The organism is Nonomuraea pusilla (assembly GCF_900109355.1).
GTDB classification, from domain to species: Bacteria; Actinomycetota; Actinomycetes; order Streptosporangiales; family Streptosporangiaceae; genus Nonomuraea; species Nonomuraea pusilla.
This window is the reverse complement of record NZ_FOBF01000013.1, coordinates 1-114,601: the sequence shown is the minus strand read 5'-3', so window position 1 is coordinate 114,601 and position 114,601 is coordinate 1. Positions and strand designations below refer to the sequence as shown.

Here is a 114,601-nt window from a genome sequence, read left to right as displayed (position 1 = left end):
CCTGGACGCGGCCGAGCTGCGGCAGCAGGGCGGCACGCGCGGGGTGTGGCTGACGCTCAACCCCTCGGGCGCCGCGGCGCTGCTGGGGATCCCGGCGTCGGCGCTGGCCGGGCACGTCGCCGATCTCGCCGACGTGGTCCCGGCGATGGCGGACCTGCCGGAGCGCCTGGCCGCCTGCCGGTCCTGGCCGCAACGCCGCGCCGTCGTCGAACGCGCCCTGCTCGCCGGCCTGGCCCGGCACGAGGAGCAGGCCGGCGGCCACGAACTGCGCGCCACGCTGGCGGCGCTGTCCGCGACCGACCGGGTGCAGGAGGCGGCCCGGCTGCTGGGGTGCTCCCGGCGTCGCCTGAGCGGCCTGGTCCGCACCGCCTTGGGGGTGACGCCGAAGGAGTACCAGCGGCTCCTCCGTTTCCAGGCCGCGAGGGGCAGGCTGGTGGCCGCCGCCTCCGCGAAGAGGGCCGGTCTGGCGGCCGTGGCCGCGGCCTCGGGATTCGCCGACCAGGCGCACCTCACCCGGGAGTGGCGGGCCATGGCCGGATGCACGCCCACCGAGTGGCTGCGCGAGGAGGGTCTGGCCGCGTAGGCGCCCGCCGCCGGCGACCGATGCGGACGAGGAGCGCGCGTCCGGGCGAGGGCCGACGCGGGCGCGGCCGGTTCCCAAATGTTCAAGACCCCGCCTGATCCCGGCCCCCACGATGGGGGGATGACGCTCAACATCCAGATCGCTCCCCGCCTGATCGTGCCCGACCCGGACCGCGCGTCCGCGTTCTACCAGGCCGCCCTCGGCGCCGAGCAGGTGTTCCGCGCCCCGCTGACCGACGACGGCCGGCCCTCCGTCGTCGATCACCGCGTCGGCGGCGCGTTCTTCCGGGTCTCGCCGGCTGTCTCGTCGTGGGGGTGGCTGTCACCTGATGATCTCGGCGGCTCCGCGGTGCTCCTCGAGATCGAGGTCGACGATCCGGACGCACTCGGCGACCGCATGATCTCCCACGGCGCCGAGGTGGTCGTGCCCATCGAGAACCGGCCCTACGGCAAGCGCTCGGGCCGCGTCCGCGACCCGTTCGGCCACCTGTGGATCATCACCGGCGAGCTGCGCTGAGCAAGCGCCGGGTCATGCCCGGACCAGGGCCGCACGTCACCCGGCCGTGTGCGCGAGGACGGCGGCGGCCAGTTCCTCGTGCACCTCCGGCGGCAGCGTGTGGCCCATGCCCGCCACGATCATCAGCCGCGCACCCGGGATCCGTTCGGCGATGATCGCGCCATGGCCCGGCTTCGCCGGCTCGTGGCTGCCCTCGATGACCAGCGTGGGGGCCTTCACCTGGTGCAGCACGTCCACCGGCTCGAAGTCGGGCTTGGCCATGGCGGCCAGCCGGTGGTTGGCCACCGCCGACAGGTCGCGGGCCCGGTCGTGGATCCGCTCCTGCAGCCGGCGCGCCGCGTCCTCGTCGAACGGCAGCCCCGTGCCGTGCAGCAGCCGCTGTTCGGCGATCATGCCGTCGATCAGCGCGCGCCGGTCCTGCGGCGGCGGCGCGGCCATCAGCGCGCGGTAGAAGTCCACGAACTCCGGCGTCGGCTCCGGCAGGCTGCCCTCCGGCTGCGGCTGCCCGGTCAGGGCCCGCATGATCACCTCGCCTTCGCGGCCGCCGAGCGGCGAGGAGCCGATGACGGTCAGCGAGCGCACCCGCTCCGGCCGCTCCACGGCGACGAACTGGCCGAGCAGCCCGCCCGCCGAGTGGCAGACCAGGTGCGCGCTCTCCAGCCCGTGCGCGTCCATCACGCGGTAGACGTCGTCCTTGATGTCCTCCCAGGTGTACGGGTCGGCCGCGAAGTCGACGGTGCCCGACCTGCCGGTGTCGCGGTGGTCGTACCGGATCACCCGGCGGCCTCCGGCGGTCAGGCGGCCGACGAACTCGTCCGGCCACAGGACGCCCTGCGACATCGAACCCATGATCAACAGGATCGGCGCGTCCGTCTCGGCGCCGAACTCCTCACTCCAGATGGTCACGTTCTGCATGCCTCACAGCATGCCGTCGCCTGCTACCGGCGCCTTCTGTAGAACTACTAGCCGCGCCAGTTCCGTACGGGAGCCGATGCCCAGCTTCGGATAGATCTTGTACAGGTGGTACTCGACCGTGCGCGGGCTCAGGAAGAGCTGGGCCGCGATCTGCTTGCTCGACAACCCGTCGGCGACCAGGCTCGCGATGCGCAGCTCCTGCGGGGTCAGCGCGTCGAGCACGGCCGCGGGCGGGGCCTGCCCGCTCTCGCCCGCCGCCCGCAGCTCGCCCTGCGCCCGCCGCGCCCACGGCCGCGCGCCCGCCCGCTCGAACGTCTCCCACGCCATCCGCAGATGCGCCCGCGCCTCGCCCGGCCGCTGCCCGCGGCGCAGCCGCTCGCCCAGCAGCAGAGCCGTCCTGGCCGCCTCGAACGGGTTGGTGTGCAGCCGCAGCGCCTCGCCGAACGCGTCCTCGGACGAGTCCACCAGCGCCCGGCAGCGGGCCAGCAGCGCGTGCGACTCGGGCGTCGCGGCGTGCGCCGACCACCGCTCGTACGCCTCCAGCGCCGCCCGCGCGCCCGCCTCGTCGCCCGCGCCCACGGCGGCCTCGACGTGGTCCGGCGCCATCCGCCACACCACGATCGGATGCCCGGCGCCCGCCCCCGCCGCCGCGACGGCCGTGAAGCGGTCGCGCGCCGCCGCGTGGCGGCCCAGGCACAGGTCCAGCATCGCCAGCGCGTACGCGGCCACCCCGGCGCGCAACCCCACCCGGTGGGGGACGGCGATGGCCAGCGCCTCGCGGGCCTGCCGTTCGCAGGGCTCCTCCTCGCCGCGCAACGCCGCCAGCACCGCCAGGTTGGCCAGGTGCGCGGCCACGGTGTTCTCGTACCCGGCCTCCCGCGCCAGCGCCAGGCCCTCCTCCGAGACGGCCTGGCTGCCCGCCAGCCGGCCGGCGATGCGCTCGGCGGTCGCCACGAACTCCAGGACGACGGGCAGCTGCCCGGCCATCCCCGACACCCTGGCCACCCGCCCGGCCCGCCCGGCCAGCTCGGCGGCCAGATCCGGCTCGCCCAGGGCGCTGGCCGCGGCCGTCGCCCACAGGTACCCCGCCGCGTCCTCCAGCTCGCCCGCCCGTGCGAGCGCCCGCCGCAGCAGCCCCGGCCCGGAGGCGTCGCCGTCCAGGGTCAGGCCGATCCCGGCCACCGTGTCCCGCAGGAAACCCTCGGGGTGCGCCGCCGCCCGCCTGCCGAGCTCGACGATGGTCGCCGTGTCGCCGACGTACGAGGCCGCCTCCACGGCGTCGGCCAGCATGTCCAGGCTGTCGCCCGCCGCCAGGATCCTCACGGCCTCGGCCGCGTTGCCCGCGTTCAGCTCGAACCGGCCTCGGAGCTGGGCGATCTCCATGGCGAGCGCGACGTCCCCGCCGGCCCGTTCGCGCGCCTCGGCCAGCAGCGACTCCGCCTGTCCTGGGCGCCCGCCGAGCCAGGCCGCGACGGCGGCGTCCTTCAGGCGCGCGGCACGGGCGCGCGGCTCGGGGGTCAGCTCGGCGGCCCTGGCCAGGGCCGTGGTGGCGGCGCCGTACCCGCCGCGGTCGCGCGCCCGCTCCGCGGCGGCCACCAGCGCGGCGGCGACGTGCTCGTCCTGACCCAGGGCGGCCCCGGCCAGGTGCCAGGCACGGCGGTCGCCCTCGGTCAGCTCCGCCAGGACGGCGTGCACCCGGCGGACGTCGGCGGGGGCGGCCGCCTCGTGCACCGCGGACCGGATGAGCGGATGACGGAAGCGCACGCCCGTGCCCGACACCCCGGCCAGCCCGGCCCCCTCCAGCTCGCCCAACGCCTCCCGCGCGGTCCCCTCCAGCTCGCCCAACGCCCCCCGCGCGGCCCCGGCGTTCTCGCCGGTCCGTACCGTTGGCTCGGCGAACAGCCGGTCGGCGGCCCGCAGGACCAGGTCGAGGTCGGCCTCGGCAGCAGCGACCAGGGCGACCAGCCGGGCCCGCGAGGACAGCGCGGCCACGCGGTCGCCGAAGAGCCGGGCGCCGCCGGGCAGCGGGTCGGGCAGCGGTTCGCGCCCGGAGAGCTGCGCGGGCGTCAGCCGGGCGGATATCTCGCCCAGCGCGAGCGGGTTCGCGCCGGTCAGCGTGACGAGTTCCCGCCGCACGCGGGCGGGCACCGCACCGTGGCGGGACTCCAGCAACTCGGCCGCCGCGGACTCGGGAAGCCCGCGTACGTCCACCGTCAGCGGCACGCCCTTGACCTGAGCGTCCCCGCGCACGGCGAGCAGCATCGCGATCCGTTCGGTGCCCAGCCGCCTGGCGGCGAACAGCAGCGCGTCGGCCGAGGCCCGGTCGACCCACTGGAAGTCGTCGACCACGCAGACGAGCCCGTCCGGCGCCGCGGCCTCGGCCAGCAGCGAGAGCACGCCGGCGCCCAGCAGGAACCGGTCGCCGGCGCCGCCCGCGGCGAGACCGAGGGCCGCGCTCACGGCGTCGCGCTGCGGCTCCGGCAGCGCGTCGAGCGAGCCGGTCACCGGCCACAGCAGCTGGTGCAGCGCCGCGAACGCGAGGTCCGACTCGGACTCGACGCCGGTGGTCCGCAACACCCGCATCACCCCGCCGCCCCCGGCCGCCTCGCCGCGCCCGCGGGCCTCGCCGCGCCCGGCGGCCTCGCTGCGCCCGGAGGCCCCGGCTCGCTCGGCCGCCGCGTCGAGCAGGGTGGTCTTGCCGGTTCCCGCCTCACCGCGCAGCACCACCGCGCCGCCGGAGCCCTCGCGAGCCCGCGAGATCACCTCGTCGAGCACGCCGATTTCCGCAGATCTGCCATAAAGCACAAGCATCTACTGTAGGAGCAGGGCGCCTGCCCGCCGCCCCCTCCCACGCAGCCGCATCCCTCCGGCACGCCCCCGGCGCCGCAGCGCGTGCGGGACGGCGCTCCGCCGCAGCCCACCGTCTGCGGGGTCACGTCAGATCGGCGAGGCGGCCGTCCTCCTCCGGGCTCCGGAGCCGGCCGGGTCTCGGGGCCGGAGTCCACCGGCAGCCGGCGGCGGGCCGCGCACGGCGGGGAAGGGGATGGCCCGGACCGGCGAGGCTCCGCTCGTGAGAGTCCGGCAACGCGGCGTCGCCGACGCCGGCCATCACGCTGGTCACCGCACCGACCGCGCTCTTGCCGCGCGGGCGCCGCGCGGCGAGAGGGGACCTCTGGTGACGTGCCGCTCCCGTGATGGCCGTCGGCTTCGGGGATGGCGGAAGGCGTCGTTCCTCCGTCAGCTCCCTCAGGGGCTGAACCCGGCGTGCCGGGCCGGTGCTCAGCTCAGGCGGGCCCGCAGGAGGCAGAATTCGTTGCCTTCGGGGTCCTCAAGGACGTGCCAGGGCTCGTCACCGGTCTGGCCCACGTCGGCCGGACGCGCCCCGAGCTTCAGGAGGCGTTCGAGTTCGGCGTCCTGGTCGCGGTCGGTGGCGTTGACGTCGAAGTGCAGCCGCAGCCTGCCCGTCTTGGGCTCGGTGGTGGGGCTGAAGATCAGAGTCGGCTGCAGCCCGCCGAACCCTTCCCGCGGCCCGATCTCGACCGCGCCGTCGTCCTCGGTGTCGAGGACGATGAAGTCCAGAACCTCGCACCAGAACGCCGCGAGCCGGTGCGGATCCTGGCAGGGGATGATCAGTTCAGAGATACGACAAGCCATGACCGGGCATCCTACCGGGCGTGCGGCGGGCGGTCCGGAGGGCCCGTCGCGGGCATCCACAGCAGGGAGCGTCTCCCAGGGCGCCGCACGGCGCTGGAGAGCTCCGGTTGGACGGCAACGAACATCCGGGCCTGTGGACGCCGGTTCTCGGGTTTCCGGCTCAGTGTCCCTGGACGTAGGGGAAGATCTGGCTGAAGTCGCGAGCGGCGAGCCGGTCACGGCGGATGCCGAAGATCAGGACGGCCCCGTCTCCGAAGATCATCCCGTTGTCCTCGTCGAGCTGGAGCAGGTTGACCCACTGGGACGCCTCCGCCGCGAAGCCCGGATCCTTCGGGTCCAGCCCGGCCGCGGACGCGGCCGCGGTTCCGACCGGCGGCTGCAGGGCGTCGGAGTAGCCGCCGACCTGGTGCCGCGGCCCACGCCTCTTGCGCCGTTCGCCGTACAACTCGAGCTCCCAGGCGAACGTCTCGCCGCCGTCCCCACTGTCTTCGTCCCCGCTGTCTTCGTCCTCGTCGTCGAGGTGCACCACGCGGTCCCACACCAGTTCCCTGGCCGCGTCCAGACTCCCGAAGGCGTCCAGCACAGCGGGATGGCCGGGATCCGGCCAGCTCGGCTCGGTGACCGCGGTGAGCGGCGCCTCGGGGAACACCCGCGCCTCCCCGCGGACGGGCACCTCGCGCTCGGCGACGCGTACGGCGCCGGGAGGCAGCGGGATCACCCGCGCGGCCGTGCAGTCCCAGGTGGTGAAGAACAACAGCGTGCCCTCAGCGGGCAGGTCGATGTCCGGCTCGTAGGCCGCGAGCGCCGCGCAGTCCAGTTCGGCAAGGAAGCGCATCGCGGGACCGCCATCGCCGGCGCGCGGCCACGACACCCCCTCGGGCAGTCGCGGCAGGCCGCCCAGCCGGCCGACGACGTTCTCGCCCTTCTCCGTGACCGACAGCCGGATGGCCGGACGAGCCAGGGCGATGAACGGCTCGGCGAGCTCCTCGGGTAACAGCTCGCGGACGTACTCGGCGAAATCAAGCAGCCAGCCCTGCACACCGCCCATTCTTCCCGAACCCGAACCCGATCTCGAACCCGATCTCGAACGGAACGATGCGCGGTTCGGTAGGGCTGCGCGCCCTGTGCGCCGGGCCGTCGATGCCAGGGCGTGCCGATCTTGCTAATACGAATTACTTCAGCGATTACCTCTTGACGCCCCGTTGTGCCCGGTTTCAGAATGACCGCACTAATGCGCATTATCAGGTGGCGGGTGATACGTACCGTGACTGCTCCAGGGCGGCGTCTGACCCAGCAGGACATCGCGCGCATGGCCGGAGTGAGCCAGACGACGGTGTCGCTGGTGCTCAACGGGAGGGCCGAGGGCGGGGTGCGGATCTCGCCCGAGACCCGCGAGCGGGTGCTCCAGGTGATCAGGGAGACCGGGTACGTGGCCGACCCGGCGGCGCGGCGGCTGGCCGAACGGCGCAACCGCATCTACGGCGTGTTCACCTACGAAGCCGTCTTCCCCACCGAAACTGCTGATTTCTACCACCCGTTCCTGGTCGGCATTGAGGAGTGCGCGGAGGAGACGGGCTGCGACCTGCTGCTGTTCACCAGCGCCAAGGTGGAGCGGGGGGAGCGGCGGCGGATCTTCAGCTCCGAGAGCCGGATCCGCCTGGCCGACGGATGCGTCCTGCTCGGCCGGACCATCGACCGGGAGGACCTGTCCAGGCTGCTGTCCGAGGGCATTCCGTTCGTCTCGGTCGGCCGCCGGGACGACGCGGGCGGCCCCGTGCCGTATGTCGGGGCGGACTACCCGTCGGCGGTGCGTGCGCTGGTCGAGCGGGCGGCGGCGCTCGGGCACCGGCGGATGGCCTACGTCGGAGCGGGGGAGGGCGCGGAGTCCTACGCCGACCGGCTGCGCGGCTTCACCGAGGCCGTGGCCGCGACCGGGGGCGAAGGGCTGCGTCCGGCGGGCGCGCAGGACGCGGACAGGCTGTTCGGCTCCGGTGCGAGCGTGGTGTTCGCCGAGGAACCGGCCGACGGCGTGGCCGTCGCCGAGGCCGCCCGGGCGCGCGGCCTGGATGTGCCGGGCGACCTGTCCGTCGTCGCGCTGGGCGCGCCCACCAGGCCGGTGCCGACCGACATCGACTTCGCCGGGTTCCGCATCCCCCGCCGGGAGATGGGCCGCAGGGCCGTCGAGCTGCTCACCCAGGTGCTGGAGCGCGGCGGAACCCCGCAGGAACTGCTGGCGTGCGAGCTGGTCGAGGGATCGACGCTGGCCCCCCTACGCGGGAGGAGGTGACTCCCCACCTGGTCGAGCCCTCGGACGACGCGCCGCCGCCTTCACGTTCCCGCACTGTTCGAACCGCTCATTCGAAACCCTTCGTGATCCCCCTCCCGGTCACAGGCGCTCACCCGGCTGTCCGGCGCCTGTGGCCCACCCCCTCCGAAAGGTTGATCATGCTTTCCCGCCGCACCCTGCTCCGCGCCGCCGCCCTGCTGCCGGCGTCCGCCCCCCTGCTCGTCTCCGGCGCCGCATCCGCCGCGATCGCCCGCCTGGCGCCGGCGCCGCCGCTGAACCGCGCCCTGTTCGCCCCCCACGAGCAGCGCTTCGCGCCGTACCTCGTCACCCTCGCGCCCATGGTCAACGACATGGACGACAGCGGGTTCTTCGCCGGTGGCTGGTGGCGCAAGCCGGCGGCGGCGTTCAACGCGCGCGTGCAGGAGCACGTCTTCACGCTGGCCTGGTTCCACGCCAACGCCCGCCCGTGGAACCCGTACGCCGGGGACACGAGCCTGCTGGCCGCGCTGGACGCGGCGCTCGGCCACTACCTGTCGCTCCAGCACTCCGACGGTTCCTTCCCTGAGTACAGCCGCGACGAGCACGGCCTGGCGCCGACCGGGTTCGGGCTCGGCTACCTGGCCAAGACCCTGCGGATCCTGCGCTCGGCCGGGGTGCTGCCGGAGAGGCAGGCCCAGCTGACCACCGCCTTGCGCACGGCCATGACCTGGTTCCTCGACCCCGGCAATCGCACCGTCTGGCAGGACCCGCTCCACTACGCCAACCAGACCGCCTCCGGCCTGGCCGGGGCCGCGTTCGCGCTCAGGCACGACCCCGACCCCGTCCTCGCCACGCGCCTGACGGAGGCGTTCGCCCGGATGGCCGCGACCGGCGTCAGCCCCGCCGGCTTCTTCCACGAGGAGGGCGGCCACGACATGAACTACAACTTCGAGGTCATGCTCCCCGAGCTGGCCGACGCCTACCACCACACCCCGGACCCGCACCTGGTGGAGATGGCCCGCGCCCTCACCGGCTTCCTGTCCTACAACCTGCTGCGCGAGCCCGACGGCTCCGGGTACATGGTCAACGTCGCCCCCTCCACCCGCACCAGCGCCCGCTGGTACGACGAGGTCAGGCCCGACCCCGACAGGACCGCGCTCAACTGGACGTTCACCCGGCAGGTGCCGCTGCTGTCGGCGTTCATGACCGCCGCCGAGGACCTGGCCGAGGCCCGCGCCGCCTGGGCGGCGTCCCCCGACCCGGTGCCGCCGCTCGCCAAGCAGGACACCTCGCCGCGCATCCTCACCCACGGCCTCGACGGCGAAGGGTTCCCCGGCAGGCGGCAGCGGGCCGCCGCCATCGCGGACCTGCCCTACCTGCGCTCGCAGGACTTCGTCGAGCTGCGCAGGGACAGGGGCCAGGACTTCCTGTACGTCCGCAAGCCCGGCCTCTACCTGGGCGGCTACTTCGGCGCCCGCGCCTCCCGCAGCCGCACCGGCCTGACCTTCCTCTGGCACCCGGTGGCGGGCACGGTCATCTGCGGGCTCAACGACAACAACCACGCCTGCTGGTCCACCGTCTTCCCCGGTCAGGCGCCCGACTCCAACGGCTCCCTGCCCGCCGCCTACTTCCGCGGCGCGCCCGGCGGCACGGAGTGGACCGGCGGCCCGGCCCCCGCCGCCTTCGGCATCCGCTACGGCAACGCGAACGTCACCACGGACGTCCTGGTCACCCGCCGGACGATCCGGCGCACCGTCACGGCGAACGCCGCCGCCACCGAGCAGATCCCCCTCGTCCTCCAGCCCGGGGACGTCCTCACCTTCACCGACGGCACCGAGCCCGCGTTCGGCGGCTCGACCGCCGCCACCGCCGACGGCTTCGACCTCCGCAGGGGCGGCACCACGATCCGCTTCCGCTGGGGCGTCCCGCTGCAGGCGACCCTCGCGGCGGGCAGCGTGCGTTACTTCCGCGACGGCGCCCGCCGCTTCCACGCCCTCCGCATCGCCCACCAGGGGACATTCGACCTCACGATCATCCTGGGGTGACGTGGGGCGGACGGGCGCGGGCTACCAGCGGTTGCGGGCCTCCTCGGCCCAGCCGGTGAGGCCGTCGAGGTCCACCCAGGCGCCGTCGTCGGCCCGTGCCCGCCCCGAGAAGCGGCCGAAGCACTGGTGGGTCTCGTTGCCCACCAGTCCCAGCTCGGTGCGGGCCACCTTCTCGTGGAACGGGTGGAACGTCACCTCCACCCGCGCGCCGGTGATCCGCCAGGGCCGCAGCCAGTCGGTACGGTCGTACGACCACTCCAGCTCGTCGCCGATCTTGTGCAGGCGACCGTCGACGAACAGGGCGTTCTCCGTCGAACCGGTGCCGTCGGTCCACCTGCCGCCGAGCTGGATCGCCCGGCCGGGCCCGCCGCCGGCCGCCCAGTTCCACGTCACGGAGTACGGCCACTTGCCCCGGCCGTGGTCGAGCACGGCGAACGAGTCCGTCTCCTCGAAACCGAACTCGCTCGATCCGAGCCGCAGCCGGCCGCGCGCCGGGCGGCCGACGTCCTTGACGGTGTACTGGAACCGGTTCGGCCCCCACGGCACCACCACGCCGAGCGACTCGTGGCCCTCCGGCAGCGGCACCTCCAGGTCGAGCTCGATGCCGGGCGCGACGGCCCGGATCACGGTGCCGGAGACGCCCTGGTCGATGTCGATCGTCAGGCCGCCGCCCCGTACGGACGCCGTCCCGGCGCCGCTGCGGTCGGGGAAGACGGCGCCTCGGGCCAGCGGCACCACGACGTCCTTGGCGGTCTCGACCCGGGTGTCCCGGTCGAGCACGTACACCCCGTTCACCGCCGCGTAGTCGAGCGACGACGCGACCAGGCCGATGATGTGGCGCGGGGTGACGACGCCCCAGTACTCCCACCGCTTGCGCCGTCCCCAGCCGCGCAGGTTGCCCCGGTGCAGCGGCCGCCGCGTCCAGCCGACCGCCTCGGTGTTGAGCCGCCCGTCGGGCAGGCAGAGGTCGACGGGCTCGGTGATCTCCCGCTCGTGCGTGGTCATGCGAGCCTGAGCCTTTCCGTGATCGAACGTACGAGGTCCTCGGGGAGCTTGAGCACCGCCCGGTCGTAGGTGAGCAGGCCGTTGATCTCGTCCTCCACGTCGGACAGCTGCGTGTAGACGGTCGCGCTCAACCCGCGCGCGATGGCCGGGATGATCTGCTCCTCGTGCAGCCGGGCGAACGCCTGGCCGAGCGCGTCCGCCGTGCGGTGGCGGCGGTAGCCGAACTCCTTCTCGCCCCAGGTGTGGCCCTCGACCCGCAGGCTGTGGCCGCCGTACTCGGACAGCACGAGCACCCGTCCGTCGGGGCGGGGCGGGCGGAACCGGCGGAAGTAGACGTGCAGGCTCCGCAGGTCGCCCGCCCGCTGGTCGTGCCAGCCGCTGGCGTGGTCCACCGTACGGGTCGGGTCGAGCCGGGCCAGCTCGGCGGCGATCCGCGCGGCGTCGAACTGGCCCCAGCCCTCGTTGAACGGCACCCACACCGCCAGGCTCACCACGTTGCGCAGGTGCTCGACCGTGGCGCGCAGCTCGGCCTCGAAGTCCGCACGGCCCGCCGCGCCGGCCCGGCCGAACCGGCGGTGCCTGCGGTCGTCCAGCCGCATGAGGGGCAGGACCGCGGGCGCGGTGACCACCCAGGGGCGGTACGGCTCGCCGCCGTTGACCATGTCCTGCCAGACCAGCATGCCGAGCCGGTCGCAGTGGTGGTACCAGCGCAGCGGCTCGATCTTGATGTGCTTGCGCAGCATCGTGAAGCCGAGCCGTTTCATGGTGGCGATGTCGTGGACCATCGCCTCGTCGCTGGGCGGGGTGTAGAGGCCGTCCGGCCAGTAGCCCTGGTCGAGCACGCCCGCGTGGAAGTACGGCCGGCCGTTCAGCAGCAGCCGGGGGACGCCGTCCGCGTCGGGCCCGACGGAGAAGGAACGCATGCCGAAGTAGCCGCGTACCCGGTCCGTGCCGAGCGACACGGCGACGTCGTACAGGAAGGGGTCCTCGGGGCTCCAGGCGCGCGCCTCGGGAAGGGGGACGCGGACCGGCCGCCCCGCGGGCGCCGTGGCGCGCGCGACCACGGAGCCGTCGGCCGAGATCTCGATCCGCGCCTCGCCCCTGGACGCGTGGACCGTCACCTCCACGCACGAGTCGGCCGGCAGCGGGGTCAGGGTGAGCCGTTCGACGTGGACGTCGGGCACGCGCTCGGCCCAGACCGTCTGCCAGATGCCCGACTGCGCCGTGTACCAGATGCCGCCGCGCCGCAGCCGCTGTTTGCCCCGCGACCCGTTCCCGGTGTCGTCCTGGACGGCCAGGACGAGGGTGTTCCCTGACGGGCGCAGCGCGCCGGTGACGTCGAACGAGAACGGCAGGTAGCCGCCGGTGTGCCCGCCGACCTCGACGTCGTTCACCCACACCCGGCAGGTCTGGTCGACCGCGCCGAAGTGCAGGATCACCCGGCCGCCTGCGAAGTCGCCCGGCAGGTCGAAGGAGCGCCGGTACCAGAGGGTCTGCCCGGGGAGGAGCTGCCGGTTCACCCCGGACAGCGGCGCCTCCGGCGAGTACGGCACGACGATCTCGCCGTCGTACGTCGCGGGGACGCCGTCGGCGATGGCGTACTGCCAGCGGCCGTTGAGGTTGAGATAGCTGTCGCGGACGAGCTGGGGCCGCGGGTACTCGGGAAGCGGGCTATCCGACACGGGTCAGCCTCTTCAGTTCGCTGGTGGCCTCGAACGGCCACGGCCGGGGCAGGCCGTGGCTCATCAGCAGGGCGCCGTGGTGGATCTCCCCGGTGTCGTGGTCGCGGTAGCGGCCCTCCCCGTCCAGGCCCTTGAGCCGTACGGGGGCGGTCGCGCGGACCAGCGTCGTCGGCCGCCAGGAGAGCACCACGACGTCCGCGCCGAGGGTGTACTGCACGGCCCAGTCGGCGAGGCGGTCGGCCCGGCCGCCGTGAACGATCGGACGGATCTCCTTGTACTGCTTCACCAGGTGGCTCGCCTGCTCCAGGTCGGCCGGGCTCCACCGCCGCAGGTCGCCGCCGATGCCGAGCGCTCCCGCCATCGCGACGTGGAAGCGGAAGGCGAGCGGGGTCGGCCTGCCGGTGATCGCGTTCGGGCTGTCGGTCACCCAGGCGCCCATCGTGCAGGCGGGGTAGATCTGGCCGTAGCCGTGCTGGATCGCGATCCGCTGGGCGGCGTCGGTGTTGTCGGAGGTCCAGATCTGGTCGGTGCGGGCGAGCATGCCGAGGTCGGCGCGGCCTCCGCCGCTCGCGCAGCCCTCGATCACCAGGTGCGGATGGGCGGCGCGCAGCCGGTCGATCACGGCGTACACGTTCCGGATGTACGGCACCCACACCTCGTCGCCGGCCTCGGTGACCGGCCGGTTCATGTCCCACTTCAGGAACGCGACGTCGTCGCCGGTCACCAGCTCGTCGAGCCGGTCGTACGCCCATGCGGCGACGTCGTCCCGTGAGAAGTCGAGCAGGAGCTGGTCGCGCACCTGCGTCGGGGACCGGTTCGGCTGGCGCAGCACCCACTCCGGGTGCGCCCGGTAGAGCGCGCTGTCCGGGTTGACCGACTCCGGCTCCACCCACAGGCCGAACTCCATGCCGAGCCGCTTGACGTGCTCGACCAGCGGGGTGAGGCCGCCGGGGAAGCGCTCGGGGTTCGGCCACCAGTCGCCCAGGCCGGCCGTCTCGCCCGTACGGCCGCCGAACCAGCCGTCGTCCACCACGAACAGCTCGACCCCGATGCCGGCGGCCAGTTCGGCCAGCTCCATCTGCTGCGCCTGGGAGATGTCGAACTCGGTCGCCTCCCACGAGTTGAACACCACCGGCCGGACCCGGCCGGGCGCGGGCAGCACGTGGCGGCGGACGTGGTCGTGCCAGCGGTGACTGACCCCGCCGAACCCCTCCGGCGAGTAGACCCCGGTGAACGCGGGCGTCTCCAGGGCTTCGCCCGGTCCGAGCCGCCAGGTCACGCCCTCGTGCCCGAACCCGCCGCTCCAGCCCGCCCGGCCCTCCTGATCGCGTTCGACCGTGACGCGCCAGCTTCCGCTCCAGGCCAGCGCCGCGCTCCACACCTCGCCGTGGTCCTCGGTCGCGTCACCCGCGTCGAGCATCACCCACGGGTTGGCGTGGTGGCCGCTGTGCCCGCGCCTGCTGGTCAGCACGGTCTCGGCCTCCGCCGGCGCGGTTCGCCGGAGCTGGAACTCGGCGCCCCACCCGCCGGTGACGTGGGTGAGCCGGTAGTCCTCGCGCTGCGGAACCGTCCAGGCCGCCGAGTCGCAGCGCAGGATCGTGATCGGCTCGTCGCCCGTGTTGCGCAGGGTCGTCCAGCGGTCGATCGCGTCGCTGCCGGGCCTGACCCGGTAGTGCAGGCCGATCTCCAGCGGGTAGTGCCGGTCGGCCATCCTGATCGTCAGCTGTCCGCCCGTGTCGTCGCCGCCGCCGAGGGTGGCGAGGTCGTGGCCGAGGTGCCGCCACTCGACGCCGCGCACGCCGTCGCCGTACCTGACCTGCAGGCTCGCCACGCCGAACCGTTCGCCGCCCTCGCCCGGCAGCTCCTCCCGTCCGGAGGGCAGCGCGCGGGCCTGGTCGAGGGTGAGCGGCGGCCCCCAGTGCGCGCAGCGCGGCGCGCCGTCCTGCCCGAGCCGCACGACGTACGCGCTGGAAGGGGTGGTGAGCAGCCACAACCCGGGTTCATCGTGGACGATCACGACAGCCACACTCCGGTGTCGGGCGGAAGCAGGCGGCCCTCGAGCGGCCCGCTGGCGAGCAGCACCTCGTGGTGCGGGCTGAGCGGCACCGGCTCGGGACCGAAGTTCACCATCAGCGTGAAACCGGGGTCGCGGGCGAGGGCCAGCACGCCGGGGGGCGCGTCCAGCCAGGTCAGGTCGCCGTCGCCGAGCGCGGGATGTTCACGCCGGATGGCGAGCGCGGCCCGGTAGAGGTTCAGCGTCGAGTCGGGGTCCGCCCGCTGCGCGGCCACGGTGAGTCCCGCCCAGTCGCCGGGCTGGGGGAGCCACGTCTCCCTGGCGTGCCGGGAGTCCCGGGCGGCGCTGAAGCCGTACGGCGCGATCGTGCCGGACCAGGGGAGCGGCACCCGGCAGCCGTCCCTCCCCATGAACGTGCGCAGCGTGCGCTCGAACATCGGGTCCTGCCGGGCCTCGTCCGGGATGGCGAGATGTTCCGGCAGGCCCAGCTCGTCCCCCTGGTAGACGTACGCCCCGCCGGGCAGGGCGAGCAGCAGCAGCGCGGCCGCGCGGGCCCGCCTGGTGCCCAGCTCGACGTCCACGTCCACCCTGCCCAGCAGCACCTCCGGGGTCGGCGCGTGGACCAGGTCCTGGTCGACGCCGTACCTGGTCACCATGCGCGGCACGTCGTGGTTGCCCAGCACCCAGGGGATCGACCCGCCCGTCTCGCGGGCCAGCCGGTACGACTCGTCGACGACCGCGCGGAACTCCTCCGCCGACCAGGGAGCCGGCATCAGCCGGAAGTTGAACAGCTGGGCCAGCCCGTCTCCCGCCAGGTAGGGCCTGGCCTGGTCGGCGTCGAACCACATCTCCGCCACGGTGCCCCGGTCACCGGGGAAGGAGCCGAGGATCTTCCGCCAGGACCGGTAGAGCTCCAGCAGCTCCGGCTGGTGCTCGTAGGGCACGGCCGCCAGGCCCGGGGTGAGCGGGCCGCCCTGGCTGCCGGGGACGACGTCGGGCAGGCCGTCCTGCTTGAACAGCATGTTGGCCACGTCGATCCGGAACCCGGCCACGCCCCGCTCCAGCCAGAACCGCAGCACCCGCTCGAACAGGGCGACCACGTCGGGGTGCCGCCAGTTCCAGTCGGGCTGGGCGGCGTCGAACAGGTGCAGGTACCACTGCCCGTCGGCGACCTGGGTCCAGGCCGGGCCGCCGAACACCGACCGCCAGTTGTTGGGCTCGTCCCTGAAGACGAACCGCTCCCGCTCCGGGCTGCCGGGACCGGCCGCCAGCGCGGCGCGGAACCACGGATGCTCGGCCGAGCAGTGGTTGGGGACGATGTCGACGATCACCTTGATGTTCTTCGCCGCGGCCCCCGCCACGAGCGCGTCGAAGTCGGCCAGCGTGCCGTACCGGGGGTCGACGTCGCAGTGGTCGGCCACGTCGTAGCCGCCGTCCGCCAGCGGCGAGGGATAGAACGGGCTCAGCCAGATCGCGTCCACACCCAGGTCGGCCAGGTGGCCGAGCCGGGACAGCACGCCGGGCAGGTCCCCCTCGCCGTCGCCGTTCGCGTCGGCGAAGCTGCGCGGATAGATCTGGTAGACGACCGCGTCCCGCCACCACGCCCCCTGGTCGTACGGGCGGGCGACACCCGCGTCTTCAACGGACACCGCGGATCCTCCAGATCAGGCAGGCACCGAGCGTGGCGAAGCCGGCCGCCACGCCGTACATGAGCGGATAACCGCCGGCCGAGGTGACCAGCGGTGCGGCGATCACCGGGCCGAGCGTGTTGGACGCCGAGTTGGACAGGCTCACGATGCCGAGGTCCTTGGCCCGGTCGGCGTCGGCGGGCAGCAACTGGGTGACCATCGCCTGGTCGACGGCGGCGAACATGCCGTAGCCCGCGCCGAGGAGCACGGACGCCGCGACGGCGGCGGTCCAGGACGTCAGGAACGTCAGCACCAGCCCGGAGGCGGCCATCGTGAGGCCGCCGGCGAAGACGGCGGGCCTGCGGCTGCCGTGCCGGTCGGACAGCCAGCCCGCCGCCAGGGTCGGCACGACGCTGCTCAGCGTGAACACCGCCACGAGGACGACCACGCCCTGCTCGACGGCCGAACCGGGGAACAGCCGCTCGTAGTGGACCGCGTCCCTCAGGTAGTACTGCAGGTAGCCGATCGCCATCGCGAGCGTGAGGGTGATCAGGAGCCGGCTCGTCCAGGCCCAGGCGAAGTCGGGATGCCTGCGCGGGCTCACCCACAGGCCGCGCAGGAAGGCCTGTGCGCCGAGCGGCGCGGCCGGCTCCGTGGCGGCGTCAGGAGGTTCGGCGGGTTCGCGGGTGAACAGCCCGAAGGGCAGGACGAGCAGCAGGATCAGCGCGGCCATGGCGAGGAACCCGGCCTTGGCCCCGGTCAGCAGGACGGTCGCCACCACCCCGCCCAGGAGCGGGCCGGTGAGCTGGCCCACGCCCGCCAGCGCGGACACCCTGCCGCGCTGGCCGATCGGCACCTGGTCGGGCACGGTGGCGATGGCGGCGGCCAGGGCGGCGGTGAAGGCCAGCTGGGCGACCGCCCAGCCGGCGACCAGCCCGGCCAGCGACTCCTGCCAGGCGAGGAACGTCAGGGACGCGGCGCAGGCCAGCGCGCCTCCCACGATCCAGGGGCGGCGCCGGCCGAACCGGGACCGCGTCCGGTCGGACATGGCGCCGAACAGCGGGTTCGCGATTATCGTACAGACGGCGCCGACCGCGAACACGGCGGCCAGCGACGCCTCCTTGTGCGCCGGGTCGATCCGCGCGACGTGGGAGGGCAGCAGGATCTGGTTGCCGACCGTCATCGCCATGATGACGCCCATCTGGGCCAGCGCCAGCAGTGTCATCCAGCCGGCGGAAACCCGTGTCACGGGCGTGGTGCGCACCTCGGCCATGTGTTTCCTTCGAGAGAAACATGAGTGGGTGACACGTTAGAACATGACAGGGTGTTATGTTAAGACTGGTTCGTGGGCAATCCAGGCGTCCGGCGGCGGCCGGTCCAGAAGCGCAGCATCGAGCGGGTCGAGCGGATCCTCGAGGCCTGCACCGCCCTTCTGGACGAGGTGGGCCTCGACGCGCTGACCACCGTCGACGTCGCCAGGCGCGCCGGAGTGCCGAGCGGCACCATCTACCAGTTCTTCGACGGCAAGCCCGGCATGCTGCGCGAGCTGGCGCTGCGCAACCTGGACCTGCTGCTGGTGCGGCTACGCCGCCGGGTCGCCGAGGAAGACGCGCTCACCTGGCCGCGGGCGGCCGAACTCGTGCTGGCCGAGACCGTCGAGATGCGCAGGACCGTCCCCGGCTACACCGTGGTCGACTTCGCCGACACCCGGCCCGGCGGGCAGACGTTCCTGCCGCCGGGCGAGGTGAAGGAGGGCGGGGACGTCCTGGCCGAGCGGCTCTACCACTTCGCCCTCGACGAGGCCGGGCTGCCGCCGTTGCCCCACCCCTACCGCGTCATGCGACTGGCCATCCAGTCCGCGGCCGCCGCTCTGCAGCTCTCCTTCGCGGCCTCCCCCGAGGGGGACCCCGTCATGATCGAGCAGGGCCGCAGGCTGCTGCGCGCCTACTTCGCCGACGTGTCCTCCGACGCCTGAGAACCCGGGCGACGCTGCTTTGACGCCTCCAGTTCGGCTGCGCGGCGGAGGTCCTTGGGACGGCCGAGGGCGCGGCGCATCCGGATCAGGTCTTCACGGGAGACGTAGCGGACCTCCAGCCCGCCCGCGTCGACCGTGGTGATCGCGCGGTCGAGGCACCCCTGGACGTGAAGGCCGCCCCAGGGGAGCGCCGGGGTGCAGCAGTCGCCGCCGGCCCCGGGTGAGGTGAACCGCACCTTGGGGCGGAGAAAGGAGCCGGGGCGCGTCGCCAGGGGCGCGCCCGTCTCGTCGCCGAGCCGGGCGCCGACGGCGGCGAAGGCAGCCGCCAGCGCCGGGGCGTGGGCCGGGGCGCCGTCCCAGAGCAGGTCCAGATCGCCGGTCAGTTCTGCGGATCCGTGCATGATGCCGGCGACCTGCCCGATCACCACCGCCCGGGCCCCGTGGCGGTGGAGGGCTTCGAGCAGGGGGAACGGGTCGAACCCGAGGGCGTCGTCGGTGCCGAACGTGCCGACCTCGTCGTCGGCGTCCTCGTGGCCCAGGCCGGTGGCCGCCCGGTTCAGCGCCAGTTCACGGGTGCGCCGTGCGGCGGCGCGGAGTCGTTCCAGCGGTTCGTCGATCATCTGGTCATGCAACACCGGCTGCGCTCCTGGCGCACCCCCGTTTCCTCATGAGCCGCGCCGCGTCCGCTCGAAGCGGACTCGGCAGCCACCCCGACGCGCCCGCCACGGCTGCGACCGTGGCGGGCACGGGCCGGGTGGCTCGCTAGAGGCGGCGGCAGTTCCCCGGCCGCTTCGGGCGGTCGTCGGTCCAGCCCGTCACGGGGGTCCAGACCTCCGAACTCATGATCCCGCCCTTGGCGAGACCGGCGGCGCTCTCTCCTGCCTTCGTGACCTCGGCCAGGATCTCACCGGTCGAAGGATCCAGGATGGTCGTGTGCTCCTCGGCCACCTCGTCGTCCTCACCGAACTCCCTGAAGGACGCGCGCCCCCTGTCGAAGTCCACCGCGAGGCCGCTGCGGCCCAGCGGGTCCTTGGCCGGCCCTCGAACGCTGGTCGTGGGCAGGTCGGCGAGCAGGCGCAGGACGGCGGCCCTGGCCGCCGGGCTGAGGGGCGTCCTCAGCAGGAGGTCGGAACCGGCGAGGGCCTCCTCCAGGGTCCTCGCCGTCCCGGGCTCGCCCCGGCCGGACTCCCAGCGGGCGCGCAGCCACGCGCGCAGGCCCTTGTCATCCGTGGGCAGCGCCCAGATCTCGGCCGGCGTGTACGGGCCGAACGGGTGAGCGGCGGGCCCGCGGTCCGGCGCGACCCCGTACGTGTACTGGCACTCCCTGCTCTCCGCACCCATCGGCAGCTTCACGCAGTCGGCCGCCTTGGTCCCGGGGGTGCACACCCGCTGGACCTCGGCGGGCGACCCCGCGGCCCGCCAGGCGCGTTCGTCGGCCGGGGTCGCCGGGCGCAGGCTCGGCTCCTCGCTCCGCGTCTGCACCGGGTCCTCGGCGTCGCGTGGCAGCCACAGTTCCGCCCCGTGCGAGACCACCGCGTTGAAGGCGCGCCCGCCGGCCTGCACCCGTACGAGCTGGTTGTCCTCCAGCGACCTGCGCCAGTACGCGCCCCGGTCGTCCGGCAACCGCGCGACCTGCGCGGCCAACCGGCGCAGCGCCTCGTTGCCGTCAGAGGGCACGAGCACGGGAGGAGGCGCGGGGGCGGGCACGACCACCTTCGCGACCAGCGCGACCACGGCGAGGACGACGACGACCGCCGCGGCCGCCAGCACCGGCAGCCCCCGGAAGCGCCGCCGCGGACGGACGGCAACCGTATCCGTGACAGTCCCCAGGCTCTCTGGGCGCACCAGTTCCGCACCCGTGGAGAAGGCGTCGCGGAGCCGGTCTTCGATGCTTCGGGTCATCGCTCCTCCTGCAAGGTCACGGCGAGCACCTTCAGCGCCCGGGATGCTGTCGACTTGACCGTTCCGCGGCTGACCCCCATCACCTGGGCGATCTCCGCCTCCGACAGGTCGAGGTAGAAACGCAGCACCAGCACCTCGCGCTGGCGTCGCGGCAGAGCCCGGACGGCCAGGAACACCTGCCGCCGGGTCTCCCCGAGCAACGCCGCCGCCTCCGCCGACCAGAAGGGAACCTCAGGCCGGCCGCGGAAACGCCCGATGATCGCTCTACGCCGCAGGACCATCCGGCACCCGTTGACCACGGCCGCGCGCAGGTACGGCAGCACCTGCTCCCGGTCGGTCAGCCTGCCCCACCTGCGGTACACCGCGGCGAACGCGTCCTGGACCACGTCCTCGGCGGTTTCCTGGTCACCCACCAGCAGGAACGCCAACCGCACAAGCGAGAGCCCGTGGACGACGAACAACTCGGTCACGACCGTTTCGGCCGATGCCCCGCCGCCCGGGGAACCGGGCGGAGCGTGGATGATCTCGGATCTCATGTCTTCTACATGCGTGAGCCCCCGAGGAGGTTGCGTCACGTCACCGCCCTTTTTCTCCGCCCGCGACTCCGGACCTGACGCATGATCTCGCTGTGGGGAGCGAGAGGAACACTCGAGGCCAGGGATTCAGCCGGCGCCGCGCCTGGCCCGAGCGTCGATCATTCGGCGGGGCAGACCGTGCCCGGTTCCGGAAGGGTCAGGTCGGTCAGGTACCTGGTGGCGTGCCGGATCGGGCACTTCTTGCCCGACAGGTACATGACGTGGCCGGGCCCGTCGTAGGGGATGGTGACCGATCCCGGGAACATGCTGGTGAAGCTCTTGGTCGACGTGTGGTCGACCCACGTGGTGCCCACCCCCAGGAAGGGCGGCAGACCCCGCGTGGGCAGCGGGCGGGACGGATTGGCGACCGGCGGCGGCCAGCCTGTGCAGCCGAGCGCGTCGATGGCCGCTCCCGCGTACTCAGGAGCGATCTTCCGTGCTTTCCTGCGGAAGTCCTGAAGCTGGGCGTAGCCGGTGTATCCCCGGTCATCCCCGCAACTCATCACCAGAGCCGCGGGCGTCGCCGCGACCCGCGCGGTGAAGAGGACCTGATCGGCGAACCCGGACCCGTCCCCGTGCCGCGCCTTGTCCACCGCGTCCGCGAAGGCGAGCCAGCCGGCGTTCTGCGGGCCCGGGTCAAGAGGGAGGGCGGACGTCAACAGCCAACCGGTCAGCTTCCCCTCGCCGTACTGGGACGAGGTGACCGGAATCGGATGGCGATCGGCATCCCGCAGGAGTCTGAGCCACACCGCCTCGGCGTCCTGACCGTGCAGCGCGCAGGCGGGAGTCGCCGCGCACCAGTCGGCGAACCTGGTGGCCATCCCTCGCATGACGGGCAGGGCCAGCAGCCGCTGCGCGGGCCACCCCTCGGGCTGGTTGTTCACTCCATCGAGGTACATCGCCCGGATGCGCTGCGGGAACAGCCGGACGTACGCGGCGGCCGCCGACCCGCCGGTGCCGCCGACCAGGAAGCTCAGCCGCTCCTCGCCCAGCGCCTCGCGGATCGCCTCGGTGTCCCTGGCGATCGACAAGGCGTCCAGGTGCGCGGACAGCCCGGTCGGGTCCGCCTGCCGGCACTGCTCGAACGCGTCGTTCATCGCCGCGGCCAGCGCCGCGAACTCCTTGGGGCTGCGCGGGTCGTGCAGGGACGCCCCGGGCCGCATGCAGGCCTGGGGCATGCGGGCGACCCACGTGGTCGTACGCGTGTCGTAGCCGACCAGGTCGAACCTGCGCCGCAGCTCGGTGAGGTCCGCCGCGGAACGGGTCAGGTCCTGGATCCCGTAGCCGCTGGAGATGCCCAGGACGCTGCCGATCCGGCGTGCGGGGTCGGTGGCCGGCAGCCGGGCCAGGTCCAGCGTGATCTTCTGCCCCTCCGGCTCGGCCCAGTCCACGGGCACCTCGACCGAGGCGCACTGCATGTCCGAGGGCGCGCCCTCGCTCCCGCACTGCCGCCATCCCAGCCGCCCGTCATCCGGGGAAGCCGACGCCGCCGGGGCCGTCATCGCCAGCATCGCCGCCGTCACGGCGATGACCGGCCATGCCCTCCTGCCGCGGCGCTTGCTCTGGATCATTGCGCGAATCGCGATCATGGTTTCAGCGTGCCGTCGCGAGCCGGCGATGTCCTCCTGCCTGGAAACGGTTCCCCCAGAGGCGATCCAGGACCCTCGTCCTACTCTCCAGGGCGGATCAGCCCCTTCGCAGGCGACGATCAAGCTCCACGTCAGCTGGAGCAGGCGTCCGGTCTCGGGGGTCCAGGACCGGCCCTGGTGGCCCGCAAGTGGAAGCGGGTCGCGGCGGGCGGACCGGAACCAGGCATCCCCGTCAGGAGCGCTCAGGCGAACTTGACCTCCAGCCGGATCCTCTGGTTGGTCCCGCTCTGCTCGAAGTCGCAGGTGACCTGAGAGCCGAAGGTGGAGGCTCCGGTCTGCTTCACCTGCAGCGGGTAGACCTTGCCGCTGCTGGGGGAGTGGTAGGTCGCGGTGATCTTGTAGCGGCCGAGGGGTACGTCGACCACCGCCCAGCCGCTGTCGGTGTAGACGGGCTTGCGGCCGGAGATGACCTTGCCCTTGCTGCCGTCGATCAGCGGGACGGTCGGGGTCAGCTTCAACCGCACGTTGTCCTGGTCGACGGTCTCCTCGGGGAGGTCGTCGAACCAGAGGTTCGTGGCGACCAGCCCGCCGTAGTAGCGGCCGTCGGCGCCCGGACGCCTGCCGGTGATGCGCCAGGTGAAGTCGCGGACGGCTCCGGCGCCGGCCCGGAAGGAACCGGTGGAGGAGGGTTCCAGGTCGAAGGTGTACCACGTGCCGTGGTACTGGCGGGTCAGCGATGCGCCGGCCACCCAGGAGGACGGCTCGTGCGGCAGCGGCGCGCTGTAGCCACCGTCGGCACCGGTGTCGAGCACGATGTTGCTGTTGTAGTAGCGCTGGTCCTTCACCACGACCTTGACGCCTTTGATCGGCCTGCCGGCCGAGTCGACCGCCCTGCCCTTCACGACGTAGGGCTCCGCGGCCGCCGCCGACCTGGCCGAACCGGCCGTTTCGGCCAGGTCGGACGCGTCGGCGGGGCCCGCGGTACAGCTGAGCGCCGTGCTCAGGGCGAGCGCCGTCCCCGTCGTGGCCACGATCGACCGCGTTCTCGTCTCTCTCATGCGGATGTTCCCCCTGTCGACGGACTCTCTCGCCCCAACCGGGCGAGACGAGATCACGTTGGCGCGGGCCCCTTGGAATCGGCTGGTAACCACTTGGGACCCGCCCCTCGCGCCGTTCACGCTGCAGCGGCTGTGCGGCACGCCACCCCGGACGCTGTCCACGGTGGTGCCGCCGGAGACGGCCGTTCCCGCGGTGAGAGCGCCGGCGAGCGCCGGGCGGTCAGCGTGACAGCAGGTCGCGCAGGGCCGCGACGACGTCCGACGGGGACTCCTCCGCCATGAAGTGGCCGGACTTGACGGTGAGATGGCGCAGGTCGGGCGCCCAGGCCCCCCACAGCGCCGCCGCGTCGTAGCCGAGGGCGGCGCCCCAGTCCTGCTGCATCACCGTGACCGGCATGCGCAGCCCGTTGCCCGCCCGCCTGTCGGCGAGGTCGTGGACGACGTCGATCCCGGCGGAGGCCCGGTAGTCGGCCACGATCGACGGCACCGCGGCCCGGCAGGCGTCCAGGTAGGCGTCCCGGTACTCGCCCGGCATCGCCGCGGGGTCGCCCGTCCACACGTCCAGGAAGTGGCCGAAGAACGCGTCGGCTTCGGCGGCGATCATCCGCTCGGGCAGGCCGGGCGGCTGCGCCATCAGATACAGGTGGAAGGCGACCGCCGCCCCCGCGCCGTGCAGCACGTCCCACATCTCGGCCGTGGGCAGCACGTCGAGGCAGGCCAGGTGGGTGACCGCCGCGGGGTGGTCGAGCGCGGCGCGGAAGGCGACCAGCGCGCCGCGGTCGTGCCCGGCGAGCGCGAAGCGGTCGAACCCCAGCTCCGCGGCCAGGGCCACGACGTCGGCCGCCATCGTCCGCTTGGCGTAGACGTCCTCGCCGGTCGCGGGCGGCTTGTCGCTGGCGCCGTACCCGCGCAGGTCGGGGCAGATCACGGTGTGGTCGGCCGCGAGGTCGGCGGCGACGTGCCGCCACATCAGGTGGGTCTGCGGAAAGCCGTGCAGCAGCACGACCGGGCTGCCCGAGCCGCCGACGGCGGCGTTGAGCGACACGCCCTCGGCCACGGGAACACGCAGGTAGTCGAAACCGGAAAGGACAGGCGCAGGCATGGGTTCACTCCTCGTCTGGTGGGACGCGTCCCAGCCTGCCGGGCGCGGATGAGCATCCGATGAGCGCCGCTACGGTGGGCGGAGAGACAGGGGAGGGGAGCAGGTGACGGTCGCGTTCGGAGTGCTCGGCCCGGTGACGGCCTGGCAGGCCGCCGGTGACACCCCGCCCGTGGCGGGGGAGCCGCGCGGCGAGGTGATCGCCCTGAGGGGGCCTCGGCACCGCGCCGTGCTGGCCAGGCTCATCGTCGCCCGCCGCCGCGTCGTCCCCGTCGCCCGCCTGGTCGAGGACCTGTGGGACGACCCGCCCCCCGGCGCGGTGGGCGCGGTGCGCACGTTCGTCGCCGCGCTGCGCCGCGCGCTGGAGCCCGAGCGGCCGCCGCGCGCCGCCTCGCGCCTCCTCGTCACCGAGGGCCCCGGCTACGCGCTGCGCGCCCAGCCCGACGCCGTGGACGCCTGGCGCTTCGAACAGGCCGTCGCCGCCAGCGCCGCCCTGCCGCCCGGGCAGGCGCTCGCCCGGCTCCGGGAGGCGCTGGGGTGGTGGAGGGGGCCCGCGTACGCCGAGTTCGCCGACGAGCACTGGGCCCGCGCGGACCGCTCCCGCCTGGCCGAGCTGCGGCTGCAGGCCGTCGAACGCCTGGCCGACGCCAGACTCGCCCTCGGCATGGCGGCCGAGGCGGTGCCCGATCTCGACGCGCACGCCGCCGCCCACCCCTGGCGCGAGGACGCCTGGAGACTGCTCGCTCTCGCCCTCTACCGCTGCGGCCGGCAGGGCGACGCGCTCGCCGTGCTGCGCCGGGCGAGGACGCTCCTCGCCGAGCAGCTCGGCCTCGACCCGGGCCCGGCGCTGCGCCGCCTGGAGACCGACATCCTCCACCAGGCCCCTCACCTCACCCCCGGCCAGGCCGCCCCGCCTCCTCGTGACGCCGGCCCCCTGACCGCTGAGGCGGACGCGGGTGCCGCCGCGGCGGCCGAGCGGGTGTGGACGCGGGCGGCGGCCGCCTTCGACCAGGCCGTGCCGCCCGGAGCCAGGGCCAGGCTGGAGTCCACGGTGGGCCTGCTGCGCGGCCTCGCGGTGACCGGAGGCGGCGGGCTCAGCGCGGCGCGGGAGCAGCGGCTCGCCGCGGTGGCCGCCGCCGAGGAACTGGGCGACCCCGAGCTGACCGCGCGCGTCATCGGCGCGTACGACGTCCCGGCGATCTGGCCCCGCTCCGACGACCCGGCCCAGGCGGCGCAGGTGGTGGCGGCCGCCGAACGCGCGCTGTCCGCCCTCCCCGGCAGTCCTGGGCCGCGGGCGCGGTTGCTGGCCGTCGTCGCGCTGGAGTCGCGCGGTGGCGGCTCACCGCGGGCGGCTGAGGCGGCGCGGGAGGCCGAACGTCTCGCCCGCCGCCTGGACGACCCCGCTCTGCTGGCTTTCGCGCTCAACGGCGTGTTCATGCAGACCTTCCACCGGGCCGGCCTGGCGGGGGAGCGTGACGCGATCGGCGCGGAACTGGTCGCCCTGTCCGCCGCGCACGGCCTGGTCACCTTCGAGGTGCTGGGCCGTCTGATCCGGCTGCAGGCCCGCGCCGCGCTCGCCGACCTGGAGGAGGCCGACAGGCACGCCGCCGCGGTGGACCTCCTGGCCGTACGGCACGAGCTGCCGCTCGCGGGCGTGTTCACGCAGTGGTACCGGGCGATGCGGCTCGACGCCGCAGGCCGGGCGCCGGCGGACCGGGTGGAAGCGGCCTACCGCGAGGCCGCGCGACGGCTCGACGGCTCCGGCATGCCGGGACTGGAGGACGGCCTGCCGCCGCTCGCGCTGCTGTGCTCGCGCGTGCGGCGCGGCCTGCCCCTCCTGGACCTGGAGCACGCCGCTTGGGGGCCGTACGAGCCATGGGCCCGCCCGCTGCTGCTGATCGGGCGCGGCCGGGAGGAGGAGGCGTCGGCGGCGCTCCGCGAGCTGCCCGACCCTCCGCACGACCTGCTGATGGAGGCGCTGTGGTGCCTCGCCGCCCGCGCCGCCGTCGCGCTCGGCGACCGGGCGACGATGCGGCGAGCGGCGGCCGCGCTGGCGCCCGCGGCGGGGGAGCTGGCCGCGGGCAGCGGCCTGCTCACCATGGGCCCGGTCTCCCGCCACCTCGCCACCTTGGCCAGCGCGGCCTCCTAATGGACAGGCTTATTTGCCTAAGGATATTAGGTAGAATGGCTTTCGTCATAGGGGAGGAACGTTGTGGTCAAGGTTCGCCGCCCTGGCCGGGCGCGCCAGAAGAACAGGCTGAGGCGATGAGCACCGAGCCCGACTGGATCACCACACCTGTCACCGCGGACATGCTGCGCGGTTCTCTGGACCTGGAAGCGACCGCTCAGGGTCTGCTGCCGCACCGGCTGCCCGCTCGTGCACGCCGGCAGATCCCCGACAACCAGCTCGCCATGGCCGAGGCGCAGCCCTCCGGCGTGCGGCTGGCCTTCCGCACGCGGGCCACCACGATCGAACTGGACGCGTTGCCCACCAAGCGGGCCTACCGAGGTTTCCCTGCCCCGGCGGACGGCGTGTACGACCTGCTCGTCGACGGCCGTCTCGCCGCACAGGCCACGGTGCCCGGCGGCAACGTCCGCACGATCGTCGACATGGTCACCCAGGCCGCCGAACTGCGTGAGGGGCCCGCCGGCACCGCCCGCTTCACCGGTCTGCCGGCCGGTGACAAGAACGTCGAGATCTGGCTTCCGCACACTGAGATCACCGAGCTGATCGCCCTGCGCACCGATGCCCCGGTCGAGCCGGCGCGGGACAGCGGGCGCAGGGTGTGGCTGCACCACGGCAGTTCCATCAGCCACGGCTCGAACGCCGCCCACCCGACTGCCATCTGGCCGGCCCTGGCAGCCGCCCAGGGCGGAGTGGAACTGGTCAACCTGGGGTTCAGCGGCAGCGCGCTGCTCGATCCGTTCACCGCCCGCGCGATGCGGGACACCCCCGCGGACCTGATCAGCCTCAAGCTCGGCATCAACGTCGTCAACGGCGACGTGATGCGTCTGCGCGCCTTCACCCCTGCGGTCCACGGCTTCCTGGACACCATCCGCGAAGGGCATCCGGCCACTCCGCTGCTGGTCGTGTCGCCCATCCTGTGCCCGGTCCAGGAGGACACCCCCGGCCCGCTCGCGCCCGACCTCGACGGCGGCACCCTGCGGTTCAAGGCCACCGGCGATCCGGCCGAGCGCGCCGCCGGGCGCCTGACGCTCAACGTCGTCCGCGACGAGCTCGCGCGGATCGTCGAACAGCGGACGGCCGACGACCCGAACCTGCACTACCTCGACGGCCGTGACCTTTACGGCGAGACGGACTACGCGGAGCTCCCGCTGCCCGACGAGGTCCACCCCGATCCCGCGGGACACCGCCGCATCGGCGAGAACTTCGCGCGGCTCGTGTTCGGAGCCGGCGGTCCCTTCGCGACCTGCGGATGACGTCCCGGTTCCGGCAGCGGGGCGGGGCGGTTCCGTCCAGGCCGAGCCTGGTTCGCGCAGCGCCGTCGCCGGAGCGGATCAGGGCGTGGTGGTGAGGGGGAGGCCGGCCAGCAGGCGGTCGCGCAGGACGTCGCCGCGGATGCCGAGCTCTGGGAGGTCGTCGGGGCCGGGAGCTCCGGCGACCAGCAGTTCGGGTACGAGGAGCCGGCTGAGCGGGGCCTCGGGCGACGGGTCGGCCAGACCGCCGATGACGGCGGTGGACAGGTCGAGGTAGGCGGGGGTGAGGGTCCTGCCGTGGAGGGCGCCGGCGATCAGGTCGGGGCAGAACTCGTTCCAGAAGATCGAGACGGTGGCCCGCAGGTCTCCGTGGATCATCACCAGCTTGTCGGTCATGTCGCCGACGAAGGTCTCGGCCGTCACCTGGCCGCCCACGACCAGCTTCGCGTCGCCGGCCAGGTAGACGTTCCTCGCCCGCAGGCTCCCGAGGACGATCAGCGCGGCGGCCCCGTCGTCCACGTCGGTGATGTTCCCGTCGACGACCAGGTCGCCGTCCACGACGTAACCGGTCGCCGCGTCGGGCGTGTCATGCCGCCACGGCGTCCGCTCGTGCTCGTCGAGGGGGAGTTCGCCCGTCACCGCGGCGGGACCCGGCACCAGGATGTACTCCTCCTCGTACAGGTTCTCGTACGTCCCCTTCGGCAGCCCGCGCCGCTCGAACAGGTCCACCGCGTCGTCCCAGGCGAGGTAACTCGATCGTATGCGCGCGACCATAGCAGCCGGGCGTGGGCGGGGTTCAGGCGATCAGCAGGCGAAGGCCGAGCTCTGCCGCGTCGAGATCGACGAGGTCGCGGTTGCGTTCGGCCCACCGGCCGGACGCGAGGTCTTCCCTGAGGCCGCGCACCGCGCGCCGCTCGGCTTCCGGCCCGACTCTGGCCCAGACCGACACCCCGCGACGGACGTTCTCCTCCAGGTACGCCTCCGGCCGGCGCCAGTGGGCCTCGAAGAAGCCGTCGGCGCAGTCCCACGGGACGAGCACCGGTTCGATCCCGGCTCCGATCGCGCGGGCCAGCTCGTTCACGGAAGGCCGGCCGGCGACGAGGTCCACGGCCTCGGGCAGGTAGTCGCGAGTGAGCCAGAACCGGTGAAGCCATCCGGCGTCACTGGTGTCGTGCGTGAACACCACCACGCGGCGGGCGACCCGCCGCATCTCCCGCAGTCCGGCGATCGGGTCCTGCCAGTGATGAACGGAGGAGACGGCCATCGCGGCGTCGAAGGACCGGTCGTCGAACGGCAGGCTCTCGGCGGATCCGATCAGGCACGGCGCCGCGTCCGCGGGGCGCTGGGAACGCATGAGCGCCGACGGTTCCACCGCGAGGACCTGGCGGTCGGGCGGCTCGTAGGACCCGGTGCCCGCCCCGACGTTCAGCACGGTGCGGGCGTCGCCGAGCGCGGCCAGGATACGCGCGGCGATGCGGGGCTCGGTGCGCCGGGTCGCGGTGTAGTGGGCTCCGATGGTGTCGTACAACTCCGTGCCGGACATCGACACTGCCTTTCTGGCGGTCACCCGTCGTCGCCGCGCGGCCCCGTCGGCGCCTGGCCGGCGTGTCACCGCGCGGGACGTCGTTTGATCGCCATTTCACCACGGGGAAGCCGTCCGCGGCGAGAAGGGGCCTCAAGGACCTGAAGCCGCTCGTCCCGGACGACGTGAACCGTCCGCCCGGGGGCGGGTGATTCGCCGATCATGCGCCAGATCGGGGCGGCGCTGTCGGCCGTGCAGTGTCGCACCAGGGCCTCTTCCGAGGCGAACTCATGGTGACGGCCACGTCGGCCTCGGCGGCCACGTCGCGGATGCCCACGGCGTCGTACCCGCGCTGCAGGAAGAGCCGCAGGGCGGTGTCGGCGATCTTCTGGCGGGTCGCTGCCTTCCGCGCTGCGCGTCATCCGCGAGGCCGGTGTCCGGCCCGGGCAGACGTTGCCGGTCAGCGGCGCGTCGGGGGAGTCGGATCGGCGGTGCTGCAGACCGCCCGCGACCGCGGCGTCAAGGTGATCGGCACGGCCGGGGCCGCGAACCAGGACTACCTTCGTGGCCTGGGCGCCCTCGCCACGACGTACGGAGAGGGCTGGGTCGAGCGGGTGCGGCAGCTCGGCCAGGTGGACGCCGCTCCCGATCCGGCCGGCTCGGGGGTGATCCGCGAGTTCGTCGAGCTGGCCGGGGACCCGCGGAAGGTGATCTCCACCGCCGATCTCGGTGCGCCGGAGCTCGGTGTGCGGTTCTCCGGCGTGGCAGGGGGCGCGCCGGACGCGCTCGCCGAGGCCGTCGGCCTCATCGCGCGGGGGAAGCTCCACATCCCGGTCGAGAGGTCGTACACGCTCGCCGAGGCCGCGGCGGCGCACATCGACAGCCGGGCCGGTCACACGCGCGGACGCCGCGTCGTGGTCGTCCGAGCCGTTCCCCGCACCTGAGCCTCACGTCCGCCGGTCTGCGGGCCGCCCGCGAGGCAGCGCCCGGCACCCCGGAGGCCGCGGCGGCGTTCGCGGTGGCCCCCGACGCCATGGCGGAGGACATCGAGGTCCTGGCCGAGCTCTGACCGCCCCGGCTCCGGAACCCGGAGCCGGGCGGCTCCGTCGGGCAGGTGCCCTGCGCGGGGGTCAGGCTCTGACGGCGCGTCCGGGCAGGGCGGTCGGCAGCAGATGCTCGTCGCGGACCACGAACTGGCCACCGACGAGGACGTGCACGAAACCGGAGGAGTGCCTGACCGTCTCGGTGTAGGTGGCCCGGTCGCTGACGGTCTCGGGGTCGAAGACGGTCAGGTCGGCGTCGCAGCCCGCCTGGACGCGACCCTTGCGCCGCATCGCCGGGACGCCGGAGCCCACGACGTCGGCGGGGATGAGCGTGCACCGGCGCACGGCCTCCGGCAGCGACAGGACGCCGTTCTCCCGGACGAGCCTGCGTAGCGTCCGCCCGTAGGTGCCGGCGGTGCGAGGGTGGGTGACGGCGTCGGGACCGAGCGGCCAGGAGAGCGGGTCAGGCGCTCCCGAGCGCCACAGGAGGGGTATGGCGTCGGTGGCGACGGCGGCGTCGGTGAAGGTGAGGGCTCGCTGGATGAAGTCGAACTGGGCGGGGTCGTCCTCGTCGAGCAGGTGGACGAAGGCGGCCGAGCCGGGCGCGCTCTCGCGGACCCGGCGCAGGGTCTCGGCGTCGGGGATGCGTCCTTCGGCGCCGAGCAGGCCGATGGAGTGCGGGGTCAGCCCGCGCCGGTGGAGGAGTTCCGGGGCGAGGAAGGCCGCGCCGACGCCGGTCATGCCCGCGCCGTAGGGGTAGGCCTCGGTGGTGACGCGCGAGCCTTCGGCCCGGACCTTCTCCACCAGTGCGAGCACCCGGTCGACGTGGCGGATGGAGGTGCTGTTGACGTGGCAGTAGTGCATGTGCGCGCCGGTCTCCGCGGCGGCGCGGACGATCTCTTCGGCCCCGTCGACGGGGGTGGTGGGGTCCATCTCGACGAGTTCGCGGGCGTGGGTGTAGGTCGGCAGCCCGGCGCGGGCGGCGAGGGCGGCCACGGCGAGGTACTCGGAGGGGTCGACGCGGGGCGCGTACCCGACGAGGATGCCGATGCCGAGCGCGCCGTCGCCGAGGTCACGCTCCAGCATGCCGACGATGCGGTCGACGGTGTGCCGCGGGGCGGCGCGCTGCCATTCCTCGCGGCCGATGTTGGCGAGGAAGTCGGTCCTCAGGTCGCCGTTGGTGTCGAGGCCGAGGAGGACGGCCATGCGGGCCACGGCCCAGGAGGTGGCGAAGCCGTAGTTGAGCGGCCTGCCCTCGGTCTCGGCGCTGCGGTAGGCGGCGGCGACCGGGTAGGCGCCGGCTTCGAGCTCCAGGACGGTGGTGACGCCGTCGAGCGCCTGCAGGCGGTGGCCGGCGACGTCCAGGCTGTGGCTGTGCAGGTCGATGAAGCCCGGGCTGACGACCAGGCCGGTCGCGTCGACGGTGGTGACGCCGTCGAGCGACTGGTCGGAGACGGCCTGGATGACGCCGCCGTTGACGCCGACGTCGCGCACGGCGTCCAGGCCGGTCTCGGGGTCGATGACCCGGCCGCGGGCCAGGACCAGATCGTATGTCGTCACGCGAGCTCCTTCGTTCCGAGGCTGAACTGCTCAGGGCGCTGGGGCACGATCAACGCGATCAGCGCGCCGAGGACGGTGGTGGCGATGAGCAGGCCGAACGCGGCGCTGTAGGAGAACCTGTCCACCAGGAAGCCCATGAGGACGGGGGCGAGGACGCCGGCGATCTGCCCGCCGACGTTGACGATGCCCATGCCGGATCCGATGACGGCGGGCGGCAGGGCGCGTACGGGCATGCCGAGGATGCCCATCGAGGAGAGGCCCGCCACCCCCATGGCGAGGGTCTGGTAGACGGTGAACCCGACGGCTGACTCGGCCATCAGCATGAGCACCAGGAGCACGGCGGTGATCAGGAGCAGCGGGATGACGTAGAGCCGGGCCCTGTCGTGGAAGAAGCGGTCGAACAGCCAGCCGCCGAGGAAGACGGTCGCGCACATGACCAGGCCGGGGATGGCGGACATGACGCCGGTGTTGATGAGGGAGATGCCGCGCTCCTCCAGCAGGTAGCTGGGCACCCAGGTGATCAGGCCGTAGCCGAGCATGTTGGTGGCGCAGAAGAGGGCGGCGAACTTCCAGACCGACGGCGACCGCATGACGGCGCCGAGGCCGAGCCCCTTGTCCTCGACGACGTCGGAGCCGTTGAGGTGGGCGGGCAGCGCCTTGGGCAGCAGCTTCCAGAGCAGGACGCCGATGGCGACGCCGGCGGCCGCGGTGACCCAGAAGGTGTGCCGCCAGCCGAGGACGAGGATGAGCGGCGCGACGATGAGCGGGGCGACGCCGGCGCCGAGCTGGTTGGAGGCGAGCATGGCGCCGGCGGCGGTGGCGCGGACGCCGGGGGTGGTGCGTTCCGCGACGGCCTTGAAGGACGCGCCGGGGAAGAGTCCCTGGCCGACGCCGAAGAGGGCGCGGATGACGAGGAGGGACGCCAGGCCCCAGGCGATGCCGGTGAGGGCGGTGAAGACCGACCAGAGCAGCAGGGAGACCATGAGCTGGCGCCGGGCGCCGAACCTGTCGGCGAGGATGCCGCCCGGGATCTGGCACAGCAGGTAGACGAGGGAGAAGGCGGTGATCAGCCAGCCTTGCTCGGTCTTGGTGAGCGCGAAGTCCTGGCCGATGAACGGCAACGCCACGGCCATCATCACCCGGTCGACGTAGTCGATCACCCAGACGCCCATGAGCAGGCCGACGGTGACGGTGGCCGTCCTGCGTATCTGCGCGGGTGCCAGAGTGGGGGTGTCTTCGGCGAGTGCCATGCACAGACCTCCGGGGCTTTCACATCGGCGCGTTCCCGTAACCCTCCATCACGTGACCCGGGAGTGCTTCGTGCGGGGACATGAAGTCGGAGCCGACGGCGGTGCAATTGCACCAAGACCCGGCGGGTGGCCCCCGCGCAGAATGGCGAGACGGCGGCGCGGGGGTGGCTCGGCGTCAGTCCCGGCCGAGGACGCAGAACTCGTTGCCCTCCGGGTCTGCGAGGACGACCCACGGGACGTCGCCCTGGCCGACGTCGGCGGGCGTCGCGCCGAGGGCCTGCAGCCGGGCCACCTCCGTGGCCTGATCGTCGCCGGGGTACGGCAGCAGGTCGAGATGGAAGCGGTTCCACACGGTCTTCGCGCCGGGCGTGGTGCGGAGGAACTCGAGATACGGGCCGACGCCCTTGGCGGAGCGCAGCCTCGCGTGATCGTCGGTCACGTCGTGCACGGTCCAGTCCATCGCCTCGCCCCAGAACCTGGCCATGGCCCGCGGGTCGGCGCAGTCGACCACCACCGTGGCGATCGGCCCGGTGTCGCGGTAGACCTCCCGAGGCTCCAGGACGCAGAACACGTTGCCCTCCGGGTCGGCCATGACCGTCCACGGGACGTCGCCCTGACCGACGTCGGCGGGCGTCGCACCGAGCTCCTTCAGGCGCGCGACCAGCTGCGCCTGATGGGCGGCAGAGGTGGTGGCGAGATCGAGGTGCACGCGGTACCTCACCGCTTCAGGGTCCGGGACGGTGACGACATCGACGCAGACGGCGACGGGGTCGGGCCACACGAAGTCCACGGGTTCGACGTTGGTCACGCCGGGTCCCTCGCTGGAGACGCCCCAGCCGAGCGCCTCGGCCCAGAACCGGCCGAGCGCGGAGTCGTCCCGAGCCTTGACATTCACCTGAACGAATTGCAGCCCCATGCCGCCCCACCCTAAGCCCAACGGACGAACCGGTCCGGCCCTCCTGCCGCCCTCCGCGCCCTTTACGCCGACGCCATCCGCTCGACCGGCATCGAGCCGGTCATCCTCGACGTCGCCAGGTCCGAGCAGGTGGAGGCGCTCGCCGCGCGCGTCGCCGTCACCCAGGCGCTCCTGCCCCTGCTGCTGCGCAGCATGGGCCGTGTCATCGACGTCAGCTCGGTCGGCGGCAAGGCCGCCATGCCCGCCTACGGCGCGTACGCCGGAGCGAGGTTCGCGTTCCGCGCCCGGCACGCCGTCGCGGCTCAGGACATGAGGGGGAGCTTGCCGACGATCTTGTCGACCCGGTTGCGCGGGCCGACGATGCTGACCGCGCAGTAGTCCATGTCCTCGGGCTGGGTCTTGCCCACGGTGGCGATGAAGTCGCTGTAGACGCGGGTGCTCTGGGCGGCGGCGGGCACGTCGGCCACGAAGGTGTCGGCGCGGGAGGCCGCCTTGGCGCGGACGGCGCGCAGCGTGGCGGAGTCGGCGGCCAGCACCGAGCAGCCCACCCAGGGCAGGCCCGGGTGCACCGCGCCTTCCGCGTCGGCGACGTCGGGGCCCAGCAGGCCGGGGACCGCGGCCACGGTGGGGGCGGCGGCGCAGATGGCGGCGTTGGCGGCCCGGCCGGGAGGCAGGGCGGCATCGACGATCACGACCCACTTCAGCCGGGCCTGGCGGGTGGACAGGCCGAAGTCCATCTCCTCGGGCGCGAAGCCCACCGAGCTGGACGAGTTCACCACAGACATGCGATCCCCTGTACTCATTCGATCGAACGCGACGATGCTAGTAAGAGATGCGGCTGTTTGGAGGAGGCGCCGCACTTCGTTCGGCAGGAGAGCTGCGCTCCGAGCCTCCGGTGAACGTGATGCGGCGATCCCGCGAAATCCGCGTCGCTCGTGCGGAGGGGCGACCGGGAGGCAGCGGCGGCAGGCGCGCGGTGACCGTCCCAGGAGCCGTGGTCAGGCAGACATCAACCCCAGAGCGCCGCTCGCCGCACTTCGTCCGGCGTAGATTGGCTTGCGTGGAACTTGATGCGCTGGACCGGGCCCTGCTGCGGGAGCTGCAGAACGACGCGCGACAGACCAACCGCGACCTCGCGGCCAAGACCGGGGTCTCGCCCTCCACCTCGCTGGAGCGGGTGAGGCTGCTCCGCGAGCGCGGCGTGATCACCGGCTACCACGCGGCCCTGGACCTCGACGCGGCCGGCCGCCCCGTCCAGGCGCTCATCTCGGTGCGCATCCGGCCTCCGGCCCGCCCCGTCATCGAGGGGTTCCGGGAATGGGCGGCACGGCTGCCCGAGGTGATCGGCCTGTTCGTCACCTCAGGCGCCCACGACTTCCTCATCCACGTCGCCGTCCCTGACGTCGACAGCGTGTACGCCTTCGTCATCGACCGCCTCACCGAACGCCGCGAACTCGCCGACGTGCAGACCACGATGGTCTACGAGCACGTCCAGTCCCGCTGCATCGAGCCGACCAGCCCGCATCGCCCCCGCTCCCCGCGAAAGGCCCGCTGACCGGCCTGCGGCGCCGAGGGCGGGCCGGGCGGCCCGCACTCGGCTGCGTCCCCGCTAGTCCCCGGCCATCACCGTGAAGGCGAATCCCGTGCTCGTGGGACGACGCAGCGGGATGTCGCACTTGATCCGGCGCAGCACCTCGTTCCTGCTGAGGCCGAGCCCCTGCGCGATGAGCCGTTCCGGGCGCACCGGTACGGGATCCTCGAAGACGATCTCCACCTGGACCGGCCACGCCTCGTCGAGCCGCGCCGGCGGGACATCCAGCCGCCAGGCGCCCTCCCATTGCAGGGTGAAGCGGTTGCGCCGGGCGAGCAGCGGATCCAGCAGCGTGGACGCCACCAGTTCCGGATCGTTCGCGAGGTAGCCGTCGAGCTCGGCCGGATCGAAGGACCTGACCGGCGCCCGCTCGTGCACGGTGAGCTTGCTCGTCCGATCACAGGACACGCAGCGGACCAGCAGCCACACGTCCAGCAGCTTGCCGTTGGCGTTGACGCGGAACCTGCCCTCGCCGGTGGTGGCGGACGCGGACCGGCAGTCCACGCACCGCAGCGACAGCAGAGGCAGCCTGGTCCGGCGGACGACCCAGGGCAGCACGATATGAGGTTGTGAAGACATGATCTCTCTAGACCTGACACGAGGCCGATTGCGCGCGGCCTCGAACGCTGTGTGAGCGGGCGCGCCAGGGCAGCCCGGCAGAACCGACGGGAGCGTCGGCTACGGATGAGCGGAAGAAGATGTCAGGTCTGAAGAGCAGGCGGGGTCACGCGGTCTTGTCCTCTGTCCTCACTGCGACGGGCCGCAGGCACCCTACGGGAACGCGGAAGGAGGCCTCAAACGGTTTTCCCCGCCTCAGGGGGAGGCCCGTTCATGCGGCCCGCGAGCGCCACAGCAGCCAGACGAAGTACGGCGTGCCGATCAACGCGGTGACCAGGCCGGCCGGGATCTGGGCCGGGGCGATGACCGTGCGGCCGAGGGCGTCGGCCACGGTCACCAGCAGCGCGCCGAGCAGCGCGGCCACCGGCAGCACGCGGGCGTGGACGCCGCCGACGAGGGCGCGCGCGGCGTGCGGGGCCACCAGGCCGACGAACCCGACCACGCCCACCGCGCCGACGGCGGTGGAGGCCAGCAGCACCGCGCCGCCCAGCGCCGCCAGCCGCACCGGTTCCAGCGGCACGCCGAGGATCCTCGGGGTCTGCTCGTCCAGCGACAGCAGGTCGAGGTCGCGCCGCAGCAGGAAGGCCGCGGGCAGGAACAGCAGCAGCGCCACGGCGACCGGCAGAAGCTGCAGGGGGACGCGGCCGTAGGTCGAACCGGACAGCCAGGTCAGCGCCTTGGCGGTGTTCCACGGGTCCGACCTGACGATGATCAGCACGGTGATCGCGGTGAACAGCGCCTGGGTGCCGACGCCCATCAGCACCAGCCGGTCGGAGCTCAGCCCGCCCTTCCACGCCAGCAGGTGGACCAGGGCGAAGGCGATGAACGCACCCGCCCCGGCGGCCAGCGACAGCATGCCGATCCCGGCCAGCGGGACGAAGGTGAGCAGCCCGATCGCGCCCGCCCCGGCCCCGGCCGTGACGCCGAGCACGCCCGGCTCGGCCAGCGGGTTGCGGCACACGGCCTGCACCGTGGTGCCGGCCACGGCCAGCGCCGCCCCGGCCAGCAGGGCGGCCAGGACCCGCGGGTAGCGCTGGTCGAGCACATAGGTCAGAGCCGTCCCGGTACGGCCCCGCAGCCAGTTGGCCACGTCGCCGCCGAGCACCATGGTGTCGCCCAGCAGCAGCCCGCCGAGACCGGCTCCCGCGGTCAGCGCCGCGCAGGCGAGAAGGACGACCCAGAAGCGGGTGCGGGAGCGGTGCGCCGCGCGTACCCCCGGCGGTTGCCTGGCCGGGCCGGCGTCGCGGTGGCGGCGTGCCAGCCACATCAGCACCGACGCGCCGATGACCGTGGTGACCACGCCGGGCGGCACCTCCACGCCCGCCTGGCCGCCGAGGACGGCGCGCAGCAGGATGTCGGCGGCCAGCATGATGATGACGCCGGCCAGGGCGGACAGGGGCAGCATGACGCGGTGCCGGTTGAGCCCTGGCATGCTCCGGCCGAGCAGCCGCACGATGACCGGTGCGCACAGGCCGACGAAGCCGATGGGGCCCGCCACGGTCACCGCCGCGGCCGACAGCAGGACGGCCAGCAGGGTGGCGAGCAGGCGCAGGTCGCGTACGTTGACGCCGAGCACCGACGCGGTGTCGTCGCCCAGGCCGAGGATGTCGAGGCGGGGCCCGAGCGACATCGCGGCGCCGAGCGCCAGGAGGACGACCGGACCCATCTGGGTGACGGCGACCAGGTCGCTCTGCGCCAGCGAGCCGTTCCCCCAGGAGAACAGGCCGGTGGTCTGCTCCTCGAACAGGATCATCAGCAGCGTCGCCAGCGAGCCGAGCGCCAGCGTGGCGGCCGAGCCGGCCAGGATGAGCCGGGTGGTGCCGGCGCGCCCGCCGGCCGATACGGCGAGCACCAGCGCCGCCGCGGCCAGGCCGCCGAGGAAGGACAGCCCGCCGGAGGGCAGCGCGGGCAGCGTGACGCCCGAGGCGGAGGCCGCCACCACGGCCAGGTAGGCGCCCTGGCTGACGGCCAGGGTGTCGGGCGAGGCCAGCGGGTTGCGCGCGACCGACTGCAGCAGCGTGCCCGCCGTGCCCAGTGCCGCGCCGACGGTGACCCCGCCCAGCAGGCGCGGCAGCCGGGAGGCCACCAGGACGCTCAGCGCGTCGGGGTCGTCGCCGCCGAGAACCGACCTGAGCAGGTCGGTGACGCCGACGGCGGACGTGCCCTGGGTCAGGTGCACCGCCGACAGCAGCGCGACGGCCGCCGCGGCCAGGGTGAAGGCCGCCGCGACGCCCAGGCCCCGCAGGGGAGTCATGGGGGCGGCGGGGGCCCGGAGCGTCCCGGTCACGCGGCGAACGCCTTCACCAGCGCCTCGGCGTACTGCCGGCACGACAGCGGGCCGCCGAAGGTCCAGATGCCGTCGGGCAGCCTGGTCACCCGCTTCCTGGCGACGAAGTCCAGTGACTTCCAGATCGCGTTGTCCTTGAGGCCGTCGGCGAAGACGTCCTCGCCGTCGGAGGCGTTGTAGAAGAAGCGCAGGTCTTCGCCCTTCAGCCTGGTCATGCCCTCGACGTCGGTGGTGCCGAGGCCCCAGGCCGGGTCCACCTCGCCGGTCCAGGCGTTGACGAGGCCGATCCGGGTGGCCACGTCGGAGACCAGCGCGCCCTTGCCGAAGAGGCGGACGTTGACGTTGCTGCCCTCCTTCCAGCCGTCGGCCATGACGAACTTCTCTCCGGCGGCGCCGGCCGCGGCGAGCTTGTCCTTGGCGGCGCTCATGGCGGCGTCGAAGTCGCCGAGCACCTTGGCGGCCACGTCGGACCTGCCGACGGCGGCGGCGATCAGGGTGAAGTCGCCGCGCATGCGTTCGAGCTCGCCGCCCGCGGCGTCACCGCCCTTGGTGACGACGACGGGGACGAACTTCTCCAGCTGCTCGACCAGCGCGGCGTTCCGCTCGGCCTCCATGACGACGAGGTCGGGCCGGAGGGCGACGATGGCGTCGACGCTGGGCTCCTGGCGGGTGCCGACGTCCTTGACGGAGGGGTCGAGCGGGGCCGCCGTCACCCAGGTGCCGTAGCCCTTGACGTCCGCGGCGCCCACCGGCATCACGCCGAGGCTGACGAGCATCTCGATCTCGCCCCACTCCAGGCCGACGACGCGGGTCGCGGGCCTGTCGAGCCGGACCTTCCGGCCACGGCCGTCGGTGACGGTGACGGGCGAGGCGGAGACGGAGGGAGCCGGGCCGCCGGCGGCGGGCGGGCTCACCGGAGCCTCGGTGGTGCCGCAGGCGCTGAGGGCCAGCACCGAGGCCAGGGCGGTGGTGAGCACCGCCAGGACGGAACGCATGACTGCTTTTCCTTTCACGCTCTCGCCAGGAGGTGGCGGCCCACCGGCCGCGTCCGCACCGTCCCGGAGAGGGGGTCGATCGTCGCCTCCACGCGGATGCCGTACGCCCGGGTGAGGAGCTTTTCGGTGAGCACCTCGGCGGGTGCGCCTTCGCCCAGCACCCGGCCCTGGTGCAGGAGCACCACCCGGTCGGCGATCTCGGCGGTCTGGTTGAGGTCGTGCAGGACGACCCCGACGGCGACGCCGTGGTCGTCGGCCAGGTCGCGCACCAGTTCCAGCAGCTCGACCTGGTAGCGCAGGTCGAGGTGGTTGGTGGGCTCGTCGAGCAGGAGCACCCGGGTGTCCTGGGCCAGGCACGTGGCCAGCCAGACCCGCTGCATCTCGCCTCCGGACAGCTCGTCCACGGCCCGTTCGGACATCACCGCCACGCCGGTCAGCTCCATCGCGCGGGCGACGGCCCGCTCCCCGTCGGGGTCGCCGGCGCGCCAGCGGCCCCGGTAGGGGTGGCGGCCGTAGCCCACGACGTCGCGCACCCGCACGCCGGTCGGCGTGGGGCGGCTCTGCGACAGCAGGGTCACCCGGCGGGCGAAGTCGCGTGCCGAGAGATCCAGCGCGGCGGTGCCGTCGCCGAAGCGCACGTCGCCGGCCCGCGGCTTGTGCAGCCTGGCCAGCGCCCGCAGGAGCGTGGACTTGCCGCTGCCGTTGGGGCCGACCAGGGCGGTCACCCTGCCCTGGGTGAGGGTGACGCCGGCGCCGTCGACGACGGTGTCGCCGCCGTAGCCCAGGCTGAGGTCGGTGCCGTACAGGGCGTCGGACATGACTGCTCCGTGGTGAGGCGATGGGGACGAAATTAGGTTAGCCTTACCTTCCTTCTAGTCAAGACCGCGAAGTGGTTTTTACAAAATGTATAGACCGTTGATGAAACGTAAACGCAGGGATAGCCTGGGCCTCTGAGCTCGCACGGCGAGCCCCTGCGTCCCTCGCCGGACGCGGAGGAGGGCGGCGCCGTGCAGGAAGGAGGAACGATGGACGCCGTCGCCCAGCGCGTCGTCATCGTCAACGGCCGGCTGTTCCTGCCCGGGACGCCCGCGGTCGCCCGCGCCGAGGACGAGCCCACCGCCGTGGTCGTCGAGGACGGGACGATCGCCGCCGTCACCTCGGACGCCGAGGCCCGGCGGCTGCGTCATCCCCGGGCGGAGGTGATCGACGCCGCGGGCGGGCTGGTCCTCCCGGGCTTCGACGACGCGCACCTCCACGTCATCCCCGGCGGCCAGTGGAGCGGCATGCTGACGCTGGGAGACGCGGCGACGCTGCCGGAGATGCAGGCGCGCGTGGCGGAGTACGCCGCGGCCCACCCGGAAGCGCCGTGGATCATCGGCGGGGGCTGGCACCACGCCGCCTGGGGCGACGGTCGTCCCGCCAAGGAGCAGCTCGACCTGGTCGTCCCCTCCCGGCCCGCGATGATGATCTGCATGGACGGCCACAGTTACTGGGTCAACTCGGCCGCCCTGCGCGCCGCGGGCATCGACCGCGACACCCCTGACCCGGCCAACGGCGTGATCGTGCGTGATCCGGACGGCGGAGAACCCACCGGCTGGCTGAAGGAGAAGGCGGGTCAGCTCGTCTACCGGGTGATGCCCGAGCCGGACCGCCAGGACCTGAAGATCGCGCTGCTGAGGGCCGTCCGGGCGCTGAACGCCGCCGGTTTCACCGCCGTCCAGGACGCGCGCACCGACCCCGGAGAGGTGCCGGTGTGGCGGGAGGTGCTGGCCGAGGGCCTCCTGACGCTGCGTTCCAGGATCGCCCTGCCCATGGCCCCTGAGCAGTCGCTCGCGGAGTGGCGGGCGACCCTCGACGCGCACGAGGAACTCGTGGCTCCGCTTCGCGGCGGCGACCGGCTCACCGGCGGGATCCTCAAGGGCTTCGTCGACGGCGTCATCGAGAGCCGCACCGCAGCCATGCTGGCGCCGTACGAAGGGGAGGAGGGCCGGGGGGCGCCCGCTTTCGAGCCCGAGCAGCTCACCGCGTTCACGGCGGAGGCGCATCGGCGGGGCTGGCAGGTGCAGCTGCACGCGATCGGCGACCGCGCGGTCCGGATGGCCCTGGACGCGTTCGAGGCGGCCGGCCGCGATCACCGTCGCCGTCGCCATCGCGTCGAGCACATCGAGGTCATCCACCCGGACGACGTGAGGCGCTTCGCGGAGCTGGATGTCGTGGCCAGCATGCAACCGTCGCACGCCTTCTCCGCGCCCGGCCGCGCGCACCACTGGCACGGCCTGATCGGGGCGGATCGCGCGGCGTTGAACTGGCCGATGTCGGCGATCCATCGGGCGGGAGGGGTCGTCGCCCTCGGGTCCGACTGGCCCGTGGTCGATCACGACCCCTTCCTGACCCTGCACTGCGCGATCTCCGCGGACCACGCGCTCACCCTGCCGCAGGCGCTCGCGGCGTACGGGCAGGGCTCCGCGTACGCGGCGCATGCCGAGCGACGGCGGGGCCGCCTGGCCGTGGGGATGGACGCGGACCTCGTCGTGCTCGACAGGGATCTGCTGGAGACCGGAGAGGTCCTGGGGGCCGGCGTCGTGGCGACGATCGTCGATGGCACTGTGGTGCATCGCGCCGCGTGAGCCCGGCGCGGCTCCGGCCGTGCTCTCACCAGCCCGAACAGGCCCGGACCAGAAGAATTTTACGTTTAGTCGAACTTATTGACACAGGGTCCAATCTCTGCCTAGATTGCGGGCTACCACTCCCACCCCCACCTCACGCGAGCTGCCCTTCCTCGTCAGTCTCCGACGGCGGCCCGCGATGAGAAAGGCGGAACAATGTCTGGTCCCCTCGTCGCCGAACGGCTGAGCGTCGGTCATGACGGCCGGACCGTCGTGGCCGACGTGAACCTCACCCTCCCCGCGGGCACGGTCACCGTGCTCGTCGGCCCCAACGGCTGCGGGAAGTCCACGATGCTCCGGACGCTCGCGGGTCTGCAGCCGCCGACCGACGGGCACATCCGCGTCCTGGGCGACCCCCTCGACAAGCTGAGCAGAAGGGAGCTCTCCCGGCGCCTCGCCTTCCTGCCGCAGACCCCCCTGGTGCCCGCCGGGATCACCGTGCGCGAGCTGGCCAGGAACGGCCGGTACGCGCATCGCGGCGCCTTCGCGCGGCACACCGCCAAGGACCTGGAGGCGGTGGACTGGGCGCTGCGCGTCACCAACGCGCTTCCCCTCGCGGACAAGCGGATGAACGAGCTGTCCGGCGGCGAACGGCAGCGCGCCTGGCTCGCCGCGGTGCTCGCGCAGGAGGCGAACATCCTCCTGCTGGACGAACCCACCACCTACCTCGACCTCCGCTACCAGATCGAGGTGCTGGAGGTGGTGCGCGCCCTCGCCCACGAGTACGGCATGGCGTGCGGCCTCGTCCTCCACGACCTGGGGCAGGCCTCCACCTACGCGGACCAGGTGATGCTCACCGCCGGAGGCGGGATCCTCGGCCAGGGCGAACCGGCCGAGGTGCTCACCTCGCAGAGCATCGCCCGCGCGTTCGGAGTCGACGTCAAGGTCGTGCGTGACTCCGAGACCGGCGGGATCGCCTGCTTCCCGCGCAGCTCACCCAACTGACTCCACGCCCGCCCCCACGGATGACCCCCCATCAGTTAAGGCAGACGACGATGCGCACAAACGCCATCCTTCTCGGCACCGTGGTCGCGGTGCTCGCCCTCGCCTCGTGCGGCTCCCCGGCGGAAACCACCGCTCCCGCCGCGAGCCCAGCCAAGATCACCGTACGGGACGCCTTCGGCCCCGTGGAACTGCCCGGCCCGGCCACCCGGGTCGTCTCGCTGGAGTGGACCTACACGGAAGAACTGCTCGCGCTCGGCGTGACCCCTGTCGGCGTGGCCGACAAGGACCTCTACAACGACTGGGTGACCGCCGGCCCGCGCATCCCCGCGACCGCGGCCGACGTGGGCACCCGCCAGGAGCCCAACCTCGAGACCATCGCCGCCCTCAGGCCCGACCTGATCGTGGGCAACGCCGACCGGCTCGCCGGCAACATCGAGAGTCTCAGGAGCGTCGCCCCGGTCGTCGCGTTCCGCTGGAACGATCCGGCCAAGAAACAGCTCGTGATGATGAAGGAGTCCTTCAGGTCGCTGGCGGGGGCGCTCGGGAAGGACGGCGAAGCCGCCGAGGCGCTCGCCAGGCTGGACGCGGCCACGGCGTCGGCGAAGGAGAAACTCTCCGCCGCCGGGACGACGTTCGCCCTGGCCTACCCGGCGGGCGGGGCAGGCGCCGCCACCGTGACCGTCTTCGCGAAGCCGTCGCTCGCCTCCCAGATCCTGGAGGAGGCCGGCATGACCAACGCGTGGACCGGCACGGCGGACGGGGACGGGCTCAGCACGGTCGGCGTCGAGGCCCTGACGGCTCTGCCCGCCGACGTGAGGTTCCTGTACGTCTCCCCGTCCGCCGACGACACCTTCGTGAAGCTCGCCGGCAACAAGGTCTGGACCGGCCTGCCGTTCGTCAAGGCCGGCCACACCTACAAGCTCGACCCGACGCCGTGGTTGTACGGCGGCCCCTCCTCGGCGGAGCAGCTGCTCGACGAGACCGTGGCGGCGCTGGTCAAATGAGCGCCGTCCTCGCCTCCCCCGCTCCCGTGCGGCCCGCCCGGCGGCCGGTCGGCCCCCTGGCCTGCGCCGCCATGCTCACCCTTCTGGTCCTCGTCGCCCTGTGGCATCTCGGTCAGGGCGCCTCCCACCTCGGCGTCGGCGACGTGGTCAGCGTGCTCACCGGCGGCGGCGACCCGTTGGCCGACGACATCGTCTTCAGCGGGCGGCTGCCCCGGACCCTCGCCGGCCTCGTGGCGGGGCTCGCCCTCGGCCTCGCGGGCGGGCTGATCCAGGGCGGGACGCGCAACCCGCTCGCCGCCCCCGACACGCTGGGCGTGAACGCGGGCGCCTACCTGGCGGTCACGGTCGCCGGCGCGACCGGGCTGAGCCTCGGTGTGCTCGGCACCGGCGCCGCCGCCCTGGCCGGCGCCCTCGGCGCCGCCGCCCTCGTGTACGCGCTGGCGGGCCGGTCGCTGTACGCCCCCGGGCGGGTGCTCCTGGCCGGCACCGCCGTGGCCCTGGCGGCCACGTCCCTCGCGCTGACCGTGCAGATGCTCGACGAGCAGACCGCCCGGGGCACGTTCTTCTGGGGCAACGGGTCGCTGATCCAGACCGGGCCGGCCGTCCCGCTCTGGACGGGCGCGGCGACCCTCGTCCTGGCCCTGGTCCTGCCCGGTCTCGTGCGCCCGCTGGACCTGCTCTCCCTGGGAGACGACACGGCGGAGTCCATGGGGGTGAACGCCGGGCGCGTGCGCCTGTACGTCCTCGTGCTGTCCGTGGCCTTCTCCGCCGTCGCGGTCACGGTGGCCGGGCCCATCGGCTTCGTCGGCCTGGTCGCCCCCATCGCCGTCCGGATGGCGGGAATCCACCGGCACGCGTGGCTGCTTCCCCTGTCAGGCGCGGCCGGAGCCTTGCTGGTGCTGCTCGCCGACGGCGCGGGACAGGCGCTGCAGACCGCCGCCGGCGGCGAGATCCCCGTGGGCGTCGTCACCGCCCTGGTGGGCGGCCCGGTCTTCCTGGTGCTGGTGCGCAGGCTGACGACCGGTGACGCCGAGACCGGCGCCACGGTCACCGACGCCAGGCCGGCGAGCGGCCGGCGCCACGCCGCCGTCGTCGCGGCGACGGTCGTGCTGCTCGCCTGCGCCGTGGTCGTGGGCCTGTCCGTCGGCACCCTGAGCATCAGCCCGGCGCAGATGCTCGATCCCGACGCGCTGGTCCGCGGCGTCCTGTCCCAGCGGTTCACCCGGGTGCTCGCCGCCGCCGGCGGCGGAGCCTGCCTCGCGGTGGCGGGCGGCGCCGTCCAGGCCGTCATCCGCAACCCGCTCGCGGAGCCGTCCCTGCTCGGCGTCACCGGCGGAGCGGCCATCGGCGCCGTCTCCGTCATCACCCTGGTGTCCGCCGCGCCGCACTGGATGATCCCGGCGGCGGCGTCGCTCGGCGGTCTCCTCGCGCTCCTGCTGGTGATCGCCGTGGCGCGGCGGAAGGGAACCCTCGACCCCACGCGCGTGGTCCTGGTCGGCATCGGCCTGGCCGCGGCCACCTCGGCGGTCGTCCAGGTCCTGGCGCTGCGCTCCACGATGACGATCGGGGCGGTGCTGACCTGGCTGGCCGGGTCCGCCTACGGCCGCTCGGCGGGCGACCTGCTCTGGCTGGTCGTCCCGCTCGTCGTCACCGTGCTGCTCGTCGCGGGCACCCGGCCGCTCGACATGCTGGCACTGGGAGAGGACCTGCCGCGGGCGTTCGGGCTCCGGCTGGGCCGCGTCCGCCTGCTCGTCCTGACGGCCGCGGTCGTGCTCGCCGCGGGAACCGCCGCGACGATCGGAGCCGTCGGCTTCGTCGGGCTGATCTCCCCGCACCTTGCACGGGGGCTCGTCGGCTCCTCGCACCGGCGCATGCTGCCCGTGGCGGCCCTGCTCGGGGCGGCCCTGGTGGTCGTCGCCGACACCGTCGGACGCGTCGTCATCGATCCCCGGCAGATCCCCGTCGGCGTGATGACGGCCCTGGTCGGGGCGCCGTACATGATCTGGCTGCTCCGTTCGGGCAGGAGGGCCGGCGGTTGACCCCGTTCGGGCCGGCGGGCGCTCCGCGGGAGGTCACCGACCTGGCGCTCGACGCCGCCACCGGCAGGGGCGCCGACTACGCGGACGTGCGCGTCGTACGGCGGGTGGAGGAGTCGGTGACGGTCCGCGGCGGCCGGGTGGAGAGCGTCGTCTCCGACGAGACCGAGGGGGTCGGCATCCGGGTGTTCGCCTGCGGGGCGTGGGGCTTCGCGGCGACCCACCGCTACGACGCGGGCGCGATCGGCCGGGCCGCCGCCGAGGCCGTGCGGCTCGCCCGCGCCGCGGCCCCCTCCCTCCGCCATCGCGTGACCCTGGCTGAACGTCCGCGCGCCCGCGGCGCCTACGCCACCCCCGTGCGCGAGGACCCCTTCGCGCTGTCGCTGGAGGAGAAGGTCGCCGACCTGCTGGCCGCCGACGCCGCCCTGGCCGTTCCCGGAGTCGTGTCCACCGCGTCGAGGTACGCCGCCCAGCGGGAGTGGAAGACGTTCGCGGCCACCGACGGCAGCTTCGTCGAGCAGGTGTTCACCCACGTGGGAGCGGGCATCGAGGCCCATGCCGTACGAGGAGGCGAGCACCAGCGGCGCAGCTACCCGGAGGCGCGGGGCGGCCGGTGGCGGCAGGCGGGGTACGAGTTCATCCGGGAGCTCGATCTGCGGGGCGACGCGGCGCGGTGCGGGGAGGAGGCGGTCGCCCTGCTCTCCGCGCCGCCGTGCCCGGAGGGACCCGCCACGGTCGTCATCGACCCGAGCCAGCTCTACCTGCAGATCCACGAGTCGTGCGGGCACGCCGCCGAGCTCGACCGCGTCTTCGGCGCGGAGGCGAGCTACGCGGGGACCAGCTTCCTGAGCCCCGACCTGCCGGACTCGCGCTTCCGGTACGGCTCCGACCTGGTCACGCTGGTCGCCGACGCCACCGTGCCGGGAGGCCCGGGGACGTTCGGCTGGGACGACGAGGGGGTGGCGGCGCAGCGGACCACCCTGGTGGAGAACGGCATCCTCACCGGTTTCCTGACATCGAGGGACACCGCGTCGCGCATCGGCCGGCCGTCCGGCGGCACCGTGCGCGCGGAGAGCTGGAACCGCCTTCCGCTCATCAGGATGACCAATGTCAACCTCATGCCTGTGCCCGGGATGAGCCTGGAGGACATCGTGGCGGACACGGACGACGGCCTCTACCTGACCACGAACCGGAGCTGGTCGATCGACGACCGGCGATGGGGCTTCCAGTTCGGCACGGAGATCGCGTACGAGATCAAGGGCGGCAGGATGGGGCGGATCTTCAGGAACCCTGTCTACACCGGCATCACGCCACAGTTCTGGCGCTCCTGCGACGCGGTCGCCGACGAGCGGAGCTTCGTCATGTACGGCAATCCGAACTGCGCCAAGGGGCTTCCTCCGCAGTGCGTCCAGGTCGGCCACGGCTGTCCCGGCGCGCGGTTCCGAGGCGTGCGGATGGTGGCGGGACGATGACGATCGACGAACGGCACGGCCGGTTCGAGAGGTACGCCGAGCGGCTCCTGGACAGGGCGCGACGGCACGGCGCGTCGGGCGCCGAGGTGTGTGTGGAGGGCCGGCTGGCCTCGCTGACCAGGTTCGCCGACTCCGAGATCCACCAGAGTGTCACCGAGGACGCCGTCCGGGTGAGCCTGCGCTACGTACGGGGCAGGCGTCACGGCATGGCCGTGGCGGGCCGCCTGGACGACTCGGCGCTCGACTCCCTGGTGGAACGCGCCGCGTCCAACGCCGCGGGCACGGCCGAGACCGACGACTGGCCGGGCCTGCCGGAACCCGGTCCGATCCCGGAGGTGACGGGGGCCTATGCCGCCGCCACAGCTGAGGCGACGCCGGAACTCCGTGCCGGGGTCGTCCGCGACGTCATCGCGGCGGCCGACGCGGCGGGGGCGGCGGCGTCCGGCTCGTTCGCGACCGGCGCCGTCACCACGGTCGTGCTCAGCAGCCGGGGCGTGCGGGCGGCGCAGACCAGGAGCGACGCCTGGCTGGTCACCGTCCACGCGTCGCCGGGCGGAGGCACCGGTTACGCCGAGACGTGCGCGGTGGACGTGGCGCACGTCGACGGCGCGGCTCTGGGCCGGGAGGCGGCGGGGAAGGCGCGCGCCGGCGACCACCCGGTCGTCCTGCCCGCGGGGGAGTACCCGGTCGTGCTGGAGGAGTACGCGGTGGCGGACGTGCTGGCCAAGCTCGGCCGGTTCGGCTTCAACGCGCGGGCCGTGCAGGACGGGCAGTCCTTCGCGCAGCCGGGTCTGCGTGTCGCAACTGATCTCGTCACCGTCTGGGACGACGGGACCGATCCCCTCGGGCTGCCCACCGCCTTCGACCACGAGGGTGTCGGGAAGGAACGTGTGAGCCTCATCGATCGCGGCAGATGCGACCGGGTGGTGCACGACACCGGCACCGCCGCGCGGGCGGGGGTCCGCTCCACCGGGCACGCGCTGCCCGCGCCCAACCCGGTGGGGCCCCTCCCGGTGAACATGTTCATGGCGCCGGGCCGGCTGTCACGGGAGGAACTGATCGGGCGGCTGGACCGGGGGCTCCTCGTCACCCGCTTCCACTACAGCAATCCGGTGGACCCCAAACGCGGGATCGTCACCGGGGTGACCCGTGACGGCGTCTTCCTCGTCGAGCACGGTGAGATCGTCGCCCCGGTGCGCGACCTGCGCTTCAGCCAGAGCTATCCGGACGTGCTGCGGAGGGTCGGCGCGGTCGGCAGGGACCGCAGGACGGTGCGCGGCTGGTTCGGGGGAGTGCCGGTGCTCGGCGACATCACCGCTCCCTCCGTGCTCGTGGACGGATTCCGTTTCTCCGGCTGACCGCGGCGGCCGGCGTCGGTCAGGCTGCAGTCGTCGCACATGTCGCCGGACACCCGGTAGTACAGGCAGCAGCTGCGGCGCATGAACAGGGGGCGGTCGGGCGCGGGCTCGGTCAGGTCGCCGGTGCCGCGCAGCCGGCCCAGCTCCAGCAGCCTGCGGGTCAGCGCGAAGCCGGCCTCGGTGTGCTCGGGCCGGTCGCGCGTGAAGGCGCGCAGCGTCCCGGCCAGCGCGGAGGCCACGTTGCCCCAGAGGAGACCGGGTGCGATCTTCACGGCGGCCCTGACCGCGTCGGCGAGCGGCTCCAGCAGCCCGGTCACCACGGTGGCGTACAGCGCCTCGGCGCTCTGCCCCGGCGTGGCCTCCCACCCGGCCGGATCGACGGCGCGGAGCGGCAGCGCGCCGCCGGGCGCCGCCCGCCAGTGGATGTGCAGGGGATCCGCGCGGAGGAGTATCCCGTGGGCCACCGCCGCCCCGAAGAGCGGCGAGTACAGCCGGGAGGCCGCCCTCTGGAACAGGAGCGAGGCGGCGACGCGGCTCTCGTCGGTGCCCAGGTGCTCGGCGACCGCCGTGATCCTGGTCTTGAGGACGGCGGGGTCGGTGGACAGGTCGGCGAGCGGCCGCCACCCCGCTCCGGCCGGGCCGACGTCGAGCTCGAACCGGGCTCCGGCACGGGAGACGTCGGCGATCGCGTGGAGCACGGCCGGGGTGGGGGCGGGCGGCAGGCCCGCGTGGAACTGCGTCGGGTGGTCGCTGGTACCGCCGGTCGGGCCGCTGCGGGGCACGCCTACCTCCTCACGTCGATCACGACGCTCACCACGAAGAACAGGAGCAGGAGGACGCCGCCCGCGAGCGCCGCCCCGGTGGCGGGCAGGCCGGCGAGCACCACGCCGAGCGTCAGCGCGAGCGCCGCGACGACCGCTGCGGCGATCTTCCAGTCGTCACCGACGATGAAGTCGTACCAGAACCGTCCGAACCCCTTGAGGAATCTCATCGCGCGACCTCCGGCTTGAGACGAGGCAGGAAGCCGATCAGCACGCGCGAGATCAGCAGCCAGCACGCCAGCAGTGCGAGGATGGCCCAGTCGCCACCCGGCCATTCGAGGCTTTCGCCGCTTTCGGTGAACACGCCGAGCCCCTCGACCGCCCAGTACGCGCCGAAGCTCGCGAGGAGCAGGCCCACGCCGTACTTCAGGGCGTTCTCCGGGATGGCCGCGAGCGGGCGGTGCAGGATGAGGCCGGCCAGCAGGACGAGGACGCCGGCGCTTGCCGCGCCGCCGACCGCCGCGGGCATGTTCCCCGCGCTGAGCCCGAACGTGATGACCACGAACACGACCTCGACGCCTTCGAGGAACACGCCCTTGAACGCGACCACGAACGCGAACGTGTCGACGCCGAAACGGCTCCGGCGCGCGGCCTGGCGCGCGGCCGCCGTCTGGCTCGCGAACTCCTCCTCCTCGTCGTGCATCGCCTTCAGACCTGAGGACCGCAGGACCGCCTTGCGCAGCCACTGGAGGCCGAAGATCAGCAGGAGCGTGCCGACGACCAGCTGGAGGAGCGATTCGGGGAGCCAGCTGCTGAGGGCGTACCCGGCGGCGGCGGTGAACGCGGTCAGCGCCACCAGCGCCGCCACGGTGCCGGTGAGGGCCGAGCGCCAGCCGCGCGTCACGCCCATGGCGAGAACGATGGTCAACGCCTCGACGAACTCGACGAACGAGGCGGCGAAGGTCGAGGCCACCAGGCCCCAGGTTGCGCCTGTCACGGCGACTCCTTCTTTGTAACAAGTGTTTCAATGGAACTCATGCTTCATTAAACGGAGACGGTATGTCAACTGGCTAGCCTTGGGTGCCATGACGACCGATGAGCGTTTCCTGCTGCTCACGTACCGCGTGCCCTCGACGACGTCGCGCGCCCGGGTGGCGGTGTGGCGCGAGCTGAAGCGCCTGGGCGCCCTCTACATCCAGCAGGCCGTGTGCGTCCTCCCCGGCCGTGAGGGCGTCCGGCAGCGACTGGACAAGGTCCGCGAGCGCATCGACGAGCTCGGGGGCGAGAGTATGATCTTCGTGCTGGCCGACGTCGAGGAGCGCGAGCGCCGCAAGCTCGTCGAGTCCTTCCGCGAGAACTCCGCCAAGGAGTACGCCGAGATCGTGGAGGAGTGCGAGACGAAGTTCTTCAAGGAGATCGAGTTCGAGCGGTTCCGGGAGAACTACACCTTCGAGGAGGCCGAGGAGATCCGGCAGGATCTCGAGAAGCTGCGCCGCTGGCTCCAGAAGGTCGAGGAGCGCGACTGGATGGGCGCGCCCGGCAGGGACCTGGCCCGCGAGAAGGTCGCGGAGTGCGAACGGCTGCTCGACCAGTTCGAGGCCGACGTCTACGAGCGGGTCGGCGACCCGGGCGCGATCTGAGCGACGGTCTGGACTTGTAGTCAACACGTTTGACGTTGCGTCGACTACGATGGCCGTGTGACCCCTACCACGCGCTCCCGCGACGCCGCCGCCGCCTCCGACTCCGCAGCCGAGGCCGTGTTCGCCGCCTTGCGACCGATCGTGGCCGGCATCCAGGAGACGTTCGGCCGTCGCTGCGAGGTCGTCCTGCACGACTACCGCCGCCGCGAACACTCGGTGATCGATGTCGCGGGTGACGTCACGGGCCGCCAGGTCGGCTCGGCCATGAGCGAGATCGGCCTGAAGATGCTGCAACAGGGCGACGCCGCCACCGACGAGCTGAACTACGTGACGCGCCTGTCGGACGGGCGGTCCGTCAAGTCCTCCACGATGCTCCTGCGAGACCCCGACGGACACGTGTTCGGGGCGTTGTGCATCAACTTCGACGTGACCGAGCTGCGCACGCTCAGCCGGCTGGTCGCCGAGCTGGCCGGTGAGACCGATCCGAGCGAGGCGGCGACCACCACGTTCAGCAACGACATCGACGCCGTGATCGACTCGGTGCTGACCGAGGTGGAGAACGAGCTGGGGCACAGCCTCGCCCGGATCACGGTCGCGCAGCGGACCGAGGTGGTCCGCATGCTGGAACAGCGGGGACTGTTCCAGATCCGCCGGGCGGTGCCCCTCGTGGCCAAACGGCTCGGGCTGTCGAGGGCGTCGATCTACAATCACATCGCCCGCCTGCGTGAGAGCGATCAAGCCGGCGACGAAGGCTGATGCCGACCGGAGACCTCCTCCGGACGCACCGTTCCTTCGCCGCCGACCCGGTGCACGACGCCGAACTGGGCGAGCGCCGTGTCGACGTGGCGGGGGAGCAGCATGAGCGACTCGCCCACCCCGAAGCCTTCGACGGCGCCGGTGAGCACCAGGTGCTCCTGCGAGGGCGCGCCCACGACCACCCCCGGGTGGCCCGCCACCACCGCGTGCGGCCGGCCCGCGTCGACCTGGATCGCCGTGAGCCCGGCGTCGACCGTCACCTGCCCGGCGCGCCGGCTGACGACCCGGGTCAGCACCCCCGCCGCGGCCCGGAAGCCGGCGAAGGCGGGCTGCCCGGCGAAGCGGGCCAGGCTCCGCGCGTCGTTGTAGACGACGGTGCCCGCGCCGACCGTGACGGCGGCCCCGCCGCCCACCGTGCCGCCCGGCGCGGCCTGGACGCTCTCGTGGAAGGTGTGGCTGGTGCCCGTGCACAGCTCAGGCACCGCGTGCCCGCCGGCCTCGACCGCCCGGACCAGCGCGGTCAGCCGCCGCACCTCGTCACGCACGGCGGCGGCGCGGTCGGGGCCGGGGAGGTCGGCGAGGTGGCCGCCGTAGGCGTGCACCCCGGCGAACGCCCACCCGGCCTCCCGGTAGGCCGACAGCACGGCGAGCGCCGCCGCGGCGTCGCCGGCGTCGACGCCGGTGCGGTGCAGGCCCGTGTCCACGTCCAGGAAGGCGGCCAGCCGTCCTGGACGCCCCGCCGTCTCGGGCGTGTCGACGAGGATCGACACCCGCGCCCGCGGGTGCCGGTCCGCCAGCGCGGACGCGGCGGCGCGGGCCGGCCCGACCGCCGGGTAGGCGAGGAGCACGTCCAGCGCGCCGCGATCGAGCAGCATGGCGAGCTCGCCGACGGTGGCCGCCTTGAACCTGGTCACGCCGGCGGCGAGCAGCCGGTCGACCGTCCAGCCGATCCGGGCCGTCTTGACGTGGGCCCGCCAGCGCCGTGGCGTGCCCACCAGAGCGAGCGTGTGCGCGATGTTGGCCTCGACCGCAGCCTCGTCCAGGACCAGGGCGGGCGTGGGCAGGCCGGCCAGGCGCGGGAGCAGACCCGCCAGGTCGTCGAACCGCTCAGGCAAGGCCGTCTCCCGTGTACAGGCCGCCGGCGCGGACGTCGATCACCGTGCCGGGGCCGGTGGCCGCCTCGACGGCCTCCTCGCCCCGCGCGGTGCTGATGAACCGGGTGCCCCGGCCGAGCACGAGCCCCTCGTGTGCCACCACGGCGCCGGCCGCGATCACGGTGCGCGGGCGGCGGGCCACCGGGTCCGCGACGACCAGGTCGGCGTCGGCGCCCACGCCGAGGTGCCCCTTGGCCGCCAGTCCGAGCACGCGCGCGGGTGTCCAGCAGGCCTTGCGCACCAGGTCGTCCACCCGGAGCAACCCCCACTCGACCATGGACAGCCCCATGGACAGCGTGACGTTGCGCGGGATGCAACCGCCGTCCGTGGCGAAGGCGTGCACGTCGAAGCCGCCCGCGGCGTTCCGTGACGCGCCGAGCAGCAGGCGGGAGACGCCCGGGTTGATCGGCAGGCAGACGCCGGAGGGGGTGCCGGCCGCCTCCCACGCCGCGACGCCCTCCTCGCCGGTGCGCAGGACGACGTCGTCGCCGCAGACGTGGGGGACGCTCGCCCAGCCGTCGCGGATCGCGCGGCGCAGCCCCTCCTCGGTGCCGGGGTAGCCGCCGCCCTCCAGCCAGCGGATCACCCGCCTGTTCGCCGGCACGCCGTCCACGCACCTGCCGGACGTGCCGTTGATCTCGGCCAGGTAGGACTCCGCGAACACGTGCGGCGAGCCGCGCAGCAGCGCGATCGCGGTGGCCGCCTCCTCGGCGACGTCGGCGACGTCGCCCCGGCAGTAGCTGTTGACGTGCGCGATCTGCAGCCGGTTGTCCCCGGCCAGCTCCAGCGTCTCGCGCAGGCCCTCGATGTCGCTGCCCGCGGTGGTCGTGCCGCAGTGGCTGGCCACCCACACGCCCGCCCGGTTCGCCTCGTCGATGATCGTCCCGGTGGCCTCGGCGTCCCAGCCCGCGTCCACGTGCAGCTTCACGCCCAGCCCGCCCGCGGCCAGGATCCGGTCGAGAGCGCGCCGGATCTCCGCACGCGACGGGTGGGGTGGCAGCTGCACGCCGGGCTTGACCAGTTCGAGGGTGGCGATGGACAGGCCGGCGCCGCCGCCCTCGGCGGCTCCGGCGAGGACGCCGGCGGCCGGCCCGCTGAGGTCCAGCGCGGTGGTCACCCCGGCCCTGGCGAGCATGGCGTGGCCCGCTCCGGGCGCGCTGGGAAGGGCGATGTGGACGTGCAGGTCGACGAGGCCGGGCAGCACGTAGTGCCCCGCGGCCTGAAGGGTCCGCTCTGCGCGGCCCCGCAGGTCGTCGCCGACGGCCACGATCCGGCCGTCGGCCACCCCGACGTCGGTGACCTGGTCGACGCGGTTGGCGGGATCGACGACCCGGCCGCCGCGGATGAGGATGTCGAAGCGATCAGTCATGTGCGAATCCGATGTTCTGGTGCTGGACGTCGGCGAACCCGTACGCCCCCGTGCCGGCGACGGACGAGTCGGTGTTCGGCGTCGGCTGCCCCGAGGCGCTGTGGTGGAGGACACGCGGGAGCAGCGCCGTGATCACGTCGTAGGTATCGGTGAAGGCGCCGTCGATGGTGTGGTGGTCGAAGTTCGTGATCTTCTGACTGAGCCCCCACTGCAGGGTGCCGCCGTCCTGGAGCGCCGACCTCGGCCGCGGGTTCATGTCGTTCGTGCCGGCGCTCGGTGACGTCGGCGCCGGTCCGCTCCGGAGCCGCCGCCGCACGCGGTGAGCGTGAGCGCGGTGGCGAGCAGGCAGGTCGCTGCCGCGCGGGTGCGCAGGGTCATCTGGTTGTTCCTCCCTTGACCGCGAGCAAGTCACATCGTCGCCACCGCTTCGACTGAAAGTCAATAGTCTTGACGTTACGTCTAGATCTAGGGGGCCAGCCGGGCGCCGAGCCTGAGGCCGATCCGGATGCCGCCCTCCACCTCCGGCAGGAACCGCAGGACGTCGCCCGGCAAGGGGCCGTCGAGGAGCACGAACTCCTCGGGTGACACGGGGCGGGCCCGCGCCGTGGGCTCGACCGTGCCGTCCAGTCTCACGAACCGCGCCAGCAGGCCGTCATCGGACGGTTCGAGCACGAGCTCGCGGCAGCCGGGGTAGGCGTAGGAACCGGCTCTCCCGGTGGCGTCCACGCCGCCGATCGGCTCCTGCGCGGGCGGCCGGCCGGTGCCCAGCCGCTCCAGCATCCGCTCGTGGACGGCGGTGCGCGCCTCCCACCCGGCGCCGCTGTTGGCCAGCAGGGCGACCGCGGCCCGGTGCCGGGGGAAGAGCTGCAGGTGGGAGACGTAGCCGCTGAAGCTCCCGCTGTGCCCGAGCGAGACGTCGGGGCCCTCGCCGTCGATCGCCCAGCCCAGCCCCTGGAAGCGCCCCGGACGCTCGGCGGGGACACGCGTCCCGGCCATGAGCGTGCGGGAGCCGGCCGTGAGCACCTTGCTCGTCTCGGCGAGCTGGTCGGCCGCCAGGTCGAGCAGTGCCCGCGCGCTGCCGATGAGCCCGCCGGAGGCGAATCTGGCGCGGGGGAAGGCCATCCGTGGCAGGAGCCGCTGCCCGCCGTCCGGGCCCGCGGTGTGCGGCAGCGCGACGGGACGGACGATCGCCTCGTCCGTGCCGGTCACCACGTCGGCCAGGCCCAGCGGGTCGAGCACGCGGCGGCGCAGCGCCTGTTCGACCGGAACCCCGTCCAGCCTGGCGAGGATCTCGCCGAGCAGCCAGTAGCCGGGATTGCAGTAGCCGAAGGCCGCCCCGGGCGGGGCGAACCGGCGCAGCACGCCGAACTCGGCGATCAGGCGCGCCTGGGCGTCGTCGTCGGCGCCGAAGGCGAACATGTCGCCCGGCCACTCGCCCTCCCAGCCGCTGGTGTGGTCGAGCAGGTGCCGGACCGTGACGCCGTCCGCGCCGGGGAGGCCGGGGACGAGGTCGGCCACCGGCTGGTCGAGGTCGAGCAACCCCTGCTCGCGGGCGCTCATGACGGCCATCGCGGTGATCGGCTTGGTGATCGAGCAGTAGCGGAACAGCGTCTCAGGCGTGACCGGGCGCGGGTCGCGCACGCTGGTGACGCCGGCGCAGTGATAGCGCCGCTCGTCCCCCACGAGCACGCCGATGACGAGGCCGGGCGTGCCGGTCCTGGCCATGGCGGGGGCGGCGGCCTCCGCGAGCTCGGCCGCCAGGTCGGATGGATCAATCATGACAACTCCTGCATCTGGAGCAAATCCTGACATAGTTTGCGCACGGCTTAGACAATTCGTCAAACATATGTCCCGAATGTCGAACCCTGCCTGGAGGCGGCGTGGGACGGAAAGCTGAGACCGGATGCCGACCTTCCTGCTGCGCCGCCTCGCCGTGAAGACGGCCCTCGTGTTCGCCGCCACCAGCTTCGCCTACCTGCCGGCCTCGGTGACGCTCACCCCCGCGGCGGCCTGCCTGGGCAGGGGGCGCGACATTCCCCAGGAGGCCATCGTCAGCGAGATGGGGCGGCGCGCCGGCGGGAGCCTGCGGCTGCTCGCCGTCGCCGTCGTGTCGTTCGTCCTGCTGTCGGCACCGGTCTTCCTGGTGGCGGACTTCGTGAAGTACTCGGCGGCGAGGTCAACCAGGCACATCCTGCTGTACTGCGACGGGGAGTACCACACCGGTCCCCGGCGCGGGGGTGGTCGAGCGGCTCCGGCATCTCGCGCTGCCCACCCTGACGCTCCTGCCCGGCCCGCGCCGAGCTCCGCGCCGTCGAGGAGCCCGCGCTGTCGCCGACGACGGGGCACGCGACGGCGTGCCACCGCACAGCCGAGATCGTCTCGGGCGCGCTGGAGCGCTCGGAGCCGTTCCCCGCGCCCGTACCCGACGACGCGCCGCGCGAGCGGGCCGGCACGGGGGAGGCCGTCCTGGGCGTCTCCGACCTGCGCAGGACCTACCCGGCCGGCCGCAGGGCCCGCTCCGCAGGAGGACGCGGCCCGTGCGCGCCGTGGACGGCCTGAGTCTGGAGATCGGCGCGGGGCAGACCCTGTTCGAGCGGCCGGCGCACCCGTGCACGCGGGCGTCGCCGTCCGTCGTGCCGATCCCGGACCCGAGACTCGAACGGCGCCGCCGCGCCGATCGGCGTCAGCCCGCGTCGATCGAGCGGATCGCCGCGGCCAGCGCCGGATTCCGGTACGGCCCGTCGGCGTCGAGCATGCCCGCCGTCCGGGCGCGAAGCCGTGCCGACTCGTCCTGGCTCAGCTTCGCCTTGGCCACCACGCGGCGGGGACGGAGTCGGAAGCCGACCGTGCCGCGTGCGATGCGGGCCGCGTAGCCGGCCACCGAGTCCAGTGTCCACGGGACCGGCATCACCGACTCGAAGTGGTCGACGGTGTCGCGCAGCACGGCGAACGTGGCGTCCGCGTCGAGCGGTTCCGGGCGCCCGTGCAGATGGATCACCTGGAAGTCCCAGGTCGGGACGTGCGGTGTCTCGCCGTACCAGGAGGGGGAGAGGTAGCCGTGCGCGCCCTGGACGATCAGCACGGCATCGTGCCGCCCGAGCTCGTGCAGCACGCCGTCCGGACCGGCGAGGTGGCCGAGGACGGCGCCGCTGCCCGGCGGGGCCTGCCGGTCGCGCACGATCGGCAGGTGCGAGACCACCAGTCCGTGCCGCTCGGTGTGGGTGACGAGCGACGCCCAGCCGTACGCGTCGATCAGCGCGTCGATCTGCTCGGGGTCGGTCATGGCGAACACGGGCTGCTCCAGCACGGGGGCTCCCCACAGTGAATGACAAAGAATCCAGTTGATTGACACATAGTCTAAAGGTGGCATACCGTTCGGGCAACCGGACTACCCCGAGGAGAACGATCACCTTGAATCCGACCGTGAGGTTGCCCGAGCCCGTACGTCCCTTCGCGCAGTACCGGCCGGTGCGATGGTGCGGGGACGTCCTGTACATCTCCGGCCAGGTCGCCGCGGTCGACGGGGAGTTCCCGCTACGCGGCCGGGTGGGCGCCGAACTCTCGATCGAGGAGGGGCGGCAGGCCGCCCGGCAGTGCGCGCTCAACCTGCTCGCGCAGATCGACCGGGAACTCGGCGGATTCGACCGGGTCGAGGCACTCGTGAAGGTGACGGTGTTCGTCGCCACCGCGCCCGACTTCCTCTCCCACCACGTGGTCGCCGACGGCGCGTCCGAGACCTTCGTGCAGGTGCTCGGCCCGGCGGGCGAGCACGCCCGCTCCGCCGTGGGCGTGGCGCGGCTGCCGATGGACTCGCCGGTCGAGGTGGAGGCGGCGGTGCTCGTCGGCCCGAGGAAGGGCTGACCATGCTGCTCGACCTGCGGATCGAGGACGCCAACGTCGTCACCATGGACGCCGCGCGGCCGTCCGCGCGCGCCATCGGCATCTGGGACGGCCGCGTCGTCGGTCTCGACGAGGAGATCGACGGGCTGCGCGCCCGCGAGACGGTCCGGGCCGACGGCGCGACCGTCCTGCCCGGGTTCGTCGACGCGCACACCCACCTCGCCTGGGCCGGGCGCGGGGCGCGCTCCCTGGACATCTCCGGCTGCACCACCCGGGAGGAGATCCTCGCCACGATCGCCCGGCACGCGCGGACGGTGGACGGCGAGTGGATCGACGTCGTCGGCTACGACCAGCGCCCGCTGGGCCGGCACCTCACCGCGGCCGAACTCGACCCGGTCACCGGCGGCCGCAAGGCATTCCTCCTGCACCGCTCCGGACACGCCTGCCTCGTGAACACGGCCGTGCTGCACGGGCTGTCGCTCACCGCCGAGCACCTGGCGGACCCCGACGTGCTGTGCGACGAGCACGGCGAGCCGACCGGTGTCTTCCTGGAGGCGGCCCAGGCCGCGGTGCACCGCATGCGCCGGCCGTACGACCTGGCCGAGACGATCGCCGCCCTGCGGCAGGCCGCGGGCACCTGCCTCGCCCAAGGGGTCACCGCCTGCGGCGAGGCGGGCATCGTCGCCGGGCTCGGCGCCAGCACGCCGATCGAACTGCTGGCCTACCAGCGGGCCGACCTGCCCATCCGGGTTCAGCTGATGGTGAGCGACCTCGCGCTGCACCCGGTCGGCGCCGCCCCCTCCGACGGCGTGACACTCGGGCTCGACCTGGGCATGAGCAGCGGGTTCGGAGGCGACAGGCTCTGGCTCGGGGCGATGAAGATGTGGCTGGACGGCGGCGTGCAGGCGCGTACCGCCGCGCTCAGCGAGCCGTTCTGCGGCACCGACAACCGGGGCGCGCTCGCCGACGACGAGGCCGAACTCCGGCGGAAGATCGTGGCCGCCCACGCCTCCGGGTGGCAGCTCGCCCTGCACGCGATCGGCGACCGGGCCATCGACGTCGCCATCGAGGCCCTGGTCGAGGCGCAGCGGGCGCACCCCCGCCCCGACGCGAGGCACCGCATCGAGCACTGCGGCATCGTCCGCCCCGACCAGCTTCCCCGCCTCGCCGAGTGCGGGGCCATCGCGGTCGTCCAGCCCGAGTTCCTCTGGGCGTACGGCGACGACTACGCCGCCGTGCTCGGCGAGACGCGCGCCCACTGGCAGTACCGCGGGCGCGGGTTCCTCGACGCCGGGGTGCCCGTCGCGGGCAGCTCCGACCGTCCCGTCGTCGGCGGGGCCCCGCTCCGGGCCATCGAGTACATGGTGCGGCGGCGCGGGGCGAGCGGCCTCGTCACGGGGCCCGGCGAGGCCATCACGGTGGAGGAGGCGCTGCACGCCTACACGATGGCGGCCGCGCACGCCCTCGGCCGGGAGACCGTCCTGGGCAGCATCTCGCCACGCAAGTGGGCCGACCTGGTCGTACTCGGCGACGACCCCCGGACGGTCCCGGCCGATCGGATCGCGCAGATCGAGGTGCGGGCCACCTATGTGGCGGGGGAGAAGGCGCACGGCTGAGCCGCCCCCGTCGCCGCCACCGGGACGCCGGTCGGCAGGATCCTGCGACGACGCCGACCGGTAGGCGGCCCGGTGGTCACCCGATTGACCGCCAACGAGCGCGGCTGCAACGTGTAAACGCTTGTTGGCAAAAGCTCGCTGACAAGGTGGGCCCGCTATGACGGAGAGAGACGCGTGGGGGCCCGTCCCGCGCTTCGGGCGTCACGGCCGCCATGGTGATGCGCTCTTACGGCAGCAAGGCCGACCTGTTCGCGGCCACCCCCAAGGCCGGCTTCACCACGCTCGGCCTCACGCAGGCGCCGCGCGAGCGGATCGGTCAGCAGTTCGCCAGGGCCTCGCTGGATCCCCGGAAACGCGGGGACAACGACGCCCTGGCCGCCTTGCACCGCGCGGCGATGACGCATGACGATGCCGCGCTCGCCGTGCAACGGCTGATCGACACACATGCTGCCCGCGCTCAGATCGGCCTTCCCCGACGACCGTGACATCGAGGCCGAGGCGGGCCTGCTGCACAGCCAGGGCCTCGGCGTGATCGTGGGCCGGTATCTCCTCCGGCTGGAGCCGCCGGCCTCGATGGACTTCGAACAACTGGTCCGCCGGACCCTCCAACATCACCTCGACCGCCCGCTGTGGCACGCGAGCTTCGGGCTGCCGGGATCGAGGTCGCGGCGTTCGCGTTCGCTCCCCGGTCCCTGCGGTCGGTCACGACGCTGCCCCTGAAGCCGGTTCGTGTTCCGACCGGTTGGCCGAGGGCGCCGAGAAGAACCGGACCCGCCTGTGGGCGGTGGCGTACCGGATGCCCGGCTCGTTCGCCGAGGCCGACGACGCCGTTCGGGAGGCCTGGTTGCGCGCCGGCCGACCAGGCGCGGGCGGGCGGCCGCCGTCGTGGAGCGCGGTGCGGAGCGGGCTCGCGGCGGGTCCGGCGCATCTGTCACCTGACCAGGAAGCGCGAGCGTCCGCGCCGGCGCCGGTCTGGTGTCCACGCCCGCGCTGGTTACCAACACTTGTTGGCCAACACTTGTGTGCCAACAGTTGTTGGCATACCGTCGATGGCAGACGGAGCGAAGGAGCGCAGGATGACCAACGTCGAAGAGGGAATGTGCGAGGTCCTCGTCGTCGGCGCCGGACCGGTCGGTCTGATGGCGGCCGGAGAGCTGGCGCGCCGTGGCGTCGCCGTACGGGTGATCGACCGCCGACGCACGCGGGACTCGTTGTCCAAGGCGCTCGTGGTGCACGCCAGGACGCTCGAGATCATGGATCTCGCCGGGCTCGCCGACGAGTTCGTCAAGCACGGCTATCCGGCGCCCGGGCTGGGCGTGAGCCTGCAGCGCACCGGCAGACCCGTGTCCGTGAACATGCGCGATCTGGACACCCGGTTCCCCTACATGCTGGTGCTCCCACAACGCCGGACCGAGGAGATCCTCGCCCGGCACCTGGCGGATCTCGACGTCCCGATCGAGCGTGGCGTGGAACTCGTCGACCTCGCGCCAGGGCCGGACCACGTGGCGGCGACGCTGCGCGGCGAGGACGGGCGCGAGGAACGGGTGCGGGCCCGGTATCTGATCGGCGCCGACGGCTCGCACAGCAGCGTCCGCCGGCTGGTCGGCCTGCCCTTCGACGGCCGGCAACTCGACACCCTGGTCCTCATCGGCGACGTCAAGGCCGACGTGGATCTCGTACGGTCGAGGGTCACGAACATGGCCTCCTCGCGGGGGTTCGTCGCGCTCCTGCCCTTCCTGGGGGAGTACGTCCGCGTGTTCGCGGTGGATTTCGAGCGCCAGGACCACGCCCGCGGCGACGCCCTCACGCTGGAGGAACTCCAGGACACCGTGAACGCCATCACGGGCAGAACGATCGAGCTGCGCGACCCCGTGTGGCTCACACGGTACGTGGCACCCAGCCGGCAGGCGCGGACGATCCGCGTCGGCCGGGTGTTCCTCGCGGGCGACGCCGCGCACGCGCACAGCCCGGCCGCGGGCCAGGGCATGAACATGGGCCTCCAGGACGCCGCCAACCTGGGCTGGAAGCTCGCGATGGCGCTGCGCGGCCAGGCTCCGGCGAACCTCCTGGACACCTACGACGGCGAACGCCATCCGGTGCACACCAGCGTGCGCCACGGGACCGACCGGATGTTCCGCCTCTTCACCCTCACCAACCCCCTTCTCCGGCTGGCGCGGAGCATCGTCACCCGGACCGTGGTCACCCGGGCGCCGGTGCAACGTCGCCTGGCGGGCAGCCTGTCCGGCCTGGCGATCAACTACCGCCACGCCCACCGAGGCGCGGGCGAGGGCGGGGTGCGTTCGGGGGACCGCGTCCCCGACGTCGACCTGTGGACCGCCCACCGCCCCCCGACCCGGCTGTACGAGGTGCTGCGCGACCCGGGCTTCGGACTGTTCGTCTACGCGGAAGCGGATCACCTCGCCGCGGATCACCGGCGGATCACGGCCCTCTTCGCGGCCGTGGCCGACACCTACGGCCTCGCCGTACGGCCGCACCTCGTGATCGACGAGGGGGTGCTCGATCCCGCCGAGGTGGGCGCCCCCGTCTTCGTGGACGTCGCCGGCCAGTTCAGGCGCAAGCTCGGCGCCCGGCACGGCAGCGTCCTGCTCATCCGGCCCGACGGCTACCTCGCCGCCCACGACGGAGGCTTCGACGCCCGGTCGGTGGCGGCCTGGTGCCGGAGCCGGCCGGCCCCCGCCGGTCAGGCGGCGTAGGCGAGGATGTGGTCGTGATGGGTCCACACCTCGATGCCCAGTGACTCCCACACCGACAGCAGCAGGCTGTTGCCGGAGGCCGCCACGATCTCCCGGTGGAAAGCACTGGCTGACCTTCAGTTCCGCGCCCAGGCGGCGCTCGACGGCCCTCCGGCATGAACCTCCCGAGCGCCGTGATCGCTCGGCGCACGCTTCGAAAGGACGGCGACCGCCCGGTCGAAGGCGGAGTCGCGGCCCTCGGCGAACTCCGCCGGGGTGAAGACCGGCGTGCGCAGGTCCGGAGGGATGCCGGTCCCGTCGAAGGTCGTGCCCTCCCGGGTCAGGTACTCCTCGTTCGGTACCCAGAAGGTCCATCCGTTGGGCAGCGGACACTCCATCACGTCGGAGAAGACCCCTTGCGTGTTCTGCCCGATCCGGACGACCCCGCCAGGCCTGTCCATCAGAGCCTGGGTGAAGGTCTCGCCCGCGCTGTTGGTGGTCCCGGACGTGAGCAGCGCGATCGGTCCTGTGTAGCGATGAGCCCGAGCGGGCGTGACGGTGATCGGTTGAGGAGGGGTGAAGCTCGTCGGGTCGCGCGGGTCGTCGCGGGCGCGCTTGCTGTAGGCGACGTACGGCCTGGCCGTCAACCGGGAGGCGAGCTGCAGGGCGAGGGCGTCGAAACCGCCGGGGTTGAACCGCACGTCGATGACCAGGCCGCGAGGGGCGCGTCCCGGGGTGAGGATGGCGTCGAGCGCCCTGGTGAGCGCCCGGCGATCGGCCGGGTAGTCGAGATCCTCGCCGTCGGTGTACCCGTAGAACCCGGCCACCCGCAGGTAGCCGAGCCCGTCCGGCAGGTCGGCGTAGGTGAGCTGCCCGGCCGCGTGGTCACGCCCCGCGCCGTGAAGGTCGCGGCGCTGGATGTAGGCCTTGGTCCGGGCGCCGAACGCCACCGTGGTGTTCCGGGTGCCTGGCCGCTGCCCCATGAAGACGCGGTCGCCGGCGATGACGGCGGTGTGCGCGTCGTGCAGCGGCCTGATCATGTCGCGCAGGATGCCGAACAGCGTCTTCTCGGTCACCAGCGGCCGGTAGCGCTGTCGCGCGGCGGCCCAGTCGATGTGGCGTCGCCGGAAGAACGGGTAGTTCTCCGCGAACGTCTGCCAGAACACGTCGAAGGTTCCCAGGGGGCCGGACGGCTGCTTGCGGCCGCACGGCTCGGGCAGCGCGCGGAGCCTGGTCATGCTCCGGTAGCCGGTGGAACCGCCGGCGCGCATGATCCCCCGGCCCGGACGCCCGCGGTCCACCCGGAGACTGATCGTGGTGGTGCCGTCGCTCAGCCGATACGTGGACGGAGCGACGCGTTCGCCCTGGTCGAGACGGAGGCAGCTGATCGCGGTGGTCTGCAGCAGCGTGACCGTGGAGCCCTCGACGGACAGCACCAGGCCGTAGCCTTCCGTCCGCCAGAGGCCTTCGAGGCGTGGGCCCGCCGCGGCGTCGGCTCGCACCGGCACGAGAGAGGCGGCGAGCAGGATCGCGGCGGTCAGTCCGAGCCGTGGCACGCTTCGTGCTCCTCGGGGCGCAGGGTTTCCAGGAAGAAGCGCCGCACGGCCGCGTCGTAGTAGTCGCGGGCGGGGCCGCGCGGGTGGTGGTCGACCTCGGGCAGCAGCACCAGGTCGTACCGTTTGCCCGCCTTCACCAGGGCGTCGATGAGCTTGACGGTCGCCGAGAAGGTGGCGTTGACGTCGCTGGTGCCCGCGATGACGCACAGGCGCCCGCGCAGCCGGTCCACCAGGCGGAGGCTCGACGCGGCCGCGTACCCGTCCGGGTTGTCGCGCGGCGACCCCATGTAGGGCTCGATCGCCATCGCCAGGTGGTCGTCGAGGTCGGCCACGGGCATGGCCGCGACCCCCGCCCGGTAGAACTCGGGGGCGGTCACCATCCCACGCAGCGCCATGTACCCGCCCCACGAGTGCCCGAAGATCCCGACCCGGTCCAGGTCGAGGTAGGGCCGGGTGGCGGCGGCCTGCCGGACCGCCGCGACGTGGTCGGGGATCTCGTGCTGCCCGAAGCGCCCGTACACGGTGTCGTGGAAGGCCTTGGAGCGCCCGGGAGTGCCGCGCCCGTCGACGATCACGCAGGCGAAGCCGAGCGCGCTCAGCGACAGGGCGGTCGCGACGCGCGCGGAGTCGGGGCGGCGGGGCACCCGGGTCTCCTGCGGGCCGCCGTAGATGAGGTCGATGACCGGGTACGACCGGGTCTCGTCGAGATCGGGCGGCAGGAAGAGCAGCCCGTGGATCTCCGTCCGCCCGTCCGCCGCGACCGCCGTGAACCTCTGCGCTCCCGTGTCGGCAACCGTGCCGGACTCCGCCAGGGTCGAGATGAGCTCCCCGGACGGAGCGGCGTGCAGGCTGACCGTGCGCGCGCGGCCGATGGCGCTGTGCGTGTCGAGGTAGCAGCACCGCGACGGGCTGAACGCGATGTCGTGCTGGCCGTCCTCGCCGGTCAGCCGGCACAGGCCCGTTCCGTCCAGCCCGACCCGGTAGAGGTGCCGGTCGTAGGGGCGGCGTTCGTCGGCGGCGGCCTTGAAGTAGAGGAGCTCGCGCGCCTCGTCCACGGCGACGACGCCCTGCTCAGGGGTCTCCGGCGCCTGCTCGGGGTAGTCCAGGTCGACCCCGGCGACCGGCAGGTCCAGGCCGTCGGTGAGCGGCGTGCAGGTCCGGCCGTCGGCGGAGTAGAGGTAGAGCCGGGCGAGGCCGGAGCGTTCCGACCTGACGACGAAGCGTCCCGAGCCGGGCAGCAGCGTCACCATGTCCAGGGCCATCCCGAACGCCGACGGCAGGAACGTCTCCTGCCGCTCCTCGAACAGCGTCGTGGTGGTCCCGTCCGGCCGGGCGCTGAGCAGCCTGAGGTGGTTACGGGCCCGGTTGATCGTGATCAGGTACAGGGCGGCGCCGCGGAAGCCGAGGAACGCGACGAACCGGTCGGGTTCCGTGCCGACGTCGACCGGGCGCGCCTCACCCGTCGCCACCTCGACGAGATACGGGTGGAGTTGCGGCAGCGGTCCGCCGCTGCGGGTGAACGGGACCCACTCGATCTCCTCCCAGGGTCCCAGCCAGTGCACGACCGGCGCGCGGCGCACGCCGGCGAGGTCCGTCCTGAGGGCCGCGACCCGGGTGCCGTCAGGCGACCAGCACGCCCCCTCGACCTGCCACGGCTGCTCCGCGTCGCCGGTCGCCGTCAGCGGCCGGACCCGGTCGTCCGTCAGGTCGCGCAGGCTGAGATCGGGCCCGTTCACGCCCAGCGCCAGCCGCCGCCCAGGGTCGAGGACCTCCGCCACCTCCGGATCGCCCGCGAGCGACCCGGAGCCGATCCTGCGGGGTCGCCGCCGCGCGCGTTCCCCTGCCGCCCGCCGGTCGAGCTCCTCGATCCGCCCGGTGGCCGGGTCCAGCAGGGCACACCGGCCCGCCTCGGCGTCGAGGAACTCCAGCCTGCCGTCCTCACCGGCGACCGGGCTGCCCGGCAACCCGCCGACGTCGATCCCCGGGCGTGCGGCACCGCCCTCGACCAGGCGCAGCACCCCGTCGCCGACGAGGCACACGCGGTCACCGGGTAGCCAGATGACCTGTTCCATGCGCTATCTCCCCTCTTCCAGCCGTCGCAGCAGTTCGTCGGCGACCGCGCCCGCGTCGGCGACGATCACCAGGTCGGCCAGCCGGGAGATCGGCGCGTCGGGGTCGGTGTTGACGGCGACGACCCGTTTGCTCGCCCGCATGCCGGCCAGGTGCTGCACCGCGCCCGAGATCCCGAACGCCAGGTAGAGATCCGGCGCGACCGTCGCGCCTGTCTGCCCCACCTGGTGGGAGAAGGGAAGCCAGCCGCTGTCCACGGCGGCGCGGGAGGCGCCGAGCGCGGCGCCGGTCACGTCGGCGAGCCGCTGGTAGCGGCCGAGCTGGTCCCGTCCTCCGATCCCGCGTCCCACGCTCACGACCACGCGCGCTCCGGCCAGTCGCGACGCGCCGCCCGCCGCCGGGTCGAGCGGCACGATCTCCAGGGCGGAGGGCCCTGAGGACAGCGCCGAGCGCTCCACGACCGGACGCCCCGGCTCCACCTCCACCGGCAGTGGCCTGGCCAGGACGATCACGGGCTGTCCCGGGGGTACGCGCTGGGTGAGGCGGTGGCTGCCGCCCATGACGGCGCGCTCGACCTCGATCCCGCCGTCGGGCGTACGGCGGAGCGCGTCCACCTGCCACACCAGCGGCAGGTCCGCGGTGGCGGAGAGCCATCCCGCCAGGTCCCTGCCCGGCTGCGTCGAATCCAGGAGCACCGCGCCCGCGCCGGCGACCAGGGCGGCCACCCCGGGGCCGACGGCGGCCGGGTCCTGCCCGGCCAGCCCGGGCGCGAGGACGACGCGGCCGGCGGGCAGCCCCGCCGCGTCTCCCGCGTCGCCGAGCAGGACGGCGCGGGTGGGCGTACCCGGCTGCACGACGCCGAGCAGGCGGCGGGCGGTGGCCACGTCGGAGGCCACCACGGTCACCTCGGGCTCAGGCATCGCTGCCCGCCCCGGACAGGAGGGCGACCAGGCTGTCCACGCCGTCGTCGAACCCGAGGACGGTGGGAGTCCTCCGGGACGCGGGCGCGGCTGTCACACCGGTGTCCACGGCGTTGGCGGCGGCGGGCCGTACTCCCACATCCGCGGAGGAAAGGGTCACGATTCCGGCGGAGCGGACGGCCATGATCTCGCGGAGGGTCGGGACGCGCGGCTCGATGGCGCCCTCGACGAAGGACACGACGGCGGGTAGCGGTGCCGCCGCGCGCTCGGGCCCGCTCCCGAGGTCCCTGGTCACGGTCAGGGACGTGCCGTCCACCGTGGCCAGGCCCGCTCTGCTCAGCAGCGGCCAGCCGAGCGACCCGGCGACCGCGCCCGGCACCGCGCCGGACGAGCCGTCCGCGCTCTCGTATCCGCAGGCGACCAGGCCCGCGCCCACCCGGCCGGCGACGGCGGCGATCACCCGGGCGGTGGTGCGTACGTCGGCCCCTTCGAAGGCGTGGTCGCTGACCAGGATCGCCTCGTCGGCGCCCAGCGCGAGCGTGCGGCGCAGCGCGTCGGCGGCGCCCGCGGGCCCCAGCGTCATCGCGACGACGCGTGCCGCCAGGCCGGACTCGCGCGCCCGGCGGGCCCACTCCAGCGGGGTCTCGTGCAGGCTGTCGAGCCTGCGTGGCACTCCCTGCCTGGTGAGGCGGCCCTCTTTGACCCGGAGGTGGATCGACACGTCCTTGACGGGAACGAGGATCGTCAGCATGCCGGTCACGGTAGGCGGCGAGTCGCCCGCACTTCGCCCGACATGTGATGAGAAATTTGACGATCCTGCGCGACATCGGTCGCGCGACACCCCGCCCACCCGATCTCTAGCGTCGAGCCAGGAAACCAACCGGTGAGGGGGTCGACATGGCGGCGTACGACGTCGCGATCATCGGGGCGGGCGTGCACGGCGCCAGCGCCGCGATGCACGTGGCCGCGCGGGGAGCCAGGGTGGTCGTGCTGGAACGCGCCACCCCCGCGTCGGGACCGACCGGGCAGTCCAGCGCGGTCGTGCGGGGATACTACGTCAACGAGTTCCTCGCCCGGCTCACCCGCGACTCGATCGACCTGTTCCACGGCTTCACCGACTGGACGCACGGCGGCCAGGCGGGATTCGTGACGACCGGCGCGCTCTTCCTGCACGCGGAGGAGGACGGCCCGCAGATGCGCCGCACGGTCGAGCGCCTCGACGCGCAGGGCATCAGGACGGAGCTGATACCCGCCTCCGGCGTGGCGGCGGACTTCCCGGGCTTCGACCTGGCGGGGATCGGCTGGGGCGCGTGGGAGCCGGACGCCGGCCACGCCGACCCCGTCGGCACCACGCTCGGCATGCTGGAGCGCGCCAGGCAACTGGGAGCCCAGGTGCGCAGCGACTGCCCGGTGGTGGCCGTCGAACCGAGCGGGAAGGCCGTGCGCCTGCGGACCGCGGGAGGCGAGCACGTGACCGCCGAGAGGGTGCTGCTGGCCGCAGGACCGTGGACCGGCGAGCTGCTGGCACGCGTCGGCGTGGTGCTGCCGCTGCACGCCGAGCGGCACATCGTCGCCACGTTCGGCTGGGGCGGCGCGGAGCCCCTGCCCTACGTGTGGGCCTCGATACCGGACGGGATCTACGCCAAGCCGGAGCACGCCGGCCAGTTCCTGGTCGGCACGCTGTGGGAGGAGCCCGCGGCCGATCCGGACCGCTACGAGAGCGAGCTGTGGCCGGAGGAGCATCTGCGCGTCGTGGAGCCGGCGGTGCGCCGCGTGCCGCGACTGGCCGAGGCCACGGCGACCTCGGGCTACGCCGCGCTCTACGACGTGGCCCCCGACTGGCAGCCGGTGATCGGCGAGGTCGCCGACCGGGTGACGATCGTCGCAGGGACCGCCGGGCACGGCTTCAAATGGGCGCCGGCGCTCGGCGCGCACGTGGCCGATCTCCTCACCGGCGAGCCCGGCGATCCCGCCCTGGAGCAGTTCTCTCCCGCCCGTTTCGCCCGGGGGAGCCTGCTCGGCGGCGGCTACGGAAAGGCCCGGATCCTCGGCTGAGCGGCGCGACATGTGTCGCCTGGGACGGCCGCACGACCCGACATCCGTCGCTCGTCCGGCCACCCGTCCAGCTTCTACGTTCTCCCCAAGTGCCACCGGCCCGGAGCGAGCCATGAACCAACGATCCAGACGTCTCCTGCTTGTCGCCACGCTGTCGACCTTGCTGCCCGCCACGGCCTGCGGGAGCGGACCAGCCGCTTCCTCCGGCCCCGCCGCGGCGGCCGGCGAGGTCGCCAAGGTGACGTGGGCCATCGACAGCGGCCCGCGCAGCCTCGATCCCGCCCACGCCTACGACGGCAAATCCGCCCTCGTCTACCAGCAGATCTACGACTCGCTGCTCTACCTGGACGCCGCCGGACGGCTCGTCCCCGGGCTGGCCACCTCGTGGAGCCGGCCGGATCCGCTGACCTACGTGTACCGGATCCGCACCGACGCGAGGTTCTGGGACGGCAGGCCCGTCACCGCGCAGGACGCCGCGTTCTCCCTGCACAGGCACACGGACAAGGGCGTCGCCAGCGAGTTCGCCACCTACTTCGGCGCGGTGCGCAGCGTCACGGCCACCGCCGCCGACACGGTGACGGTGAAGCTCAGCAGGCCCGACCCGTACTTCCGGTACGTCCCCGCGCTGGCCGGCCAGGTCATGCAGCAGGCCTACGCCACCGCCCACCCCGAGAACCTCGGCACGCCGCAGGGACGCACCATGGGCAGCGGCCCGTACCGGGTGGAGTCCTTCTCGCCCGCGACCGGAGCGGTCCTGGTGCGCAACCCGTCCTGGTGGGGCGCCAGGCCCGCGGTGGCCCGGCTGGAGTTCAAGGTGGTCAGCGACCCCGAGACGCTCAGGCTGGCCGTGCAGTCGGGGTCGGTCGACGGCACCTTCCTGTCCGACCCCTCGCAGTCGCGGCGCTGGCGTGACGGCGACAGGCTCAAGGTGCAGTGGGTGCCCTCGCCGCAGACGGTCTACCTCTCCTTCGACGTCACCTCGGCGCCCTTCGACGACGTGCACGTACGCAGAGCCGTCTCGCTGTCCGTCGATCGCGGCGGGCTCACCGCGGCGCTCTTCGGCGGGAAGGCACGCGTCTCCAGGAGCATCACGCCCCCGGAGAGCTGGGGCGAGCTGGCGTCCGCCGATCAGGTGCGCTCCGTCTACGACGGGCTGCCCGACCCGCGCCACGACCCGGCCGAGGCCAAGGCCGAGCTGGCACGCTCCAGCCACCCGCGGGGCTTCCAGGTGACGGTGCCCTACCCCGCGTCCATGAAGTGGCTGGGTGACGTCCTGCAGAGCCTGCAGCAGAACCTCAAGCCGCTCGGCATCACGCTGACGCCGCAGCAGGTCCCCTTCCAGGAGTACCTGGCCAAGCTGTACGGTCACCGGCAGCTCGGCATGCAGATCATCCCCTACACCCCCGAGTACCCCGACCCGGCCGGCATCCCCGCCCTCGTGCTCGGCGACGAGCAGGCCAAGAGCGGGTTCAACACCTCCGGCTTCACCACGCCCGAGATCGAGCGACTCCTCAGCCGGCAGCGCACCGCGGACCGGGACGAGCGGGTCGAAGGGGTCAAGCGCCTCATGTCGATCCTGGCCGAGCAGCAGCCGTACGCCCCGCTCTTCTACACCGACATCGGCCTGGCGCTGAACCGCAGGCTCGTCTTCGACGGCGCCTACACCATCTGGTGCAACTTCTCCCAGCAGTGGGCGCCTCTGATCAAGCCGGCGGCCCGATGAGACCGGCGCTCCGCCTGCTCGCCCGGCGCCTGCCCGTCTCGGCGCTGCTGCTGCTGGCCGTCTCGCTGGCCGTCTTCGGCCTGCTCGCGCTCAGCCCGGGATCCACCGAGCGAGCGCTGCTCGGCCCCCGTCCCGCCACCGCGGAGGCACTGGACGCCATCCGCCACAGGTACCACCTGGACCAGCCCTTCCTGGTGCAGTACGGCCACTGGCTCGGCGGCGTCCTCCGCGGGGACATGGGCGTCTCCGTCCAGACCGGCGAACCCGTCGCCGCGAGGATCGCCGAGAGGCTGTCCATCACGCTGGAGCTGGGGCTCTACGCGACGCTGCTCATCGTGCTGCTCGGCGTGCCCCTGGGGCTGCTGGCCGCCGCCCGCCGTGACGGGGCGGCGGACCACGCCGTCTCCGCGGGAGCGGTGCTGGCCGTCAGCGCGCCCAGCTTCGCCGTCGGCGTCCTGCTGCTCTACGTCTTCGGCGTACGGCTCGGCTGGTTCCCCGTCTTCGGCGCGGGGGAGGAGGGCTGGGACCGCGTCCGCCACCTCACCCTGCCCGCCGTGGCGCTCGCCCTGTCGCAGATCGCGCTCGTCACCCGGCAGACCAGGGCCGCGGCCATCGACGTGGTCTCGCGCGACCACCTGACCTTCGCACGGGCGCGCGGGCTGCCGGGCCGGGTCATCTGGCGGCGGTACGCGCTGCGGAACACCGCGGTGCCCGTCACCACCTCGGTCGGGCTGGTGCTCGCCTACGCGATGACCGGCGCAGTGCTGGTAGAGGTGACGTTCTCGCTGCCCGGCGTCGGCGCGCTCGTCATGGAGTCGGTCTCCAACAAGGACGTGCCCGTGGTCCAGGGCGTCGCGCTGAGCGCGGCGGCCGCCGTCATCGCCGTCAACCTGCTGGTCGACCTCGCCTACCTGGCGCTCGACCCGCGGCTGCGCCAGGCGGCGTCGTGAGGGCCCGCGCCGGTGATCTCGCCGCTGCGGCCTCCCTGGTGACGGTGGGCGTCTTCGCCGTCCTCATCGTGGCGGGCGGCAGGCTCGCGCCCGCGGACCCGCAGCGGGGAGACCTCGCCGCGTCCGCGCTGGGCCCGGGGGCCGGGCATCCGCTGGGCACCGACGAACTCGGCCGCGACATCCTGTCCCGGCTGCTGGCCGGCACCCAGGACGCGATCGTCGGCCCGCTGGCGGTCGCGCTCGCGACCACGCTCATCGCGACCGCGCTCGGCCTGCTCGCCGGCTACCGCGGCGGCTGGGCGGACGCGGTCGTGATGCGGTGCGCCGACTTCGCCCACTCGCTGCCGGTGGGCCTCCTCACCATCGTGGTGGTGGGCGTGATCGGAGGCGGGTACCCGATGGCCCTGGTCACGCTGACCGTGCTCGCGATCCCGGCGGACACGCGGGTGGTGCGGGGCGTGGTGCTCGCCCAGCGCGGCCTGCCCTACCTGGAGGCCGCCCAGGTGCTCGGCCTGCGCAGGACGCGGATCGCGATCGTGCACCTGCTGCCGAACGTGGCGCCGACGGTCGTCGCCAACTGCCTGCTGACCTTCGTCTACGCGCTGGTGTCGCTGTCGGCGCTGTCCTTCCTCGGCCTCGGATCGCCGGCCGGATCGCCGGACTGGGGCCGCATGCTCTTCGAGAACAGGACGCTCTTGGACCTCAACCCCTGGGCGAGCATCACGCCCGCGCTGCTGATCGTGCTCGCCGCGGTGAGCATGACCGTCCTCGGTGACCGGCTGCTCGACCGGGCCCTCGACAGGAGCCGGACATGACCCCGCTCCTGGAAGCTCACGACCTGCGGGTCTCGACCTCGGCGGGGCGGATCGTCGTGGACGGCGTCGACCTCGCCGTCGAGCCCGGCGAATGCGTCGCGCTGGTCGGCGAGTCCGGCAGCGGCAAGTCGCTCACCGCCAGGGCGCTGACCGCGCTCCTGCCTCCCGGCCTCACCGCCACCGGCCGCGTCCGTTTCGAGGGGAGGGAGATCCAGCTCGACCCCCGGCGACGCCCGAGGGCGCTGCGCGGCGGCGGCATCGGGCTGCTGCTGCAGGACCCCTTCACGATGCTCAACCCCACCGCCCGCATCCGGGTCCACCTGGAGGAGACCCGGCGCGCCCACGGTCACGGCCGCCCCGACCGGGCCGAGATCGCCGAACGGCTGGCCGAGGTCGGCATCACCGACGCGCGCGTCGCCGACCGCTACCCCTTCGAGCTGTCCGGGGGGCTGCGGCAGCGGGTCGCCCTGGCGGCCTGCCTGGCCGCGGGCCCGCGGCTGCTGGTGGCCGACGAGCCGACCACCGCGCTGGACGCCACCACCCAGCGGGGGGTGCTGGCCCTCCTCCGGCGCATCCAGCGGGCGCGTGGCATGGGGCTGCTGCTCATCACCCACGACCTGCGGGTCGCCTTCTCCTTCGCGGACAAGCTGCTCGTGATGTACGCGGGGTCGATCGTGGAATCCGGCCCGCCCGCCGCGGTGCGCGCGGCTCCCGCTCACCCCTACACGGCCGCGCTGTTCGCCGCGGAACCCCCGCTCGACCACCGCAGCAGCACGCTCGCCGCCCTCCCCGGCGGTGTCCCGTCCGCCTCGGCCGTCGCCGGCAGGTGCGCCTTCGCCGACCGCTGCGCCTGGCGGGAACCACGGTGCACGGCGAGCCGCCCCCTGCCCGTCGCCCGCGCCGCCGGGCAGCTGTCCGCCTGCCACCGGGCGGGCGAGATCCCGCTGGGGCCGCCCGCCCGCTCCGGCGGCGAAAGCCCCGCCCGTGCCGGGCGCCGCGAGAGCCTGCTGGTGGTCTCCGGACTGACCAAGTCGTTCCCCCTCCCCGGCCGGGGGCAGGGCGGCGTACAGGCACTGCGCGGCGTGGACCTGCGCGTTCACGAAGGCGAGAGCCTGGCCGTGGTGGGCGGTTCCGGGTCGGGCAAGACCACCCTGGCGCGCTGCGTCCTTGGCCTGGAACGGCCGGACGGCGGCGACGTCGAGATCGCCGGTAGGCCCCTGTTCCCGAGGCGTCCCGGCGTCCCCGTGCACCGGCTCGTGCAGTGCGTCTTCCAGGACCCCTACTCCTCGCTCAACCCCCGGCACTCCATCGGCTTCACCCTCAAAGAGGCGCTGCGCCAGGGGGAATCCACCGAGAGCGTGGAGGAGCTCCTCGCGCGGGTCGGCCTGCCCGCGCAGCACGCGGCCAAGCGCCCCGGCGACCTGTCCGGCGGCCAGCGTCAGCGCGTGGCGATCGCGCGGGCCATCGCCGTACGGCCCCGCCTGCTCATCTGCGACGAACCGGTCGCGGCGCTCGACGTGTCCGTCCAGGCCCAGATCCTCGAGGTGTTCCGGTCGCTGCAGGCCGGCGGCCAGAGCCTCCTGTTCATCAGCCACGACCTGGCCGTGGTGCGGCAGGTCGCCGACACCGTGACCGTCCTGCACCGGGGAGAGGTCGTGGAGTCAGGGGACACCGCGACGGTCCTCGACCGGGCCGGCCACCCCTACACGCGGAGCCTGCTCGCGGCCGTGCCCACGGGCGATCCCCGCTGGCTGGAGGAGACCTCGGCCTGACGCGTGCCCGCCACCGCTAGCGGTGGCGGCCGGTGAGGCGGGCCAGCTTGAGCCCCAGGTGGACGACCAGGCGGTCGTCACCGTTGCGCAGGTCGACACCGGCCAGCTCCTCGAAGCGGCGCAGCCGGTGGTAGAGGGACGCGCGGTGGATGCGCAGTCGCTCCGCCGTCGTCTTGGCCTCGCCGGCGTTGTCCAGGTAGGCCTCGACGGTGGCGACCATGGTCCGGACCTGCGGGTCCTCGTCGGCGAGCAGCGAGGTCAGCCCGCGATGGAGCCCCACCTGCCGCAGCCGGTCGCGGGGGATCTCGGCCAGCAGGCCGTAGACGCCGAGGTCCTCGGTGCGCACGACGGTCCCGAGCGTGCGGACGAAGCGGGCCACGTCCACGGCCCGCTGCGCCTGCTGGTAGCAGTCGAGCAGCGTCACCAGGGAGCCCTGCAGCACGCCGATGCCCACCCACACCCGCTCGTCCGGGTCGTGCCGGTTCGCCCCGAGCTCCGCGAGGTAGTGCTTGCGCAGGATCTCACCCACGTCGGGGAGCCGGCGGCTCGGCCAGGCCGTGCCGCCGGGCGCCACGATCAGCACACCGTGATCGGGACGCACGAGGTGCAGCGAGTGACGCGCGGGGAACTCGCGGCGGGTCCGCTGCAGGGCCAGCTCCATGGCGGCTCTGCGGTGGTCCGGCAGCGCCTCGGGCCGGGGGCCCGCCATGACCATCACGGTCGCCTCGCCGCCGCAGAACAGATCGTTGTCGATCAGCTCGGACGCCGCGAACTCGCGCACGGGACCGTCGTGGCTGAACAGGTCACGGACCAGTTCACGCTCCCGGCTGCGGGCGATCTCCTCCAGGAAGCTCTCGCGGAACAGGACGTCGCCGGCCTCCAGCGCGGCATCGCCCGCGACCTCCGCCAGCCGGTCGTCCGGCGGCTCGGTGAGCAGGATCCACAGGAAGCCGAGCAGGGTCCTGCGGTGCCGGATCGGCACGCACAGCCGCTCGATCGTGAGCCCCAGCTCCAGGTGCAAGGGCAGGAAGAACGGCTCGTCCGACCCCTTCCGCATGTGCCGGTAGACCCAGTCCACCAGCTCGTCGGGAACCCGCCGCTGCAGGATCGACTGCTCCCTGGCACGATCCACCGTCGTGTGGTGGGCGCTGTAGGCGAGCAGCCGCAGGCGGGGGTCATCGACGGCGACCGAACGCTGCAAGCGCTCTGCCAGGCCGTCCACGAGGCGCTGCAGGTCCCACACCACGTCCATGAGTTTAAGTGACCTATATCATGTGATCCAAGATGCCCGAAACGGTCTTTCCGGCCCGCATGACGAGCCTGATCCGGTCCGGGTCGCCGAAGATCTCCGGGTCCTCCAGGGGTGAGCCGTCCAGCGCCACGAGGTCGGCGACCTTGCCCGGCTCGATCGTCCCGACCTGTTCGGCCAGGCCCAGAATCTGCGCGTTGACCCGGGTCGCGGACTCCAGCGCGGCCATCGGGCCCATCAGGGCCGACTTCAGGACCAGTTCCGCGCCGCGCCGCGCCTGGCCGGGCCCGATCAGGTCCGAGCCGGACCCGATCGCCACCCCCTCCGCCATCGCGACCAGGACCGCCTGCTCCATCCCCTCCAGCACCACGCGGGCCCGGCCGGCCATCTCCGGCGGGAGCCCCACCGCCGCCGGAGAGGTGATGAGCTGGTGCGCGACCGACAGCGTCGGCACCAGGCTCGCCCCGCTGCGCCGCATGGCGGCGGCCGTCTCCTCGTCGAGCCTGCTGCCGTGCTCCACGCACAGGGCGCCCGCCTCCAGCGCGTTGCGGATGCCGGCGTTGTTGTGCGCGTGCACGGTGACGTAGGTGTTGCGCGCCCTGGCTTCCGCGACCGCCACCGCGATCTCCTCGACGGAGAGCTGGGTGTGGTCCAGCTCGTCGCCGTTGGCCAGGACGGCGCCGGTCACCATCAGCTTGAGGAAGTCCGCCCCCCGGCGGAAGGCTTCGCGGGCCGCGCGGCGCATCGCGTCCGGCCCGTCGGCCAGCAGGCTCAAGCCCAGCAGGCCCGGCAGGTCACGCGCCTCCCAGGCGGTCACCGGTTCCCAGCCCGGCGCGTAGTGCCCGCCGCCTCCCGTCTGGGACAGGATCGGCCCGCTGGTGAGCACTCTGGGCCCGAGAACGGCGCCCGACGCTATCGCGCGGACCACCCCCACGTCGATGCCGCCCACGTCGCGGACCGTGGTGAAGCCCTCTCGGAGGGCGCGTCCGGCGGTGGTGAAGATCGCGGCGGCGATCTCCGCCGCCGACACCTGCCCCGCGGCGAGGGCGTCCATGTCGCTGGACAGCCCGAAGTGGGAGTGCGCGTCGATCAACCCGGGGATGAGCGTCGTGCCGGTCAGGTCGACGACCTCCGCTTCTCGCGGAGCCTCCCGGGCCAGCCCGCGGATCCGTCCACCCTCGACGACGACGACCCTGCCATGTCTCGGACCGGCTCCCGTACCGTCGACCACCGTCGCGCCCGCGAGCGCCAAGACCGCCTCCATGGCCCGCCTTCCATGTCCTTGCCGCGAGTACCCACGGGACAGGTTCCACGGTCACCGGCGCCCGGCACCAGGGACATCTGTCGCACCAACACCCCGCGCCACGCGACACAGGTCGCACGACCGGCGCGGGAGATCAGCTCGGGGCCGGGCCGCGGCGTCGCACCAGCGGCAGGTACACCTCGTCGACGATCTCGACGAGGACGTCGTCGGGTGCGGTAGGGACCCCACGCACGACGAACTCGTTGCGCAACAGGACGATGGCCACGGTCGCGACCCGTGGATGGAGCGCTTCGGGGGCCGCTTCGCCGCGCGCCACCGCGCGCCCCAGGATGGTCAGCCAGGGGGCGGCCGCGGCGTTGCCGGACTGGTCCTGCAACTGCGCGAGGAGTTCCGACGCGCCGCCGGCCGCGGCGAACAGCTCGCGCAGGATCGCCCCGAGCGGGGAGCTCCAGAGCCGGTTGGCCTGGCGCAGCAGCTCCAGGGCGTCGCCGCGCAGGCTGCCGGTGTCCGGGGGCGGGACGGTCGTGGCCAGCTGCCGATAGGCGGCGACGCCGAGCGCCAGCCGGTTCGGCCAGCGCCGGTAGATGGCGTTCTTGTTCGTGCCGGCGCGTGCGGCGACCTTGTCCATGGTCAGCCCGGCGTATCCGGACTCGGTGAGTTCGTCCACGGCGGCGTGCAGGATCGCCTCCTCCAGGGCGGCTCCGCGCCGCCGCGTCGGGTTCCCCGCCATGGCCCCTCCCGGAAGCGGTACCGGTCGTACCTTCTCATTGTGGTTGCCGGCGCGCGCAGCCCGCAACTAGGGTACGGTCAGTACCGTAAATTCCGCATGGGAGAAGGAACAGGGCGTGCGTGCCAAAGGCATCAGCTATGACACCGGCTTCGTCAAGAACGGAACGACCTCCCGCAAGCGCTTCGACCCGGAGACGGTCCGGCGCGAACTGCGCATCATCCGCGACGACCTGCGCTGCACCGCCGTCCGCGTCATGGGCGGTGACCCGGAACGGATCGAGCTGGCGGCGACGTACGCCGCCGACCTGGGCCTGGAGGTCTGGTTCTCCCCCTACCCGCTCGAACTGACCAGCGAGGAGATGCTGAGGCTGTTCGCGGACTGCGCCGAACGCGCGGAGCGGCTGAGGCGGCGCGGAGCCGAGGTGGTGTTCGTCACCGGCGCGGAGCTGAGCCTGATGAACCGCGGGTTCCTGCCCGGTGAGAGCACCGACGAGCGGGTCGCGCTGCTGACCCAGCCGCATCTCGTACGCGAGCGGATCGGCGAGGCCGGCGCACGCGTCAACGAGTTCCTCGGCAAGGCCGTGGCGCTCGTCCGCGAGCGCTTCGGCGGCAGGGTGACCTACGCCTCCGTGCCGCTCGAGCGCGTCGACTGGGCGCCCTTCGACATCATGTCCGTGGACCTCTACCGGTCGGCCGAGATCGCCGACCGGTTCGCCGAAGGCGTCCACGGCCTGGTCGCCCAGGGCAAGCCGGTCGCGATCACCGAATTCGGGGCCGCCTGTTACCAGGGCGCCGGCGACAGGGGCGCTCTCGGCCTGGAGATCGTCGAGTACGACGAGAACGGCCCCGTCCGCCTGAAGGGCGAGTACGCCCGGGACGAGGCCGGCCAGGCCACGTACATCCGTGAGCTGCTGGAGGCGTTCGAAGCCGGCGGCGTCGACAGCGCCTTCGTGTTCACCTTCGCGCTGTACGACCATGTGCACCGCCCCGACGGCGACCCCCGCCAGGACCTGGATCTGGCCAGCTACGGCATCGTCAAGGTCTACGAGGACCGCCTCGGCGCCACCTACCCCGACATGCCCTGGGAGCCCAAGGCCGCCTTCGCCGCCCTCGCCGGCCACCGCCCGCACCAGAAGGAGAACGCGTGATCACCGATGTCGTCATCGCCGGCGGCGGCCCGAACGGGCTGATGCTGGCCTGCGAACTGAGCCTGGCAGGGGTCCGGCCGGTGGTGCTGGAGCGGCTGCCGGAGCCGAGCCAGGAAGCCAAGGCGAACGGGCTGCTGGGCCAGGTCGTGGCCATGCTCGACCGCCGGGGCCTGCACGAACGCCTCAGCGGCAGCCCAGAACCGCCGCAGCCGAACTCCGCGTACTTCATGTTCGGCGCGATGGGCCTGGACCTGAGCCTGCTGGAGGACAGCCCCGTCCATGCCCTGCCGGTGCCGCAACGACGCATCGTGCAGGTCCTGCACGAACGCGCCGTCGAACTGGGCGTGGAGATCCGCCGGGGACACGAGGTCGTCGGACTGTCGCAGGACGACGACCTGGTCACCGTCGACGTCGCGAGTCCCGGCGGGGCGTACCGGCTGCGGGCCAGGTACCTCGTCGGCGCCGACGGAGCGCACAGCGCCACCCGCAAGCTCTCCGGCATCGGGTTCCCCGGCGTCACCTACGACCGGATGACCGTCCGCTCGGCGCACGCGACGGTCCCGGCGGGCTGGGCCGATCCCGCGACCGGCGCGCTGAACGTGCCCGGCCACGGCGCCGTCCTGCCGTTCCTGCCGCACCGCACCGAGCGCGGCGGGTTCTCGTACGCGCCGATGCCCGGCCACCCGCCGCTGGTCAGCACCACCGAGTGGGACCAGACCGAGACCGGCGCCCCCATGAGCCTGGACGAGCTGCGGACGAGCATCCGCCGGGTGCTCGGCGTCGACGTGCCGCTCGGCGCTCCCGGCGGCGAAGGGCCGCACGTGCTACGCCGGCTGACCGGCGGCAACACCCGGGTGGCCGAACGGTTCTCCGACCGCCGGGTGTTCCTGATCGGCGACGCCGCCCACGTCTACGCCGCCACGGGGGGAGGGCCGGGGCTCAACCTCGGCCTGCAGGACGCGGTCAACCTCGGCTGGAAACTCGCCGCCGTGCTCCGCGGCGGCGCCCCGCCCGCGCTGCTGGACAGCTACGAGACGGAGCGGCGGCGAGCCGCCCACCGCATGGTGATGAACGCGCAGGCGCAGGCGGCCCTGATAGCGCCCGGCGGCGACGTCGCCGGGCTGCGCGAACTGTTCACCGAACTGCTTCGTGACCGGAGCGCCGTGCAGCGCCTCGCCGGGCTCGTCGCAGGGGCCGACGTCCGCTACGACATGGGCGGGACGCAGGCGCACCCGCTGGTCGGCCGGTTCGCCCCCGACATGGAACTGGACACCCCGGCCGGGCCGGTCCGGCTGGCCGAGCTGACCAGAACCGCCCGCCCCCTGCTGCTCGACCTGACCGAAGACGCCTCGCTGACGCAGGCGCTCGCCCTGCGGGGCGACCACGTCGACACCGTCACCGCGCGCCCCCAGGCCTCGGCGCCCACCGCGCTGCTCCTCCGGCCGGACTGCTATGTGGCCTGGGCGTCCGCGTCACCCCGACCGGACGCCGCGGAGACGGAGGAGCTCCGGGCCGCCCTGCACCGATGGTTCGGCGTCATCGAACCCGTTCTCACCTGAGAGGGCTCCTGATCAAGGGCGGTGGAGAGGGGCGGTCAGGCGGCCGGGTCGAGCCGGGCCGCGGGCCGGGCGGCGGCGTCCTGCTCGGGCTGGCGCAGCAGGAGGAACGCGAGGGTGAAGGCGGCCACGAGCAGCGCTGCGGCGGTGGCGAAGGCCAGGTGGTAGCCACCGGTCAGCGCGGCCGCCTGGCCCTGGCCCTCGGCCAGCAACCGCTCGGTGCGGGTGGCGGCCAGAGTGGACAGGACCGCGACGCCGAAGGCCATGCCGATCTGCTGGGTGGTGTTGAACAGCCCGGAGGCCAGGCCCGCGTCATCGGCTCTGGCGCCGGACATGCCGAGCGAGGTCAGTGCCGGGAGCACCAGGCCGCCGCCCGCGATGAGCAGCATCACCGGGAGCAGATCGGTCACGTAGTCGGCGCGCACCGGTACGCGGGTCAGCCAGCCCATCGCCGCCAGCAGCAGTGCCAGGCCTGCCAGCAGGACGGCCCGCTCCCCGAAGCGGGTGTTGAGCCGGGCCGAGACGAACAGGGACACCCCGCCGATGGCCAGCGCCGCGGGCAGCATCGCCAGGCCGGTCTCCAGCGCGCCGTAGCCGAGGACCTTCTGCATGTACAGCGCGACGAGGATCTGGAAGGCGAACATGGCCGACAGCGTGAGGATCTGCACCAGGTTGGCGCCGGACACGTTGCGGGAGCTGAAGATCCGCAGCGGCATCAGCGGCGTCCGGGCGGTCGCCTGACGCCAGACGAACGCGGCCAGCAGGGCCAGCGACGCCGCGCCGAGGCCGAGGGTGTGGGCCGCGAGCCAGCCGTACTGCTCGACCTTGACCACGGTGTAGATGCCCAGCATCAGGCCGCCGGTGACCAGCACGGCACCGATGACGTCGGCCCCGCCGGAGAGTCCGGCCCCGCGGTCACCGGGCAGCGCCCGGATCGCCGCCGCGATCGTGGCCAGCCCGACGGGCAGGTTGATGAAGAAGATCCAGTGCCAGCTGAGCGCGTCGGTCAGGACCCCGCCCAGGACCTGGCCGATCGAGGCGCCGGCCGCGCCGGTGAAGCTGAAGACGCCGATCGCCTTGGCCCGCTCCTCGGCCCCGGTGAACAACGTCACCAGGATGCCCAGCGTGACGGCCGAAGCCATGGCGCTGCCGACGCCCTGCAGGAACCGGGCCGCGATCAGCACGCCCGGCCCGGTCGCCGCCGCGGCCAGGAACGACGCGGCGGTGAAGACCGCGTTCCCGGCGAGGAACACGACCTTGCGGCCGATCAGGTCGCCCAGGCGGCCGGCCAGCAGAAGCAGCCCGCCGAAGGCGAGCAGGTAGGCGTTGACGGTCCAGCTGAGCCCGGCGGGCGAGAAGCCCAGGTCTCGCTGGATGGCCGGCATCGCCACGGTGACGATGCTGCCGTCCAGGACGGTCATCAGCATCGCGGCCGACAGCACGGTGAGTGCCAGCGCGCGCGATCGGGGGGCGGTAGGTGACATGGCTGTTCTCCTGCTCCGTAGAGGGACAGGAGAGACCGTAGCAGATAGTTTTGTTGTAGACGATCTGTTGCGGATCTGTTCAGGCTCTCTGTCGCGCCCGCCGCACCGGTTGCGGCGCCTCGACAGGGGTCGCCAGATGCCCCGCGACCAGGCGGTTCATCGCCCGCAGCAGCACCTCCCGCTCATCCTCGGGGAGTGCGTCCAAGGCCGCCCTGTGCACGCCGTCGACGATCGCCTGGCTTCTCGCGGCCACCTCCGCGCCCTGCGGGGTGACCGCGATGATCCGGGCTCGCCGGTCCGTGCTGGACGGGCGACGCTCGGCCAGGCCCGCCTTCTCCAGGGCGTCGACGGTGACCACCATGGTGGTCTTGTCCATGTCGCCGAGCTCGGCGAGCTGGATCTGCGTGCGCTCCTCCTCCAGGGCGTGAACGAGCACGCAGTGCATGCGCGCGGTCAGCCCGATCTCGGCCAGCGCGGCCGCCATCCGGGTTCTCAGCACGTGACCGGCACGATCGAGCAGGAACGACAGGTCCGGTTCTGTGCGAGCGGGTGCCATGGCAGTCATCCCCGCAGTCTACCGATTGGTTCCATTCCGGATTATCTACTTCCTTCCGTTCCCCTGAACGGCGCGGTGCCGCGCCGAGGCACGTTGGACCGGAATTCCCCCGGCCTGTTGCCGGCCGGGCTGTAGTTGCACACGATGTACGTCTTGAGCCAGCCGGAATCCGTGACGGTGGCCCGGCCGCAACCCAACTGGGTCGAGGACTTCCACACCACCTGAGAGAAATGGCCTGCCTTGCGGGCGTTCTCGATGGTGTCGGGGGCGTCGTGGTCGTAGACCGAGATCTCCCCGTACCAGCCCTTCACGGCGTCGGCGCAGGAACCCACCCTGCCAGGCATGGCGGACCCGAAAGAGCTCATGTTCTCCCCGTACTGGCTGTCTCCCACGGCCTCCAGCCACCTGTCCAGCGCTGGGCTGACTCCGCGTCGTCTGTGCTCTGCCGGTGGGGAATGCTCGAAGCTCCGCGTCTCGACCAGTCGCTGGGCCCAGAGCTGCGCGACCTCGGCGATCTTCGGGGACGTCCGCAGCGGCGGCACGCCGTGCCAGGCGCGATAGGCGTTGTGCGCCTTGAGGCAGTCCTGCTGGAAGGCGTCATCGGCGGGGAGCCGCGACGGGACGGCGGGCGCCGACTCGGCGGGCCCGGCCACGGCGACGAGCATGGGCGCGGCCAGGGTGACAGGCAGGGTGACGGACAGGAGGGCGGATCCGAGCACGGGCGCTCCTTGGGGACGGAGGAGGACGTCGTTCACCTGAGCAGGTTGCCCGAGGGCCGGTCGTCGCGCCCCCAGATCCTGACCTGGAACGCCAGGACCGTGCATGCCTTCCGCCGGCCGCGCCACCGGAGGTCGCGCCATGGCGGGACCGGCGCCGGCGAGCATCGTCCTCACCGGCCTGGCCGGTCGCCGGCCCCGGCTACGAGGCGGCGGCCGTTCCGGTGCTCTGCTGGATCAGGAGCCTGTGCGACTCCTGCACCCCCTCGGGGAGGTCGTCCGGCGAGAACCACTTCGCCTCCAGGATCTCGACGGGGTCGATGGTGAGGGTGCCCCCGGTGAGTTCCGCCTCGTAGGCCACTTCCACCCGCAGCCGGTATCCGCTCCTGACCCGCAGGAGCCGCCCCACCCTGACGTCCAGGCCAGTCTCCTCGCGTACCTCCCGGACGACCGTGTCCTCGAATCGCTCGGATCTGTTCGCGTAGCCGGTCGGGCACCCCCACGGCCGCGACGGTGGCCACAGGCGGTGCCGCAGGAGCAGCACCCGCCCGTCGGCGGCGCGGACGACGCCCGTCACCCCGACCATGAACTTCGCGTGCCACAGCCACAGCAGCCGCCACTGCAGCGGGCCGCGGATGAGCCGCCACAGACGGGCGACGAGGTGTTCCAACGTGCTGCTCCCTTCGGGTCGTCCGTATGCCGCCTCGGCGTTCTCGTCCTCGACGGCCGACCTTCGGAAACCCTCAGGCCTCCGCGAGGATCGGTCAGCCGAATCGTAGGGCCAACCGCCCGCGAACGCCGCGCCGTTCGAGCTCGGCCGTGGCATCGACGCGGCGGCCTCCAGCACGGCGGCGCGACGGCCATGACGGCGTCGCGCAGTCAGAGACCGGCCGAATTCGGGACAGACCCTTGACCGGGATAGGAGCCGTCCAGTAGAAAGCTCTCACCTATTCGTCTCAGTCTGAAACTAATTGGAGGGCCGCGTGGAGAGCCGTGATGCGCGCCGGGTCAACCGCGCCGCAGTCCTGAGCGTTCTTCTCAGTGACGGCAGAGCGTCCAGGGTGGTAGTCGCCAAGCGCACCGGGCTCAGCAAGGCCACCGTCTCTCGGGTGGTGGAGGACCTGCTCGCCGAGAACCTGATCAAGGAGTCGGGGCCGCTTCCCACCGACGGTCCCGGCCGCCAGCCGCACGCGCTCGAACTCGCGGCGGACGCCGGCCTGGTCGCCGGAATCGACATGGGGGGCACCAGCACGCGGTTCCTCCTCGCCGACCTCACCGGCAGGCAGTTGGCCGGACACCGCGCCGCGACACCCAGAGGCGGCGACGCCAAGGAGGTGGCGGCCTTCCTCGCCGAGACGCTCGCCTCGCTCGCCGCCGGACACCCCGGCCGCATCACCCACACCACCGTGGGCCTGCCCGGAGCCGTCCACCCGGCCACCTGCGCGGTCAGGAGCGCCCCGAACCTTCCGCAGATCGAAGGCACCGCGTTCACCGAGGCCGTCGCCGCGTCCGTCCCCGGCGCGGTCGCCTTCGACAACGACACCAACTGCGCGCTGATCGGCGAGCTCCACGCCGGAGCGGCGCACGGCCGCCGCGACGCGGTGATGGTGACCATCGGCACCGGTCTCGGCGTCTCGGTCCAGCTGGACGGCAAGCCCCTGCCGGGCCGCACCGGCGCGGTCGGCGAGTTCGGCGCCCTGCCGTACGCCGACGGCACCCTGGAGGACGCGATCTCCGGCAAGGGCCTGACCGACAGGGCGCCGAGGGCGACCCCCGCCGAGATCCTCGCCGGCGACCTCCATCCCGGGCTGCGGGACAAGGCCAGGGGAGCCCTGGAGACGCTGCTGCGCCTGGTGACCGTCGCCTACGAACCCGAGGTGATCGTGCTGGGCGGCGGCGTGAGCTCGTCGATGCTCGCCTGGCACGCCGAACTGGAACGTTCCCTCACCGACCTCACGCCCGAACCGCCGTCCGTGGTGGCCTCCGCGCTGGGCGACCCCGCCGGCGCGGCAGGCGCCCTGGTCGCGGCGCTCGGCGCCGCCCACCGCGCGATCGGCGTGGACGTCCCCATCCCCACCGTACGGCTGACGCCGAAGGAGAGCCATGTTCCTGCGCAGGCTGGTTAGGACCAACCCGAGACTCGCCGAGGCGGCCGTCACGCTGCACCGGGAGGGCCGGCTGTCCGCCAACACCTACCTCATCGACCTCGACGGCCTGCGGGCCAACACCGAGATCACCGTCGAGGCCGCCCGCCGGCACGGCCTGGGCCTGTACGTCATGTCCAAGCAGTTCGGCCGGAACCCGGACGCGTTGCGCACCATCGCGTCGGCCGGCCTGGAGCGCGCCGTCTGCGTCGACCTGCAGGACATGGAGGCGGTCCAGCGGGCCGGAACGCGCGTCGGGCACGTCGGCCACCTCGTCCAGCCGCACCTGGGCGCCGAGGACGCGGTCGTCGCGGCCGGCCCGGAGGTCGTGACCGTCTTCACCGAGGAGACCGCGGCCAGGATCGGCTCCGCCGCCGCGCGCGCCGGTCGCGTCCAGCCGGTGCTGCTGCGCGTGCGCGGCCCCGAGGACCGCTACTACTTCGGACACGCGGGCGGCTTCCCGATCGGCGCCGTGGAGGAGGCGGCCGGGCGGGTGGAGGCCCTCGACGGCGTCACGGTCACCGGCGTCACGAACTTCCCGTGCATGCTCGCCTCCGCCGAGACGCGGACGATCGAACCGACCCGCAACTTCGCCACCCTGGTCGAGGCCGCCAAGCGGCTCCGCGCGGCCGGATTCACGATCACGCAGGTCAACGCCCCCGGCACCACCTCGTCCGGCACGTTCGAGCGGCAGGCCGCGTACGGCGCCACGCACGTCGAACCGGGCAACGGCCTGCACGGAACCACGCCGCTGCACGTCTTCGACGACACCCAGCCCGAGGTACCGGTCATCGTCTACGTGAGCGAGGTCTCCCACCTGGACGGCGGCGACGCCTACGTCTTCGCGGCCGGCTACTACATCGACAAGGTCCTGGGGGAGTACCGCCTCACCGCGCTGGTGGGGCCCGATCTGCGCGAGTACGAGGTCGAGACGGCGCCCGACGGAGCCATCCACTACTACTGCGCCATCAAGAACGCGCGGGGTGTGCGCCCCGGCGACACGGTCGTCTTCTGCTTCCGGCCGCAGGTCTTCGTGACCAGGGGCCGGACCAGGGCGGTCGCCGGAATCAGGTCGGGGGACCTGGATCTGCGGGGGAGCCACGACGCCGAAGGGCGTCCCATCCACGGCGTGGCCTGAAGCCGCGTCCTCTCACAGGAGGTCACCTTGGACTCCACTCCCCGCGGCCTGAAGAGCGGCGCGCTGAGCGCCGTCGGGGCCGCCGTCATCTCGATGGCCTTCATGGGGCCGGCCACCAGCGTGTTCTTCAACACCCCGCTGGCCGCGTCCGCCGCCGGGTACGCCCTGCCGCTGGCGATCCTGCTGGCGATGCTGGTCTGCCTGCTGGTGGCGTCGGTCATCGCGTCCTTCGCGCGCAAGCTCCCGACCGCCGGCTTCGCCTACACCTTCAACACCCACGGGCTCGGCCGCCGCGGCGGCTTCCTGTCCGGCTGGCTGCTGGTGCTCGCCTACGGCATGGTCGGCCCGATGCTGCTGGCCGCCATCGGCTCCTTCACCGCCGACTTCCTGGCCCAGTACCTCTCGCTCACCGTGCCGTGGTGGATCCTGACGATCGTCTTCTCGGCGATCATCTGGGGGATCAGCGCCCTCGGCGTCTCCCAGTCGGCCAAGACCGCACTGATCTTCCTGGTGCTCGAACTCGGCGTGCTGCTCGCGCTCTTCGGCGTCATCTTCGGCAAGGGCGGCGCCGACGGGCTCTCCCTGGCCCCGTTCGATCCGGCCGAGTCTGCGGGCGGGCTGGGCGGCCTGGGCAAGGGCATGCTCTGGGGCATCTTGATGTTCATCGGCTTCGAGTCGGCCGGAACCCTCGGCGAGGAGGCCCGATCGGCCCGCCGGGCCATCCCCATCGCCCTGTTCACCGCGGTGCTCGCCATCGGCGCCTTCTACTCGCTCTCCGGGTACGCCGCCTCGATCGGCTTCGGCAGGTCGGGCGCGCAGGCGCTGGCCGCCGACCCGGCGCCGTGGAACACGCTCATGGACAAGTTCTGGGGGGTCGGCTGGCTGCTCGCGCTGACCGTGCTCAACAGCCAGTTCGCCAACCTGATCTCGGGCGTCACCGCGATGGTCAGGGTCGTCTTCGCGATGGGCCGTGAAGGGTTCTTCCCGCGCCGCCTCGGCACCGTCGACCACCGGCACGTCCCCCAGGCCGCGATCGCCGCCTACATGCTCTTCGCGACGGCCTTCGCGCTCGTCGCGGGCGTCTGGATCGGCCCCCTCGGCGTGTACGGTTTCGCGGGCACGATCGTGGGCGTCGCCATGGTCGTCATCTACATCCTGATGTCGATCGCGTTGATCCGCTTCTACCGCGGTGAGCACCGCGCGGAGTTCTCCGCGCTGAAGCACGGGGTGATCCCCGCGGTCGCCGCGCTGCTGCTCCTGCTGCCGATCTACGGACAACTGGTGCCCCTGCCCGACGGCCCGAACCGGATCGCGCTGTTCCTCATCGTCGCCTGGGTGCTCGGCGGCGTCGCCTATCTGGTCCGGATCGAGCGGGACCGTCCCGAACTCCTCACCGCGATGGGGCGGGTCTGGGCGGAGGAACCCGATCTGGCCGGAAGCAAGCCATAGATCACCACGGCTGGCACCGGACACGACCGGTGCCAGCCGTTCCAGGGGTGACGGTAAGAAATGTGTCATGAGCCCCGAACGAGCATGATCGCCGTTCGTCGCGGTCCTCGCCGTGGTGGTCGCCCTGCAGGCGGCCGATGTGGGGTATCGGAGGGAGGGCGAGCAGCAACCGATTGACTGGCCCGAATGGCTCCAGCCGCCACCCCGACGTCCCCTGGGCTGAACTGGGCGTTCAGTCCATGCGGCCCAAGCGACGAAGCGGTGCTGTCACCGCGCTCCTCGCTCAGGAAGTCGCGAGCGACAAGGCCATGGTGGTTCCGGTGACCACGGCCAGCACCACGGGCGCCACGGCGTGGGAGCGGTGGCGCCGGTGCGCGAAGTCGCGGGCGCGGAGATGGAATCCCACTGCGCCGATCAACAGCAGCGTGAGACCGGCGGCGGCCGCGACGGCGAGCGGCTTGAACCAGAGGCCGGCCGCGAGCCCGAGCGCGCCGGCGATCTCCAGGGTGCCGATCGAGCGGGTCATCGTCGAGCCGACGCCGAGCCTGAGCAGGTTGGCCGTCACGGGATCCCGTAACAGGACCTTCTGGGCGCCGGCGAGCAGGAAGACGAGAGCGACCAGAGCGCTCAGGGCGCTGGCGGCAAACGACATGGTGCGACCTTTCACAGTAAACAGAACGAACATTCGTTTTCTATGAGAGGGGCGGCGAAGTTGTCAAGTACGAATGTTCGTTCTACGTTGTGATCCCATGGCACGCATGCCCAAGGAGCACCTCGAAGCCCGCCGCCGCCAGATCCTGGACGCCGCCCGGCGCTGCTTCATCCGCAACGGCTTCCATGCCACGTCCATGCAGGACGTGCTGACCGAGGCCGAGTTGTCGGCCGGGGCCGTCTACCGCTACTTCAAGAGCAAGGACGACATCATCGCGGCGACCGCCGCCGAGGCTCTGGCCGAGGTCGCGTCGGCGTTCGAGGCGGAGGGCGACGCGCGGCCGCCGGATCTGGACGACATCGTCGATCTCGTGCTGGGGGTCGAGCGCCCGCCGCTGTCCGGATCGCAGGAGTCGGCCCAACTGCTGGTCCAGGTCTGGTCGGAGGCTCTGCGATCGCCGTCGCTGGGCACGAAACTGAAGGAGGTCATGGCCGAGGCTCGCGGCGTGGTCGGCGGCCTCGTGGCGCGGCATCAACAGCGCGGACTGCTTCCCGCCGACGTCCCGGCCGAGCATGTGGCCGATGTCCTGATGGCTCTGGTCGACGGGTTCCTGGTGCGCCGCGCGGTGTACGGCCACGCGGATTCGGCGACCTTCAGGAGCGGCATGCGAGCCCTGATGTCGGCGCCCGCGCAAGCCGCCCGATAGGGAAGAACGTTCGCTCTTGACGACGATCGGAGGATCATGCTCTTCTAAAAAGAACGATCATTCGTTCTAAGAGGGTGGGTTTGTGACTACGAAAGCGGACGTTCTCATCGTCGGCGCGGGGCCGACCGGCCTGGTGCTGGCCATCGAACTGGCACGGCGGGGAGTGATCCCACGGATCATCGACGCCGGGCGCGCTGACCACCGGGAAAGCCGGGCGGTGTCGATCGTGGCGAGATCGCTGGAGATGCTGGACGATCTCGGGCTGGCCCAAGCCGCCATCGAACGAGGCGTCCCGCTGCACACGCTGAACTTCTACCAGGGCACGACGGCCCTGGCCGAGATGGACGTGACGGCCGTGGACTCCCCGTTCCCGCTGGACCTGTGCATCCCGCAGTGGCAGACGGTCGCGCTGCTGCGCGAGCGCGCCGAGGAACTCGGAGTCACCATCGAATGGGGCACCCGCCTCGTCGGGCAGCAGGCCGGCGAGCACAGTGTCGGCGTGGAACTCGGCCACGAGGACGGCCGCGGCGAACGGTGCGAAACCGGATGGCTGATCGGCGCCGACGGCGCCCACAGCACCGTGCGTGAGACGGCGGGCATCACCCGGGAGAGGGCCGACCTGAAGCGGGGGTTCATCCTGGGCGACGTCGCCGTGGACTGGCCGCTCACGCGGGACCGCTTCCATGTCTACTTCGGCAAGTCCGGCCTCGTGGCGGTCTTCCCCATGGTCGGGGGCTACTGGCGCATCCTGGCCAGCACGCCGGACGACCGGCCGCCGCAGAGCCCAGGGCTGGACGACTTCGCCGCCTACGTCGCCGAACGCACGCCTTTGGACTCTGGCGTACGCGACCTGCAGTGGAGTTCGTCGTTCGTGGCCCGCGAGAGCCTGGCCGACCGGCTTCGCCAAGGCCGGATCCTCCTGGCCGGCGACGCCGCGCACAGCCACAGCCCGGTGGGCGGCCAGGGCATGAACACGGGCATGCAGGACGCCTACAACCTGGGCTGGAAACTCGCGCTCGTCGTCACCGGGCGCGCCGAGGAGTCCCTCCTGGACAGCTACGAGGCCGAACGCCGGCCCGTGGTCAAGGCCGTGGTCGAGGCGACCTCGGCCACCACGAAGGCCGCCACAGGCAGCACACTGGTCGCCCGCAGAGCCAGGCGGCACGCGCTGCGCCTGTTCGGCCGGCTCAACCCCGTACAGCAGCGGCTGTCGAACGCCTTCGGCGAACACCTCGTCCACTATCGCGACAGTGACCTCGTCTTCGAACGATGGCACGAATCACAGGCCAGGGCGTGGAGCGACGTCGCCTGCACCGGGCCGGAAGCCGGCGAGCTGATGCGGGACGTCTACGTGGAGAACCGTGAGGGGCCGGTGGCGCTCCGTCACATCCTCCGGACGCCGGGCCACCACCTCGTCCTGTTCGCGGCGGACACGACGGACTCCGCCACCCTGGCCGCCTGGCATGCCTCCGCACGCGAGGCGATGGCCGGGCACGGCGAGGTCCATGTCATCACCCGCTGCCACCTGCCGCACGACCCCCTGGACGGAGTCTTCGCCGACCTGCGCAGTGAGGCGCACAACCGCTACGGCGTGCGCCGCCCCAGCCTGTACCTGATCCGCCCGGACAAGTACGTCGGCTTCCGCGGCGACAGCGTCGACTTCGCACCCGTGAGCGACTACTTCCGCGCCCTGGGAGCCCGCCCGTGACCCCGCCTGTCAAGAAGAGGAGCTGGACGACCCCGTGACACAAGAACCGACCGTCCCCGAAAGCCTGGCCGGAATCGGCGCGACCGCCTTGGGCGTGGCTCTCCTGCGCGCCCAGGAGAGCAGCCGACCGGACCGGCTGTTCGACGACCCCTACGCACGGCACTTCCTCCAGGCCGTCGATCCGGCGTTCAGCCCCTGGGCCGCCGGGGCCTCTGCGGCGACCGCACGTTTCCTGCAGGTCATGGCCGAACAGGTCGCCGTCCGCACCCGGTTCCTCGATCGCGCGCTACTGGAAGCCGCCGAACGAGGATGCGAGCAGGTGGTCCTGCTGGCGTGCGGCATGGATGCCCGCGCGTTCAGACTCGCCTGGCCGCCCGGCACCAAGGTCTTCGAACTGGACTTCGCCGACGTGCTCGCCTTCAAGGCAGCCGTACTCGACAGCCGCGGCGCGACCGCCGCGTGCCACCGCGTCGAGGTCGCCACCGACCTGCGCCAGGACTGGCCGCGCGCGCTGACGGAGTCCGGCTTCAACCCTGGGCGGCCGGCCGCCTGGTTGGCCGAGGGCATCCTGTACGCGCTTCCGCCCGAAGCCGCCGACCTGCTCCTCGACCGGATCACCGCCCTCTCCGCTCCGGCAAGCATGCTCGCCCTGGACCACATGAAGGACTCCGAGCTGCTCCGCAGCGCCCGCGCGGACATCTCCGCCGAGCTGGTCGACCTGTGGCGCGGCGGCCCCACCGAGAACCTCGATGCCTGGCTTGCCCGCCGTGGCTGGCAGCCCGCCGTGACGGACATCGCCGAGGCCGCGGCCGCCTGCGAACGCCCGATTCCACCCGCGTTCGATCCCGCCCGCCCCTCCGCCGGCCGCGGCTGGCTGGCCACGGCACACCTCCCGAAACCTCGCTGAGAGGCCCTCGACGTGCCAACGATCGAGACCGAGCTCGCCATCCCGCTGGCGGTCTCCGGCCCGGTGGTGCGCGGCTCGCGCGCCGATCGGCCGTTCCGAAAACCGTTGGACACGGTCCGGGGCGCTCGACGATCATCCACGCTGTGACAGACGAGTGTGAACGCCGGCCCTCCGCGGGTCTGAAGACAGTGAGATTCGTCGACCTGACGAGCGCTGCCATGACCGCCCTGCTGGACGACGACCTCGCCCGGGCCAGTGCCGAGGCAGGAGTCGAGCTCACGGAGTACTTCCTCACCGATCAGGCCAAGTGGGTCTGGCGGTACCGGGTCAACCAGCTCGCTTCGGATCCGGGTAGCGCCGGGTGGCTCACCCGGGCCGTGGTAGCCGAGCCCGAAGGCGTCGTGGTGGGGTATGCCGGGTTCCATGGGCCACCGGACGAGGCGGGCATGGTGGAGATCGGTTATTCGGTGGCTCCCGGCCACCGCCGTCAGGGGTACGCCAGGACGATGTTGACCGAGCTGCTGCGCCGGGCCGCGGCCGAATCCGGCGTCAGGACGGCGAGGGTGACGATCAGCCCCGAGAACACCGCGTCCCTGGCCACGATCTCCGGATTCGGTTTCGTCGAGGTCGGGGAGCAGTGGGACGAGGTGGACGGGCTGGAGCTGATATTCGAGGTCCCTGTCTGAACGTGATCGCCCGGCGCTACCACCGATGACGGGACGGAGCCGCGGCGTGCGGGGCCATCGCGGGTAGTTCCACGGTGATGCGGATGCCGCCGGCGGCGCGCGGGGTGAGGGTGAGTGTCCCGTCGTGCGCGTGGGCGATGGTCTTGACGATCGCCAGGCCGAGGCCGACGCCCGCGTGGTCGGTGCGGACGCGTTCGGTGCCGCGCTGGAACGGTTCGGTGAGCGTCGAGACCAGCTCCGGGGTGAGCTTCTCGCCGGTGTTCTCGACGGTGAGCACCACCGTCTCGGGGCGGACGCTGGTGCTCACCCACACGGCGCCCCGCGCTGGCAGGTTGTGGACGATCGCGTTGTGCACGAGGTTCGTGGTCAGCTGCAGCAGGAGCGCTTGCGATCCGGTCGTGGGGGTGATGTCGCCCCAGGTCTCGACGGTGACGCCACGCTTCTCCGCGAGGGGGAGGAGCGCTTCGGTGGCTTCTTCCGCGAGGAGGGACAGGTCGACGGGCTCTCGGGTGAAGGACCGCTGGTCGGCGCGGCTGAGCAGGAGCAGTGCCTCGGTGAGGTCGATCGCCCGGGTGTTGACGGCGTGGAGGCGGTCGATGAGCTCGCCGGTGTCGTGGTTCGGATCGGTGCGGGCCACGTCGAGAAGCGCCTTCGAGGTCGCGAGCGGGGTCCGCAGCTCGTGTGAGGCGTTGGCCGCGAATCTCCGCTGTTCGGCGACGTGTGCTTCGAGCCGGGCGAGCATCGTGTCGAAGGCGTCGGCGAGTTCGCGGAACTCGTCCTTGCTGCCCGGCAGCCGGATCCGGTGGGAGAGCGATCCGTTCGCGACCATGCGGGTGGCGTTGGTGATGCGGGTCAGGGGGGCGAGCATGCGGTCGGCGAGCAGCCATCCTCCCAGGAGCCCGAAGACCAGCAGGAACGCCATGACGGCGGCCGCCGCAGGGGCGAAGGTGTGCAGGAGGAGTTGCCGGTTGGGGTTCTCGTAGAGCATCCGGCGGTTCCAGTCGTCGGGGACGTATTGCAGGAGGAACACCCACACGGCGGCGAGCAGCAAGGCGCCGGCAAGCATGACGAACCCGGCGTAGCTGAGGGTGAGCTTGAAACGGACGCTCAACCCGGGGGGCCTATCCATGGTCCGCTCCCTCGTGTCCGGCCTCCGGTTGCGGGCCGATGCGGTAGCCGGCGCCCGGCACGGTGGCGATGATCCAGGGTTCGCCGAGACGCTTGCGCAGTGCCGAGACGGTGATGCGCACCGCGTTGGTGAACGGGTCGGCGTTCTCGTCCCACGCGCGTTCCAGGAGTTCCTCGGCGCTGACGACACCGCCTTCGGCGGCGACGAGGACTTCGAGCACGGCGAACTGCTTCCTGGTCAGCGCGACGTAGCGGCCGTCCCGGTAGACCTCGCGGCGGAACGGGTCGAGCCGCAGCCCCGCGATCTCTCGCACGGGCGGCCTGTTGTGGGCACGCCTGCGGTCGAGCGCTCTGAGCCTGAGCGCGAGCTCCTGGAGTTCGAACGGTTTGGTGAGGTAGTCGTCGGCGCCGAGTCCGAACCCGGAGGCCTTGTCGTCGATGCGGTCGGCCGCGGTGAGCATGAGGATCGGCATGCCGCTGCCGGAGGCGACGATGCGCCGGGCGATCTCGTCACCTGAGGGCCCGGGGACGTCGCGGTCGAGGACGGCGATGTCGTAGGTGTTGACGCTCAGCAGTTCGAGAGCGGTGTCGCCGTCACCCGCGATGTCGGCCGCGATCGCTTCCAGGCGCAGGCCGTCGCGGATGGCTTCCGCCATGTAGCGTTCGTCCTCGACAATCAACACGCGCATGCGGGTGATGCTAGAAGCCGGCGTGTTTCGTCGGCGTATCGAAAAGCACATACGCGCCGGCAACACCACGCTGCCTTGACTGGCGGCATGCGCCGACCCCCACGATCAGCACGGACAACGACCCACCGGACTCGCCGGATCCGCCGGCTCCCCGCCGTCGGCCTGACCGCCGTCGTGGCGATGATCACGACAGCCTGCGGCTCCCAGGGGCCGAAGCCCCCGGACTCCTCGGCCGCCAGTGAGCACCGGGGTAGGGCCGGTGAGGCCGACGGCGTCGTCCCCGACGGCGTGACGGTCTTCGATGACGAGTTTCCGGCTGTGGCCAACCTCGACCCAGGCCTGCTCAAGGCACTCCGCCGGGCGGCGACGGACGCCGAGGACGACGGCGTCACGTTCTTCGTCAACAGCGGCTGGCGGTCCCCCGAGTACCAGAATCGGCTTCGTCGCGAGGCGGTCTCCAAGTACGGGTCCGAGGACGAGGCCGCCCGATGGGTGGCCACCCCGGCGACGTCCCCTCACGTGTCGGGGAACGCGGTCGACATCGGGCGCTCCGACGCGACGGCGTGGCTGTCGGAACATGGTGCCCAGTACGGGCTGTGCCAGATCTACAGGAACGAACCCTGGCACTACGAACTGCGCACCCGTGCGATCGATCGTGGTTGTCCGCGCATGTACGCCGACCCCACCCAGGACCCGAGGACGCGGCGGTGACCGGCGGTGCGCGAGGACGGACGATGACGCCGGCGGACACGGCGCACACCGGGCAGGGCGCCGCCGGCCGCCGTGAGGCGCCCGGCCGGGCGGCACGCGCCGACTCCCGGCCGGGCCCCTGGAGGCGCGGCCTGGTGCTCGCGGCGTCGGCGCTGCTGCTGGGCCTGGTCATGCTGCTGCACGCGAAGATCCCGAACCGGATCGGGAACCTCGGCAGCCTGGTGGAGACCTTCCTGCCGTGGTTCGGCCTGTTCGTCCCGGTGCTGCTGGCCGGGGCGCTGTGGCGCCGCTCCGCCTCCGCGGCGGCCGCGCTGCTGCTGCCGGTCACGGTGTGGCTGAACCTCTTCGGCGGGCTGCTCGGCGACAAGTCCCGGCCGGGCGGCGACCTCACTGTGGCCGCCCACAACGTCGGCGCGGGCAACCCCGACCCGGCCGGCGCCGCCCGCGCCCTGGCCGCCTCAGGGGCGGACGTGCTGGCCCTGGTGGAGCTGACCGAACAGGCCCGCGGCACGTACGAGAAGGAGCTGGCGAAGGCGTACCCGTACCACACGGTGCAGGGCACGGTCGGGCTGTGGAGCGAGCTGCCGCTGTCGGCCACCCGGCCGGTCGACATCAGGACGGACTACGGGCCGCTGGCGGACACCAAGCCCGCCGACGTCAAGTTGGCCTACAACCGGGCGCTGCGCACCACGGTGGCCACGAAGCGGGGTCCACTGGCGGTGTACGTGGCCCACCTGGGGTCCGCCCGGGTGAATCTCACAGCGGGCTTCTGGACGGACTCGCGGGACAGAGGCGCGCAGGCGCTCGGCGAGGCCGTCGCCGCCGAGCGGAACGAGCGGGTGGTGCTGCTCGGCGACCTGAACGGCACCACCGACGACCGCGCGTTCGCCGCCGTCACCTCGCGGCTGCGCTCGGCCCAGGACGTGGCCGGGCACGGCTTCGGCTTCAGCTGGCCGGCGGGGTTCCCGGTGGTGCGGATTGACCAGATCCTGGTCAGAGGCGTGAAGGCGGAGAGCTCGTGGGTGCTGCCTGCCACCGGCAGCGACCACCTGCCCGTGGCGGCCGGAATCAGCTGGTGAACACCCGCCCACCACGTGGCTGGAAATGCGATGGACGGGATGATGACCGGGCCTGTACCTTGCAGTGGACCGTGACGCCGCCCGAGGAGGTGAGACCCATGAACGCTGTATCGATGTGGGTGCTCCCCCTTCCCGTCACGGCCGGGCGACTGACGTAGGTGTCGCCGGGAGCGCCTCGCCGGCAAGGCACTCCCGAAAGGCACCACCAATGCACTCTCAGCAGATCACCGCCGGGCACGACTCCACGGCGGACGTCCCCGGAGTTCTCAGGTCGCCGGCCTCCGCCGCCGATCGCCCGCCCCTCGTCTTCGATGTGATCATTGCCGGGTGCGGGCCGACCGGCGCGATGCTCGCCGCCGAACTGCGGCTGCACGATGTTCGGGTACTCGTTCTGGAGAAGGAGACCGAGCCCGCGTCGTACGTCCGCATAGTCGGTCTGCATATCCGCAGTCTTGAGCTGATGGCGATGCGCGGACTGCTTGATCGCGTTCTCCGGCATGGAAGACGGCGTCCGGCCGGCGGCTTCTTCGCCGCCATCCCCAAACCCGCGCCCCAGGGCCTGGATTCCGCGTACGCCTACCTGCTGGGCATCCCGCAGCCGGTCATCGAACAGCTCCTCGAAGAGCATGCGATCGCACTGGGCGCGCAGGTCCGGCGCGGCCGCGCGGTCGCCGGTTTCGAGCAGGACGACGACGGTGTGACCGTCGAGCTGGCCGACGGGGAACGGCTGCGGTCGCGCTACCTCATCGGCTGTGACGGCGCGCGCAGCACGGTGCGCAAACTGCTCGGCGTCGGCTTCCCCGGCGAGCCCGCACGGACCGAGACGCTGATGGGCGAGATGGAAGTGGGCGTGCCGCAGGAGGAGATCGCCGCCAAGGCGGCCGAGCTCCGCGAGAGCCCTCACCGATTCTGGCTCCGGCCCTTCGGCGGAGGGATCTACAGCGTCGTCGTTCCCGCCGCGGGAGTCACCGACCGCTCGCGACCGCCCACCCTCGAGGATTTCAAGCAACAGTTGCGCGCCATCGCCGGAACCGACTTCGGCGTGCACTCCCCGCGCTGGACGTCTCGCTTCGGGGACGCCACCCGGCTGGCCGAACGCTATCGGGTCGGGCGGGTGCTGCTGGCCGGCGACGCGGCCCACATCCATCCACCCATCGGGGGACAGGGCCTCAACCTGGGCGTTCAGGACGCGTTCAACCTGGGCTGGAAGCTGGCCGCGCAGATCCGCGGCTGGGCGCCGGAAACGCTGCTGGACACCTACCAGGCCGAACGTCATCCGGTCGCCGAGGACGTGCTGGACAACACCCGCGCCCAGACGGAACTGCTGTCCACCGAACCGGGCCCGCGGGCCGTGCGCCGGCTGCTCACCGAACTGATGGACTTCGACGAGGTGAACCGCCATCTGATCGAGAAGATCACCGCGATCGGCATCCGCTACGACTTCGGCGAAGGCCCCGACCTGCTCGGCCGCCGCCTGCCCGACGTCGGCGTGCGACAGGGGCACCTCTACGGTCTGCTGCACCGCGGCCGCGGCCTGCTGCTGGACCGCACCGAACGCCTGACCGCCGGCGGCTGGTCAGACCGGGTCGATCATCTGGCGGATCCCACCGCGGACCTGGACGCCCCCTGCGTCCTGCTGCGCCCCGACGGCCACGTCGCCTGGATCGGCGACGACCAGCAGGACCTGGACGACCACCTCTCGCGCTGGTTCGGCAAGCCCGCCGACTGATGCCGTCCGAGCGAAGGGGTGAGGACGGACGCGCACCTCCACCGTGACAACGGTGGCTCAGACGGAGGCTGAGCCGGCCGCCTCAGCCGGAGTAGCGGGTGGCCGGCGTCTGACTCTAAGGCAGTAGAAGGGGAGAGGGGGTGCCCACGGCGCTGGGCGATGGAGCTGCTGGTGGGGGAGTGGCCGAGGCCCTGGATCGAGGGAAAGCTGGCGCGCCCGTGTCGACGTGAGCGCTCGGCTCACCTGCAGTGCCGGAGTGATGCGGCCTTGCTGCCAAGGACCTCCTGCCTCACTCGCATTGTGATCTACAATGTAAAGGCGCTCGGCGGGTTCAAGTCCATATCCGCCGACACAGAAGCACGGGCTTCGCCCGTACGCCCCCAAAGAAACAAAGACCCGCTGGTCAGTCCCGACGGCCGAGGGCGCCAGGCGGGTCGGGGTGGCGGGAATGGCTTGCTCGGGCGGGTGGTTGAGCAGTGACGCTTCACTTCGTTTCGCGTGACGAGAAGGGTGCGCTTGTGAGAATCGGTGACATCGAGATCCTCCCTGTCCTCGACGGGACGGGGGTGGAGGTCGCGGCGGAGATTCTCAGCCGCCCCGGTGTGGAGGACCCGTGGTCCTGCCATCTGGAGCATGTGGAGGCGGACGGGACGCTGCGGTTGCCGCTCGGTGGCTTCTGCGTGCGTACGGGTGACCGGGTGGTGCTGGTCGACGCGGGGGTGGGCGCGTTCGATGACGGCAAGTACGTGGGAGGCGGGCTGCTCGACTCGCTGGCCGGGTACGGGATCGCCGCGGGCGACGTGACGGACGTGGTCTTCACGCACTTGCATTTCGACCACATCGGCTGGGCCACGCACGAGGGCGAGGTGGTCTTCCCTCGCGCTGCTTACAGGGCGCACCGGGCCGACTGGGAGTTCTTCGTGGCCGGGGAGAACGCCCAGCCCTCCGCTGTGGACAAGCTCTCCCCGCTGGGGCCGCGGCTGGAGCTGTTCGACGCGGACTTCACCGTCGCGCCGGGTGTTGACGCGTTGCACGTTCCCGGGCACACGCCGGGCTCGACCGTCTACGTGGTCTCCTCGGCCGGGCGGCGGGCGATCCTTCTCGGTGACGTGGCGCATTCGGTGGTGCAGCTGAGTGAGCGGGACTGGCGGGTGATCTGGGACGTCGATCCCGAGGCGGCGTCGGCTGTGCGCAACCGGTTCGCGGACGAGGTGGCCGACACCGACGATGTGCTGGTGGCCGCGCACTTCCCGCAGATGCGGTTCGGGCGGGTCGTCACGGTGGGCGGGCCTCGGCGCTTCATCGCGGTCTGAGTCTGAGGCCGGCGGGGTCCGCCTGCGCTCCTCTGGCTGCGCGGGGGGATCCCGCCGGTGTCGCAATGACGACATGGCGTACAAACGGCAGGGGTGACGTCTGGCGCGCCGGTCGCCCGATCGCCCACTCTCGTGTGCACTGGTTGTTGCTACGAGAGGTTTCACCCCCATGCACTGGTCCGCCCATGTGGCGGTGGCAGGCGTCGCCGCCGCCGCCCTGTTGAGCTTCCCGTTACCCGCGGCCGCGGCCGAGCCCGCCGCCGGCGGGGGTGTCCACCGGGTCACGTTGATCACCGGGGACGTGGTGACCGTCAGGCAGGTCGAGGCGGGCAGGCACGTGGTGGAGGTGAAGCCGGGGCCGGGCCGTGAGCGGATGGCGTTCAACACCGTGGAGGAGAACGGTGAGCTGCGGGTCCTGCCCAGTGACGTCGTCCCCTTCCTGGCGGCCAGGCGGCTGGACCCTGGCCTGTTCTCGGTCACCGGGTTGATCGCTCAGGGGTACGACGACGCTGAGACGGACAGGCTGCCGCTGCTGTTCCTCTACGACGGGTCGGCGCCGAAGGGCGCGTCGGCGCCGGAGCTGGAGAGTGTGAACGGGCGGGTCGTCGCGGCCGACAAGCGCACGATCGGCGGGTTGTGGAAGTCGCTCGACGGGCGGGGGGCGACGCTGTCGCAGGGTGTGGCGAAGATCTGGCTGGACGCCAAGGTCAGGGCCACGCTGGACCACAGTGTGCCGCAGGTGGGCGCGCCGGAGGCGTGGCAGGGCGGGTTCGACGGCAAGGGCGTCAAGGTCGCGGTGCTGGACACCGGTGTCGATGCCGCCCATCCGGACCTGGCCGGACGGGTCAGGCAGACCAAGGTGTTCACCGGTGAGCCGAGCGTCCAGGACGGTAACGGGCACGGTACGCATGTGGCCGCGACCATCGCGGGCGGTGACGGCAGGAAGGGGGTCGCCCCGGGGGCCGAGTTGATGGTCGGCAAGGTGCTCGGTGACGACGGTTCGGGCACGTTGTCTGGGGTCATCGAGGGGATGGAGTGGGCCGCGGCCGAGGGCGCGTCGGTGATCAACATGAGCCTGGGTGGTGACGCCAGCGACGGCACCGACCCGCTCAGCGTCGCCGTCGACACCCTCACCGAGCGTACGGGGGCCCTGTTCGTGGTCGCGGCGGGCAACGACGGCTCGGCGTACTCCATCGGCGCTCCCGGTGCGGCGGCCTCGGCGCTGACGGTGGGCGCGGTGGACGGCAAGGACGTGCTGGCGGAGTTCTCCAGCCGGGGTCCGCGTCTGGACGACGCGCCGAAGCCCGACCTGACCGCCCCTGGTGTGGGTATCGTCGCGGCTCGCGCGGAGGGCACCAGCATGGGGGAGCCGGTCGACGAGCGTTACACGGCGGCTTCCGGCACCTCGATGGCGACGCCGCATGTGGCGGGGGCGGCCGCGATCGTCAAGCAGCGTCATCCCGGCTGGACGGCGAGGCAGATCAAGGACGCGCTGGTGGGTTCGGCGAAGCCGGTCGCCGGGCAGCGGATCGACGACGCCGGGGCGGGCCGCCTGGACGTGGGGCGTGCGGTGCGCCAGGGCGTGACGGCGACCGGTGTGGTCGATCTGGGCAAGCACCAGCAGGGCGAGGGTCCTGCCGTGGCGGAGGGCACGATCACCTACAGCAACGGCACGGCCGCTGCGGTCACGCTGGAGCTGGCCTGCGCCCTTGAGGGGGCCGAGCTGAGCGCGAGGACCGTGACGGTGGCGGCGGGGGGCACCGCGGAGGTGAAGGTCAGGGTGGATCTGGCCGGGCTCTCGTTCGGCCGGTACGGCGGGCTGGTCACCGCGACGGCGGGCGCGGAGCAGGTTCACACGACGCTGGCGCTGACGTGGAAGGGGCCGCAGCACAGGGTCCGTTTCACGGCTCTCGACGCCGAGGGCAGGCCGACGGGCGCGGACACGCTGTCGATGTTCGGCGCGTCGCAGCAGGACGACCTGTTCACGTGGCTGCCGAAGGAGGGGCTGACGGTGGAGGTGTCCGAGGGCACCTACATGACGCAGTCGCTCAACCTGGGCGGCGGCTGGGGGCGGATGCATCCGCGTGACGGCATGGTCGTCATCCCGGAGCTGAAGGTGGACCGGGATCTGGACGTGGTGCTCGACTTCCGGAAGACCACTCCGGTGACCATCAGGACGAGGGAGCCGGCCGAGCAGGTGGGTGTCTTCACCTACTTCACCCATCGTGCGTTCGGCTCGCGCAGGATCTCGCAGGGTGTGATGAACTTCGACGTCATCGAGGGGCTCAACGTCTCGCCGACCCGGCCGGTGCGTGACGGTTCGTTTGAGTTCGCGTCGCGCTGGCAGTTGGTCGCGCCGAAGCTGACCGCTCGCGTGCCTGGTGCGGGGGAGCGGTACTCGTTGGGGTTCCTGGGTGGGTCGCCGGGTGTGGAGGGGCGGCACCTGTGGCGGCTGGCCGATGGGGTGGCCGGGTCCAGGGGGAGGGCCGCGGTCGTCCGCAGTGAGGACGTGGACTGGGACGACCCGTCGGCGGCCGCGGTCGGGGCTGGGGCGGTCGCCGTGATCGTGGTGATGGCCCCGGATGACCCGTTCGGGCGTGATTGGAGGCCGGTCGGCGCGGATCTGCCGATCCCGGCGCTGGTGGTCGCCGCCGACGACGGGCAGCGGATGTTGGAGCGGATCGGGAAGGGCGATGCGAGGCTTGAGGTCAGGGGGGTGATGAGTTCGCCCTATCTGTACGACGTCATGCAGGTCTCCGATGGGCGGGTGCCGGACGAGGTCGTGTATGAGGTGAATGACAGCAACACCGCCCGCGTTGACACGACATATGCCGACAACGGGGGCTTTGCGTGGGCCAAGGAGCAGCGCTTCGGCTGGCGTCCCTGGCAGTCGTACGCGCTCGGGCAGCAGATGGAGACCCAGCGGATCGTGAAGACCCCGCTGCACCGCGCGGAGTACGTCAGCGCCAACGGCTCGTTCTGGCAGCACCTCGTCAACCACCAGTACGTCTGGGACGACATGGGCCGGCTGCTCGACGGCATGACCGAGCTGCCGCGCACCTACCGGCCCGGCACGCGGGCGAGCGAGAGCTGGCACGCCCCGGTGGTCCGCCCGGCGATCCCGGCCTGGATGAGGCCCTCCACGCGGGAGGGCGACACGATGGAGATCCGGGTCCCCGAGTTCGTGGACTCCTCCGGTCACGTCTCCCGGGCGGGCGTCGACAACGACACCGTGTCGGCCCGGTTCTTCCGGGACGGCGCGCTGGTGGCGGAGCGCGACGCCGCCTGGGGCGCGTTCCCCGCGTCGCCCGAGGAGGCCGCGTACCGGCTGGAACTGTCCACCAAGCGCGTCTCGGAGGAGTGGACCACCGCCATCGCGACCGAGACGGCCTGGACGTTCCGCTCCAAGCCGGGCGATCGGGTGCTGCCGCTGCTGCAGGTCGACTATGAGGTGCGCCCGGAGCGGCCTGGTCTGGTGGGTTTCGCCGTGCGGCATCAGGAGGGTGTGAGCGGGGCGCGCGTGAAGGACCTGAAGCTGGAGCTGTCGTACGACGACGGCGCGACGTGGCAGAGGCAGCCGGTGATCGCGCTGGGCGGGGGGCGCTTCAGCGCCATCGTGCTGCGCGCGCACCCGTCGGTGCGGGTCACCGCCGGCGACTCGGCCGGCAACACGGTCGAGCAGACGGTGATCAGGGCCTACTGATCGGTCAGAGCCAGTTCTCGCGGGCGGCGTGCCAGGCCAGTTGCATCCGGGTCTGCGCACCCGCCCGTTCCATGAGGTAGGCGATCCTGCGCTGCACCGTACGGTGCGAGATCTTGAGCTGGGTGGCGATGGACTTGTCGGGAACGCCGGCGAGCAGCAGTGACAGCAGGTAGAGGTGGTCGGCGTCGAGCGGGCTGCCGGGGTTGGTGAGGCTGACCGGGGTGGCCCGCTCCCACAGGCTTTCGAACAGGGCTTTGAGGGCGTCGAGCAGGCTGCTGGGTCTGATCAGCGCGGCGGTGAGCTGGGTCAGGCCGTCCGTGTGCTGGATGAGGGGGAGCACGCCGAGCTCGCCGTCGGCGATGATCATCCGTACGGGCAGGGCGGGCAGCGCGCGGGCCTGCTCTCCCAGGGTGATGCCGTCGGCGAGGTTGACCAGCATGCCGGGTTCCTCGAGCAGCGTCTCTTCGTAGATGACGCGGAAGCCGACGCCGCGTCGCAGCGCCGCGAGTTCCTCGGTGTTCTCCTGGGAGGTCATCGCGACGTGCCCGGCCCGGCAGAGGCTGAGCACCTCGTGCCGGGCGCCGTCCTGCAGGAGGCGGAGTTGCTCGCGCAGCGCGGTGCGGCTGGTGATGACCTCGATGAGCTGTGCCGCCTCGCGGCGCCGGGCGTGCGCGAGGTACTCCCCGGTGAGCTGCTCCATGGCGTGCCGTGCGCGGTCGATCTCGGCCTGCCGCCGGTGCAGCCGGGCGGCGAGCGCGACGTCGGGTGCGACCGCGGTGAACCGGCCGGGGTCTCCCGGGACGGTGCGGGCCAGGCCCTTGGCCAGGAGCGAGCCGAGTGCCTGCCGCGCGACCTCGGCGGGTACGCCCAGTTGGTCGGCGAGGGCGTCGGGCTCGGCCTCGGTGGTCCTGATCAGGAGCCGGTAGGCGGCTTCCTCCTCCGCGCCCAGGCCCGCCGCGCTCAGCATGTGCCGCCCATGGCCCGGTCCAGGTTCACCCGGCCATTGTAGAGAGGAGCTGCGAGGGGGTGGCCGGGCCGGGAGAGGCGTTGCGAGGTGCGCCGCGGTAGGCGAATATGAGTTCTGCTCACGATTTTTCCTCTCTGTCGCCTGTGAGACCGTCGGGCCGCTGCCCTCGGTGAGGAGTTCCTCCATGTCGCCACACCGCATCGCCTGGTCGTCCACCGCGGTCCTCGCACTGATCGTCGCCGCCGGGGCGGTCGCGGACCCCAGCGGGCTGCTGGCCCTGCTGGGATGGTCGGGGACGCGCTGGTGGCCGGTCGAGGCCGCCTGGCAGGTCGCGCCGCTGCTGGTCTACACGCCCTTGCTGCTCGCGGGAACCTGGTGGGTGGTCTGCTCGTTCGCGGCGGTGCCGGGCCTGCCGGCCCGGTGGTCGTTCTGCCTCGTCTGGGGTGGAGTGGCGCTGGCGGCCCTCGCGGCGAAGTTCGCCATGTCGCTGGTCGTGGTGCCTTCGCCCGACCCCGCCTGGCTCGCCTGGGGCACCGGCTTCACCGTCGGCAAGGCAGCGATCGCCGGGCTCGCCGTCGCGCTCTGTGCCGTGCTGATGCGGCGCCGGACGCACGCCGCCGCCGTGCCGTCTGCTCCGCCGCGGCCCGCGTGGGCCGGGTCGTGGACGGGCGCGCTCGTCCTGGGGCTCGTCACGGTGGTCACGGGGCCCTGGCTGGCGGGGCGCTGGTGGGTCGGGTCCTCCTCGGCGTTCCTGTACGGCGAGGGGATGCCCGCGCCCACCCCTCGCGCCGGCGTGATGGCTCTCATCGCCGGTGTGGCCGTGCTCGTCGTGGCGACGGCGGCCTGTCAGCGGCTCACGGCGACGTGGGTCACACCCGGCGGGAGCGCGTCGGCGGTGTTCCTGAGCGGGTGGCTGGCCGTGATCGGCGCGGGGGTCGTGCTCGCGATCGTCCAGACGCTCGCCGGGTTGCTGTCCGGCGAGGCCGCGGACGCGCTCGGGAACGACCTGTGGCCGTTGGCGGCCTGGTACCTGCGGACCTGCGACGGCGTCTCGTACGGTGTGGCCGCGGGATGGGTCGTCGGCCTCACCGGGCTCCTGGCCCAGCGGCGCGCGCACGCCGCCGCGCCAGGGGCGGGGACGTTCGCGCTGGCGGCTGCGGCGATCACGGTGTCGGCCGTGGCCGTGGTTCCCGGGCAGCGGCCCCTCCACGACGTCCCGCCTGCGGTGGCCGCCGGCGCCGGGCGGCTCCTGCCGCTCGGGGTGTCGCAGGACGAGCGCCGTGTGATCGTGGACTCGGGCGGACGGCAGGTCATCCTGCGGGGCGTCAACGTCAGCCAGCTCGTGGACTTCTACCGGGGGCGTCCCGGCCACCCGCCCACCCGGCCGCTGACGGAGCAGGACTTCGCGCACATCGCCCGGCTCGGCTTCAACGTCGTACGCCTCGGGATCTCCTGGTCCCGGCTGGAGCCGCAGCCGGGACGGTACGACGCCGGCTACGTCGCGGCGATCAGGCGCGCGGTCGACGACGCGGCCGCGCACGGCGTGTACACCGTGATCGACATGCACCAGGACGCCTGGTCGGCGGAGCCGACCCCGCCGGGGACGCGATGCCATGCGGGCACCGAGCCGATGGCGGGGTTCGACGGGGCGCCGGCCTGGGCGACCAGGGCCGACGGCGGGCCGCGCTGCCAGTTCACCGGGCGTGACATCTCCGCCTTCGGCAATCGGGCGTTCACGAGCTTCTACCACGACCGCGACGGGGTGCAGGGCCATCTGGTGCGGGCGTGGGCCCACCTGGCCGGGCAGTTCGCGGGCGACACCTCGGTGGCGGGGTTCGATCTCCTCAACGAGCCGGGGTTCGGCGAGACGGCTCCGATCACCTCGTCGTTGCTGCTCGGCCGCTACTACGATCGGGCGATCCAGGCGATCAGGGCGGCGGAGCGCGCGGCGGGCGGGCGGCCGCACCTGGTGTTCTTCGAGCCCAGCATCCTGTGGTCGGGCACCGGCTTCGACGCGTTGCCGCCCGCGGGCTTCACGCAGGACCGCGCGCTGGTGTTCGCGCCGCACCTGTACGCCGAGTCGATCACCATGGACGCGTCGCTGGGCCTGCCCCCGATCGTCTCGGTCGAGCGGGGTTTCGCTCTCGCGCAGCGCGCCGCCGACGCCTACGGTGTGCCGTTGTGGAGCGGGGAGTGGGGGTTCTTCTCCGAGCCGCGGGAGCCGGACGTCCGCCGTTTCACCGGGCTGGCGGACCGCTATCGGGTGGGGGACGCGTACTGGGTGTGGAGGCAGGCGTGCGGCGACCCCCACAGCGGTGACGAGATGGTCGTCCGTTCCCTGGTGGGCCATGACTGCCGCACCGGCGCCGACCTGCCGGAGGTCAGTTCCGGGGTGATCCGGGAGCTGAACCGGGCCTATCCGCGTGCCGCGCCCGGCCGGATCACCTCGTTGTCGGGCCGTGGGTCGCGGCTCAGCCTGTCGGGGCGGGCCGGTGGGGGCGACTGCCGCCTGGATGTGTGGGTGCCCGGCGGCCCCCGGCCCGAGGCCGTGGCGACAGGCATCAGGGACGTCGGCGTGACGGGGGTGGACGGCGGGTGGCGGGTCACCGGCTGCGCTTCCGGGGACTACACGCTGCGCATCGCCCCGGCTCCCTGAGAGAGGTGCGGTGCTGTTTTGGTGCTTCTGTCCCTTTCTTGGGTCTTCTTCGGCGCGGATGTCAAGGCGGACGCCGTTGTTACGACTCTGCTGTGACGCGCTCCCATGACGGGGGCGGTCGATGGCGAGGAGTTGACATGGGAACGTTGGAGAAGAAGAAGGCCCTGGTGACCGGCGGCTCGCGGGGGATCGGGCGGGCGATCGTGGTGAGGCTGGCCCGCGAGGGCGCGGCAGTGATGTTCAGCTTCAACCGCGACCAGGCGGCGGCTGAGGACGTGGTGGCGGAAGTGGCGGCCTTCGGCGGGCAGGCGATCGCGGTACGAGCGGACCAGGGGCGCCTGGAGGACCTGAGCCGCCTCTTCGGTGAGGTCGACCGGAGCCTGGCCGGTTTGGACGTGGTGGTCAACAACGCGGCGATCAATCCGATGGGGGACATCCGCGACGCCACCGAGAGCGACTTCGTCGAGGTGATGAGCGTCAACACCAAGGGGCCGTTCTTCGTCGTCCAGGCCGCTGCCGAAAGGCTCGGCGAGGGTGGGCGGATCGTCAACATCTCCTCCGCCGGAGCGGTGCCCGGTCTCGCCCTGTACTTCGCCAGCAAGGCGGCGCTGGACGCGATCACCGTGGTCGCCGCCCGGGAGCTGGGTCCCAGGGGGATCACGGTCAACAGCGTGTCGCCTGGCGCCACCGACACGGACATGATGCGCGCCGCAGCCGGGGAGAATCCGGAGCAGGCCATCGAGCACGTCGTGGCCCTGACGCCGCTGCGACGGCTGGGACGCCCGGAGGACATCGCGAACGTCGTCGCCTTCCTGGCCGGGCCCGACTCGCAGTGGATCACGGGCCAGAACCTGCGTGTCTCGGGTGGCCTGATGATCTGACCGGTGGGGCGGGATCGCCACTGAGCCGTGCCGGCGCGGTGGCGTCCCCGGGTTCCAGCCGCGGCGCCGGCAGGAGAGCGGCCGCGTGCATGAGTGACAGCGTGATCTTCGTCCCGGCGGGGGCTCCCGGGCGTCTGCGCCGTGATCACTCGTGAGCGGGCCATTCCTCGGCCAGGAGCGCGTATGAGAGACCGTCGAGCCATCCCTTGGTGCGGTGGAGCGAGTCTCTCACCGTGTGCTGTTCGCGGCGCATCCCGACCCGCTCCATCAGCCGCCAGGAGGATTCGTTGTCGTAGAAGCAGTCCGCGTGCAGGCGGCGCAGGCCAAGACTGTTGAAGGAGATGTCGATGAGGGCGCGTACCGCTTCGGTGGCGTAGCCCTTGCCGCCGTAGGAGGGATCGAGCGTCCACCCGAGCTCTCCTTGGACGCTTCTCGCCTGGTCGGCGACCTCTTCCTGGGCCCAACCGTCCTGGACCTTCAGCGTCAGGTCGCCGATCACCCGGCCGTCCAGTTCGACGATGAGCAGGTCTGCGAGCCGCTCCTCGCGGAGGAAACGCTCACGGTAGTCGTCGTAGGTCACTGTGGCGGCCGTGACCCATTCGTGAGTCTCCGGCAGCTGCCGGAAGGCCCAGGTCGCGTCCAGGTCGCCGGGGGCAGCCCGGCGCAACAGCAGCCGCTCGGTGGAAATCGGCCAGTCCAGCGTGTCAAGAGGGTGACGCATGGGCCCTCATGCTGACAGCGGGCTGTGGTGATACGCAAACGGATTACCGCGGACGGCGTCTGCGACGACGACGCGGCGATCGCCCTAAGGGCGGGCGGGGTCGTCGGCTCCGTCTGGGGGCGTCGCGGAGGGCGTCGGCTCCCGCTCCTTGCACGAGGCGCTGGACACCACCACCGCCCGCGACCTGCTCACCCGGCCGGACTCAAGCCCGGCAGCGTCCAGCAGATCGAGACTGGCGGCTCCTCCCCCCGCAGCACCACCCGAGCTCGCGCAGCCGCCCAACCGGAAGAGCGCCTGCCATGACGCCATCTGTTTCACTCGACGACTTCGACAGCCCCGAACACCTGGCCAAGTGGCTGGACGACGTACCCGCCGAAGAGCTTCCTGCGAGCTACACGCCGACCGGATTGGAGAGTTGGTGGAGATTTCTCCGTCGCTACCGGGACCCGTTGGTCAACGGGTGCCGGCCATCCCCGGCAAGCGGTAAGCGACACCGCCCCGCCTTTTGCCGGGCGACCGATAATGAGTACACTCACTAATGAGTACGGTCAGCGTGTCGCGTCGGCCGGACTCCTGGTAAGTCCGGTCAGATACGGGAGCCGTGATGACGGTGATGCAGCCCCCCGGCCGCGGCGGGCGCCGCGAACGAGGCATGCGGGACAAGCAGGAGCGGATCTTCCGTGCTGCTGCGGATTCCTTCGCGGAGCGGGGGTTCGAGCGGGTGACGACGCAGGAGATCGCGGAGCGGGCGGACGTGGCTACCGGCACGGTGTTCCGGTACGCCGCGTCGAAGGCGGAGCTGCTGCTGATGGTGTACAACGAGGAACTACGGGCGGCGCTCGAGCTGGGCGAGCAGCGGGCGCGCTCGCGGCAGGGCGTGGTCAGCGCGGTCGTGAGCATGGTCCTGCCCATGGTCGAGCAGGCGGAGCGCCATGCGGAGAACGCTGCGGTGTACCAGCGGGAGCTGCTGTTCGGCGCGCCGGATGACAAGTACCGCGCGGCGGGGCTGGCGCTGGTGGCGAGGCTGGAGCAGCTCATCACGGAGCGACTTGTCGCCGAGGCCGCCAGGCGCGGCTTGCCCGCCGACCGTGACCATGCCCTGCTCGCGGCCGGGTCGGTGTTCGCCGCGACGCACCTGGTGCTCGCCCGCGCCTACACCGGGGCACATCAGGGGCGTGATCCGGTTGCGGACCTGAGCGCGCAGGTCCGGCAGATCGTGTCCGGGTATCTCGCGGTCGCGGGCGCCCGGCGGCCGGGCGGGAGCAGTCCGGAGAGCCAGATGAGCCCGCGCGGACGGGGAGACCGACTCGAGGCCGGGAACGCTGACCTCGTCATCGAGGCCGTGCCCGAGGTTCTGACTGTCAAGCGGGGAGACCTACGAGAAGCTCGCCCGGCCGGCGCCGCCGCAGGCGATCTTCGCGACCGACTCGTCGATTCTCCTGCCCAGCGACATGAAGGACTTCACCCGACGGCCCCACCGCTTCCGGGCGCCGCACACCCCGAGCCGGGCATGACGAGTTAACACCGTCGAGATCACGGGCGCGTCCGACACGGACCCGGAGGTCTTCCGGCAAGTCAAGGTGTGGCGGGTCGCCATCGGCGCATCCTGGGACCGTTCCAGATCTACGACGTCATCGGTGTGACCACGCCGTAGAACATCCTCTCCCACGGCGACGAGCAGGCGCGGAAGCTCGCCGCCTGGCAGAAGGAAAGCCACATCGACCAAGGCCGGCTCGGCGTCGGAGCCCGGCGAGAACTTCTACACGTACCAAGCGGCAGAACACTGACGAAGGAGGCAGCGGTGTACTACAGCAGCGGCAACTACGAGGCGTTCGCGCGCCCGCGCAAGCCGGACGGGATCGAGAACAAGACGGCCTGGTTCGTCGGCGCCGGTCTGGCGTCGCTGTCCGGCGCGGCATTCCTGATCCGGGACGCGCAACTGCCCGGCGAGAAGATCACCATCTTCGAGCGCTTGGCGCTGCCGGGCGGGGCACTGGACGGGATCAGGGAACCGGAGAAGGGGTTCGTGATCCGGGGCGGCCGGGAGATGGAGGACCACTTCGAGTGCCTTTGGGACCTGTTCCGCTCGATCCCGTCGATCGAGGTCGAGGGCGCGAGCGTGCTGGACGAGTTCTACTGGCTGAACAAGGACGATCCCAACTACTCGCTTCAGCGCGCCACGGTGAACAGGGGCCAGGACGCGCGAACCGACGGGCTGTTCGGGCTCAGCGACAAGGCGCAGAAGGAGATCGTCAAGGTCTTCCTCGCAACCCGCGAGGAGATGGAGGGCAAGCGCATCAACGAGGTGTTCGGCCCGGACTTCCTCGCCAGCAACTTCTGGCTCTACTGGCGGACGATGTTCGCCTTCGAGGAGTGGCACAGCGCCCTGGAGATGAAGCTCTACCTGCACCGCTTCATCCACCACATCGGCGGCTTGCCGGACTTCTCCGCGCTCAAGTTCACGAGGTACAACCAGTACGAGTCACTGGTGCTCCCGCTCTACAAGTGGCTGCTCGACCAGGGCGTCGCCTTCCAGTTCGCCACCGAGGTGACCGACGTCGACTTCGACGTCACCCCGGGGCGCAAGCAGGCGACCAGGATTCACTGGGTGCGCGACGGCCAGGCGGGCAGCACCGACCTCGGGCCCGACGACTTGCTGTTCATGACAATCGGGTCGCTGACCGAGAACTCGGACAACGGCGACCACCACACCCCGGCTCGGCTCAATGAGGGGCCCGCGCCGGCCTGGGACCTGTGGCGGCGGATCGCGGCCAAGGACCCGTCGTTCGGGAACCCGGACGTGTTCGGCGCGCACATCCCCGAGACCAAGTGGGAGTCGGCGACCGTCACCACGCTGGATCCGCGGATCCCCGAGTACATCAGGAAGATCGCCAAACGTGACCCGTTCAGCGGCAAGGTCGTCACCGGCGGCATCGTCACCGCACGGGATTCGAACTGGCTGCTGAGCTGGACGGTCAACCGCCAGCCCCACTTCAAGCAGCAGCCGACGGACCAGATCGTCGTCTGGCTCTACTCCCTGTTCACCGACAAGCCGGGCGACTACGTCAGCAAGCCCATGCAGGACTGCACCGGGGAGGAGATCACCGCCGAATGGCTCTACCACCTCGGCGTCCCCGTCAGCGACATCCCCGAGCTCGCCGCCACCGGCGCCAAGTGCGTACCGGTCATGATGCCCTACGTCACCGCGTTCTTCATGCCCAGGCACGCGGGAGACCGTCCCGACGTCGTGCCTGAGGGCGCGGTGAACTTCGCGTTCATCGGCCAGTTCGCTGAGAGCAGCCGGGACTGCATCTTCACCACCGAGTACTCGGTGCGCACCCCGATGGAAGCCGTCTACACCCTGCTGAACATCGAGCGCGGCGTGCCCGAGGTCTTCGGCTCCACCTACGACATCCGCACCCTGCTCGCCGCCGCCAGCCACCTGCGTGACGGGCAGGAACTACACCTGCCCGGACCGGAGTTCGCTCGCAAGTGGCTGTTCGGCAAGCTCGACCAGATCGAGATCGGCGAGCTCCTGACTCAGGCTGGCCTGATGCCGGGAAAGCCGTAACCGACTCGGCCCACCGAGTTTGCCTCCCGTTCGTCACTCACGCTCGTGCCCGTCGCCCCGGAGACGAGACTCGGGCCGAAGGTCCGCCTCGACCTCGCCACACCGGATCTGCCGGCCTTCCTCACGCCGGCGCAGAAACTCGGTGGAGGCGTCCTGTACCTGGGCGCTGCGCCGTACGATCCATCCTCCGACGAACCCGAGCTTCGCGATCCTCCCATGCGCCTGACGAGAGAGCAGCCGACTGCCGTTGCTCCGGCGCGCGCCGTCTGCGGATTCCTCATGGCGGGCGTCCTCGGCAGGATCACGGACGAGTACGCCGTGCCGCACCGAGGGGCGAATGCGGCGTGCGAGTCCGCCTGCCGGCATGCGGGGCCGTTCTTGAGAACGGCTGGACTGCAGTTGACGAGATCCCGTCCGATCATCGCGATCGGACGGGATCTTGCCGTTTCGGCGGTTTCCGAATCGGGTTCGTCCTGGTTTGGGGGCCGCGAAGCAGGTGCCCTGGGGAGGCGCGGGTGGTGTCAGGCCGCTGGTGGAGGACCGAGATCCGGCCGTTGGGCATGTTGCGGCTCATGGGGCGGGTGGTGGTCTGGTCTGGCCTGCGGGTGGCGTGTCGTCGAAGGGCTCGACCGGAGTCCGCGGGGTGAAGGCGTCCACACATCGGGGGCAGGGCCCAAGGCCAGGTAGTTAAGGTCGTCGTGGTGCTGTCAAGCACGCGAGTTCTCAGGACGTGGGAACGGAGATCCAGTAGAACGGTGATCTTCCACAACCAGCCGTCGAAGAACTGGATCTCCGTTGCTTGCCGAGTATGCCAGCTCTGCTGTTCCCCGCGCTGTCGAGACGGGCTCTTCGTCCCGCTCGGCAGCCGGGAGATTGTTCGCTCCCGGGCATTTGGGTGAGCTGACCGCGCTCGTGCCGGTCGAGCTCGTCGATGCTGTGCTGGAGGAGGCTCGCGGCGTGCAGCGTCGTCTGCGCGCTCTGCCCTCGCGTGTCGGGGTCTACTTCCTGCTGGCGATGTGTCTGTTTCCCGAGGTCGGCTACCTGCTGGTCTGGCAGAAGCTGACGGCCTCGCTGGCTGCCCTGCCGGTCGTGACGCCCACCGCCAAAGCGCTGCGTGACCTGCGCCGCAGGGTCGGCTGCGCGCCGATGCGGCGCCTGTTCGAGGTGCTGAGCGGACCGCTGGCCCAGCCCACGACGCCCGGAGTACGGTTCGGGGCCTACCGCATCGTCTCCTTCGACGGCTGCAGCTCGCTCAAGGCGCCCGACACCATCCGTAACCGGGCCTGGCTGGGCAGCCCCGGTCACGGCGGTTACCCGCTGCTGGAGCTGATGACGCTGGTGGAGACCGGAACGCGGGCCCTGATCGGCGCGGTCTTCGGTCCCACCAGCGAGGGCGAGAGCGGCTATGCCCGGCGCCTGCTGCACCTGCTGACGCCGGACATGCTGGTGTTATGGGACAAGGGCTTCGACGGCAACGCTTTCCTCGCCCAGGTCAGCGCCACCGGCGCCCAGGTGCTCGGCCGGCTGCGCAGCAACCGGCGCACCCCTATACTGGCCACCCTCACCGACGGCTCCTATCTGTCGATGATCGGTAGCTTGCAGATCCGCGTTATCGAGGCCCGCATCACGGTGACCTGCGCCGACGGCACCACCTTCACCGGCATCTACCGCCTGGTCACCACCTTGACCGATGCCCGCCGCTACCCCGCCGCCACCCTGGTCAGGCTCTACCACCAGCGCTGGGAACACGAGTCCGCCTACTACGCCCTCCGCCACACCATCATGCAAGGACGAATCCTGCGCTCGGGCGACCCGGCCGGACTGGAGCAGGAGATGTGGTCGGTGCTCACGCTCTATCAGCTGCTGCGCACCGTGATGGTCGACGCCGCCGAGTCCCGACCCGGCACCGATCCCGACCGCTGCAGCTTCTCCATCGCCCTGCATACCGCCCGCGACCTGGTCATTCAGCCGGGCGACAACCCCGGCATGGCCACCGGCTTGGTCGCAACCATCGGACGCCGTGTCCTAGCGGCGCTGCTGCCATCCCGCCGCCCGCGCGTCAGCACCCGCAAGGTCAAATCACCCACCTCCCGCTACAACGAACGGCTCGACGACGGCCGGCCCGACCACAGCCGCACCATCACTGACCTCGACATCACTCTCCTGCCACCCCCGCCCACGCTGCCCGCCGCGTCCCGGGACGAGCGACCCATGACCCCCACCGACCGCCGCAGACAACAACAGGTCCTGGCCCTCCTTCACCAAGATCCCAACCGCCCCTGGAAGGCCCGTGACATCGCCCAACACCTCGGCGAGGTCACCCTGAACACCATGTATCGGCAACTCTCGCGCTGGGCCGCCGGCCAACTCATCCGCAAAATCGGGCCAGGCGTCTACACCGCCGGGCCGATCCCCCCGGCACTCTTGCCAGCAGCTCAGAAACCTTAACTACCTGGCCTTGGGG

General features: G+C 72.5%; 97 protein-coding genes and 3 pseudogenes (1 of these 100 cut by a window edge). 47 read left to right on the top strand and 53 right to left on the bottom strand.

The genetic code is table 11. The features are described 5' to 3' along the window. Positions 1-583: the 3' portion of a helix-turn-helix domain-containing protein gene (locus tag BMX74_RS25685; RefSeq protein WP_236714616.1), read on the top strand. The gene continues 218 nt to the left of window position 1, outside the view; 583 of the gene's 801 nt are visible here — the last part of the coding sequence; its start codon lies off the left edge, out of view; the stop codon is at positions 581-583. Between the two features lie 120 nt (positions 584-703). Then, positions 704-1,099 (top strand): VOC family protein, encoded by a 396-nt coding sequence (locus tag BMX74_RS25680; RefSeq protein WP_091103285.1) that lies wholly within the window; start codon positions 704-706, stop codon positions 1,097-1,099. Positions 1,100-1,135: 36 nt separating this feature from the next. Here the strand turns inward: BMX74_RS25680 and BMX74_RS25675 are convergent, their stop codons facing one another. The 4 genes from BMX74_RS25675 to BMX74_RS25660 form a co-directional block, all read right to left on the bottom strand. Then, entirely contained in the window at positions 1,136-2,014 is an 879-nt protein-coding gene (locus BMX74_RS25675; protein ID WP_055502142.1) for an alpha/beta fold hydrolase, read from the bottom strand. A gap of 3 nt (positions 2,015-2,017) precedes the next feature. Continuing rightward, complete coding sequence (locus BMX74_RS25670; RefSeq protein WP_256257260.1) at positions 2,018-4,825, bottom strand: helix-turn-helix transcriptional regulator; 2,808 nt, start codon at positions 4,823-4,825, stop codon at positions 2,018-2,020. A 468-nt stretch (positions 4,826-5,293) separates the two neighbouring features. Beyond that, positions 5,294-5,668 carry a VOC family protein gene (locus BMX74_RS25665; RefSeq protein ID WP_055502140.1) on the bottom strand — a complete coding sequence of 125 codons (375 nt, stop codon included), beginning with the start codon at positions 5,666-5,668 and terminating at the stop codon, positions 5,294-5,296. A 160-nt stretch (positions 5,669-5,828) separates the two neighbouring features. Then, a complete protein-coding gene (locus BMX74_RS25660) occupies positions 5,829-6,707 on the bottom strand; it encodes a DUF1963 domain-containing protein (RefSeq protein ID WP_177227515.1) in 879 nt (292 codons plus the stop codon). 225 nt (positions 6,708-6,932) lie between these two features. Here BMX74_RS25660 and BMX74_RS25655 point away from each other — a divergent pair, with 225 nt between their 5' ends. Beyond that, positions 6,933-7,955: a LacI family DNA-binding transcriptional regulator gene (locus BMX74_RS25655; RefSeq protein ID WP_218154052.1), complete on the top strand. Its 1,023-nt coding sequence runs from the start codon at positions 6,933-6,935 to the stop codon at positions 7,953-7,955. Positions 7,956-8,113: 158 nt separating this feature from the next. Then, positions 8,114-9,979, top strand: coding sequence for a hypothetical protein (locus BMX74_RS25650; protein ID WP_218154051.1), 1,866 nt, complete (start codon positions 8,114-8,116; stop codon positions 9,977-9,979). A 21-nt stretch (positions 9,980-10,000) separates the two neighbouring features. Here BMX74_RS25650 and BMX74_RS25645 read toward each other — a convergent pair whose 3' ends face one another. The 5 genes from BMX74_RS25645 to BMX74_RS25625 are packed head-to-tail and all read right to left on the bottom strand — an operon-like array spanning position 10,001 to position 17,581. After that, positions 10,001-10,984, bottom strand: coding sequence for a DUF2804 domain-containing protein (locus BMX74_RS25645; protein ID WP_055502136.1), 984 nt, complete (start codon positions 10,982-10,984; stop codon positions 10,001-10,003). Further along, positions 10,981-12,666 carry a glycoside hydrolase family 2 protein gene (locus tag BMX74_RS25640; RefSeq protein WP_055502135.1) on the bottom strand — a complete coding sequence of 562 codons (1,686 nt, stop codon included), beginning with the start codon at positions 12,664-12,666 and terminating at the stop codon, positions 10,981-10,983. The genes BMX74_RS25645 and BMX74_RS25640 overlap by 4 nt, the downstream gene beginning before the upstream one ends. Continuing rightward, positions 12,656-14,683: an alpha-galactosidase gene (locus BMX74_RS25635; RefSeq protein ID WP_201784467.1), complete on the bottom strand. Its 2,028-nt coding sequence runs from the start codon at positions 14,681-14,683 to the stop codon at positions 12,656-12,658. The genes BMX74_RS25640 and BMX74_RS25635 overlap by 11 nt, the downstream gene beginning before the upstream one ends. After that, positions 14,680-16,329 carry a glycoside hydrolase family 13 protein gene (locus tag BMX74_RS25630; protein WP_055502133.1) on the bottom strand — a complete coding sequence of 550 codons (1,650 nt, stop codon included), beginning with the start codon at positions 16,327-16,329 and terminating at the stop codon, positions 14,680-14,682. Before BMX74_RS25630 ends, BMX74_RS25635 begins: the two co-directional genes overlap by 4 nt. Further along, a complete protein-coding gene (locus BMX74_RS25625) occupies positions 16,319-17,581 on the bottom strand; it encodes an MFS transporter (protein WP_055502132.1) in 1,263 nt (420 codons plus the stop codon). The genes BMX74_RS25630 and BMX74_RS25625 overlap by 11 nt, the downstream gene beginning before the upstream one ends. 72 nt (positions 17,582-17,653) lie before the next feature. Between BMX74_RS25625 and BMX74_RS25620 the strand changes: the two genes are divergently transcribed. Next, a complete protein-coding gene (locus tag BMX74_RS25620) occupies positions 17,654-18,283 on the top strand; it encodes a TetR/AcrR family transcriptional regulator (RefSeq protein WP_055502131.1) in 630 nt (209 codons plus the stop codon). Here BMX74_RS25620 and BMX74_RS25615 read toward each other — a convergent pair. The 6 genes from BMX74_RS25615 to BMX74_RS25585 form a co-directional block, all read right to left on the bottom strand. After that, positions 18,253-18,903, bottom strand: a complete 651-nt coding sequence (locus BMX74_RS25615) for a hypothetical protein (protein WP_055502130.1) — start codon at positions 18,901-18,903, stop codon at positions 18,253-18,255. The two genes, BMX74_RS25620 and BMX74_RS25615, sit on opposite strands and share 31 nt — an antisense overlap. 142 nt (positions 18,904-19,045) lie before the next feature. After that, entirely contained in the window at positions 19,046-20,185 is a 1,140-nt protein-coding gene (locus tag BMX74_RS25610) for a CU044_5270 family protein (protein WP_055502129.1), read from the bottom strand. Beyond that, positions 20,182-20,655, bottom strand: coding sequence for a SigE family RNA polymerase sigma factor (locus tag BMX74_RS25605; RefSeq protein WP_055503872.1), 474 nt, complete (start codon positions 20,653-20,655; stop codon positions 20,182-20,184). The genes BMX74_RS25610 and BMX74_RS25605 overlap by 4 nt, the downstream gene beginning before the upstream one ends. Before the next feature lie 224 nt (positions 20,656-20,879). Next, entirely contained in the window at positions 20,880-22,349 is a 1,470-nt protein-coding gene (locus BMX74_RS25600; RefSeq protein ID WP_091103279.1) for an alpha/beta fold hydrolase, read from the bottom strand. 242 nt (positions 22,350-22,591) lie between these two features. Then, entirely contained in the window at positions 22,592-23,407 is an 816-nt protein-coding gene (locus BMX74_RS25595; RefSeq protein ID WP_143078763.1) for a hypothetical protein, read from the bottom strand. A 220-nt stretch (positions 23,408-23,627) separates the two neighbouring features. Then, positions 23,628-24,509 carry an alpha/beta fold hydrolase gene (locus tag BMX74_RS25585; RefSeq protein WP_091103277.1) on the bottom strand — a complete coding sequence of 294 codons (882 nt, stop codon included), beginning with the start codon at positions 24,507-24,509 and terminating at the stop codon, positions 23,628-23,630. Positions 24,510-24,612: 103 nt separating this feature from the next. Between BMX74_RS25585 and BMX74_RS25580 the strand changes: the two genes are divergently transcribed. Both BMX74_RS25580 and BMX74_RS25575 read left to right on the top strand, forming a co-directional pair. Beyond that, positions 24,613-26,655 carry an AfsR/SARP family transcriptional regulator gene (locus BMX74_RS25580; protein WP_091103275.1) on the top strand — a complete coding sequence of 681 codons (2,043 nt, stop codon included), beginning with the start codon at positions 24,613-24,615 and terminating at the stop codon, positions 26,653-26,655. Positions 26,656-26,771: 116 nt separating this feature from the next. Continuing rightward, a complete protein-coding gene (locus BMX74_RS25575; protein ID WP_091103274.1) occupies positions 26,772-27,947 on the top strand; it encodes a GDSL-type esterase/lipase family protein in 1,176 nt (391 codons plus the stop codon). A gap of 78 nt (positions 27,948-28,025) precedes the next feature. Here BMX74_RS25575 and BMX74_RS25570 read toward each other — a convergent pair whose 3' ends face one another. The 3 genes from BMX74_RS25570 to BMX74_RS45040 all read right to left on the bottom strand — a co-directional run bounded on the left by BMX74_RS25570 (position 28,026) and on the right by BMX74_RS45040 (position 29,824). Next, positions 28,026-28,718 (bottom strand): hypothetical protein, encoded by a 693-nt coding sequence (locus BMX74_RS25570; RefSeq protein WP_091103272.1) that lies wholly within the window; start codon positions 28,716-28,718, stop codon positions 28,026-28,028. A gap of 22 nt (positions 28,719-28,740) precedes the next feature. Beyond that, positions 28,741-29,487, bottom strand: coding sequence for a class I SAM-dependent methyltransferase (locus tag BMX74_RS25565; protein WP_218154050.1), 747 nt, complete (start codon positions 29,485-29,487; stop codon positions 28,741-28,743). 199 nt (positions 29,488-29,686) lie between these two features. Then, positions 29,687-29,824, bottom strand: a complete 138-nt coding sequence (locus tag BMX74_RS45040) for a TetR/AcrR family transcriptional regulator (protein ID WP_256257268.1) — start codon at positions 29,822-29,824, stop codon at positions 29,687-29,689. A gap of 133 nt (positions 29,825-29,957) precedes the next feature. Between BMX74_RS45040 and BMX74_RS25555 the strand changes: the two genes are divergently transcribed. Then, entirely contained in the window at positions 29,958-30,410 is a 453-nt protein-coding gene (locus BMX74_RS25555; protein WP_218154049.1) for a zinc-binding dehydrogenase, read from the top strand. A 186-nt stretch (positions 30,411-30,596) separates the two neighbouring features. Here BMX74_RS25555 and BMX74_RS25550 read toward each other — a convergent pair whose 3' ends face one another. The 4 genes from BMX74_RS25550 to BMX74_RS45830 form a co-directional block, all read right to left on the bottom strand. Beyond that, complete coding sequence (locus tag BMX74_RS25550) at positions 30,597-32,069, bottom strand: amidohydrolase family protein (RefSeq protein WP_091103271.1); 1,473 nt, start codon at positions 32,067-32,069, stop codon at positions 30,597-30,599. Next, complete coding sequence (locus tag BMX74_RS25545) at positions 32,066-33,319, bottom strand: MFS transporter (RefSeq protein WP_091103269.1); 1,254 nt, start codon at positions 33,317-33,319, stop codon at positions 32,066-32,068. The genes BMX74_RS25550 and BMX74_RS25545 overlap by 4 nt, the downstream gene beginning before the upstream one ends. Positions 33,320-33,494: 175 nt before the next feature. After that, positions 33,495-34,235: a VOC family protein gene (locus BMX74_RS25540; protein ID WP_091103268.1), complete on the bottom strand. Its 741-nt coding sequence runs from the start codon at positions 34,233-34,235 to the stop codon at positions 33,495-33,497. Between the two features lie 62 nt (positions 34,236-34,297). Continuing rightward, on the bottom strand, positions 34,298-34,441 hold the full coding sequence (locus BMX74_RS45830) for a hypothetical protein (RefSeq protein WP_256257259.1): 144 nt from the start codon (positions 34,439-34,441) through the stop codon (positions 34,298-34,300). On the opposite strand from BMX74_RS45830, the gene BMX74_RS46715 reads away from it, so the two are divergent. Further along, positions 34,428-34,613, top strand: a complete 186-nt coding sequence (locus tag BMX74_RS46715) for a hypothetical protein (RefSeq protein ID WP_420538143.1) — start codon at positions 34,428-34,430, stop codon at positions 34,611-34,613. The genes BMX74_RS45830 and BMX74_RS46715 overlap by 14 nt on opposite strands. On the opposite strand, the gene BMX74_RS25530 is transcribed toward BMX74_RS46715, so the two are convergent. Continuing rightward, on the bottom strand, positions 34,538-35,020 hold the full coding sequence (locus BMX74_RS25530; RefSeq protein ID WP_091103266.1) for a DUF2000 domain-containing protein: 483 nt from the start codon (positions 35,018-35,020) through the stop codon (positions 34,538-34,540). The two genes, BMX74_RS46715 and BMX74_RS25530, sit on opposite strands and share 76 nt — an antisense overlap. A gap of 275 nt (positions 35,021-35,295) precedes the next feature. Between BMX74_RS25530 and BMX74_RS25525 the strand changes: the two genes are divergently transcribed. Further along, entirely contained in the window at positions 35,296-35,790 is a 495-nt protein-coding gene (locus BMX74_RS25525) for an Lrp/AsnC family transcriptional regulator (RefSeq protein ID WP_055502117.1), read from the top strand. 54 nt (positions 35,791-35,844) lie between these two features. Here BMX74_RS25525 and BMX74_RS25520 read toward each other — a convergent pair whose 3' ends face one another. From BMX74_RS25520 to BMX74_RS25505, 4 genes are all read right to left on the bottom strand, one after another. Beyond that, positions 35,845-36,384, bottom strand: coding sequence for a DUF1062 domain-containing protein (locus BMX74_RS25520; protein ID WP_256257258.1), 540 nt, complete (start codon positions 36,382-36,384; stop codon positions 35,845-35,847). 271 nt (positions 36,385-36,655) lie between these two features. Further along, a complete protein-coding gene (locus BMX74_RS25515) occupies positions 36,656-38,731 on the bottom strand; it encodes an iron ABC transporter permease (RefSeq protein WP_256257257.1) in 2,076 nt (691 codons plus the stop codon). Continuing rightward, entirely contained in the window at positions 38,728-39,726 is a 999-nt protein-coding gene (locus tag BMX74_RS25510) for an ABC transporter substrate-binding protein (protein ID WP_091103263.1), read from the bottom strand. Before BMX74_RS25510 ends, BMX74_RS25515 begins: the two co-directional genes overlap by 4 nt. A gap of 14 nt (positions 39,727-39,740) precedes the next feature. Beyond that, the gene (locus BMX74_RS25505) at positions 39,741-40,544 is read right to left on the bottom strand and encodes an ABC transporter ATP-binding protein (RefSeq protein WP_091103261.1); all 804 of its coding nucleotides are present in this window, start codon (positions 40,542-40,544) and stop codon (positions 39,741-39,743) included. 207 nt (positions 40,545-40,751) lie between these two features. Between BMX74_RS25505 and BMX74_RS25500 the strand changes: the two genes are divergently transcribed. The 6 genes and pseudogenes from BMX74_RS25500 (at position 40,752) to BMX74_RS25475 (ending at position 49,207) form a co-directional block, all read left to right on the top strand. Further along, positions 40,752-42,353: an amidohydrolase gene (locus BMX74_RS25500; protein ID WP_091103260.1), complete on the top strand. Its 1,602-nt coding sequence runs from the start codon at positions 40,752-40,754 to the stop codon at positions 42,351-42,353. A 195-nt stretch (positions 42,354-42,548) separates the two neighbouring features. After that, positions 42,549-43,070 (top strand): annotated as a pseudogene (locus BMX74_RS25495) (ABC transporter ATP-binding protein); the annotation flags it as partial. 317 nt (positions 43,071-43,387) lie between these two features. Next, a complete protein-coding gene (locus BMX74_RS25490; protein WP_177227514.1) occupies positions 43,388-44,341 on the top strand; it encodes an ABC transporter substrate-binding protein in 954 nt (317 codons plus the stop codon). Beyond that, positions 44,338-46,380, top strand: a complete 2,043-nt coding sequence (locus tag BMX74_RS25485) for an iron ABC transporter permease (protein ID WP_091103255.1) — start codon at positions 44,338-44,340, stop codon at positions 46,378-46,380. Before BMX74_RS25490 ends, BMX74_RS25485 begins: the two co-directional genes overlap by 4 nt. After that, positions 46,377-47,849 carry a TldD/PmbA family protein gene (locus BMX74_RS25480; protein ID WP_218154047.1) on the top strand — a complete coding sequence of 491 codons (1,473 nt, stop codon included), beginning with the start codon at positions 46,377-46,379 and terminating at the stop codon, positions 47,847-47,849. The genes BMX74_RS25485 and BMX74_RS25480 overlap by 4 nt, the downstream gene beginning before the upstream one ends. Beyond that, positions 47,846-49,207, top strand: a complete 1,362-nt coding sequence (locus BMX74_RS25475) for a TldD/PmbA family protein (protein WP_055502109.1) — start codon at positions 47,846-47,848, stop codon at positions 49,205-49,207. The genes BMX74_RS25480 and BMX74_RS25475 overlap by 4 nt, the downstream gene beginning before the upstream one ends. Positions 49,208-49,233: 26 nt before the next feature. Here the strand turns inward: BMX74_RS25475 and BMX74_RS45825 are convergent. The 3 genes and pseudogenes from BMX74_RS45825 to BMX74_RS25460 all read right to left on the bottom strand — a co-directional run. After that, positions 49,234-49,290 (bottom strand): annotated as a pseudogene (locus tag BMX74_RS45825) ((2Fe-2S)-binding protein); the annotation flags it as partial. A 701-nt stretch (positions 49,291-49,991) separates the two neighbouring features. Further along, positions 49,992-50,198, bottom strand: coding sequence for a hypothetical protein (locus BMX74_RS25465; protein ID WP_091103254.1), 207 nt, complete (start codon positions 50,196-50,198; stop codon positions 49,992-49,994). After that, on the bottom strand, positions 50,195-50,965 hold the full coding sequence (locus BMX74_RS25460; protein ID WP_091103252.1) for a COG4280 domain-containing protein: 771 nt from the start codon (positions 50,963-50,965) through the stop codon (positions 50,195-50,197). Before BMX74_RS25460 ends, BMX74_RS25465 begins: the two co-directional genes overlap by 4 nt. 88 nt (positions 50,966-51,053) lie before the next feature. On the opposite strand from BMX74_RS25460, the gene BMX74_RS25455 reads away from it, so the two are divergent. Both BMX74_RS25455 and BMX74_RS25450 read left to right on the top strand, forming a co-directional pair. Next, complete coding sequence (locus BMX74_RS25455) at positions 51,054-51,608, top strand: Chromate resistance protein ChrB (protein WP_091103250.1); 555 nt, start codon at positions 51,054-51,056, stop codon at positions 51,606-51,608. 57 nt (positions 51,609-51,665) lie between these two features. After that, on the top strand, positions 51,666-52,364 hold the full coding sequence (locus BMX74_RS25450) for a helix-turn-helix transcriptional regulator (protein WP_218154046.1): 699 nt from the start codon (positions 51,666-51,668) through the stop codon (positions 52,362-52,364). Here BMX74_RS25450 and BMX74_RS25445 read toward each other — a convergent pair. The 6 genes from BMX74_RS25445 to BMX74_RS25420 form a co-directional block, all read right to left on the bottom strand. After that, the gene (locus BMX74_RS25445; RefSeq protein ID WP_091103249.1) at positions 52,343-53,479 is read right to left on the bottom strand and encodes an alanine racemase; all 1,137 of its coding nucleotides are present in this window, start codon (positions 53,477-53,479) and stop codon (positions 52,343-52,345) included. The genes BMX74_RS25450 and BMX74_RS25445 overlap by 22 nt on opposite strands. Next, positions 53,472-54,887 carry an amidohydrolase family protein gene (locus BMX74_RS25440; protein WP_091103247.1) on the bottom strand — a complete coding sequence of 472 codons (1,416 nt, stop codon included), beginning with the start codon at positions 54,885-54,887 and terminating at the stop codon, positions 53,472-53,474. Before BMX74_RS25440 ends, BMX74_RS25445 begins: the two co-directional genes overlap by 8 nt. After that, entirely contained in the window at positions 54,880-55,143 is a 264-nt protein-coding gene (locus BMX74_RS25435) for a hypothetical protein (protein WP_091103245.1), read from the bottom strand. Before BMX74_RS25435 ends, BMX74_RS25440 begins: the two co-directional genes overlap by 8 nt. Before the next feature lie 209 nt (positions 55,144-55,352). Continuing rightward, a complete protein-coding gene (locus BMX74_RS25430) occupies positions 55,353-56,666 on the bottom strand; it encodes a serine hydrolase domain-containing protein (RefSeq protein ID WP_177227513.1) in 1,314 nt (437 codons plus the stop codon). Positions 56,667-56,858: 192 nt separating this feature from the next. Continuing rightward, positions 56,859-57,077 carry a hypothetical protein gene (locus BMX74_RS25425; protein WP_143078762.1) on the bottom strand — a complete coding sequence of 73 codons (219 nt, stop codon included), beginning with the start codon at positions 57,075-57,077 and terminating at the stop codon, positions 56,859-56,861. 493 nt (positions 57,078-57,570) lie between these two features. After that, on the bottom strand, positions 57,571-58,194 hold the full coding sequence (locus BMX74_RS25420) for an FMN-binding negative transcriptional regulator (protein WP_055502098.1): 624 nt from the start codon (positions 58,192-58,194) through the stop codon (positions 57,571-57,573). A gap of 116 nt (positions 58,195-58,310) precedes the next feature. Here BMX74_RS25420 and BMX74_RS25415 point away from each other — a divergent pair, with 116 nt between their 5' ends. The 5 genes from BMX74_RS25415 to BMX74_RS25395 all read left to right on the top strand — a co-directional run bounded on the left by BMX74_RS25415 (position 58,311) and on the right by BMX74_RS25395 (position 63,057). Next, positions 58,311-58,748 carry a RidA family protein gene (locus tag BMX74_RS25415; protein WP_236714610.1) on the top strand — a complete coding sequence of 146 codons (438 nt, stop codon included), beginning with the start codon at positions 58,311-58,313 and terminating at the stop codon, positions 58,746-58,748. 2 nt (positions 58,749-58,750) lie between these two features. Continuing rightward, positions 58,751-60,343, top strand: coding sequence for an amidohydrolase (locus tag BMX74_RS25410; protein WP_218154045.1), 1,593 nt, complete (start codon positions 58,751-58,753; stop codon positions 60,341-60,343). A gap of 218 nt (positions 60,344-60,561) precedes the next feature. Continuing rightward, positions 60,562-60,828 carry a hypothetical protein gene (locus BMX74_RS25405; RefSeq protein WP_143078761.1) on the top strand — a complete coding sequence of 89 codons (267 nt, stop codon included), beginning with the start codon at positions 60,562-60,564 and terminating at the stop codon, positions 60,826-60,828. Next, the gene (locus BMX74_RS46710; protein ID WP_091103239.1) at positions 60,788-61,063 is read left to right on the top strand and encodes a TetR/AcrR family transcriptional regulator; all 276 of its coding nucleotides are present in this window, start codon (positions 60,788-60,790) and stop codon (positions 61,061-61,063) included. The genes BMX74_RS25405 and BMX74_RS46710 overlap by 41 nt, the downstream gene beginning before the upstream one ends. A 356-nt stretch (positions 61,064-61,419) precedes the next feature. Beyond that, the gene (locus BMX74_RS25395; RefSeq protein ID WP_177227512.1) at positions 61,420-63,057 is read left to right on the top strand and encodes an FAD-dependent monooxygenase; all 1,638 of its coding nucleotides are present in this window, start codon (positions 61,420-61,422) and stop codon (positions 63,055-63,057) included. A gap of 20 nt (positions 63,058-63,077) precedes the next feature. Here the strand turns inward: BMX74_RS25395 and BMX74_RS46705 are convergent. From BMX74_RS46705 to BMX74_RS25375, 5 genes and pseudogenes are all read right to left on the bottom strand, one after another. Continuing rightward, positions 63,078-63,173, bottom strand: a pseudogene (locus BMX74_RS46705) (GntR family transcriptional regulator); the annotation flags it as partial. Continuing rightward, on the bottom strand, positions 63,174-64,592 hold the full coding sequence (locus BMX74_RS25390) for a S41 family peptidase (protein ID WP_218154044.1): 1,419 nt from the start codon (positions 64,590-64,592) through the stop codon (positions 63,174-63,176). Next, on the bottom strand, positions 64,574-66,664 hold the full coding sequence (locus BMX74_RS25385; RefSeq protein WP_091103235.1) for a S9 family peptidase: 2,091 nt from the start codon (positions 66,662-66,664) through the stop codon (positions 64,574-64,576). Before BMX74_RS25385 ends, BMX74_RS25390 begins: the two co-directional genes overlap by 19 nt. 3 nt (positions 66,665-66,667) lie before the next feature. Further along, positions 66,668-67,582 (bottom strand): electron transfer flavoprotein subunit alpha/FixB family protein, encoded by a 915-nt coding sequence (locus BMX74_RS25380; protein ID WP_055502094.1) that lies wholly within the window; start codon positions 67,580-67,582, stop codon positions 66,668-66,670. After that, on the bottom strand, positions 67,575-68,333 hold the full coding sequence (locus BMX74_RS25375; RefSeq protein WP_143078760.1) for an electron transfer flavoprotein subunit beta/FixA family protein: 759 nt from the start codon (positions 68,331-68,333) through the stop codon (positions 67,575-67,577). Before BMX74_RS25375 ends, BMX74_RS25380 begins: the two co-directional genes overlap by 8 nt. A 146-nt stretch (positions 68,334-68,479) precedes the next feature. Between BMX74_RS25375 and BMX74_RS25370 the strand changes: the two genes are divergently transcribed. From BMX74_RS25370 to BMX74_RS25350, 5 genes are all read left to right on the top strand, one after another. Continuing rightward, a complete protein-coding gene (locus tag BMX74_RS25370) occupies positions 68,480-69,637 on the top strand; it encodes an NAD(P)/FAD-dependent oxidoreductase (protein WP_055502092.1) in 1,158 nt (385 codons plus the stop codon). Positions 69,638-69,749: 112 nt separating this feature from the next. Continuing rightward, positions 69,750-71,360 (top strand): ABC transporter substrate-binding protein, encoded by a 1,611-nt coding sequence (locus tag BMX74_RS25365; protein ID WP_177227511.1) that lies wholly within the window; start codon positions 69,750-69,752, stop codon positions 71,358-71,360. Then, on the top strand, positions 71,357-72,310 hold the full coding sequence (locus BMX74_RS25360; protein WP_055502090.1) for an ABC transporter permease: 954 nt from the start codon (positions 71,357-71,359) through the stop codon (positions 72,308-72,310). Before BMX74_RS25365 ends, BMX74_RS25360 begins: the two co-directional genes overlap by 4 nt. Beyond that, on the top strand, positions 72,307-73,125 hold the full coding sequence (locus BMX74_RS25355) for an ABC transporter permease (protein ID WP_063791965.1): 819 nt from the start codon (positions 72,307-72,309) through the stop codon (positions 73,123-73,125). The genes BMX74_RS25360 and BMX74_RS25355 overlap by 4 nt, the downstream gene beginning before the upstream one ends. After that, positions 73,122-74,897: an ABC transporter ATP-binding protein gene (locus tag BMX74_RS25350; protein WP_055502089.1), complete on the top strand. Its 1,776-nt coding sequence runs from the start codon at positions 73,122-73,124 to the stop codon at positions 74,895-74,897. The genes BMX74_RS25355 and BMX74_RS25350 overlap by 4 nt, the downstream gene beginning before the upstream one ends. A 16-nt stretch (positions 74,898-74,913) precedes the next feature. Here the strand turns inward: BMX74_RS25350 and BMX74_RS25345 are convergent, their stop codons facing one another. The 3 genes from BMX74_RS25345 to BMX74_RS25335 all read right to left on the bottom strand — a co-directional run bounded on the left by BMX74_RS25345 (position 74,914) and on the right by BMX74_RS25335 (position 78,140). Beyond that, positions 74,914-76,149: a PucR family transcriptional regulator gene (locus tag BMX74_RS25345; protein ID WP_091103231.1), complete on the bottom strand. Its 1,236-nt coding sequence runs from the start codon at positions 76,147-76,149 to the stop codon at positions 74,914-74,916. Positions 76,150-76,162: 13 nt separating this feature from the next. After that, on the bottom strand, positions 76,163-77,410 hold the full coding sequence (locus tag BMX74_RS25340) for a metal-dependent hydrolase family protein (RefSeq protein ID WP_091103229.1): 1,248 nt from the start codon (positions 77,408-77,410) through the stop codon (positions 76,163-76,165). 133 nt (positions 77,411-77,543) lie between these two features. Beyond that, complete coding sequence (locus BMX74_RS25335; RefSeq protein ID WP_055502086.1) at positions 77,544-78,140, bottom strand: TetR/AcrR family transcriptional regulator; 597 nt, start codon at positions 78,138-78,140, stop codon at positions 77,544-77,546. A gap of 115 nt (positions 78,141-78,255) precedes the next feature. On the opposite strand from BMX74_RS25335, the gene BMX74_RS25330 reads away from it, so the two are divergent. Then, positions 78,256-79,287, top strand: a complete 1,032-nt coding sequence (locus BMX74_RS25330) for a hypothetical protein (RefSeq protein ID WP_091103228.1) — start codon at positions 78,256-78,258, stop codon at positions 79,285-79,287. Continuing rightward, positions 79,284-80,846, top strand: a complete 1,563-nt coding sequence (locus BMX74_RS25325; protein WP_091103226.1) for an FAD-dependent oxidoreductase — start codon at positions 79,284-79,286, stop codon at positions 80,844-80,846. Before BMX74_RS25330 ends, BMX74_RS25325 begins: the two co-directional genes overlap by 4 nt. A gap of 35 nt (positions 80,847-80,881) precedes the next feature. Here the strand turns inward: BMX74_RS25325 and BMX74_RS25320 are convergent, their stop codons facing one another. The 4 genes from BMX74_RS25320 to BMX74_RS25305 form a co-directional block, all read right to left on the bottom strand. Then, a complete protein-coding gene (locus tag BMX74_RS25320; protein WP_091103223.1) occupies positions 80,882-82,327 on the bottom strand; it encodes an MFS transporter in 1,446 nt (481 codons plus the stop codon). Positions 82,328-82,406: 79 nt separating this feature from the next. Next, positions 82,407-82,892 (bottom strand): MarR family winged helix-turn-helix transcriptional regulator, encoded by a 486-nt coding sequence (locus BMX74_RS25315; RefSeq protein WP_055502082.1) that lies wholly within the window; start codon positions 82,890-82,892, stop codon positions 82,407-82,409. A 32-nt stretch (positions 82,893-82,924) separates the two neighbouring features. Next, positions 82,925-83,602, bottom strand: coding sequence for a CAP family protein (locus BMX74_RS25310; RefSeq protein WP_177227510.1), 678 nt, complete (start codon positions 83,600-83,602; stop codon positions 82,925-82,927). A gap of 199 nt (positions 83,603-83,801) precedes the next feature. Next, the gene (locus tag BMX74_RS25305) at positions 83,802-84,269 is read right to left on the bottom strand and encodes an NUDIX domain-containing protein (RefSeq protein ID WP_091103220.1); all 468 of its coding nucleotides are present in this window, start codon (positions 84,267-84,269) and stop codon (positions 83,802-83,804) included. A 313-nt stretch (positions 84,270-84,582) separates the two neighbouring features. Between BMX74_RS25305 and BMX74_RS25300 the strand changes: the two genes are divergently transcribed. The 3 genes from BMX74_RS25300 to BMX74_RS25290 are packed head-to-tail and all read left to right on the top strand — an operon-like array spanning position 84,583 to position 88,330. Continuing rightward, positions 84,583-85,725, top strand: a complete 1,143-nt coding sequence (locus BMX74_RS25300; protein ID WP_256257256.1) for an ROK family transcriptional regulator — start codon at positions 84,583-84,585, stop codon at positions 85,723-85,725. Beyond that, positions 85,703-86,881 (top strand): alanine racemase, encoded by a 1,179-nt coding sequence (locus tag BMX74_RS25295; protein ID WP_091103219.1) that lies wholly within the window; start codon positions 85,703-85,705, stop codon positions 86,879-86,881. The genes BMX74_RS25300 and BMX74_RS25295 overlap by 23 nt, the downstream gene beginning before the upstream one ends. A gap of 27 nt (positions 86,882-86,908) precedes the next feature. Beyond that, complete coding sequence (locus BMX74_RS25290; RefSeq protein ID WP_218154043.1) at positions 86,909-88,330, top strand: APC family permease; 1,422 nt, start codon at positions 86,909-86,911, stop codon at positions 88,328-88,330. Between the two features lie 283 nt (positions 88,331-88,613). Here the strand turns inward: BMX74_RS25290 and BMX74_RS25285 are convergent, their stop codons facing one another. Beyond that, positions 88,614-89,015, bottom strand: coding sequence for a DoxX family protein (locus BMX74_RS25285; RefSeq protein WP_218154042.1), 402 nt, complete (start codon positions 89,013-89,015; stop codon positions 88,614-88,616). 73 nt (positions 89,016-89,088) lie between these two features. Here BMX74_RS25285 and BMX74_RS25280 point away from each other — a divergent pair, with 73 nt between their 5' ends. The 4 genes from BMX74_RS25280 (at position 89,089) to BMX74_RS25265 (ending at position 92,989) form a co-directional block, all read left to right on the top strand. Next, a complete protein-coding gene (locus BMX74_RS25280) occupies positions 89,089-89,688 on the top strand; it encodes a TetR/AcrR family transcriptional regulator (protein ID WP_218154041.1) in 600 nt (199 codons plus the stop codon). Between the two features lie 82 nt (positions 89,689-89,770). Then, positions 89,771-91,396, top strand: a complete 1,626-nt coding sequence (locus BMX74_RS25275) for an FAD-dependent monooxygenase (RefSeq protein WP_091103214.1) — start codon at positions 89,771-89,773, stop codon at positions 91,394-91,396. A 34-nt stretch (positions 91,397-91,430) separates the two neighbouring features. Then, the gene (locus BMX74_RS25270) at positions 91,431-92,303 is read left to right on the top strand and encodes an SAM-dependent methyltransferase (protein WP_218154040.1); all 873 of its coding nucleotides are present in this window, start codon (positions 91,431-91,433) and stop codon (positions 92,301-92,303) included. Between the two features lie 218 nt (positions 92,304-92,521). Next, a complete protein-coding gene (locus BMX74_RS25265; RefSeq protein ID WP_201784459.1) occupies positions 92,522-92,989 on the top strand; it encodes a GNAT family N-acetyltransferase in 468 nt (155 codons plus the stop codon). A gap of 16 nt (positions 92,990-93,005) precedes the next feature. Here the strand turns inward: BMX74_RS25265 and BMX74_RS25260 are convergent, their stop codons facing one another. Together BMX74_RS25260 and BMX74_RS25255 are read right to left on the bottom strand one after the other, a co-directional pair. Continuing rightward, entirely contained in the window at positions 93,006-94,118 is a 1,113-nt protein-coding gene (locus BMX74_RS25260) for a sensor histidine kinase (protein ID WP_177227509.1), read from the bottom strand. Then, on the bottom strand, positions 94,111-94,806 hold the full coding sequence (locus tag BMX74_RS25255; protein ID WP_091103211.1) for a response regulator transcription factor: 696 nt from the start codon (positions 94,804-94,806) through the stop codon (positions 94,111-94,113). The genes BMX74_RS25260 and BMX74_RS25255 overlap by 8 nt, the downstream gene beginning before the upstream one ends. A gap of 180 nt (positions 94,807-94,986) precedes the next feature. Between BMX74_RS25255 and BMX74_RS25250 the strand changes: the two genes are divergently transcribed. The 5 genes from BMX74_RS25250 to BMX74_RS25230 all read left to right on the top strand — a co-directional run bounded on the left by BMX74_RS25250 (position 94,987) and on the right by BMX74_RS25230 (position 103,341). Continuing rightward, the gene (locus BMX74_RS25250; RefSeq protein WP_218154039.1) at positions 94,987-95,517 is read left to right on the top strand and encodes a M15 family metallopeptidase; all 531 of its coding nucleotides are present in this window, start codon (positions 94,987-94,989) and stop codon (positions 95,515-95,517) included. A 23-nt stretch (positions 95,518-95,540) separates the two neighbouring features. After that, positions 95,541-96,596 carry an endonuclease/exonuclease/phosphatase family protein gene (locus tag BMX74_RS25245; RefSeq protein WP_091103209.1) on the top strand — a complete coding sequence of 352 codons (1,056 nt, stop codon included), beginning with the start codon at positions 95,541-95,543 and terminating at the stop codon, positions 96,594-96,596. Positions 96,597-96,804: 208 nt separating this feature from the next. Next, positions 96,805-98,325 carry a rifampin monooxygenase gene (gene rox / locus BMX74_RS25240; RefSeq protein WP_091103207.1) on the top strand — a complete coding sequence of 507 codons (1,521 nt, stop codon included), beginning with the start codon at positions 96,805-96,807 and terminating at the stop codon, positions 98,323-98,325. A 518-nt stretch (positions 98,326-98,843) separates the two neighbouring features. Further along, a complete protein-coding gene (locus tag BMX74_RS25235; RefSeq protein WP_091103401.1) occupies positions 98,844-99,638 on the top strand; it encodes an MBL fold metallo-hydrolase in 795 nt (264 codons plus the stop codon). Between the two features lie 169 nt (positions 99,639-99,807). Beyond that, entirely contained in the window at positions 99,808-103,341 is a 3,534-nt protein-coding gene (locus tag BMX74_RS25230; protein ID WP_091103205.1) for a S8 family peptidase, read from the top strand. Positions 103,342-103,345: 4 nt separating this feature from the next. Here BMX74_RS25230 and BMX74_RS25225 read toward each other — a convergent pair whose 3' ends face one another. Then, positions 103,346-104,308, bottom strand: coding sequence for a helix-turn-helix domain-containing protein (locus BMX74_RS25225; RefSeq protein WP_091103204.1), 963 nt, complete (start codon positions 104,306-104,308; stop codon positions 103,346-103,348). Positions 104,309-104,492: 184 nt separating this feature from the next. On the opposite strand from BMX74_RS25225, the gene BMX74_RS25220 reads away from it, so the two are divergent. Beyond that, positions 104,493-106,964: a glycoside hydrolase family 5 protein gene (locus BMX74_RS25220; RefSeq protein ID WP_177227507.1), complete on the top strand. Its 2,472-nt coding sequence runs from the start codon at positions 104,493-104,495 to the stop codon at positions 106,962-106,964. Positions 106,965-107,101: 137 nt separating this feature from the next. Next, the gene (locus BMX74_RS25215; protein WP_091103200.1) at positions 107,102-107,845 is read left to right on the top strand and encodes an SDR family NAD(P)-dependent oxidoreductase; all 744 of its coding nucleotides are present in this window, start codon (positions 107,102-107,104) and stop codon (positions 107,843-107,845) included. 145 nt (positions 107,846-107,990) lie between these two features. On the opposite strand, the gene BMX74_RS25210 is transcribed toward BMX74_RS25215, so the two are convergent. Continuing rightward, on the bottom strand, positions 107,991-108,566 hold the full coding sequence (locus tag BMX74_RS25210; protein WP_091103198.1) for a GNAT family N-acetyltransferase: 576 nt from the start codon (positions 108,564-108,566) through the stop codon (positions 107,991-107,993). Between the two features lie 604 nt (positions 108,567-109,170). On the opposite strand from BMX74_RS25210, the gene BMX74_RS46845 reads away from it, so the two are divergent. From BMX74_RS46845 to BMX74_RS25195, 3 genes are all read left to right on the top strand, one after another. Further along, positions 109,171-110,088: a TetR/AcrR family transcriptional regulator gene (locus tag BMX74_RS46845; protein ID WP_218154038.1), complete on the top strand. Its 918-nt coding sequence runs from the start codon at positions 109,171-109,173 to the stop codon at positions 110,086-110,088. A 279-nt stretch (positions 110,089-110,367) separates the two neighbouring features. Further along, positions 110,368-112,137, top strand: a complete 1,770-nt coding sequence (locus BMX74_RS25200) for an oleate hydratase (RefSeq protein ID WP_091103196.1) — start codon at positions 110,368-110,370, stop codon at positions 112,135-112,137. A gap of 891 nt (positions 112,138-113,028) precedes the next feature. After that, entirely contained in the window at positions 113,029-114,585 is a 1,557-nt protein-coding gene (locus tag BMX74_RS25195) for an IS4 family transposase (RefSeq protein ID WP_177227506.1), read from the top strand. The last annotated feature ends 16 nt before the right edge of the window (positions 114,586-114,601 follow it).

What these genes read in the sequence shown, in the direction of transcription:
- BMX74_RS25680 (WP_091103285.1), top strand. Translation starts at nt 704, where the DNA reads ATGACGCTCAACATCCAGATCGCTCCCCGCCTGATCGTGCCCGACCCG.
- BMX74_RS25675 (WP_055502142.1), bottom strand. Translation starts at nt 2,014, where the DNA reads ATGCAGAACGTGACCATCTGGAGTGAGGAGTTCGGCGCCGAGACGGAC.
- BMX74_RS25670 (WP_256257260.1), bottom strand. Translation starts at nt 4,825, where the DNA reads ATGCTTGTGCTTTATGGCAGATCTGCGGAAATCGGCGTGCTCGACGAG.
- BMX74_RS25665 (WP_055502140.1), bottom strand. Translation starts at nt 5,668, where the DNA reads ATGGCTTGTCGTATCTCTGAACTGATCATCCCCTGCCAGGATCCGCAC.
- BMX74_RS25650 (WP_218154051.1), top strand. Translation starts at nt 8,114, where the DNA reads ATGCTTTCCCGCCGCACCCTGCTCCGCGCCGCCGCCCTGCTGCCGGCG.
- BMX74_RS25645 (WP_055502136.1), bottom strand. Translation starts at nt 10,984, where the DNA reads ATGACCACGCACGAGCGGGAGATCACCGAGCCCGTCGACCTCTGCCTG.
- BMX74_RS25625 (WP_055502132.1), bottom strand. Translation starts at nt 17,581, where the DNA reads ATGGCCGAGGTGCGCACCACGCCCGTGACACGGGTTTCCGCCGGCTGG.
- BMX74_RS25615 (WP_055502130.1), bottom strand. Translation starts at nt 18,903, where the DNA reads ATGATCGACGAACCGCTGGAACGACTCCGCGCCGCCGCACGGCGCACC.
- BMX74_RS25610 (WP_055502129.1), bottom strand. Translation starts at nt 20,185, where the DNA reads ATGACCCGAAGCATCGAAGACCGGCTCCGCGACGCCTTCTCCACGGGT.
- BMX74_RS25600 (WP_091103279.1), bottom strand. Translation starts at nt 22,349, where the DNA reads ATGATCGCGATTCGCGCAATGATCCAGAGCAAGCGCCGCGGCAGGAGG.
- BMX74_RS25595 (WP_143078763.1), bottom strand. Translation starts at nt 23,407, where the DNA reads ATGAGAGAGACGAGAACGCGGTCGATCGTGGCCACGACGGGGACGGCG.
- BMX74_RS25585 (WP_091103277.1), bottom strand. Translation starts at nt 24,509, where the DNA reads ATGCCTGCGCCTGTCCTTTCCGGTTTCGACTACCTGCGTGTTCCCGTG.
- BMX74_RS25575 (WP_091103274.1), top strand. Translation starts at nt 26,772, where the DNA reads ATGAGCACCGAGCCCGACTGGATCACCACACCTGTCACCGCGGACATG.
- BMX74_RS25570 (WP_091103272.1), bottom strand. Translation starts at nt 28,718, where the DNA reads ATGGTCGCGCGCATACGATCGAGTTACCTCGCCTGGGACGACGCGGTG.
- BMX74_RS25565 (WP_218154050.1), bottom strand. Translation starts at nt 29,487, where the DNA reads ATGTCCGGCACGGAGTTGTACGACACCATCGGAGCCCACTACACCGCG.
- BMX74_RS25545 (WP_091103269.1), bottom strand. Translation starts at nt 33,319, where the DNA reads ATGGCACTCGCCGAAGACACCCCCACTCTGGCACCCGCGCAGATACGC.
- BMX74_RS25540 (WP_091103268.1), bottom strand. Translation starts at nt 34,235, where the DNA reads ATGGGGCTGCAATTCGTTCAGGTGAATGTCAAGGCTCGGGACGACTCC.
- BMX74_RS46715 (WP_420538143.1), top strand. Translation starts at nt 34,428, where the DNA reads ATGGGCCGTGTCATCGACGTCAGCTCGGTCGGCGGCAAGGCCGCCATG.
- BMX74_RS45830 (WP_256257259.1), bottom strand. Translation starts at nt 34,441, where the DNA reads ATGACACGGCCCATGCTGCGCAGCAGCAGGGGCAGGAGCGCCTGGGTG.
- BMX74_RS25530 (WP_091103266.1), bottom strand. Translation starts at nt 35,020, where the DNA reads ATGTCTGTGGTGAACTCGTCCAGCTCGGTGGGCTTCGCGCCCGAGGAG.
- BMX74_RS25510 (WP_091103263.1), bottom strand. Translation starts at nt 39,726, where the DNA reads ATGCGTTCCGTCCTGGCGGTGCTCACCACCGCCCTGGCCTCGGTGCTG.
- BMX74_RS25505 (WP_091103261.1), bottom strand. Translation starts at nt 40,544, where the DNA reads ATGTCCGACGCCCTGTACGGCACCGACCTCAGCCTGGGCTACGGCGGC.
- BMX74_RS25500 (WP_091103260.1), top strand. Translation starts at nt 40,752, where the DNA reads ATGGACGCCGTCGCCCAGCGCGTCGTCATCGTCAACGGCCGGCTGTTC.
- BMX74_RS25490 (WP_177227514.1), top strand. Translation starts at nt 43,388, where the DNA reads ATGCGCACAAACGCCATCCTTCTCGGCACCGTGGTCGCGGTGCTCGCC.
- BMX74_RS25485 (WP_091103255.1), top strand. Translation starts at nt 44,338, where the DNA reads ATGAGCGCCGTCCTCGCCTCCCCCGCTCCCGTGCGGCCCGCCCGGCGG.
- BMX74_RS25475 (WP_055502109.1), top strand. Translation starts at nt 47,846, where the DNA reads ATGACGATCGACGAACGGCACGGCCGGTTCGAGAGGTACGCCGAGCGG.
- BMX74_RS25465 (WP_091103254.1), bottom strand. Translation starts at nt 50,198, where the DNA reads ATGAGATTCCTCAAGGGGTTCGGACGGTTCTGGTACGACTTCATCGTC.
- BMX74_RS25455 (WP_091103250.1), top strand. Translation starts at nt 51,054, where the DNA reads ATGACGACCGATGAGCGTTTCCTGCTGCTCACGTACCGCGTGCCCTCG.
- BMX74_RS25440 (WP_091103247.1), bottom strand. Translation starts at nt 54,887, where the DNA reads ATGACTGATCGCTTCGACATCCTCATCCGCGGCGGCCGGGTCGTCGAT.
- BMX74_RS25435 (WP_091103245.1), bottom strand. Translation starts at nt 55,143, where the DNA reads ATGAACCCGCGGCCGAGGTCGGCGCTCCAGGACGGCGGCACCCTGCAG.
- BMX74_RS25430 (WP_177227513.1), bottom strand. Translation starts at nt 56,666, where the DNA reads ATGATTGATCCATCCGACCTGGCGGCCGAGCTCGCGGAGGCCGCCGCC.
- BMX74_RS25425 (WP_143078762.1), bottom strand. Translation starts at nt 57,077, where the DNA reads ATGTGCCTGGTTGACCTCGCCGCCGAGTACTTCACGAAGTCCGCCACC.
- BMX74_RS25410 (WP_218154045.1), top strand. Translation starts at nt 58,751, where the DNA reads ATGCTGCTCGACCTGCGGATCGAGGACGCCAACGTCGTCACCATGGAC.
- BMX74_RS25405 (WP_143078761.1), top strand. Translation starts at nt 60,562, where the DNA reads ATGCGCTCTTACGGCAGCAAGGCCGACCTGTTCGCGGCCACCCCCAAG.
- BMX74_RS46710 (WP_091103239.1), top strand. Translation starts at nt 60,788, where the DNA reads ATGCTGCCCGCGCTCAGATCGGCCTTCCCCGACGACCGTGACATCGAG.
- BMX74_RS25395 (WP_177227512.1), top strand. Translation starts at nt 61,420, where the DNA reads ATGACCAACGTCGAAGAGGGAATGTGCGAGGTCCTCGTCGTCGGCGCC.
- BMX74_RS25385 (WP_091103235.1), bottom strand. Translation starts at nt 66,664, where the DNA reads ATGGAACAGGTCATCTGGCTACCCGGTGACCGCGTGTGCCTCGTCGGC.
- BMX74_RS25380 (WP_055502094.1), bottom strand. Translation starts at nt 67,582, where the DNA reads ATGCCTGAGCCCGAGGTGACCGTGGTGGCCTCCGACGTGGCCACCGCC.
- BMX74_RS25375 (WP_143078760.1), bottom strand. Translation starts at nt 68,333, where the DNA reads ATGCTGACGATCCTCGTTCCCGTCAAGGACGTGTCGATCCACCTCCGG.
- BMX74_RS25370 (WP_055502092.1), top strand. Translation starts at nt 68,480, where the DNA reads ATGGCGGCGTACGACGTCGCGATCATCGGGGCGGGCGTGCACGGCGCC.
- BMX74_RS25365 (WP_177227511.1), top strand. Translation starts at nt 69,750, where the DNA reads ATGAACCAACGATCCAGACGTCTCCTGCTTGTCGCCACGCTGTCGACC.
- BMX74_RS25360 (WP_055502090.1), top strand. Translation starts at nt 71,357, where the DNA reads ATGAGACCGGCGCTCCGCCTGCTCGCCCGGCGCCTGCCCGTCTCGGCG.
- BMX74_RS25350 (WP_055502089.1), top strand. Translation starts at nt 73,122, where the DNA reads ATGACCCCGCTCCTGGAAGCTCACGACCTGCGGGTCTCGACCTCGGCG.
- BMX74_RS25345 (WP_091103231.1), bottom strand. Translation starts at nt 76,149, where the DNA reads ATGGACGTGGTGTGGGACCTGCAGCGCCTCGTGGACGGCCTGGCAGAG.
- BMX74_RS25340 (WP_091103229.1), bottom strand. Translation starts at nt 77,410, where the DNA reads ATGGAGGCGGTCTTGGCGCTCGCGGGCGCGACGGTGGTCGACGGTACG.
- BMX74_RS25335 (WP_055502086.1), bottom strand. Translation starts at nt 78,140, where the DNA reads ATGGCGGGGAACCCGACGCGGCGGCGCGGAGCCGCCCTGGAGGAGGCG.
- BMX74_RS25320 (WP_091103223.1), bottom strand. Translation starts at nt 82,327, where the DNA reads ATGTCACCTACCGCCCCCCGATCGCGCGCGCTGGCACTCACCGTGCTG.
- BMX74_RS25315 (WP_055502082.1), bottom strand. Translation starts at nt 82,892, where the DNA reads ATGACTGCCATGGCACCCGCTCGCACAGAACCGGACCTGTCGTTCCTG.
- BMX74_RS25295 (WP_091103219.1), top strand. Translation starts at nt 85,703, where the DNA reads ATGTTCCTGCGCAGGCTGGTTAGGACCAACCCGAGACTCGCCGAGGCG.
- BMX74_RS25285 (WP_218154042.1), bottom strand. Translation starts at nt 89,015, where the DNA reads ATGTTCGTTCTGTTTACTGTGAAAGGTCGCACCATGTCGTTTGCCGCC.
- BMX74_RS25280 (WP_218154041.1), top strand. Translation starts at nt 89,089, where the DNA reads ATGCCCAAGGAGCACCTCGAAGCCCGCCGCCGCCAGATCCTGGACGCC.
- BMX74_RS25265 (WP_201784459.1), top strand. Translation starts at nt 92,522, where the DNA reads ATGACCGCCCTGCTGGACGACGACCTCGCCCGGGCCAGTGCCGAGGCA.
- BMX74_RS25260 (WP_177227509.1), bottom strand. Translation starts at nt 94,118, where the DNA reads ATGGATAGGCCCCCCGGGTTGAGCGTCCGTTTCAAGCTCACCCTCAGC.
- BMX74_RS25255 (WP_091103211.1), bottom strand. Translation starts at nt 94,806, where the DNA reads ATGCGCGTGTTGATTGTCGAGGACGAACGCTACATGGCGGAAGCCATC.
- BMX74_RS25250 (WP_218154039.1), top strand. Translation starts at nt 94,987, where the DNA reads ATGATCACGACAGCCTGCGGCTCCCAGGGGCCGAAGCCCCCGGACTCC.
- BMX74_RS25245 (WP_091103209.1), top strand. Translation starts at nt 95,541, where the DNA reads ATGACGCCGGCGGACACGGCGCACACCGGGCAGGGCGCCGCCGGCCGC.
- rox (WP_091103207.1), top strand. Translation starts at nt 96,805, where the DNA reads ATGCACTCTCAGCAGATCACCGCCGGGCACGACTCCACGGCGGACGTC.
- BMX74_RS25230 (WP_091103205.1), top strand. Translation starts at nt 99,808, where the DNA reads ATGCACTGGTCCGCCCATGTGGCGGTGGCAGGCGTCGCCGCCGCCGCC.
- BMX74_RS25225 (WP_091103204.1), bottom strand. Translation starts at nt 104,308, where the DNA reads ATGCTGAGCGCGGCGGGCCTGGGCGCGGAGGAGGAAGCCGCCTACCGG.
- BMX74_RS25220 (WP_177227507.1), top strand. Translation starts at nt 104,493, where the DNA reads ATGTCGCCACACCGCATCGCCTGGTCGTCCACCGCGGTCCTCGCACTG.
- BMX74_RS25215 (WP_091103200.1), top strand. Translation starts at nt 107,102, where the DNA reads ATGGGAACGTTGGAGAAGAAGAAGGCCCTGGTGACCGGCGGCTCGCGG.
- BMX74_RS25210 (WP_091103198.1), bottom strand. Translation starts at nt 108,566, where the DNA reads ATGCGTCACCCTCTTGACACGCTGGACTGGCCGATTTCCACCGAGCGG.
- BMX74_RS46845 (WP_218154038.1), top strand. Translation starts at nt 109,171, where the DNA reads ATGACGGTGATGCAGCCCCCCGGCCGCGGCGGGCGCCGCGAACGAGGC.